The sequence below is a fragment of the Flavobacterium sp. B167r genome (assembly GCF_056824315.1).
Map to the genome: position 1 here is coordinate 5185001 of NZ_CP124859.1, position 115343 is coordinate 5300343.

Sequence of the window (115343 nt, forward strand, 5' to 3'; positions counted from 1 at the left end):
TTTCATCGCCTCTGAGAGCCTAGGCATTCCCCATGCGCCCTTATTTTGCTTATTGCACCAGTCTTGTAAATTAAAACAAGACCGTTTTTTTTTGTTTTTTGCAATAAATTGCAAAAAACGCTTTCTACTTTCTTATTATTTTCTTATCCCAATATGTCAATGAACTTTATTTCGCTTTAGGCTTTAAGCAATACGCTTTAAGCTTTCTCAGCTTACGGCATACAGCTTACAGCTTATAGCCCTTGGTGGAGAATAACGGAGTCGAACCGTTGACCTCCTGCGTGCAAGGCAGGCGCTCTAGCCAGCTGAGCTAATCCCCCATTTTAATTAAAAATTAAAAATCGTGAATTAAAAATTATGAACTTTTGATCCTTTAATCTTTCAACTTCTAAAATTTCCTTCTTTTTCAAGTATTACAGTCTTTCTTATGCTTTAAGATTTTTAAATCTTTCAATTTTCAAATCTTTTAATCTTAAAAAAGTAGTCCCGGGCAGACTCGAACTGCCGACCCCTACATTATCAGTGTAGTACTCTAACCAGCTGAGCTACGAGACTCTGTTTTTCTTAATTTTTCATTTTTTTTAAATTAACAGCAAGAGCAATACAATTTTAAAGATCCAAAAACCCTATCGGGCATCTTATTTCCCAAGCGTGCTTGCGCTAACACTCGGGCTCTAGAAAGGAGGTGTTCCAGCCGCACCTTCCGGTACGGCTACCTTGTTACGACTTAGCCCTAGTTACCAGTTTTACCCTAGGCAGCTCCTTGCGGTCACCGACTTCAGGCACCCCCAGCTTCCATGGCTTGACGGGCGGTGTGTACAAGGCCCGGGAACGTATTCACCGGATCATGGCTGATATCCGATTACTAGCGATTCCAGCTTCACGGAGTCGAGTTGCAGACTCCGATCCGAACTGTGACCGGCTTTGTAGATTCGCTCCTGGTCGCCCAGTGGCTGCTCTCTGTACCGGCCATTGTAGCACGTGTGTAGCCCAAGGCGTAAGGGCCGTGATGATTTGACGTCATCCCCACCTTCCTCACAGTTTGCACTGGCAGTCTTGTTAGAGTTCCCGACTTGACTCGCTGGCAACTAACAACAGGGGTTGCGCTCGTTATAGGACTTAACCTGACACCTCACGGCACGAGCTGACGACAACCATGCAGCACCTTGTAAATTGTCTTGCGAAAGGTCTGTTTCCAAACCGGTCAATCTACATTTAAGCCTTGGTAAGGTTCCTCGCGTATCATCGAATTAAACCACATGCTCCACCGCTTGTGCGGGCCCCCGTCAATTCCTTTGAGTTTCATTCTTGCGAACGTACTCCCCAGGTGGGATACTTATCACTTTCGCTTAGCCACTGAACTTGCGCCCAACAGCTAGTATCCATCGTTTACGGCGTGGACTACCAGGGTATCTAATCCTGTTCGCTACCCACGCTTTCGTCCATCAGCGTCAATCAATTGGTAGTAACCTGCCTTCGCAATTGGTATTCCATGTAATCTCTAAGCATTTCACCGCTACACTACATATTCTAGTTACTTCCCAATAATTCAAGTCCTGCAGTATCAATGGCCGTTCCACCGTTGAGCGATGGGCTTTCACCACTGACTTACAAGACCGCCTACGGACCCTTTAAACCCAATGATTCCGGATAACGCTTGGATCCTCCGTATTACCGCGGCTGCTGGCACGGAGTTAGCCGATCCTTATTCTCACAGTACCGTCAAGCTTGCTCACGAGCAAGTGTTTCTTCCTGTGCAAAAGCAGTTTACAATCCATAGGACCGTCATCCTGCACGCGGCATGGCTGGTTCAGGCTTGCGCCCATTGACCAATATTCCTCACTGCTGCCTCCCGTAGGAGTCTGGTCCGTGTCTCAGTACCAGTGTGGGGGATCTCCCTCTCAGGACCCCTACCCATCGTAGCCTTGGTAAGCCGTTACCTTACCAACTAGCTAATGGGACGCATGCTCATCTTTCACCGTTGTGACTTTAATTATAAAATGATGCCATCCTATAATGCTATGAGGTATTAATCCAAATTTCTCTGGGCTATCCCTCTGTGAAAGGCAGATTGCATACGCGTTACGCACCCGTGCGCCGGTCTCTACATCCGAAGACATATACCCCTCGACTTGCATGTGTTAAGCCTGCCGCTAGCGTTCATCCTGAGCCAGGATCAAACTCTTCATCGTATATTTTAATATTATATCTCGATGCCTTATTCAGGTTCTTTTAAAATCTTCCGATTCTACTGCTCTTATTTCTTTTGTTCCGATTTTCATCGGAACGGCTGTCAATTCAATATGTCTACGAACGTGTATTTCTGTCTTTTCGCCTGTATCTCAAAGCGGGTGCAAAACTAAAAATTCTTTTTGTTTCTCGCAAGAAAAATTTGAAAAAATTTTGAAGCTTTTTTTTCGCCTCCTTCTTCCATTTTCTATGCCAGTATCTCAATGAGCTTTACGCGTTTTGCGGGGTGCAAATGTAAAAAGCTTTTTCTTTTCCCGCAAGCTTTTCCGAATCTTTTTTCTGAAAATTTATTTCCTTTACGATTCTTCTTTCCTGCCTGAATTTCTAAGAGCGTTTTCGCTGTTGCGGGTGCAAAAGTAGAACCTTTTTCCGCTTTTCCAAGCTTTTCCGCCCCGTTTTTTTTCATGTTTTTCCGATCTTTTTCCTAACTGTCTGGCAGCGGCGTTTTTACATTTTTGCTTTTTTCAGCTCTGCGTAGGGTTTTTCTGGATTTGGGTGCGGTTTTGGCATTTTCCGGCCAGTTTCGATCTTGGTTTTTGCCGGATTTTCAGGTTTTACGCGCCTTTTTAGCCATTTCTATGCTTTCGGAATCTTCTTTCCTCCGAAAATCCTCTTCCGAAGGCAGCTCCCCCTAGCCCCGATAGGAGCGGAAATCCTTTTTATGGCGGGGTTCGCCATGAAAAGATTGAAGCGCATAGCGGGTATAAGCTCCTGATTCCAATTCTTCTAATTCCAAAACTCGAAAGGCTTCGGCTCCCATCAGACAAACAATCTATACTTATATAATATGTATGTGAAAAATAACCCGACAGCTTTAGGAAAACTGTCGGGTTTGTATACTATAATATATATGTAGAATTTATATTAAAATAAAAAACTCACAATTCACTTTATTCTTTACTATAATATCTGTATCATTAAAAATCCAATTTCTATCTTTTGCCTGAATTCATCAAATCTTAACAATACATTGTTTTTAATAGTTCATAAGTGGTACTTGAAATCTGGAGAAATACATTTAAATCCTAGGCATACAAATCTATTAACGAAATCTAAACTTGTAATTTTGTTTTAAAATCCCAACATGAATCTTTCCTTTATTATTAATATGAGCAGTAACCATAATATATTTTTCTTCGGGATACTTAACGTCGAAATTAAAGGTAGTGTCTTTAGCTTTAATCTGAAGTAAATGTTTTCCTTCTCCAGATGTGGGCAGCCCAACGGTTTCATAAGTTGGCAATGCTTCCGTTGCTTTCAAATTAATATCTTGAACTTTCTCTTTATCCAAAAAGACTTCTAGTTTTAAGTTGTCCAATTTCATATCTGTTGGCTGTTCAAATGAAGCGACATATTTTTTACAGCTTACAGTGCATAAAACAATTAATAGTAATAGTAGCTTTTTCATAAAGGTGCTTTTTTTTATAACTGATTTTAATAGATCCAAATCTATTATATTTTATAAATATAGATAATTTTATTGCAATTCAGTTTTTAAAAAAGCTAGTTTTTTATCTTGAGAATTGGTGTTATTTAGTTGCCAAATTGTTTCAAAAAAATGTACTTTTTTTTACAAAAAAAAACATCATTTCATTGATTTTTAATAGGTTTAACGAGATTTTTTTCTTATCTTTATAGTGTAAATAACAGTAAATATATGCCAAAAAACAAACTATTTAGTTACCGAAATTACACTTCAAAAAACCATTCTTTTTACCGCTTCACGCATTTTATTATTCAAAATGCTTTTAGGTTTCATTTTGAAACGATGTTTTCTAATCTTTTTTCTGAACTAAATATAGACAGGCAGAAGAAACTAGAGCAACTGCTCCAACTGCAATCGTAATTATTTTACGAGGATGTATTTTCTGAGCCATTTTTTTAGAAAATAGATTCTTAAAATTCAACAAGAGATTTCCTTTTTTAGGAACTTCTTTCGACTCTTCATCTTCATTTTTCACCAAAACCTTTTTTTCTATGCCTTTATTTTCTATTTCAACAATTAGATTCTCAACGACATTTTTAATTTGTTTGGCTTCTTCAATTCTACATTTTTCATTGAATTTTTTAAAAGGGCGTGGCTGAAAGTCAACAATTACCGCAGCAAGATTTATGGCATCAATATTTGACGGGTCTGTTTCGCCTTTGAAAAAAGTTTCAATGGGCCTGAACTTGTCTTTTTGATCTTTGAATTTATGCTTTTGAGTATGGTCAAAATTTAAGCACAATAAATTTCGAAAAACATTTAAATCGTCTTGTGTCGGATTATCTTCAAAAATAAGCCAGCACAAATCACGGAGTTTACCGCGCGAAGGGTGGTATAAAAAATCAAAGTATTCTCCCTCTTTTTCGATCTCGTATTTAATTCTAATCGCTTTTTTATACTCTTCTAATGTATTGTTCATCTTGCCTTTTTTAGGAACTTTTTTTGACTCTCTAATTTTCATTTTTAACCAAAACTTTTTTCTATGCCTTTACTTTCTACTTCTACAATTAAATCCTTACCAGTAATTTCAATTTCCGTTCCAATTCTATTTAATTTTTATATTTTTTTTTATTGTTCGCAACCAACTTTTGACCAACTTTTTGCATCTATAATAATAGAGATTTGGTTAGAAATTAAATAACATTTTAGCAAAAAACAGCCTTTGCATATTTGCTTTATTGGGAATTCTCGGGAATCTCAGGAATACGCAGGAATTCCGGGAATCCCTTATCGATAGTGGCCTAGAAGCGTCATTACTTTGCATCAGAAATTAGTTCAAGTTTTGTCTGCAGACTAAAACAAAAATATAAAACTAGTTCTAATTAACATTGTGAAAAACCGTAAGACCGAGTTTATTCGGGAAGTATAAATTACGTCTTACAGTCTACACGATTTTACTTCCCCAAAAACAATTTTTGGTATCGCAATTCCAAGATTCGGACAAGTCCGAACAGCCATACCTATGTCTAATTTCTAAATTAAATTAAAATGAAAAAACTATTACTTTTTATAGCTTTCACGCTATTGTTCACGATATTTTCTTGTACTCCTGATGAGTACGAGACTCAACCTAAAAAGAAAATTGAGAATGGGGCTAAGCCATCAGCTAGCGATCCAGGTCCTGGTGATGACAAACCTGGCGCAGGAAAACCATAAGACTATTAAATATATATTTTTAGTATCTATTTAATTACTATTTTCGGGGAAAGTAAATTCATATGTTACGGTCCCCGTTTTTTTATTTTATCATGCTTATTTCTCTTTTTTCATGTAAAGAAAAAAAGATCGATAATACTAATACAGATTCTATAAAAAAAGAAGCTATTTCTTTAAGAGACAAAGCAGATATAAATTTTGACCAACAGAATCTTAACACCGCTTTTTATCAGTTTAACAAATCCAAAGAACTTTTTGAAACTGTAAAAGATAGTCCGAATATTTCCTATGTACTTATTCGAATGTCAGATATACAGCAAATTAATGGAGACTATTATGGCAGTAAAGAAACTGTAACCGAAGCACTACCTTATGCCAAAACATTCGAAGGCCATTTAATCTCTATAAATAACAACTTAGGTATTGCCGATAAAGAACTTTCTCTTTACGATGATGCAATCTTTTACTATAAAGAATCAATTAAGGACTCTAAAAATCTGGAAGACAGACAAGCTCCTTTAAGCAATATTGCAGTTGTATACATCCAGCAAAGAAAATATAATGATGCAATTATTCTTTTAGAATTTCTTTTAAGCCAGAAGTTTATAGATAGGAAATCCAAAGCAAGTTCAAAAGCCAGAATGCAAGACAATCTAGGCTATGCTTATTTTAAGAATGGAATGCATGAAAAAGGATTACAATTAATGAATCAGGGTTTACAGCTAAAAAATGAAATAAACAACAATTACAGCAGTATTGAGAGCTATCTTCATCTTGCCGATTATTATGCTAAAAAAGATATTCAAAAATCGGATGAAAATGCTCTTGTGGCATATAATATAGCTACAAAACTAAATAGCATTGATGAAAGATTAGAAGCACTTCAAATTTTAATTTCTAATAATAACGATCCCAATACTCATAGGTACACACAACATTACTTCACACTAAACGACAGCATTATTAAAGTCAGAAATAATTTCAAAAATAAATCTGCAAAAATTAAATACGATGCGAAAAAGGAAAAAGATGAAAATGCAAAACTACGTTTAGAAAAAGCCGAAAATCAATTATTCCTTCAAAGGGCCAAATATCTCCGAATTCTATTTGTAATTGTTTTTATTTTCTTGGTGATTTTAATTGCAATTTTAATTCGCTATTATAAAAATAAAAACAAGGCTATCGAATTTAAAAGTTCATACGATACGGAAACGAGAATTTCTAAAAAGATTCATGATGAATTGGCAAATGATGTATTCCAAGTAATTGCTTTTGCTGAATCTCAGCCATTGGCTACAGAAAATACAAAAGAAAATCTTCTTCAGAAATTGGATGATATTTACGGGCGTGTAAGAGGGATTTCGAAAGAAAACAATAAAATCGAAACTGGAAAAGATTTCACCAAAAGTATTAAAGAAATGCTTTCTGCTTATAATACTGTTGAAAGAAATATTATCGCCACCAATTTAGAAAGTGTAAACTGGGAAGATGTTGATGATATAAAGAAAATCACTATTGGACGTGTTTTGCAAGAATTAATGGTAAATATGAAAAAGCATAGTAAAGCAAATCTAGTGGTTATAAAATTTGAAAGCGATCAGAAATCAATTTTAATAAACTACACAGATAATGGTGTAGGCTGTGAGAAAGAGAAGATTTCTAAAAATGGCCTTCAGAATATGGAGCATCGAATTCAGACGGTTAAAGGAACTATCGGATTTGAAACGGAACCCGAAAATGGATTTAAAGCTAGAATAGCAATTCCTATATAAAACAAAAGCCTTTCGGGAATAATCCTGAAAGGCTTTTTCTTCAAAAAACAAGTAATTTTTAAAAATTACCTTGTGTTAAACTGCCTCTTTCAAAACAGCAACAGCTTCTTTCCAATTATTTACTCTTAAATAATTTTCTTTTTTTGCATTATGAAATGCTGTAAACATAATGGGTTTACCCATGCAAAAATCTAGATTCTTTGGATGATCGTCGATTAGATAATCGGTATTGATAATGCTTTTGCTTCCGCATAAAACAATGTTCTGCCAATTGATAAAAGGAAAATATTCAGCAAGCCATTCTATTTTTTCATTCAGCGAAAGCGGAAATTCCGTAGCTGCAGAAACAATATAAATCTCAAAATTCTCCTGTAACAGTTTTAAACTTTCTACAGCATCGTCAATTACGGGTAATGTTCTAAAAAAGTCTTTAGAATTTAAAACACTCATTACTTTCTCCCGACTGTGAAATGCCTCTTCCTCAGTTAAACCTTGAATATCTTCTTTTAAAATTGTTATTCCGAAATCTCTTTCGAAGTAAGTAATTAGGTGTGCCTCTACGTCAGCAAGCACTCCATCCATGTCGATTGCAATTGATTTCTTTTTCATCGTAATTTTATTTGCTGCTAAATTATGCAAAAATTGCAATAAACAGCAAAATATTGCAATTTTTTATTTATTTTTGCAGTATTAAACCGCAAAAAAGAAATGAGAAAGGAAGAACGACAACAGACGATTTTAGAATATTTATCTAAAGAACATCGTGTAACTTCTGTAGAGTTAAGCGAATATTTGAGCGTTTCTGAAGATACGATCAGACGTGATTTGAAAGAGCTTTCAGATCAAGGACTTTTAAAAGCTGTTCGCGGCGGTGCGGTTGCTCCTTCTCCAATGCCTTTGCATTACAGAAAGAGAGAAAAACACGATCTTGAAAACAAAAAGATTATTGCAGAAAAAGCAATTTCTTATCTGAAAGATGGACAAGTTGTTTTTATTGATGGAGGAACAACTTCTTTGGCTTTGGTGGCAAGTTTTCCGCATGATTTGAGATTGACTGTAATTACAAATAGTTTTCCAGTTGCAGTTTTAATTGAAGATTTACCCAATATCGATTTAATTTTTGCTGGAGGAAAAATGTGCAAAACCTCTTTTACTACTGCTAGTATGGAATCTTTGGACTTTTTCAGAAATTTCAAAGCCGATATCTGTATTTTGGGAACTTGCGGCATTCATCATGAACGTGGTCTTACTGGGATTTTATATGATGATGCGCAGATCAAAAGAAATATGATTCAGAATTCGAATTTCATAATTGCTTTGGGTTCAAGTGAAAAAATTGATAAAGGAGAGACTTATTTTGTTTCGCATTTAAAAGATATTGATGTTTTGGTTACTAATATTTCGCCAGACGAGGAAATATTAAAACCGTACAAAAAACAAGTTACAGTTCTTTAATCACAATAAAAAAAAAAGCCTTTCAGGATTTTACTCCCGAAAGGCTTTTAACTACAAATTAAGTGGCAATTTTATTTCCATCCGCCGCCCAAGTCTCTGTAAACATGAACTGCAGCATTTAATTGTTCTTTTTTGGTATCGATTAATTCTAATTTAGCTTCTAATGCATCTCTTTGAGTCATTAAAACCTCAAAATAATCAACTCTAGCCGATTTAAACAAATCATTTGAAACATCAATAGAAGTATTTAATGCATCAACTTGTTTTGATTTAAGATCATAGCCTTTTTGGAGATTCTCAATCTTAGACATTTGATTTGAAACTTCCAAATAAGCATTTAAAACTGTACGATCGTAATTGTATAATGCTTGAATTTGTCTTGCATTAGCACTTGCAAACTCTGCTTTAATCGCATTTCTATTAATCAAAGGCGCAACAAGTTCTCCTGCTAAAGAATATATTAACGATTCTGGCATTGTAAACAAATAAGAAGGTTTAAAAGCATTTACTCCTATCGCAGCAGTAATGTCCAAAGAAGGATAGAACTCAGCACGAGCTACTTTTACATCTAATTTTGAAGCCACCAATTCCAATTCTGCTTGTTTAACATCTGGACGATTCTCTAACAATTGAGACGGAATTCCAGAACTTACAGCTGCTGGCAAAAGACTTAAGAAATTAGTATTACTTGTTCTTTTGATTTCCTGCGGATATCTTCCTAGCAAAAAGTTGATTTTATTTTCTGTTTCTTTTATCTGCTGTAGGATATCAAACTCCATACTTTGTGAAGTTAAAACCTCAGCTTCAAATTTCTTAACTCCAAGCTCAGTTGCTCTTGCTGCCTGTTTTTGAACTTTTACAATTTCTAAAGCGTTAGTTTGCAATTTGATGGTTTGCTTTACAATATCCAATTGATTGTCTAAAGCCATTAATTCATAATAAGAATCGGCAACTTCAGCGATAAGATTTGTAATAACAAAGTTTTTACCTTCAACCGTAGCTAAATATCTATTTAAAGCTGCTTTTTTAGAATTACGAAGTTTTTTCCAGATATCTACTTCCCAATTCGCGTAAGCAGAAATTGTAAAATCCCCCAACGGATCTGGAGTTTCAACTCCTGGTTTAATTTCCGTAGTAGCATCTCCAGCTCCCTGACTTGTATATCTACCTACTTTTTCTACTCCCGCACCCGCACGTAAGCCCGCAGTTGGCAGTAAAAGTCCTTTTTTTACACGAATATCATTCTTTGCGATTTCTATTTCCTGTAAAGTAATATTTAGTTCTTGATTATTTTTAAGAGCAATATCAATTAAATCAATAAGATTTTGATCTTTAAAATAATCTTTCCAAGCTAGAGCAGCCGTATTATTGTTCGCTTCCTGTGTTTGAGCCGTTTGTCCAAACGAATCAGGAACAGGCGTACTTGTAGTTACTGCTGCCTCAGGTGCAGGGGTTTTACACCCTGCAACTGCTAGACATGCAGCTAATACAATACTATATTGATATGTTTTAACTTTATACATGATTGTTATCAATTTCTTCTGTTAATGGGTTTTCTTCTTCATGTTTTACTAATTTGTGTTTTTCAGCAATTTTAGCAAATATGAAATACAAGCCCGGAATTACAAATACACCGCAAATGGTTCCGATAAGCATACCTCCTGCTGCTGCAGTACCAATTGTTCTGTTACCAATTTTACCCGGACCTGTTGCAAAAGCAAGTGGTAATAAACCAGCGATAAAAGCAAACGAAGTCATCAAGATAGGACGGAACCTAGCTTTTGCTCCTTCCATTGCAGCTTCTAGAACCGATTTTCCTGCAGCGTGTCTTTGTATTGCAAACTCTACAATCAATACGGCATTCTTACCCAATAATCCGATAAGCATTACCATAGCAACTTGAGCATAGATATTGTTTTCTAATCCAGTTAATTTTAATAAAAGGAAAGCTCCGAAAATACCCGCTGGTAAAGAAAGAATTACTGACAGTGGCAGAATAAAACTTTCGTATTGAGCTGCCAATACCAAGTAAACGAAACCTAAACAGATTAAGAATACCCAAATAGCTTGATTACCTTGTGCTACCTCATCGGCAGAAATACCTGCCCAATCAATGTCATATCCTCTTGGCAATTTTTCAGCAGCAACCCTTTGAATCACTTTAATTGCTGTACCAGAACTAAATCCTGCTGCTGGCGAACCACTGATCTGCGTTGAAGTATACATATTATGACGTGTAATTTCTGAAAGTCCGTATACTTTTTCTAATTTCATAAAAGCAGAAAAAGGTACCATTTCATCACGATCATTTTTAACGTATAATTTTAAGATATCATCAGGCTGTGCACGATATTCTGGAGAAGCCTGAACAATTACTTTATAGTTGATACCGAATTTAATAAAACTGATTTCGTAGTTACTTCCCACAAGAGTTGACAAAGTATTCATGGCATTTTCGATAGAAACACCTTTTTGCTGTGCCAAATCATTATCGACTTTCATCATATACTGAGGAAAACTTGAGCTATAGAAACTAAATACGTTTGATAATTCTGGCTGCTTATTCAATTCGGCCACAAAGTCATTGTTTACTTGTTCCATTTTTTTGTAATCAACAGAACCAGTTTTATCTAACAAACGAAGCTCAAATCCTCCGGCAGCACCATATCCTGGAACAGCAGGCGGTTGGAAAAATTCAATATTTGCCCCCGCAATATCTTTACATTTTTCCTCCATTTCATGCATAATCTCCAAAACAGATTCTTTTCTGTCGCTCCAATCTTTAAGGTTAACCAAACACGTTCCAGAGTTTGCTCCTGTACCTTCAGAAAGAATTTCGTAACCTGCTAATGAAGAAACCGATTTTACTCCATCAATATCTTCTGCAATTTTTTGAACTCTCTCGGCAATATTATTTGTTCTTTCCAATGAAGAACCTGGAGGAGTCTGAATTACAGCATAAAACATTCCCTGATCCTCATTCGGGATAAATCCTGATGGAACAGTACTGCTTATTAACCATGTTCCAGCACAGAAACCAAGAAGAGCTACAATTGTAACCACTCTTCTGTTCACAATTTTAGCTAATAGATTTTGGTATTTTCCTTGTGCTAAATTGAATTTTTCGTTGAAAGCATCAATAAATCTATTTGCTGGTGTTTTCTTTTTAGGCACTCCGTGATTATTTTTCAACATCATCGCACAAAGCGCCGGTGTTAAAGTCAAAGCCACAATACCAGAAAGAATAATAGCAGTTGCCATAGTTACAGAGAACTGTCTGTAGAAAACTCCAACAGGACCTGACATAAATGCAACTGGAATAAATACCGCCGCCATTAAGAATGTAATTGCAATAATTGCCCCCGCGATTTCATGCATTGCTTTCTTAGTTGCTTTAAATGGCGAAAGATGTTCTTCTTCCATCTTGGCATGGACGGCCTCAATAACCACAATCGCGTCATCGACGACGACTCCAATTGCAAGTACTAAAGCAAATAATGTAATTAAGTTCAACGAAATATCGAAGAATGTCATGAACACAAAAGTTCCTACTAACGATACTGGTACCGCAATTGCTGGAATAACAGTTGAACGCCAATCTCCTAAGAAAAGGAATACGACTAAACCTACCAGAATAAATGCTTCAACCAAAGTATGGATTACTTTTTCGATAGAAGCGTCAAGGAATTTAGAAACGTCATATGAAATTTCATAATCCATTCCTTTTGGAAATCTTTGTTTGATTTTTTCCAGTTTCGCTTTTACTTCTTCAATAACCTGATTCGCGTTACTTCCAAAAGATTGTTTTAAGACGATCGCCGCAGATGGTCTTCCATTCAAATTAGAATAGATATCATACATCGAGCTTCCAAATTCAACTTTTGCAACATCTTTCAATCTCAAAAGCTCTCCATTCGGATTTGCTTTTACTACAATGTTCTCGTATTGTTCTTTCGTTGTAAAACGACCAGAATATTTCAATACATACTCAAATGCTTGAGAGCGTTTACCAGAACTTTCCCCTGTTTTACCTGGTGAAGCTTCCAAACTCTGACTTGACAATGCTTCCATTATCTCATCAGCAGAAATTTTATAAGCCAACATACGATCTGGTTTCAACCAAATACGCATTGCATATTCACGTGTTCCTAAGATATCTCCAGAACCAATACCGTTTACCCTTTTTAATTCAGAAAGTACGTTGATATCGGCATAGTTGTATAAGAACTTCATGTCGGTATTTTTGTCGGTACTGTAAAGATTCACGTACATCAACATACTTGGTACTTCACGGGTAATTTTGATACCTTCTCTAATTACTAAAGGAGGAAGTTTATTGGTAACAGAAGCCACACGGTTCTGAACGTTAATTGCAGCTTGATTAGGATCTGTACCTAAGTTAAAAACTACTTTGATTGTAGCTTCACCGTCATTTCCTGCATCAGAAGCCATATATTTCATTCCCGGAACTCCGTTTAAGGCTCTTTCCAAAGGAATAACAACCGCCTTAACCATCAATTCACCGTTAGATCCGGGATAATCTGCCGTAACGTTTACCATTGGCGGCGAGATTGTAGGGAATTGGGTAATCGGTAAACTTAAAACCGATAATACCCCTAAAAAGACAATAATCAACGATATTACTATCGACAGAACAGGTCTTTGTATAAATTTATTAAACATTTGTATATTTTTTTAAATGATTAAACTTATTGAAGTTTAAAATTGTTTCAGGTTTCAAGTTTCACGTTCAATAGATAACCTGAAACTTGAAACAATAAAAACAAAAAACTATTCTGCTTTTAAACGTAAATGATTGATAACCTCTTTTGGAGATTCGTAATCAAATTTGATTTTGTCGTTTTCTTTTACTTTCTGAACACCTTCAAGTAAGATTTTATCATTTTCTGTAAGACCAGTTTTAATTACATATAAATCTGGAATTTCACCTGTAATTGTAATTTCTCTAGAACTTACTTTATTGTCTTTAGTAATTACGAAAACATATTTTTTATCTTGAATTTCGTAAGTCGCTTTTTGCGGAATCACAATAGCATTTTTAAGCGGAACGTTCATTTGAACTTGTCCCGTCTCTCCGTTTCTAAGTAATTTTCCAGAATTTGGGAATCTTGCTCTGAAAGCAATGTTTCCTGTTTCGTTGTTGAATTCACTTTCGATAACTTCAACATTTCCTTTTTCTTTAAAAATATCTCCGTTAGCTAAAACCAACGCCACTTTGTTATCTGCACGATCTTTAATATTTGTTTCGTACTGAAGATATTCTGGCTCTGAAACATTGAAATAAGCAAACATCTGACTGTTGTCTGAAAGGCTAGTTAACAACTCACCTTCGTCAATTAAACTTCCTAATTTTAAAGGAATACGGTCAATAGTTCCGTCAAACGGAGCTCTAATTTCTGTAAATGATAAATGAAGTCTTGCTAAAGACACTTCAGCTTTTGCAGATTGCAGTTTAGCCTGGGCAACACTCAATTCGTTTCTAGAAACAATATTTTTGTCTGCCAATAATTTAGAATTTTGCAATTCGATTTCTGCCGATTTTTGTTCAGACTGCGCTTTAAGTAACTCAGCCTCATACATGTTTGGCATAATTTTAAACAACAGTTGTCCTTTTTTTACAAACTGTCCTTCGTCAACATATATATTTTGTAAAAACCCTTTTTCTTGGGCGCGAAGCTCGATATTTCGAACCGATTTTATTTGCGAAACGTATTCTTTTGTGAATGAAGTGTCGATTCTAACAGGGTTTGTAACCGTGAATTTTTCAGCTTCTTCTTTTTCTTCTTTTTTAGATGTACAGCTCGTTAAGCACACCAAGGCCATTAAGCCTGTGAACACAATGATTTTTTTCATGATTTAGTTTGGAAATTAAGCGATTGAATGCTTTTTGGAATGAAAATTCCTTTTGGATGTTAAAATGCATCAGTCAGCCTTGGTCCAGACCTTAACTTTCATATAAGCAGAAGTAGAAAATATACAACAGCAAGATACGCAGAGATCATAACTCAGGTAACCGATGTATACTGTAAAATCAAATTCTTAATACTCGTTGAGTAATGTAGATAGGATTTGAATGCCCGAAAACAGGCGTAGAAATTTTTAAACGATTAGAATCATTCGAAGCAGACTGATCTGAAAGTGCCAGATATAAAGCGTCTACCAAACTAAACGAAGCAGCAAAATATTTGCTCGTTAGTAAATCAAAATCTTCACCACCTATTAGATCTTCTTCTAGATCAATATCTGTAGCTTCTTCAATTGTTGAAGATCCACGATCTTGATTAGTGAATTTAACTCTATGTTTTTGCAGATGATGGTGAGAATGAGGACCAAAAGTATTTGCATTCAAATATTGGCCTCCTCCTAACAGAAGCATATTCATGAATACTAAAAATACTATTAACTTTCTCATTTCGGTGCGAAAGTAATAAAAGAATCAAAACAAAAAAAGAATTTTTAACAAGGTTTAACAGTTATATAAAACGAAAACGATTTCATTCTATAAATATTTAGGAATAGTTTTACTTCAAAATAAAACATTTGTTTTAAAAAACTAAAAATCAATATTTTAAGTTTTACAACTAAGAAAACCAAATTTCCATAATCGTAAATTCTTGTCCTGCTTTTACAAAAGTTTTAAAAGTATCCTTCATTTCAAACTTCTCATAAAATGATTTTTTATTGCTTCTGGCGTTACACCAAACCTTTTCCAAATCTTTTTCTTTGGCGAATTCTAGAATATATTTTAAAAGATATGAAGCAATTCCTTTTCCCTGATATTCTTCTAAAGTGGCTAATTTTCTAAACTGCATTTCTTTTCCTTCAATAAAACAAGAAACTATAGAAACTAATTTATCATCTTCTAAAACTCCAAAATGAAATCCTAAATTATCTTCTTCAAGCTTTACAAATTCAAAAGGCTGGTCTGGCCACATCACTTCATGCCTTATCTGCCAAGTATCTGATGCGTTTATTATTTTAATTTCCATAATGATTCATTAATCCCTCAAAAATAATTCATTTTAATTTGATTGTAAAAAGCAAATTTAGAAATACAGAAAGAACTAGTTTTCAAAACTTTAAGCAAAAATAAATCAGACAAATCATTCAATTTCAATCTATTATGATTATTTTTATAGTGCCAAAATCAAATAAATCGTATTATGAGAAAATTTCTTTTAGCAGCATTTTTATGTATTTGTGCCGATGGATTCGCACAATTAATACAAATCGGACCACAGTTTTCCACTAATATTACTTCTGTCAATGCCAAAAATTTCAGCTCCGACCATACGAATACAGGAGTTGGATTTGCCGCTTTTGGCCGAGTAAATCTTGCGCTTTTTTATGCTCAAGGCGAATTTGGGTATGGACAAACTAATTTTAGCGTATACCAAAATGGTATTGGAGAAACTGAATTTAAACTAGCAGGAACAGATGCGTCATTAATTGCGGGACTTAAAATTATTCCGCTTGGAAAATTGGGGAATGTGAGACTTTTTGTGGGGTACAACTGGAAAAATTATTCCGACATAAGCACCAGCAATAATCTAAATTCTATCGCAATAGAAAGAAATAATCATAGTGTTCTTGGAGGTGTCGGAGTTGATGTTTGGAGGCTGACTTTTGATGTCAGATATCTTGCAGGACTAAGCGATATTGATGCTTCTAATAGTGAAATTAAAACTGGAATAACAAATCTCTCGCTTGGATTTAAATTTCTATAAAACATAAAAAAGGGAATCAACGATTCCCTTTTTTATGACTCTTATTTACATTTTAACGTAATAACTTTCTTCATTATTACTGTTTATCTTTTGTATTCCTTCTTCTGTTTTAACGGCTACATTAATAACATGCAGTACATTTAATTTGTCATTAAGACTGCAATTCCAAATTGATCCATCTGAAAGTATAATTTCTGAGAATACAGACACACAACTTTTGGCATCGTTATAAACCAATTTTTCTGTTTTTAGAAGTTTCTTTACTTTCGTTTTTTTGTCAACTTCGTAAAATAATAGCTCGTTTTCTTTAACTTCTACTACTTCATCAAAACTTGATTGATTAGTACTTGTGGTAGCAGTAGACCAAACCGGTTGGTTTCCTGTTTTTTTCCAAGTTCCAATTACATGGCTTAAAATGTCTTTTCTTAAAATTTCTTTTAAAGTATCAACTTTTTTAACAGCCTCTTGACCGATTTCATTTTCAGGTTTAATCTTCGCTGCCAAAGAAAATAAATCAATAGCTTTTACAAAATCAGCTTTTTTGTAGTACGAAACAGCCAAATCATATTTGTTTTTTTGAAATGCTGCCTTTTGATCATTTTGTCCAAAAAATTGAAGGGTATTTAGCAAAACAATCAGAACAAATGTATTTTTCATTTTATAAACTGTAGGTTTTTTATTAGTCGGCAAACATAATCTATTTCCTGTAAATATCTTTACGGTTTCCCGCAATTTTGAATATTTTTTATTATTTTAAACAAAAAACGCCACTTCATTAAAACAAAGTGGCGTTATTAAAGTATTTCTTACAGTTAATTCAATTATTTAACATGTAAAATATTATCTTCTGGCGTTGCATCCATAAAAATTCCGCCGTCAAGTTCAATATTTTCTATTTTTTTTGCGCTTTTCAGAATTATTTTAGCTATTTTATGATTTTTCTCCCAAATTGCAGGTGTTTGATGCAGAGTAACTTTTGATTTATCTGCGTAAGTAATTATGACATCAAATGGAATGGCAAAACCGCCAATATTTTCTACTGTTATAGTTTTCTTATCAGAAGAAAGACCCTTTACAGCAATATCCAAATAATTGTTAGTAAAGAACCAATTATTAAAGAACCAATTTAAATTCTTGCCTGTTGCCGTATTAAATGAATTAAAATAATCCCACGGAATTGGATGTTTTCCATTCCAAGTATCCATATACGCATGCAACGCTTTTTTAAATAAATCATCTCCCAACATATCTTTCAAAGCTAAATAAGAAAGAGAAGCTTTTCCATAAGAATTATTTCCGTAACCTGCTCCCGAAACCTGCGTTGACATTGTTATAATAGGCTGATCTTCTTCTGTAGAGCGATCATTAATATAATTTTTCACTCTAAATTCCTTATAAAATTTATCTGCTGCTTCTTTACCGTGTTCTGCAATTCCGATTAAATATTCAAAAGTCGTTGCCCAGCCTTCATCCATAAAAGCATAACGCGTTTCATTAATTCCCATATAGAAAGGAAAATAAGTATGCGCCACTTCATGATCTTGAACCAATTGTGCAAAAACAGGATCATCCATTTGTGAATCGTTGCACATCATTGGATATTCCATATCTGCAAAACCTTGAAAAGCCGTCATTTTTGAAAACGGATAAGGAACTCCTGGCCAATTGTTAGAAAACCAATCTAAAGCATATTGGTTGTTTTTTACTGAATTTACAAAATCCGTTCCTTTCACATTATAGGCCGCTTGAACACTTGCGCGACGATTTGTTTTCTTGTCAACCACAACACTGCTGGCATCCCACAAATAATGATCACTTAAACCAAAACAAACATCTGAAATATTTTTAGCTTCAAATTTCCAAACATTCCAATCGTATTGTTTCGTTACTACTCCGCTTTTCATTTCTTGTTCGTTCGCGATATGCAGAATTTCATCTGTTGTGTATGATTTTTTTAAGCGTGAAGCAAATTCAGGCTGTAAAACCTCATCTGGATTTAATAAATCTCCTGTTGCATAGACCACGTAATTTTTTGGTGCTTTTACAGAAAAAACATAATCATTGAAATCATTATAAAATTCCTGACGGTCTGTATGCGCCAATCTGTCCCAACCATTGTAATCATCAAAAACTGAAACGCGTGGATAACTATATGCTACAAAAAATGTCGTTTCGTCAATCTGTCCTTCTCTACCGCTTTCTATAGACAATGGATAATTCCACTGAATATTGATGATTGTTTTAGAACGCGGCAAAATTGGTTTTTGCAATTTTACATTTCCAACAGTTCCCCATTTTTTTGCGTCTTCCTTGTATACTTCATTTTCTATCTTTAATGAAGTAATTGTTAATCCATCGCTCAAAAAATCATTGCTTACTTCGCTTCCACGAGGAGAAGAAGGTTTGTGAAGGTTATTTACAAAACGAATAACCAAGTTTCTTAACGTATCCTTGCTATTGTTTTCGTAAATGATGGTTTCAGTTCCGCTGACCAATCTCGTTTTCGGATCAACTGAAATTTCCATATTATATTTTCCTCGGTTCTGCCAATAATTTGCTCCTGGTTTTCCATCTTTAGAACGTGTTCCGTTTTCATAAGCTTCTTTTATATTTCTGGGCATATAAAGCTCTTGGGCAAAGTTATTTTGGGCAAAAAGAACAAATGCTATTAATGCAAATTGCAAAAATTTCTTTTTCATAAGTAGTTCTTAGGTATTTTTAAATTAATTTTTGATATCGTATTAGTGGATTTTTTTCTACGAATGTTACAAATTTAGTTATTAATTGCAAATTGTTAATGGTGAATTGTGAAATGTGGGATGTGAAAATGTGATTTGTGAAATGTAAAATGTGAAATGTGAAAACTTCATCTTACTTCTAACATCTAACATTTCACAAAAAAGAAAAACTTAGAATCTCAGAACCTTAGAATCTTAGCATCTAAAAAAATAAAAACCGTCTATCACTAAAAGCGACAGACGGCATCTACAATTAATATATAACCTTGAGGACTACAAAATATAATCTGTATTAATAAAATTTGATTCTTTGCTGTTAAGCAATTCCTGCAGAATCTCATTATTATAATCGATATCTTTTGAAGCTACAAACGTACGGATTGAGAAAGAACGCAAAGCATCTGGAATACTCAAAGTTCCTACAGCAGAATCTTTTCTTCCTGTGAAAGGGAAAGCATCTGGCCCTCTTTGGCAAGAACTGTTGAGGTTTACTCTGCAAACTAAATTTACTAAAGCATCAATTAGCGGCGCTAAAGTTTTGATGTCTTTACCAAAAAGACTCACTTGTTGTCCGTAATTTGATTCTGCCATATCTTTTAAAGGCTCTCTAATATCTTTGAAAGAAAGTACAGGAACTACTGGTCCAAACTGCTCTTCGTGGTAAACGCGCATTTCTTTATTTACTGGATATAAAACAGCAGGAAAAATATAATTATCAGTATGTTTTCCTCCTTTTGAATTAATGATATGTGCACCTTTTGAAGTTGCATCATCAATTAAACCTTGAATATATTTTGGCTTATCTGTTTCAGGAAGCGGTGTTAAGGAAACTCCTTTTTCCCACGGATTTCCAAAAAGCAAACTATCTACTTTTTCAGAAAAACGTTTATTAAATTCTTCTGCAATCGATTCGTGAACATAAAGCACTTTTAAAGCTGTACAACGCTGACCATTAAAAGACAAACTACCTGTAATACATTCTTGAATAGCCAAATCTAAATCGGCATCTGGAAGAATAATCGCTGGGTTTTTAGCTTCTAAACCTAAAATCAAACGCAATCTGTTTTTGTTAGGATGCTGGTCTTGTAAAGCAATCGCCGATTTACTATTTCCAATTAATGCCAAAACATCAATTTTTCCGGATTTCATAATCGGAGAAGCCACTTCGCGTCCTCGACCGTAAACAATGTTGATTACACCTTTTGGAAAACTGCTTCTGAAAGCTTCTAACAATGGCGAAATACATAACACACCGTGTTTAGCAGGTTTGAAAATTACAGTATTTCCCATAATTAAAGCAGGAATCAACAATGAAAAAGTTTCATTCAGAGGATAATTGTAAGGTCCAAGACACAAAACAACTCCAAGAGGCCCGCGGCGAATCATAGCATTTACACCTTGTACTTTTTCAAAGTGCGAACTGCGTCCGTTTAGTTCTTTGTAACTGTCAATAGTATCCTGAATATATTCAACAGTTCTATCAAACTCTTTTTGCGAATCTCCGAGGTTTTTTCCAATTTCCCACATCAAAAGCTTAACTACTTCTTCACGGGTTTCTTTCATTTGCTTGACAAAATTTTCCATGCTTTTAATACGATCGGCAACTTTCATGGTTGGCCATAAACCTTGTCCCATATCGTAAGCATTGGTAGCAGCTTCAACAACTTCTGCTGCTTCTTTTTCTCCCATAAAAGGAATAGATCCTAATAATGTCGGCGTGTATTTTTCTGTTGAAGAAATAGTAGAAAACACAGGTGTGGTTTGCCCTGTCCATTGTTTCAATTCTCCATTTACAAGATAAGTATCTTGATTTATCAAACTCGTAATCTGATATTCTTCTGGTATAAAACTCATAATTTGGTTGTTTAATGGTCTGGTAATTCTATTTTCAAAAGAAAAAAGAGGCTTTATTATGCCTCTTTTTTACTTATGGTTGTACTGTTTCGCCTTCCCAATCTAGGATTCCTCCAAGCAGATTGTAAGCGTTTTCGATACCCAATTCGTTCATGATTTGGCATGCTTTTGCACTTCTAGCACCAGAACGACAGTATACGTAATAGTTTTTATTTTTGTCTAATTCTTCGATTTCATAGATAAATGCCTGCCCTTTATTGATATCAATATTTAGAGCGCTCTCAATATATCCGTCATTAAATTCGTCTTCAGTTCTTACGTCAAGTATAACTGCATTTTCGTCAGCCTCTAATCTAGCAACCCAATCTTCTTGTGATAAATTCATAATAAAATGTGTTTTTGTAAAATTACGACGTTTCTATATAAAAAAAACGTACCAAATGCGATTTCGATTATTATTCTCAGAAAACGTTTTAGAGAAAGTATTATAATCAGTGAATTACAAATTTAGTTACTATTTTTAAAAATTCAGCCTACAAAATCGATAGAAAATAGGATTTTTTCATTTGCATAAAATTACTCTTAAATCTAGTTTTATGATAATGATTCCCAACTCAAACCATTATCTTTGCAAACAATTACATTTTTTAATTCGATTTTCATAAAAATATCCGTCGCGAATTAGACTAAATTTCATGCAATAGTTAGTCCGATTTCATCTAATTCGCAGCAAAAAAAACACAAAATGCAACATTCATTAAAAACAATTTTCCCTAATTTCTCCAGCGAACTTATCGAAACAATTGAAGAAAACGGAAGCCTTCAGAATTTTGAAACCGGAACAATTTTAATGCGTACCGGACAGTATATTAAAAATACTGTTTTGATTATTAAAGGTAAAATCAAAATCTATCGAGAAGGCGAAGATGGCGGAGAGTTTTTAATGTACTATTTGCAACCTGGCCAAGCCTGCGCCATCTCAATGATTTGCACTGCTAAAAGCGAAAAAAGTCAGATTATGGCAAAAGTTGTCGAAGATGTTACCGTCATGATGATTCCGTTGCAATTGATGGACAAATGGATGATGGAACACCGATCTTGGTACGAATTTGTAATTGAAACGTACCGAAGCCGTTTTGAAGAAGTCCTCGAAGTGGTTGATAATATTGCTTTCCGTTCTATGGATGAAAGATTGGAATTTTACCTAAAAAGACATTCTGATGCCTGCGGCTGTTCTGAAGTTAAGTTGTCGCATCAGGAAATTGCAACCGAACTCAATACTTCTAGAGAAGTTGTTTCGAGATTATTAAAAAAAATGGAACAAAGAGGTTTGGTTAAGCTCAACCGAAACCAAATTGAATTATTAAAATAAAGTTTTTGCCACGAATTTCGCGAATTACACTAATTCTCTTTATGTGAAAATAATTTGTGGAAATTTGTGTAATTCGTGGCGAAAAAAACTCTTCTGTGATAAATGTTACTGTAGGTTTCTAATTTCCGAAGCAACTTTGCATCAAAATAAATGCAATGGAATATTTAGGATTTTTTGCCTCAATCGTAATCGGAATTTCGCTTGGCTTAATTGGCGGAGGAGGTTCTATTCTCACTATTCCAATTTTGGTTTATTTATTTAAAGTAAATCCCGATCAGGCAACTTCTTATTCTCTATTTATTGTCGGATTAACTGCTTTATTTGGAAGTTTCAGTCATTATAAAATGGGAAATTTGAAACTGAAATCGGCTCTATATTTTGCTGTTCCTTCCGTTGTTTCGATTTTAATAATTCGTGAAGTTATATTTCCTCAAATTGCGGCGACTTTATTTTCTGTTGCCTCTTATACGGTTTCAAAAGATTTTCTAATTATGATCATCTTTTCTGTTTTGATGATTACAGCGGCAATTTCGATGATTAAAAAAAATCAAACTGAAAAAAAACCAACAGAAACTAATTATTCTCAACTTAGTTTAATTGGCTTTTTAGTCGGAATTGTAACTGGATTTCTTGGCGCTGGCGGCGGATTTTTAATTATTCCTGCGTTGCTTTTTTTCGCTAATCTGCCAATGAAACAAGCCGTTGGAACTTCATTATTAATCATCACTATTAATTCATCTATAGGTTTTGCAGGCGATTTGTACATCGGAACACCAATAAATTATACTTTCCTGTTAAGTGTTTCTGCAATGGCCTTAATCGGAATGTTGATTGGAAGCCAGCTTTCTAAAAAAATTGACGGCACAAAATTAAAACCACTTTTTGGCTGGTTTGTTCTCGTCATGGGATTTTATATTATCACAAAAGAAGTTTTATTTTAAAATATCACTTCAAAGAATTTAATTTTAGTTTCACTTGTAGAGTAATCTTTGTCAAAGCTTTTACACTTTGACAAAGATGAAACTAAAACTTCTAAATTTCCCCAAATTTATCTTTATACCGTTCTAGTTCTATTTCAGTTCTATTCAGCAGTTTTTCTAACAATTGAATTTTATCTTCATAAAGTTCCTTTAAAACCGAAGTGTTATCAGCGTTAATCAAAATACTTCCGTTATTATTCCCTGTGATTTTATTGAAACTACTGAAGTATTTATCGTAATCAAAGCTAATTATATCTTCTACGCTGACATCCAAAATTTTTCCTATTTCAACTAGTTTTTCGTAACTTAAAGAAGTTTTTCCTTTTTCAATTTTACTGTAACCAGCTTGAGTCACGCCTAATCTTTCTGCCATGTATTCTTGAGTATAATTTTTTAACTCTCTTATATTTTTGATTTTGTTTTTAATTGTTGTGGCCATATTGTTTCTGATTTTTAGTCATGTATAGTCAAAACAGCCAACCGTTATAATTTAACGGCACGACTATACTATTATTTATTGTTGGAAAATATAAAGCTACTTCATAATTAAGTACTTATGTCGTAGAATTACGTTAATTTTTTCTTTGCGTAATGATAAAATAACCGTACATCAAAGCTGCCATTATGAAAATACAATCATAACAGGAAATGTCTAATAGGGGCATCTTTGATTTTTTTACGCAGTTCTTTTTACACTTCTTTCAAACTGAAGATCTAAATAACAATCGATCTGTTTGCCGATCAATACGCGATCTTTTGAGGCAATTTTAGTTCTTATCTCGTTCTTGTAAACATCTTTCACAAAAACAAAATAAACAAACTCGGGCTTGTTCCCGAATCGAGTAGTGACAATAAACGTATAACACAAAATCGCAGGGATAATGTAATACAAATCCATTAAATCGGAAAATAGCATACAATAATACGCTGCGGCGGTTACGGCTATAAAAGCAGCGTTTTCAAGAAAATATTTTTTCTTTTTTTTAAGCAATTTCAGTTCTTTAATTTCATCAAACTGATACTGCCAATTCTTAGATTTGTAATGAAATCTAACTTTGTCGGAAAAAATTGTTAATGGCATAATAATTTAGTAGGTAAAAATAGATTTAAGCTTCTAGTGAAAAATCAATTTCTAAAAATCATTGGGGGAAAAGATTCTTAGATACGCAATATTAAGCATTAACAGTTTTTTTTTCTTACAATCGGCATTATAGAATATAACTATCGGTTGTAATTAAATCTTTCGTAAAAGTTATCCTATATATTATCGATAAAAAATATTAGCAAATAAAAAGAATGATTTGGGCGTTGCCTACGGCCGGGCTATCCGCTAAATTCCCAATTAACAAAAACTACGGCTAAAAAGCCTTGTTTTTCTAAATCGGGAGATACCGCTCCTATCCCTAACGCAGACTCAGGTAAGCAGAAGTTTTCGTTATTACAAATTCATTAGGTAAAAATTAATAGTGAGATTGCAAAGAATAATTTTTTCAATTGCCTCCAGCTTTAGCTGGAGGTAAAAAAAAATACATGCAAAAAAAGGCTTTAGCCAGAATCGAAAAGTTTGGCTAAAGCCTAATTCATATCCAAACAAAAAAACCTCCAGTTAAAACTGGAGATCCTTTATATAAATTTGTGCAATTTGTGGCTATCAAAAAATCAATGTTCTCCATACCCAATATCATCCATTTTCCCACTGAAAACGCGATATTGAATAATAAAATAAACAATCACCAGAAACAAAGCCACAAAAAACCAGCTCAGACCAGCATTCAATCCGTATTCATGAGCCACAGTATTATAAATCGTTAAAGACGGATTTACTTTATTCGTTGAAGGCAAAACATTTGGGAAAATTGAAACTGCTGTAGAAGCAAATCCTCCCAATAAAAATAAGGTTGAAAAAACAAATCCGTGACCGTCTTTTTTGAAGGAACGAACTTTGAATAATCCTGCAATTCCAACAAAAGTCATTAAAGGAAAAAACCAAAGAATCGGATTTTCAATGAAATTATGAAATGGTTTTGGCTCGATAAAATGCCAAATTCCCAAAGAAATAAAAACCAAAATCAGCAAAACAAAATTCAGTTTGAAAATTACATTTTTCAATTTCGGATTTAGCGCCGAATTTGTTTTATAAATAATCCAGTTCGCACCATGAATTGTCAAAGCGACAACACTTACAATTCCGAGGAAAAGTGTAAACCAGTCGATAATTCCCAACTCATTCGCCTGCGGACTAAAAGTTGGATTCCACAAAGGCAAAAAGAAATAATGCGCTTCTTGCGTAGAAACTCCGTTTTGAACCATTCCGAGATTTACACCACGAACAATATTTCCTAAAGCAATTCCAAAAAACAAAGCCAAGAGCAAACTTGCAATTCCGAAAGCTTTATCCCAAACGGCTTCCCACATGTGATTATGAATCTGCCCACGCATTTCGAGTCCAATTGCTCGAAAAATCAAAAGCCATAAAATCATAATCAATGGCAGATAAAATCCGCTGAAAGACGAAGCGTATAAAGTCGGAAAAGCAAAAAACAAAACTCCTCCTGCTGCAATTAGCCAAACTTCATTGGCATCCCAAAACGGACCAATTGAATTGGTGATTGCTTTTTTATCTTTTTCTGTATCGGCAAAAAATAAATGAATAATTCCTGCACCAAAATCATAGCCATCTAAAACCAGATAAACAGCCAGAATTCCCATTAAAACTATATACCAAAAAAATTCCATACTTATATTTTTTCTGTTGAAAGTTCCACATGATGAGGTCCTTTATTGATAATTTTTCCAATCAAAAGCAAAAATAACATTCCAAGTAAAAGGTATAAACCTATAAAACCAAGCAATGTAAATAACGTATTTCCTGAAGAAACGGTTGGCGAAGCACCAGCAGCTGTTCGCATTAAATTGTAAACCAACCACGGCTGTCTTCCTAACTCGGCGGTGTACCAACCTGTTGTGTTGGCGATATACGGAAACGGCATCATGAACATTAAAGACCATAAAAGCCATTTGGTTTCAAACAATTTTCCTCTGATTAATTGAAAAAGAGAAAGCACCATTAATCCAATAAAAACAGTTCCTAATCCGACCATAATATGATACGCATAATACAATCCAGAAATATTAGTCGGATGCAAATCTTCTTCAAACTGATCTAAACCTTTAATTTCCTGATCCCAATTTCCATAAGTCAGGAAACTTAAAATATTAGGAACGGCGATTTTATTATCCAGTTTTTTGTCTTTTACATCGGGCTGACCAATTAAAACAATTTCAGAACCTTTTTTCTCGGTATGAAAAATTCCTTCCATCGCAGCAAAAGTTACAGGTTGATATTTCACAACATTTTTAGCCAATAAATCTCCCGTAGGAACAGCAACAATAACACTTGAAATCAATCCGAAGATTACTCCCGTTTTCAAGAACAATTTCCCGAAAGAAACATTCTTTTTACTTAAAATATAAAAAGCTCCAATTCCGGCAACAACAAAAGAACTAGTTACCATAGAAGCGGCTTGATTGTGCAAATAAGACGGCCAAAGCCACGGATTCAAGAATAAAGCTTGAAAATTATTCAGAACAAATTTTCCGTTTTCCAAGATTTCATAACCAACAGGATTTTGCATCCAAGAATGTGTGGCGATGATTAAAAATCCGCTGGCCCAAGAACCAATCATAATTAATAATCCAGTTACAAAATGCCATTTATGTCCGAGAAGTTTTTCTCCAAACAAAAATATTCCCAAGAATGAAGATTCAAGAAAGAAGGAAAACATTCCTTCCATGGCAAGGGTTTGACCGATAATTCCTCCTGTTAATTCGGAGAATTTTGCCCAATTGGTTCCAAACTGAAACTCCATCGGAATTCCGGTTACAACGCCCATTGCAAAATTGAGGGCGAAGATTTTCATCCAGAAATGGGTGGCGTGATTGTATTGTTCGTCTTTAGTTTTTAAATATTTCCACTTGAAGTAAACAATGATGAGCGAAAGACCCATTGTAAGTTGTGGAAAAAGATAATGAAAAGTAATCGTGAAGGCAAATTGCATTCGATCATAAAAGAGCATTTCTTCCATAATGGTAATTTGTTTATGAAGTTCCACAAATTTAACCATTAGAACCCGAATTGCCTCTTAAAACATAAGTTTCTTTTTAAAATTTTAAACCATATAAGTTATATAAGTTCTTTCTTCCTGCAAGGCTTCCAAAACCTTGTAGGTCTGTTTTAAAATTTAATACCTACAAGGTTTTGGAAACCTTGCAGGAGCAAATCTGGTGAGATTTTGAATGACAACAAATTATATTTACTTTTATAACTTATATGGTTTAAAACTACTTCTCCAAAATCCCTTTTTCTACACTTTCGTTAATCAAACCTTCAGCGTAATTCCAAATCGATTTTGAGCCTTCTTTTATGACGCTTTTCTTTTCGTAAACTTTATCATATTTCACTCCAAATTCTTTCCAAGTTCCACCGTTGTTAGAAGTGTTTTGCAATAATGGCTCAAGTCTGTCCATTGATTTTGCAAATTTGGCTTCGTTGGTTTCTCCAGATTCAAATTCTTCCCAAATTGAAATGAATTCTTCCGCTTGATTTTTAGGCAATAAACCAAAGATTCTATTGGCAGCTAAACGTTCTTCATCTGTATTTGAATGATTTTTTACAGTATCATAAATAAAGACATCTCCTGCATCAATTTCTACGATATCGTGTATTAAAACCATTTTTACAACTTTCAAAACATCAATCGGCTCATTGGAATGTTCAGCCAAAACAATTGCCATTAAAGCCAAATGCCAACTGTGTTCTGCGTCGTTTTCGCAGCGGTCACTGTTGAATAATTTTGTTTTTCGCTGAATGTATTTTACTTTATCAATTTCTTTTATAAAAGCAATTTGATCCAATAATAGTTGTGTGTTCATGATAGTCCTTTTTGGAAAAATGTAAAATTACAAAGTTTTTTTTCCACCATATAAGTGATATAAGTAATTATAAGTTGGAATTTGTATCTCGTTTAAAATTACAAGGAAATATAAGGTAGACCTGGAACTAAAATGATCTTATATTACTTATATGGTAAAATCAACAAACGTTTTTCGAAAAAACCGAATTTCTGTAACATTAGTCACCTAATTTTTTAAAAAACTAAGTTACCTTTGTATCCCATCATTTTACAATACCTATCATGAAAATAGAACAAATCTACACCGGATGCCTTGCGCAAGGTGCATATTATATCACTTCAAATGGCGAAGCGGCCATTATCGATCCGCTTAGAGAAATTCAGCCTTATCTGGATCGTTTAGAACGTGATGGAGTTAAGCTGAAATATATTTTTGAAACGCATTTCCACGCTGATTTCGTTTCTGGACACGTTGATTTAAGCAAAGAAACTGGAGCGCCAATTGTTTACGGACCAAATGCCACTTGTGAATTTGATTGCATTTCTGCGAAAGACCAACAAGAATTCAAAATCGGAAAAGTAACGATTAAAGTTTTGCACACTCCAGGACATACAATGGAAAGTTCCACTTTTTTATTGATTGACGAAAACGGAAAAGATCATGCAATTTTCTCTGGAGACACTTTATTCATTGGCGATGTTGGACGTCCTGATTTAGCTCAAAAAGCAGCTGGAATGACTCAAGATCAATTGGCTGGAATTTTATTTCATTCATTAAGAGATAAAATTATGACTTTGGCTGATGATGTAATTGTTTATCCTGCGCACGGTGCGGGAAGCGCTTGCGGAAAAAACATGAGCAAAGAAACCGTTTCAACAATCGGAAATCAAAAAGCTACGAACTATGCTTTGCGTGCAAATATGACCGAAGAAGAATTCATCAAAGAAGTAACTGACGGATTATTACCTCCTCCAGCCTATTTCAGCATGAACGTTGCCATGAACAAACAAGGTTACGAAAGCTTTGAAACTGTTTTACACAACGGAATGAAAGCTATAAACGTAAAAGAATTTGAAGTCGTGACAGAAGAAACTGGCGCTTTAATTTTGGATACGAGAAGCGCTGCCGATTTCAGCAAAGGATTTATTCCACAATCTATCAATATCGGAATCAATGGAGATTTTGCTCCTTGGGTTGGAACTTTAATTGCCGATGTAAAACAGCCAATTATTCTGGTTACTGCAGCTGGTATGGAAGAAGAAACTGTTACGCGTTTAAGCCGTGTTGGTTTTGATACTATCATCGGACATTTAGAAGGCGGTTTTGAAGCTTGGCAAAATGCAGGTTTTGAAATTGACACCGTAAACCGAATTACAGCAGAACAATTTGCAAATAAATTTAAATTTGGTGAAGATAAAGTTGTAGATATTCGCAAAGAAACAGAATACGCAGCAGAACATATTGATGACGCTTACAGCAAACCTTTGGCTTATATAAATGATTGGGTGAAAGATATTAACCCAAACGAACATTTCTTTTTGCATTGCGCTGGAGGTTACAGAAGTATGATTGCTGCTTCTATCCTTCAAGCAAGAGGTTTCAGAAATTTTTCTGAAGTGGAAGGCGGTTTTGGAGCGATTTCAAAAACCAATATTCCAAAATCAGATTTTGTTTGTCAAAGTAAAGTATTAAAATAATTTAAAGATGCTAAGCTACTAAGATTCTAAGGTTCTAAGATTTTGACCTTAGCAACTTAGAATCTTAGCCACTTAGAACCTTAAAAAATTATGCTAGAAATCATTAAAGAACCATGGCCTTGGTACATTGCAGGTCCGTTAATTGGATTAACTGTTCCAATTTTATTAATTATCGGAAATAAATCATTTGGGATTAGTTCTTCTCTTCGTCATATTTGTGCGGCTTGTATTCCTGCGAATATTTCATTTTTTAAATACGATTGGAAAAAAGAAAGCTGGAATTTATTCTTTGTTTTTGGAATATTTTTAGGCGGTTTTATCGCTGCTTCTTTCTTATCAAATCCGAATCCGGTGGAAATTGCTCCTGAATTATCAGAGAAATTAGCGACTTATGGAATAACAGATCATAGTGGTTTAGTTCCGACTCAATTATTTTCTTGGGAAAGTTTATTAACGCTTCGCGGATTTATTATGATTGTTGTGGGCGGATTTTTAGTTGGTTTCGGAACTCGTTACACTGGCGGTTGCACAAGCGGACACGCGATTATGGGATTATCAAATTTACAATGGCCTTCATTGGTTGCTACAATCTGTTTTATGATTGGCGGTTTTATAATGGCACTTTTGATTTTACCTTATATTCTTTCACTTTAAAATTTCGAAAATGAGTTTAGAAAATAAAAATATCGACGGCGAAGGAATCAACGCAAGCGTAAAAAAAGAAAATGCATTTGCAAATCTTAAATATTTAGTTGTTGGAATCTTCTTCGGAATTGTATTCGTAAAAGCAGAAATCATCAGCTGGTTCCGTATTCAAGAAATGTTCAATCTTGAATCGTTTCACATGTATGGCGTAATTGGATGCGCTGTTGTTACTGGATTAATATCAGTTCAATTGATTAAAAAATTCAACATCAAAACTCTTGATGGCGAAAAAATCGAAATTCAGCCAAAGACTTTCAACAAAGGACAAATCTACGGCGGATTGTTATTCGGTTTTGGGTGGGCGATAACTGGTGCTTGTCCTGGTCCTCTTTTCGCTCAAATTGGTACGGGAGCAACTGTAATTGTTATTACTTTAGTAAGTGCAATTGCCGGAACTTGGTTTTATGGCTTGATAAAAGATAAATTGCCGCATTAAAATAATTTGTTTCAAGTTTTATTTGTTTCAAGTTTCAAGTTTGAAAACACGATAGTAAACCCGACATGTTTTAAAAACCTGTCGGGTTTGTTTTTTTTAAGTTACGAACTGAAACTTGAAACCTGAAACTTGAAACAAAAAACAACCTGATTTTTTTCTTCATCAATTATTAATTTCATTTCGTTAAGTTTGCTTCAAACAACATTTTCCCAAAAACAAACATAAAAGCCAAAACATGAATCGTTCCGAACAATTATTCAAACTACAAAATACCGAAAAATGGGATGTGATAATTATTGGCGGCGGAGCAAGCGGTCTCGGAACAGCTGTTGATGCTGCAAGCCGAGGTTATAAAACAATCTTATTTGAGGCTGTCGATTTTGCAAAAGGAACTTCAAGCAGAAGCACAAAATTGGTTCACGGCGGAGTACGTTATTTAGAACAAGGAAATGTGCATTTAGTTAGAGAAGCTTTAAAAGAAAGAGGATTATTAGCTCAAAATGCAAATCATTTAGTCAAAAATCAATCTTTTATTATTCCAAACTACAATTGGTTTAGCAGTTTTATTTACACTATCGGATTAAAGATTTACGATCTATTATCGGGTTGTCTGAGCTTAGGAAGTTCTAAATATCTTTCGAAAAAGAAAACGGTTGAATTGCTTCCAAACGTAGAAGAAAACGGTTTGGTAAACGGCGTTATTTATCACGACGGACAATTTGATGATTCACGCTTGGCAATAAATCTTGCCCAAACCGCTGTAGAAAATGGAGCTTGTCTTTTGAATTATATAAAAGTGGTCAATTTATTAAAAGACGACAAAAAACAAATTATTGGTGTTGAAGTTCAGGATCAAGAAAGCGGAATTAAATATGATGTTAAAGGTTCTGCTGTAATTAATGCGACAGGAGTTTTCACAAATGCGATCATGAAATTGAATGATAACGTTTATAAAAAATACATTGTTCCGAGTCAGGGAATTCATTTGGTGTTTGATAAATCTTTTCTTCCTGGTGAAAATGCTTTGATGATTCCTAAAACAAAAGACGGAAGAGTTTTATTTGCCGTTCCGTGGCATAATCATATTGTAGTAGGAACGACTGATACTTTAATTAAAAAACAAAGCTTAGAACCCATTGCATTAGAAAGCGAAATTCAATTTGTTTTGGAAACTGCACAGCGTTTTTTAGGAAAAAAACCAACAAGAGCCGATGTACTTTCTGTTTTTGCAGGATTGCGTCCGTTGGCAGCGCCGAAAGAAGAAGGTAAAAGCACTAAAGAAGTTTCAAGAAGTCATAAAATTATAGTTTCAGAAACTGGTCTAATTACTATTACTGGCGGAAAATGGACAACGTACCGAAAAATTGCTGAAGACATTATAGACAAAGCAATCAAAACTGGAAAATTACCTAATAAAGCATGCACTACAGAGCATCTTTCCATTCATGGAAACCAACCAACGAATGCTGCAAACAGAGAAAATCACCTTTATATATATGGTTCTGATATTTCGAAAATAATTGAACTGCAAGAAAACGAACCCGAATTAAAAGAAAAACTGCATCCAAATCACGAATTTACGATGGCAGAAGTCGTTTGGGCTATCCGTTATGAAATGGCAAGAACAGTTGATGATGTTTTGGCAAGACGAGTTCGCTTATTATTCTTAGATGCGAGAGCTGCCATTGAAGTTTCTGAGAAAATTTCTAGAGTAATTGCTAAAGAATTAGGACACGATGAAGCTTGGATAAACACCGAAATTGCAGATTTCAGGCAAATAGCAAACGGTTTTCTTCTATCAGAATTTCAATAAATTATAAATTCAGCTGATTTTGAGGAACTTTCGGTTTAAAATCATCTTACAAAAAGTCATTCGGCAAATAATCCAAATCAAAATTACTTCTTGATTTTAAAAAATTATTAATTCACAACATATCAACACTTTATATTAAAAAATTACTTTAATTTTAGGATCTAAAAACTAATTTTTTAGTTCTTTCAAAAATGCATTTATTCGCATTAACAAAAAATTAACACTACATTTGTATATACAACTATTAAAAGTTCTACATTTGTATATACAAATTATACACTTACGACTATGACAATTGAAGAGGTTATTAAGAGTACGGTTAAGATGGATAATGCGAAAAAAGTTATTCTGAATATCATGTACACGCAAAATGTGATTCAGGATCATTTCAACGAGTTGATCAAACCGTATGATTTATCTGGAGAACAGTATAATGTGTTACGTATATTAAGAGGACAAAAAGGAAAACCTGCTAATATGTGCGTGATACAAGAGCGAATGCTTGCAAAAACAAGCAACACAACACGTTTGGTGGACAAATTATTATTAAAGGATTTTGTGACAAGAAACGTCTGCCCCGATAATCGAAGAAAAATTGAAGTTTCGATTACAGAAAAAGGATTAGATGTTCTGAAAGAATTAGATCCGAAAGTAGATGAGCATGAGCAAACATTTGCGAATAATTTAAAACCAGAAGAATTAGTTTTCTTAAACCAATTATTAGAAAAATATAGAACCAACAAATAAAATAATAAAAACTATGAGCAATTTCTTAGAAAATCAAAATTGGAGATACGCAACTAAACAATACGATGCTTCAAAAAAGATATCAGATGCTGATTTAAATACATTAAAAGAAGCGGTTAGATTAAGTGCTTCTTCATACGGATTACAACCTTATAAAGTTGTTATTGTTGAAAATCCAGAATTAAGAGAACAATTAAAAGGAGCAGCTTGGGGGCAAACTCAAATTACAGATGCTTCTCACCTATTCATTTTTGCAAATGATTTAAGTCTTGACGGAGGTTCTGTTGACAAATACATTAACAACATTAGCGAAGTAAGAGGTGTTCCTACTGAAGCTTTAGGAGGATTTAGCGACATGATGAAAGGTGTTGTTTCAAATTTATCTGAAGATGCAAAACACATCTGGACTGCAAAACAAACTTATTTAGCTTTAGGAAATTTATTAAATGCAGCTGCTGAATTAAAAATTGATGCTACTCCAATGGAAGGTTTCAACGCAGCTTCTTTCAACGAAATTTTAGGTTTTGACAAATTAGGTTTAAATGCTTCTGTAATTGCAACTGTAGGTTACAGACATGATGACGACAAATCTCAACACCAGAAAAAAGTTAGAAAATCACACGAAGAATTATTTATCACTCTATAATTATTTATTAATCAAATTCAAATTTTAATTTTAAAACACATGAAAAATTTAAAAACTATTGCAATAGCATTATTCGTAGCTGCAGCTGGAATTTCAGTAAACGCTCAAACTAAAAAAATCGACGTAAAAGCATCTACTATTAAATGGGTAGGTAAAAAAGTAACTGGAGAGCACTCTGGAACTGTAAACTTCAAAGAAGGTGCTGTAGTTTTCAAAGGAAAAAAATTAACTGGAGGAAGCTTTACAGTTGATATGACTTCATTAACTTCTACAGATTTAACTGGAGAATACCAAGGAAAATTAAACGGTCACTTAAAAGCTGACGATTTCTTCGGAACTGACAAATTCCCAACTGCAAAATTAGTTTTCAAAACTATCGGTGCAAAATCTGCTGACGTTTACACTGTAACTGCAGACTTAACTATCAAAGGAATTACTAAACCAGTAACTTTTGATATTACTGTAGCTGGAAACACTGCTACAACTGCTTTCAAAGTTGACAGAACTAAATACGATATTAAATACGGTTCAGGTAGCTTCTTCGACGGTTTAGGAGATAAAACTATCAACGACGAATTTGAATTAGCTGTAGCTTTAAAATTCTAATATTTTAAGCTTAATAATTCAAAAATATTATAACCCCAGCAGTTCATACTGTTGGGGTTTATTTTTTCCTATCCTTTTCATATCCTTAACGTTCTTAATAGTAAAATAACACTTTCGTAATAAGTATCAGAGCTTTGATTAACATACGGCTTCTAATTTTGGGACAATTAAAAAATCACAAACTAGAAATTAAAATTATAGTTATGAAAACAAAATTACGTGTTGCATGTATAATCTTCGTTACCAGCTTTTTCGCACAAGCTCAACAACAACCAAAAGGAATCATTGGCACTTCAAACTGGATGAACAACTGGACGAGCTTTAAACCTGCAGGCAATGACTATGGAGAAGCAACCAATATAATTGCCGGAACAATCGATAAAGATACGCGATTAACAAAACGTAATGTTTATCATTTAGTTGGTGTTGTGTATGTTACAAATAATGCAACGCTAACGATCGAGCCTGGAACAGTTATTCGAGGCGATGATAAAACTTGTGGAACTCTTGTTATTACTAATGGTTCAAAAATTGTTGCAGAAGGGTTAGAAACCGATCCAATTATTTTTACATCGGAAAATGAAATAAACAACAGAAAACCAGGCGACTGGGGTGGAATTATTATTTTAGGAAAAGCTCCAATAAACTCTCTAGGAGGCATTCACACTTTACCTTTCGATTTAGATGCAAACTTAAATCATTACGGAGGTCAAGATCCAGAAGATAATTCAGGCGTTTTAAAATATGTAAGAATCGAATATGCTGGAAGAAAATTAAGTGCTTCTAAAGAACTAAATGGTCTTTCTCTTGCCGGTGTTGGAAGAAAAACGGTTGTTAGCCATGTTCAAATTAGTTTTTCAAATGATGATTCTTTCGAATGCTACGGCGGAGATCTGAATTTAAGTAATTTAATTTCATTCAGAACTACAGATGATGATTTTGATTTTACACAAGGTGCTCAAATTAATATTAGCAATAGTATCGCAATTCGTCATCCATTTTCTTCAGATATTTCAGGATCAAGATGTTTTGAGGTTGATTCTTACGAGAAAGTTTCTAATACAGACATGACTAAAAAAATGACCAAAATAAATGCAAACAACATTACTTTGGTTAATCTAGAGGAAAACAATCAAGGTTTGGTTAGAGAATCTGCTTACATCAAAGAAAACACCTTTTTCAACTTAACAAATAGTGTAGTTTCTGGATTTGCTCCATTTGTTTTATTGGAAGGAAGTATCGGAAATGGTGATGCCAATTTATCAAAAATCACTTTAAAAAATGTTGTGGCGAACAATTGTACAGGTACAATCGAAAGCGAATCTGCAAGTAATAATCCTGGTATAAAAAACTATTATGGCAACCCAGGTTACGGAATAGAATACACTAAAATGAAACTTGTCGAATTATTTGCATTACCAAATATCAAAGGAAATCCAGATTTCAGATTAAATGTAAATAACTCGGTAGCAAGTGGAAATTAAGGAATTATAAAGGGACGGAGAATTAAAATTTAACAAATTTCAAGATTTAGAAAAGTTTTTTTTGAAAATTTATGTATTCTAATTCAAATTACATTTATATATTTGTCACAACAAAATAAGTTATGAAAACAACAATGAACAATATTTGGTGGTGGAACAATTTACGTCAGACGTCGTGAACGAAGCTTCCTATGGTATTGTAAAAACTATATAAATTTAAAGGGCTTGTCATCACGACAAGCCCTTTTTTTTTGATCCAATTGAAAACAAATTAACGAACAACATAAAACTATATATTTTGAAACCTTTTATTCTTAATACACATTACAAACAAATTCTGGCAGATACCGTAACGCCAGTAAGCATTTATTTCAAAATCAGAGATAAATTCCCAAATAGTTTATTGCTAGAAAGTAGTGATTATCACGGAAATGACAATAGTTTCTCTTACATCTGCTGCAATCCGATTGCTACAATCAAAATTGAAAACGAAGTTATTTCTAAAACTTTTCCTGACGGAACTTCAGAGAAAATCGCAATTGATGCATCGACAAATATTCCGCAGGTAATTCAGGAATTTTCAGGTCAATTTAAATCAGAAAAAAATGATTTTAAATTCATTAACAACGGTTTATTCGGATACATTTCTTACGATGCTGTTCGTTATTTTGAAAAAGTTTCGATTGCTAAAAAAGACAATGCGACTTCTATTCCAGATGTTTTATATGCAGTTTATCAAAACATTATTGCCATCAATCACTTCAAAAACGAAGCCTATATTTTCTGCCATAGCGTTGACAATAAAAACAATATTTCGGAAATCGAGCAATTACTGCAATCTAGAAATATTGCTTCATACAAATTTTCTAAAGAAGGCGAAGGTTTCTCAAACTTAACAGATGAAGAATTTAAAGCAAATGTGGCTTTGGCCAAAAAACACTGCTACCGCGGAGACGTTTTCCAATTGGTTCTTTCTCGCCGATTTACTCAAGGTTTCAAAGGAGACGAATTCAATGTTTACAGAGCTTTAAGAAGCATCAATCCTTCTCCATATTTATTCTTTTTTGATTACGGGGATTTCAAAATATTCGGTTCTTCGCCAGAAGCGCAAATTATCGTAAAAGATAGAAAAGCCGAAATTCACCCAATTGCGGGAACTTTCAAAAGAACTGGAAATGATGAACGCGATGCGCTTTTAGCAAAAGAACTTTCGGAAGACAAAAAAGAAAATAGCGAACATGTAATGTTAGTTGACTTGGCAAGAAATGATTTAAGTAGAAACGGACACGACGTAAATGTTGAAAAATACAGAGAAGTTCAGTTTTTCTCTCACGTAATTCACTTGGTATCAAAAGTTACGGGACATTTACACGAAAAAGCAACTACAATGCAAGTTGTTGCAGATACTTTCCCAGCAGGAACTTTGAGCGGTGCGCCAAAACACAGAGCGATGCAATTAATTGAAGACTGCGAAAAAACAAATCGTAATTTTTATGGAGGCGCAATCGGAGTTATGGATTTTGACGGAAACTTTAATCACGCGATTATGATTCGAACTTTCCTTTCTAAAAATCACCAATTGCATTGTCAAGCAGGAGCCGGAATTGTAGCAAGTTCTGACGAAGAAAGCGAAATGCAGGAAGTTTACAATAAGTTAAGAGCACTAAACACAGCGTTAGAAATGGCAGAGAAAATTTAGTAGGCAGTCGCAGTTTTCAGTCGCAGAACTTGAAACTTGAAACCTTAAACAATTAACCACAAACTAAATAAAAACCATAAACTATGAAAAAAGCATTATCCTTTTTAGTTTTAATCATTGCGATGACATCTTGTAATTCAGAGAAAAATCAGAATTCGATTGAAGGAACCTGGCGTCTTATATCAGCTGAAACTACCGAGAAAGATTCGACTTTTTCGACTTTCAATTCAAAAACAAAAATGATTAAAATTATAAACGATACACACTTTGCTTTTTTTAATCATGATTTAAAAAATGGCAAAGATTCAACATCAGCATTGTTCTTTGGCGGAGGCGGAAAATATACTTTGAAAGACAGTATTTACACAGAAAATTTAGAGTTCTTCAATAACCGCGATTGGGAAAACAACAAATTTGAATTTGTAGTGAAAGTTCAAAACGACACTTTAATTCAAAAGGGAGTAGAAAAAATAGAAAAATTAGGAATAGATCGAATTATTATAGAAAAATACGTTCGAGAAAAATAAATAAAAATTAGGTGTCAAGTCACAGTCGCAGTTTTCAGTCACAGTATGAAAACTTAGAATCTTAGAAACTTAGCATCTTAGAAACTTAAAAAAATGAAAAAGATTTTAGTTATAGACAATTACGATAGTTTCACTTACAATTTAGTGCACTATTTAGAAGATTTAAACTGCGAAGTTACCGTTTATAGAAATGACGAATTTGATATAGATGAAATTGCATCATTCGAGAAAATATTACTTTCTCCAGGACCTGGAATTCCAGACGAAGCAGGTTTATTAAAAGCAGTAATCGAAAAATACAGTCCAACGAAAAGTATTCTTGGAGTTTGTTTAGGACAGCAAGCAATCGGAGAAGTTTTTGGAGGAACGCTTTCAAACCTTGACAAAGTATATCACGGAGTCGCAACAAACGTAAAAACAGTAGTTTCAGACGAAATTTTGTTTGAAGGTTTAGGAAACGAATTTGAAGTAGGAAGATACCATTCTTGGGTTGTTGACGCAAATTTACCAGACGTTTTAGAAGCAACTTCAGTAGATGAAAATGGTCAGATTATGTCTTTAAGACATAAAAACTATGACGTAAGAGGTGTTCAATTTCATCCAGAGAGCGTTTTAACACCGAATGGGAAAAGGATTTTAGAGAATTGGATAAAAAGCTAGTATTCAGTCTCTGTTTACAGTCACAGTAAAAAAAACTTAGAATCTTAGTATCTCAGAACCTTAGCAACTTAAAAAAAATGAAAACTATATTAAACAAATTAATCAACCACGAAGTGCTTACGAAAGAAGAGGCAAAAAACGTCTTGATTAATATTTCAAGCGGTCAATATAATCCAAGTCAGATTTCAGCATTTTTGACTGTTTTTATGATGCGAAGCATTACAATTGATGAGCTTTCTGGCTTTCGCGAAGCATTATTAGATCTTTGCATTCGCGTTGATTTGTCAGCTTACAATACAATCGATTTGTGCGGAACGGGCGGTGACGGAAAAGACACTTTCAATATTTCGACTTTGGCTTCTTTTGTCTCGGCTGGAGCTGGAATAAAAGTTGCAAAACATGGAAATTACGGCGTTTCTTCTATTTCTGGATCAAGCAACGTAATGGAAAAAATGGGAATTAAATTCAGCAACGATGCTTCATTTTTAGAAAAATGTATTGATCAAGCTGGAATCTGTGTGCTGCACGCTCCCCTATTTCACCCAGCAATGAAAAATGTTGGACCAATTAGAAAAGAATTGGCGGTAAAAACCTTCTTTAATATGTTGGGACCAATGGTAAATCCGGCATTTCCACAAAATCAGTTGGTTGGAGTTTTCAACTTAGAATTGGCGAGAATGTATGCGTATTTATACCAAAATACAGATACCAATTTCACAATCCTACATTCGCTTGACGGATATGATGAAATTTCGTTGACTGGCCCAACCAAAACAATTTCCAATCATATGGAAGGAATGCTAAATCCAGAAGATTTTGGCGTTCGTCTTTTATCTCAAACAGAAATCGAAGGTGGAAAAACTATTGAAGAATCTGCTGAAATTTTCACTAATATCATTTCTGGAAAAGGAAATGATGCACAAAATAATGTCGTTTGTGCCAATGCCGCAATGGCAATTTCAACCGTTACAAAATGTTCTCCAAAAGAAGGTTTTGAACTCGCAAAAGAAAGTTTATTATCTGGAAAAGGATTGAAAGCATTACAGAAATTACAAGAATTAAGTAAATAATTTTTTAGTTTCAAGTTTCAAGTTTCAAGTTATTGGAACATGAAACCTGAAACTTGAAACAAATAAAGACAATGAACATTTTAGATAAAATAATAATAGACAAAAAAAGAGAAGTGATTCTGAAGAAATCGATTATTCCAGTTTCTCAGTTGGAAGCTTCTGTCTTTTTTGGAAAACAGACGATTTCTCTTAGTCAGAAATTAAGAGAAAGTAATTCTGGGATTATTGCAGAACACAAACGCCGTTCTCCCTCAAAATCAATCATCAACAATAATTTTACGGTTGAAGAAGTGGTAAAGGGTTACGAAAATGCTGGTGCATGCGGAATTTCAGTTTTAACAGACGGAAAATATTTCGGCGGATCTTTAGACGATTTGCTTTTAGCAAGAGCTTCAGTAAATATTCCGCTTTTGCGAAAAGAATTTATTGTAGACGAATATCAAATATTAGAAGCAAAAGCCCACGGAGCCGATTTGATTCTATTAATCGCTGCAGTTTTAACACGCGAAGAAATTAAATCTTTATCTGAATTTGCTAAAAGTTTAAATTTAGAAGTTCTTTTGGAAGTTCATAATCAGGAAGAACTGGAAAAATCAATTATGCCAACTTTGGATATGATTGGCGTAAACAACAGAAATTTAAAAACATTCGAAGTAAGTTTGGATTTCAGTAAAGAATTGGCATCTCAAATTCCGAATGATTTTGTAAAAGTTTCAGAAAGCGGAATTTCATCAATTGAAGCCATTCAAGAACTAAAACCTTACGGTTACAAAGGTTTCTTAATTGGAGAAAACTTCATGAAAACCGACAACGCAGGTCAAGCAGCTATTGACTTTATAAGTCAGCTATAAGCAATAAGCTTTAGGCTGTAAGCTTTAAAAAAAAACAGCAAAATACACACAGTAAAAAAAGCTTAAAGCTTATTGCTTAAAGCATAAAGCATCAAAAAAATGAAACTCAAAATATGCGGCATGAAATATCCAGAAAATATCCTCGAAGTAGGCGCGCTCCTACCCGATTATATGGGATTTATTTTCTGGGAAAAGTCCGCTAGATATTGCAACGGGAATGTTCCCGAATTGATAAAAACCATTAAAAAAGTAGGCGTTTTTGTCAATCAAAGTCAAGAAGAAATTCTAGAAAAAGTCGAAAAATACAATTTACAAGCCGTTCAATTGCACGGAGAAGAATCGGTTGAATTTTGTTCGGATTTAAAAGGAAAACTTCCAAAGAAAATCGAAATTATCAAAGTCTTTTCGGCTGATGAAAATTTTGATTTTGAAGTCATAAAACCTTTCGAAAATGTCTGCGATTATTTTCTGTTTGACACAAAAGGAAAACTTCCAGGTGGAAACGGAACCACTTTCGACTGGACTATATTAAAAAAATACAATTCGAAAAAACCTTTCTTTTTAAGCGGTGGCATCGGAATGAACGAATTAAAAGCCATTGAAGAAATTTCAAAAACCAAATTACCTATTTATGCTATCGATGTAAATAGTAAATTTGAAATCGAACCAGGGCTGAAAAATAAAAATCTATTAAGCAATTTCAAACGAAAATTTGATGTTGCCAACTTTTAAAATTTAAATAAAATGAGTTTTAACGTTAACGAAAAAGGATATTACGGAGAATTTGGAGGAGCTTTTATTCCAGAAATGTTATATCCAAATGTAGAAGAATTACGTCAGAAATATTTAAGCATAATGGATGAACCTGATTTTAAAGCAGAGTTCAACCAATTGCTGAAAGATTATGTCGGCCGCCCTAGCCCATTGTATTTTGCAAAACGTTTATCTGAAAAATACAATACCAAAGTTTATCTGAAAAGAGAAGACCTAAACCATACCGGAGCACACAAAGTAAACAATACTATCGGGCAAATCTTGCTTGCAAAACGTTTAGGCAAAAAAAGAATTATTGCCGAAACTGGAGCGGGACAACATGGTGTAGCAACGGCGACAGTTTGTGCTTTAATGGGAATTGAGTGCATTGTTTACATGGGCGAAATCGACATTGCACGTCAGGCGCCAAACGTAGCTCGTATGAAAATGTTAGGAGCAGAAGTTCGTCCAGCGCTTTCGGGTTCGAGAACTTTAAAAGATGCTACAAACGAAGCAATTCGCGATTGGATCAATAATCCGGTTGATACACATTACATTATTGGTTCTGCAATTGGACCGCATCCTTATCCAGATATGGTAACTCGTTTTCAAAGTATTATTTCTGAGGAAATCAAATGGCAATTAAAAGAAAAAGAAGGCCGTGAAAATCCCGATTATGTTGTAGCTTGCATTGGTGGAGGAAGTAATGCTGCTGGAACTTATTATCACTTTTTACATGAACCAGAAGTTGGCATTATTGCAGTTGAAGCAGCTGGAAAAGGTGTTGATAGCGGACACAGTGCCGCAACTAGTAAATTAGGAAAAGTTGGTGTTATCCATGGATGTAAAACGCTTTTAATGCAAACTCCAGACGGACAAATTACAGAACCTTATTCTATTTCTGCCGGTTTAGATTACCCAGGAGTTGGACCTTTACACGCACATTTAGCACAAACAGGAAGAGGAGAATTTTTCTCGGTTACTGATGATGACGCCATGAATGCCGGCCTTCAATTGACAAAATTGGAAGGAATTATTCCTGCAATAGAAAGTGCACACGCTTTTGCGGTTTTAGATCAAAAGAAATTTAAACCAACAGATATTGTTGTAATTAGTCTTTCTGGGCGTGGCGATAAAGATTTAGATAATTATATTGAATACTTTAAATTGTAATAAAAATCGTAATTTTGTCAGTAAAATCTCGATAGCAGTCGGGAGTCTTTACGCTAACAAATAAAGAGAAATCATAATTATGGAACTATTATTCTCATACGGAACATTAAGATCGAAACAAGTTCAAATGCAGATTTTTAATAAAGTTTTAAGCGGTAGTCCAGATCAAATACTGGGATTCAAGCTTAAAAGTTTACAAATTGAAGAAGAATTTGGAATGGCAGACTATGTTGTGGCTGTGCCAAGTGAAAGTTTGGAAGACATTATACACGGTGTCGTTTTTGAAGTTTCTAATCCAGAATTGTTAAAAGTAGATCAATTCGAATCTAATTCGTACAAAAGAGTTCAAGTCAAACTTCAATCAGGAAGAGTGGCTTGGGTTTATACAGAAAATAAATAATCAAAAATGATTTTAGCGGCAGCGCAAACAAAACCCAAACGCGGAGATATATCTTCTAATTTATTAATTCATTATCAGCTTATTGAATTGGCTGCTCAAAACGGAGCTAATTTAATTGCGTTTCCCGAATTATCGATTACTGGATATGAAAGAGAAAATGCTGAATCTTTAGCTTTTACTGAAGATGATTATAGAATTGATTATTTTAAAGAATTGTCAGTTAGAAATAATATCGTAATTATTGCTGGGGCGCCTATAAAAATAGATTCGAAATTGTTGATTGGTGAATTTATTATAACTCCAGACAATTCAGTTTCTATTTATACGAAACAATTTTTGCATGAAGGTGAAGATGATTTTTTTCAACCTTCGTTTGATTATAATCCGCTGATTACGATTGAAAATCAAAATATTTCATTTGCAATTTGTGCTGATATTGACAATCCGCTGCATCCCGAAAACGCAAAGAAAAAATATACTGATATTTATATAGCAAGTATTTTCTTTTCGCCAAACGGAATTCCGAATGCATACAGCCATTTGCAAAACTATGCTCAAAAACACGAAATGAATGTTTTAATGTCCAATTTCAGCGGAGAATCTTGGGGTTCGCCTTCTGCAGGACAAAGTGCATTCTGGAACAATAAAGGAGAATTAATTGCTCAAATGAATGATTCAGATTCGGGATTATTGCTTGTTGAAAAACAAGGAGATGATTGGAGCAGTAAAATCATTACAACTTAGATTCCTGCAAGGTTTTCAAAATCTTGTAAGTATGAATACAAATTACGTAAAATAAAAACACCTACAAGGTTTTGAAAACCTTGCAGGAATAAAAAATATTAAAATGAACAGAATAACTCAGAAATTACAAGAAGATAAAAAGATACTTTCTATTTATTTTTCTGCTGGATATCCGAACTTAAACGATACGGTGCAGATCATTCAGGATTTAGAAAAAAACGGAGTAGATTTAATCGAAATCGGACTTCCTTTCAGTGATCCTTTAGCCGATGGACCAACAATTCAGGCGAGTTCGACGCAGGCGCTTCATAACGGAATGACCACTCAAATTCTATTCGATCAGCTGAAGAACATCCGCGAAAGCGTAAAAATTCCGTTGATTATTATGGGATATTTTAATCCGATGTTGCAATACGGAGTTGAAGCTTTTTGCCAAAAATGTGCTGAAATCGGAATTGACGGTTTGATTATTCCAGATCTTCCTGTTGATGTTTATGCTGATGAATACAAAACGATTTTCGAAAAATATGGTTTAATTAATGTGTTTTTGATTACGCCCCAAACTTCAGACGAAAGAATTCGTTTTATTGACAGCGTTTCAAACGGATTTATTTATATGGTAAGTTCTGCAAGTGTTACGGGATCTCAATCTGGTTTTGGAAATGTTCAAGAAGAATATTTTGAAAGAATATCAAATCTGAACTTGAAAAATCCTCAAATTGTTGGTTTCGGAATTTCGAATAAAGAAACTTTCAGTCAAGCAACTAAATATGCAAAAGGAGCAATTATCGGAAGTGCTTTTATTAAACATTTAAGCGAAAGCGGAAGCGGGAAAATTGCTGAGTTTGTTGGAGAAATTCGATAGATAAATTCAGAATGAAATATTTTAAGAGTATCATCTTTTTAGCAACTGTATTTTTAAATATGAGTTGTGATCGTAGCTGGAAGATTTCAGAATTATTTATTCAAAAAATTGAAAATTCCTCGAAAGTTATTTATAAATACGATGCTTGGGGAGGGCGTGATTCACATATTTTTGGTTATATTATTTTAGATTCAACACAAGTATTTGACATCGATCAAGTAAAACCATTACCATTTCAATATTTTGAAACCATTCCCACAAAACGAAATATTTCTGGTGTTGTCTGTGAAGAGCTTGATGATCAAATAGCTCCAAACAAAATCTTCATACCTTTAAAAATTAGGGATAGTGAGGAAAAAGGAATTAAAGTTAAAACTAAGATTTTTCAAAATGAAGGTTTTGTACTTAGAAATCAAGGTTATAAAAGATATCAATTTGAAACATTTAAAGAATCTCGCGATAGTATTTTCTTTTATAATTTAAATGACGTTGAGAGTTTAGAACCTGAACATTTAGATACTTTAAATTTCAAAAAAACAAATATTTTCATCAGAACAAAAAGCTCAAATATTGTTTCAAAAATATCAATTGAAGATTTAAAATTATCGCAAAAAAATGAAATTATTTCTAATATCCGATATGATCTGACACCAGAAAACAAAACTGATCTTCAATCATTTTCTAATATTGGCATTTTTAAGGAAGTTAAATTACCAAAGAATTAAATAGAAAACAATTAGCCTGAAAGACTAGATTTTTCAGGCTTTTTTTATGCTTTAGAGGCAAATTCAGAACCTAAAATATCGAAACCGTTTTATGTTAATATTGTGTTAAAATAAAATTAAACAAGTGTTTAAATTAAACAAGTGTTTAATTTTGCATCCGATTAGAAACACTATCATGTCAAACATCGAATTAAACGATAAAAAAATTCAGATTCTTAACGTAGCTGAGATGCTATTTTCTGAGAAAGGATTTGAGGGCACATCGATACGAGATATCTCCAAAGAGGCAAAAATTAATATTGCCATGGTCTCGTATTATTTTGGTTCGAAAGAGAAGCTATTAGAGGCTTTGATTTTTCATAAAACCGTTGATTTAAAATTACAACTCGAAAATTTATTGAAGGAAAATCTTGAACCCCTTGAAAAAGTCAATAAATTAATCGAAATTTACATTAACAGAATTTGCCTTAACAAAGGGATTTACAGGGTTTTACATTTTGAACTAAACAATAAGAAAAGAGAAAAAAGCCTTCAAGCTTTTACAGATCTTAAAAAAGGAAATTTAAAATCTGTAGAAAGCATTATCAAGCAAGGTCAAACTCAGGGAGTTTTCAGAAAAGACATTAATATCCAACTGATTACGCCTACAATTATTGGAACCTTCTTTCACTTTCACATGAATCGCTCTTTCTTCGAAGAATTATTAGATTTAAAAACAGAAGAAATGTTTAACAATTACATTAAAAACGATCTTACAAAGCACATTCAACAAACTATAAAAGCGCTACTTGTTTATGAAAATTAGTCAATTAATGCTCTTTGGAGTTTTCTTTATAGGAATATCTTCAATGGAAGCACAAGAAAAAACAAGTTTAACCTTGGGCGAGGCCGTACAAATGGCTTGGGAAAAGAGTAACGAAGTTACGCTTGCCAATACCAAGGTAAACACAAAAATGTACGAATTAAAAACCGTAAAGAATAATCAGTACCCAGATCTTAAAATTTCAGGTCAATATCAGCGTCTTACAAAAGCATCTATTGATATGCCAAATCAAGGCGAAAGTGCTTCATTAGCATCTCCAGACAGAGCAATGATTGGAATGGCTAATTTAAGTCTTCCTATTTTTGCTGGATTTAAAATTCAAAGTAGCATAGATGCATCTGAAGGAATGTACGAAGCAGAAACTGCTAATGCTGCAAAAACTAAAGAAGATGTTGCTTTGAAAGCAATCACCTATTACACAGCACTATACAAAGCTCAAAAAACATTAGATGTTTTAAATGAAAATCAAAAAAGTGCTAAACAACGTGTTACTGATTTCACAGAATTGGAGAAAAACGGAATTATTCCGAGAAATGATTTATTGAAAGCGCAATTATTGGTTTCTAAAACGCAATTATCTATTGATGAAGCTAATAATAATATCAATAACATCAATTACTACCTAACAACATTGCTTAAATTAGATCCTTCTGTAAAAATTGAGGTAAACGAGCAAGATTTCTTTAATTTAAAAACAAGTAACTCTATAACATCTGATGCTGTTGCACTTGAAAGCAGAAAAGATTTAGAAGCAATAAGATTGCAAAGCAAAGCTTCTGAAGCTAATGTAAAAATAGCAAAAGCAGGATATTATCCAGCAATCTCATTACTTGGTGGTTATACAGCGTTGGATCTTAAAGATATCATAACTGTAAAATACGCTATGAATTTTGGAATCGGGTTGTCTTATGATTTATCAGGAATTCTAAAAAACAATGTGCATGTTAAAGAGGCAGAAAGCAGAGCTTTGGAAGTAAAAAACACTGAAGCTGTTATGACTGACCGAATCAAAGTTGAAGTTCAAAAATCTATTGAAGATTACGACTTAGCCATCAACCAAAGTGTTGTTTATGACGAAGCGCTTCAGCAGGCTGCAGAAAATTACAGATTAGTAAAAGATAAATTTGACAATGGTTTATCTGACACTAATGATTTGGTAGAGGCCGATGTAGAACAATTAAATGCCAAAATTCAAACAGCTTTATCTAAAGCAACAATCATTCAAAAATATTACGAATTACTTTCAGTATCAGGACAATTATCACAATCATTCAATCTTTCTAAAATATAATCGATAGCTCTCATGGAAAAGAAAAAGACAAATAAAAAATTCATCATCATATTAACCGTTTTGGTTTTATTGGGAGGAACTTACGGAATATCAAAATATTTACACGGCCAAGCTCACGAAGAAACAGATGATGCTCAGATCGAGAAAAAAATGAATCCGATTATTCCAAGAGTTTCTGGATATATCAGTAAAGTTTATGTGAAAGATAATGATTATGTAAAAAAAGGAGATACTTTATTTACTATCGACAAGAGAGATTATCAATTAAAGATTGATGAAGCTAACGCTGCTTTATTAGGAGCTGAAGGTCAATACGAAGCTGCAAAAGCGGATATTGGAAGTGCTTACGCAAGTATTTCTGTTTCAGATGCTCAAATGAGATCTGCAGGAGGTTCTATCGAAAGTGCTAAAATTAGATTGAGACAGCTTACAAACGATTATAACCGTTACAATAACTTGTATAAAACTCATACAATTACTAAACAGCAATATGAGCAAGCTTTGACAGCAAAAGAAGAAGCTGAAAACCAAGTACGTGTTTTAGAACAACAACAAAGAGCTAGTTCTTACCAAAAATCTGTTATTCAATCAAAATCTAAAGTTTCTGACAAACAAACAGAAGTTGCTGCAGCTAATATCAAAAAAGCGAAAACTATGCTTGATGTTGCGCATTTAAATCTTTCTTATACAGTAGTTACTGCTGCAATTGACGGTCAGGTTTCTAAAGTCGATATTCAGCCAGGACAATTGGTTCAGCCAGGGCAATCTTTATTCTATATCATTAATAACAATGAAGCTTGGGTTGTAGCTAACTTTAAAGAAACACAATTGAACAAAATGGTTGTGGGACAAAAAGTAAGCTTAAAAGTTGATGCTTATCCAAACTACGAATTCAAAGGAACTTTAACATCATTTTCACCTGCAACAGGATCTCGTTTTTCATTATTACCTCCTGACAATGCAACAGGAAACTTCGTAAAAACAATTCAGAGATTACCAGTAAAAATTAGTTTAGATCAATCAAACGATCCTGAGAAAGTAAAATTATTACGCCCAGGAATGAACGTTGATGTAGATGTACATGTAAAATAAATAAATGGCAACAGCAGTACAAGATGACGATTTAGTAGAATACGGTTTCAGACGTGTTGTCATTACGATTACGGCAGTACTTTGTGCATTGCTGGAAATTGTTGACACGACGATTGTAAACGTTGCACTAACAGACATGCGAGGAAGTCTTGGCGCAACCTTGACCGACGTTGCATGGGTAATTACAGCATACGCAATTGCGAATGTTATTGTAATTCCGATGACGAGCTGGCTATCGCAGCAATTTGGAAGACGAAATTATTTTGTGGCTTCAATCATAATATTTACAGTCTGCTCCTTTTTGTGTGGTAATGCCTCAAATATATGGGAGCTAGTAGCTTTCCGATTCGTACAGGGTATGGGTGGTGGAGCACTTCTAGTAACAGCCCAAACGATCATTACAGAAAGTTACCCTGTAGCAAAACGTGGAATGGCACAAGCGATTTACGGAATGGGTGTAATTGTTGGACCAACTCTTGGACCACCTTTAGGAGGTTATTTGGTTGATAATTATTCTTGGCCTTATATTTTCTACATCAATATTCCGTTAGGAATTATTGCTACAATTTTGGCTTTAACTTTCGTTAGAAGTCCGAAATATGGAGAAAAATTAAAAGCAAATCAGGTTGACTGGTGGGGAATTATTTTGTTGAGTGCCTTTATTGGTTCTTTACAATTCGTACTAGAACACGGACAGCAAGACGACTGGTTTAACGATTCTTTAATCGTAACCCTAAGTGTTGTTACAGTTCTTGGATTGGTTTTATTTATCTGGAGAGAGCTTACTTATAAATATCCAATCGTGAACTTAAGTGTTTTGAAAGACGGAAACTTAAGAATTGGAACCGTGATGTGTTTTATTCTTGGTTTTGGTCTATACGGTTCAACATTGATTATCCCGATTTATACGCAGTCTATTTTAGGATGGACAGCAACTGATGCCGGTTTATTATTAATTCCGGGATCTATCACAACGGCAATCATGATGCCATTTGTTGGAAATATGATTCAGAAAGGTGTGCCTCAAGGTTATATGGTTGGAGTTGGATTTTTAGTTTTCTTCTTCTTTACCTTTATGATGTACAGCAGGATGACACCAGACACCGGAGTTGAACATATGTACTGGCCTTTAATTTTAAGAGGAATTGGTCTAGGATTACTTTTCGTGCCTATTACAACACTTTCTCTTTCTACTTTGAAAGGAAAACACATTGGTGAAGGAGCAGCATTTACAGGAATGATGCGTCAGTTAGGCGGATCTTTTGGTATTGCGATCATTACAACTTTCATCACTCGTTTCAGCCAGTCGCATAGAGTAGATTTAATTAACAATCTAGATCCTGCCAAATTTGATGTGCAGCAGCGAATTGCAGGAATGCAGCAAGCCTTCATGGCAAAAGGATATAGCGCAGATGTTGCTTTGAAAAAAGCCTATCAAGCCATAGAATATTCAGTAATGAAGCAAAGTACGGTAATGGCTTACATGGATATATTCATGTATCTAGGAATAATGTTTTTATGTTGCATACCGATTATTCTCTTTATTAAAAAAGGGAAGAACAAAATTAGTGCAGCCGACGCAATGCATTAATGATAATAATAATTTTATAATACGCATAAACGCCGAATTCTTAATTGAATTCGGCGTTGTTTTTTTTAGTTTTCAGTCTCAGTCTCGGTCCCATTAAAACCTTAGTACCTCAGCACCTTTGAACCTTTGTACCTTAAAAAAACTATCTTGTAAAAACCAAATGATTTCCTTTAGAAAGATTAGCGTCAAACTGGTATCCTTCGTAATTGAAACCTTTTAAATCATCAATAGTTTCAGCATTCGTATCGATAATATAACGAACCATCATTCCTCTCGCCTTTTTCGCAAAGAAACTGATCATTTTTAGTTTTCCATCTTTGTAATCTTTAAAATCTGGAGTGATTACAGGCACTTTCAAAGCTTTTACATCAACAGCAGAAAAATATTCGTTACTTGCTAAATTCACAAACAACTCATCTTTTTTCAATTCTTTGTTTAAAGCTTTTGTAACCGTTGGTTTCCAGAATTCATGAAGATTTTTAGATTCTGCAACTGGCATTTTAGTTCCCATTTCCAAACGGTATGCTTGCATTAAATCAAGAGGTTTTAAAAGTCCATAAAGACCTGATAATATTCGAAGTTTATCTTGTAAAACATCTAATTTTTCTAACGGAATTGTATACGCATCCAATCCTGTGTAAACATCGCCATCAAAAGTATAAACTGCTGGGCGCGCATTTTCTGGTGTGAAAGGCGTTTTCCAATCCTGATTTCTTTTCCAGTTTAAATCGGCTAGTTTTTCTGAAATCGACATTAATTCAGACAATTCTGCTGGCTTTTTTTCCTTAACTACTTTGTGAACCACTCTTGCCTCTTTTAAAAAAGACGGTTCTGTATATTGAGATGTTGGTAATTCTTTTTCGAAATTCAATGATTTCGCTGGAGATATAACAATTTTCATTTGTACATTTTTCTATGATTCAAAAATACAAATTGCTTTTCTAAAAATTATCGTTTGCAATTGATTTGTTCTATGAGCGTATATTTTTTTTTCTGCCACGAATTTCACGAATTACACTAATTTTTAGCCACAGATTAAAAGGATTAAAAATGATTTTTTTTATGTTTAAAAAACAATTCGTGTTGATTCGAGAAATTCGTGGCAAACCTTTTTCAGTGCAATTCGTATCTTTATCACGCATTTAAAATCCTTTTCAATCCTTTAAATCTGTGGCACAAAAAATAAATTCGTGTTCATTCGTGTAATTCGCGGCAGCCCTTTTCCAATTTTCACAAAAATCAACATCGAAAACTATTAAATTCTTCAAAAAAGTGATCGATAGATTATAATAGGCATTTTCTATGTTGTAAATTTGCGTGCATTTTATTTCGTCTGAAATTCAAATTGCATTTTACTCAAAAACTAGTGAATTCGTGGCTATACAAACAAACTATAAAACTGCTTTACAAAACAAAATATTCGATATCATTTCGAAAGCTTCCCAAGAATTAAATGTTGACTCTTATGTGATCGGCGGATTTGTTCGTGATTTGCTTTTAAACAGAGGTTCTAAAAAAGACATCGACGTTGTAGCAGTTGGAAGCGGAATTGAATTAGCGCTTAAAGTTTCTGATTTACTTCCGAACAAGCCAAAAGTTCAAGTTTTCAAAAGTTATGGAACAGCAATGCTTCGTTTTGAAGATACCGATATTGAATTTGTTGGCGCACGAAAAGAATCTTATAGCCGTGACAGCCGAAATCCGATTGTAGAAAACGGAACTTTACAAGATGATCAAAATCGTCGTGATTTTACGATCAATGCTTTTGCTTTGTCTTTAAATCAAAATAATTTCGGAGATCTTTTGGACCCTTTTGATGGTTTAACCGATTTAGAAAACAAAACAATCAAAACGCCTTTGGATCCAGATATTACGTATTCTGACGATCCTTTGCGTATGCTTCGCGCGATACGTTTTGCGACTCAATTGAATTTCGAAATTGAAGAAAATTCATTGAATGCCATCACAAAAAATGCCGAAAGAATCAAAATTATTTCTGGCGAAAGAATCGTTGACGAATTAAACAAAATCCTTATGACGGATAAACCTTCAACTGGATTTTTACTTTTATACAAAACAGGACTTTTAGATATTATTTTACCTGAATTAACAGCATTGAATCAGGTAGAAGAAATTGAAGGCCATACACATAAAAACAATTTTTACCACACGTTAGAAGTTGTTGATAACATTTGTCCAAATACTGATGATGTTTGGCTTCGTTGGTCGGCTTTGTTACATGATATTGGAAAAGCGCCAACAAAGCGTTTCGCTAAAAAACAAGGATGGACTTTTCACGGACATGAATTTCTTGGCGGAAAAATGGCTAAGAAAATCTTCGAACGTTTGCATATGCCTTTAAACCATAAAATGAAATTCGTTCAGAAAATGGTTATCATGAGTTCGCGTCCAATTGTTTTGGCTGATGACATTGTAACTGACAGCGCTGTTCGTCGTTTGGTTTTTGATGCTGGCGAAGATGTTGAGAATTTAATGACTTTATGTGAAGCAGATATCACAACCAAAAATCCTGCGAAATTTAAAAAGTATCACAAAAACTTCGAGCTTGTCCGCAAGAAAATCGTTGAAGTTGAAGAGCGCGATCATGTCCGTAATTTCCAACCGCCAATTACTGGAGAAGAAATTATGGAAATATTTGATTTAAAGCCTTCTCGTGAAATAGGCGTTTTAAAAGAAGCTGTAAAAGAAGCTATTTTAGAAGGAGATATTCCAAACGAATATCAAGCAGCTTACGATTTTGTGATAAAAAGAGCTGAGAAATTAGGCTTAAAAAAAGTTGAGAAATAAGTAGTATTTAATAAAATGAAAAAAGAAAATAAATCAGTAATCATTTGGTTGCTATCGGGTTGTGTTTTATTATTTTTAATGGTTGTCGTAGGCGGCATCACACGTTTAACCAATTCAGGTTTATCTATGACCGACTGGCATTTGGTAACCGATACCTTCCCTCCTTTAACTGAAGTAAAATGGCAAGCTGCTTTTGACGAATACAAGAAGTTTCCAGAGTACCAAAAAATCAATATTCACAACGATTTTCAATTAGCCGATTATAAGTTTATTTACTTCTGGGAATGGTTTCACCGTTTTATCGGTCGTATTATTGGTTTGGTTTTCTTTGTTCCGTTTGTTTACTTTTTAGCTAAAAAGAAATTAGATACAGACACAATCAAAAAATGCATTGTTCTTTTGGCAATGGGAGGTTTTCAAGGATTTTTAGGATGGTTCATGGTAAGAAGCGGATTAATTGACAATCCAGATGTGAGCCATTTCAGACTTTCATTACATTTAACTTTTGCGTTCATCACTTTCGCTTACACACTTTGGGTTGCATTAGATTTAATTTATCCAGAAAGAAATATCAACAAGATTTTACCGCTTCGCACAATTGCAAGATATGCTTTAGCAGCTTTATTAATCCAGATTATTTACGGTGGATTTGTTGCAGGATTGAATGCGGGATTAATTCACAATCACTGGCCTTTAATGAGCGATGGAGAATTTATTCACGAATCTGTTTTTATTGAGCAATCTTCTTTAGTGAAAAATTTAATTGAAGGAAAAAGCGGTGTTCAATTTGTACACAGAACTTTTGCTTATGTGGTCGTGGCAATTATTCTTTTCCTTTTCTTCAAAAGCAAAAAATATACGCTTACCCACACGCAAGCAAACGGAATCAAAACTTTAGTTGTTTTTGTTTTCATTCAGTTTTTACTTGGCGTTTTCACTTTATTATACAGTGTGCCATTGGCTTTAGGTTTAATTCACCAGATTATGGCATTTTTCCTTTTGAGCGCTATGACATATACTTTGCATAGATTAAGCAAATAATCAAAAGATTTTAGATACAAAAAAGGGGCGAAAAATTTTCGTCCCTTTTTTATTTATATGTCGTACATGAAGCTCTTTGTTCTCAAATCTTTCTTCTAACAAAAAAACTATCCCAGCCAACTTTTAAAATCCTGAACTTTTTCTCGACTCACAATTACCTCATCTTCTTTGTAAGTTGGTAAAATCACTTTTAAACGAGAATTAGTATAAACCTGAATTTCTTTAATTGCTTTTAATGGCACAATAAATTTTCTGCTTACGCGAAAGAAATCCTTCTTATCGAGTTCTTGTTCTAAAATCTCTAAAGTCGAATCAATCAAATAATCGCGATTGTCGTACGTATGAATGTAAGTTCCTTTGTTTTCACTAAAAAAACATTCAATTTCTTCTGTTGTAATTACTTTTAAATGCTGACCAATTTTAACGGTAAATCTTTTTTTATAAGTTTTCTCAAAAGGATTTGAAAGCATCTGGCGAATCTGTTCAAAATCCAATTGCAGGTTTGAAGTTTCGGTTGCAGCTTTTGGAAGACGAGATCTGTATTTTGAAACTGCTGTTTCCAAATCATCTTCGTCAATTGGCTTTAAAAGATAATCGATGCTGTTCAATTTGAACGCTTTTAACGCGTATTCATCATAAGCTGTTGTAAAAATGATGGCACTTTTTATGTCTATTTTTTCAAAAATTTCAAAAGATAAACCATCTGATAATTGAATATCCAGGAAAATCAAATCGGGATGCGGATTGTTTTCAAACCATTCAACCGATTCTTCAACAGAGTGAAGCATTGTTTCTACGGTTACAGCTAACTTTTCAAGCTTTCTTTGCAACAATCTTGCCGCTGGTTTTTCGTCTTCTATAATTAATGTGATCATTTACTATATTGTAAAAAATTGAAAAATATGAATTCAAATTTACTCCCATTTATTTTTATTTGCAGCGTCTCTCTCCATATATTTCTGAATTTTCTTCTTTTCCCAATCTTGGCTAAAAAAAAGACCCGATCCAAAAACAGATAATCCGTGAGCCAGTAAACCGATTCCCCAGAAAAATGCAGTCGAATACGTATGCCATTCTGTTAAACCGCTAAAATCTAGTCCTCCTTTAAAACTATCTCGAGTTATACTAGACACAATAATGATGATATTTATGATAATATAAACTTTGAGATGCGAATAAAACCCTTTCAGTTTCTTTACTTTTCTATAAGCTGCGTTATAATTTTCATCATTAGTATATTCTGCAAAATGCTGACTTGTATAACCCTCATGTATATTTCTTCTAAAACGTCCCATAATTCTATTTTAAATTATTCCCACTTGTTTTTATTCTGTTTTTCCTTTTCCATAAATTCTTGGATTTTCCTTTCTTCCCATTCTTTTCCCATTCCTGGAAAAACTTCAAAGACTTTTAATCCGTGAAAAATAAGACCAACTCCCCACCACAACAATGGCCAGAAAAACCATAAATAACTTGGCGATGTATATAAATTGATAAAAATTAAAATTGCATTTACTAATACGAAAGCCAGAAGATTTCCGTAAAATCCTTTAATTTTTTCTACCTTTTTTTTGGCTTGGATATATTTTTCTTCTTCGCTTAAATTCCTTTCCATGATTATTCCCATTTTTGTTTTTTATATTTTTTTTCTAAAATGCTTCTCAGTTTTCGCTCTTCCCATTGCTGGCCAAAAATTTTATACGAAGCAAATAAATCTATTGCAGAGCCTATTATTACCGCTGTCCAAATAATTACAACTACCCAATTGATATATTTTATTGGAAAAAATTGCAATGGCAGATTGGTATATTCCTTTAAAAGAAAAACAATTAATGCAATAGTGTAAACGAACAAATGTTTGTAAAAAGACTTCAGCTGAATTACTTTTTTACTTGCCAATTCATGCAGTATTTCTTGTTCTTGATCGTTATTCAAATTTGTTTCCATGATTATTTTCTAATCGCTGTTTATTTTCTTTTTCTAGAATTTCTCTAATTTTTTTCTCTTCCCATTTCTTATTAAAAAAAGGCGGAAAACTAAAAACTTTCAATCCGTGTAAAGTAATTGCTATACCCCAGCCCACAACACACCATATAAACCACAAATATTCTGGCGAAGTCATTAAATTGACTATAATTACAATCGGAGTACAAATAACATATACAGACAAATGCTCATAAAATTCTCTCAATTCTTTGACTTTTTTCTGAGCATCATAATAACGATTTGCTGTTGCGAAATCTTTTTCCATTATTTCCACGTTTTTTGGTTGTTATCTTTCTCTAAAATTTCTCGAATTTTTCTTTCTTCCCAATCTGAGCTATAGCCAAAAACTTTAAAAGCATGCATGGCAACTCCAAATCCCCAGCCTAAAGCTGAAAACCAAAACCATTGAAATCCTGGTGAAAATTTTAAGTTTATAAAAACCAGAAACGGAATCACGCAGCAATATGAAATTATATTTCCATAAAATGCTTTCAGTTCTTCTACTCTTTTTTTTGCTTTATAGTAAGCTTTTGCTTCGTCGGTATATTCTGCATTCATGTCCATAACCGTAATTTGTTTGGTTAAAATTGGAATTCTAACAGTGAAATTCTTTTCATCTTGTTCAATCTTCACTTTTCGATCTGTTATAATTCCGTATCTGTTTACAATATTCTGCAGTCCGACACCTTGTCTGTCCTGCAAAACTTCTTTTTTCTGAAGATCATTCTGAATTGCCAGATAATCTCCATCAATAAAAATTCTAATATGAAGCGGTTTTTGCTCACTTACTACATTGTGCTTTACTGTATTCTCAAGCAACAGCTGTAAAGAAAGGGGCACTACTTTGGCCTCTGGATTGATGTTCTCTTTTGGCAATTCGTAAAACAAACTATTTTCGAAACGCATTTTCAGCAGATTCATATAGGTTTTTGCAAATGACAATTCGTCTTCAACCGAAACCAATTCTTTATCTTTTTGTTCTAAAACATAGCGGTAAATTTTAGACAACGAAGTCGTAAAACGCTGTGCATTATCTGGATTTTCTTCAATTAAAGAACTCAAAACATTTAAACTGTTAAAAAGAAAATGTGGATCGATCTGATTTTTTAAACTCTCGAATTTGGCATTTGCATTTCCTGCAATGATTTTTTGCTGTACTACTTTATTTTCCTGATAAAGCTTGTAAAAATTTAGTCCATGGAAAAACAGCAACACAATAAAAGTCATTACCGAAGATTCTATATAATTTTCTGCTTTTTCGTTGGCTAGAAAACCTATAATCGTTTTGTTCTCGATTATTATGCTTGTAAACAAACGCAATACTCCAATTACGATCATCGACAGAAAAAATGAACTTATAAAACCAATTAAGATTCTCCTTAAGGAATACGGATTTGATCTAAAAACTCTATCTAAAAAATCGAAAAGAACGACATTTACGATATATAAAACCACACTGTAAAGCATGCAGTACAAGAAATAAATAGAAAGATTCTTAGTGAAAACTGCTGTTCCTATAGAAGCAAATCGAATTAGAAAAGAAAATAAAAATACGACTCCTCCAACAAGACACGCTTTTAACAAATTGGGTTTTAATATCATAATGTATTTTAAACTAAAAAATTATTTACAAGTTTTTTGAATTTCTAACGCTCTGTCTAATCCCCATTTTGGAGCATAAGGCGTTGCTGGTTTAAAAGTATTAAAAAGTTCAATAGATTTATCAACTTGCGCACATAAAGGTTTTGTGTCTACACCTGTCCATTTTGCACCTCCCAATTGGTAATCTGCTTCACCAAAAACCGCTCTTGGATTGGTCGGATCTAATGCTTTAGCTTTCGCGTAAGCCTCCATTACTTTACCAGAATATTTCATTCCGTTTGTCATTGGATCAGCTACCACATATCCTGTATAAATTAAAGCCTGCATTACATACAATTCTGAATTGGCTTGGTCTTTTATCATTTCTATATCTAAAGCATCTTGCGCTTTTGTCAATAACAAATCGATTTTTGTTTTGTCTTTTTCCGTAAATACTGCAGTAGCGTTGATTAAAGCTACATAATAATTTGGCAGATAACTGTTTTTTTCGGCCGCAGCAATTCTTTCAAACAAAGCTGAAGCTTCAGTATTTTTTCCTTCTTTCCAAAGTCCGAACGCTTTGTTCATTCCTTGTTCAAATTGTGTTTGCGCTGAACTTATTACGACTACAAATAATGCGATTAAAGTGATGATTTTTTTCATTTTATAAGTTATTTAATGGTTTGTTTATTGGATGAGTTATTTATTAAAATGTAATTTGAATTTTTGAATCTTTACTGACATTAAATTTAGCGTCGGCATAGGAAGGAGGCCCCATAAATCCTTTTGCATTGTTTGAAGCTGCATATTCTTCTGACGGAATTCCCATTGCGTTTCGATCTAATTTTCCGTTGCTATTTTCGTCATGATAGGTTGAAATTGCATATTCACCCGCAGGAAGATTATCGAAAGTTACAACCGCTTGATTGTTTTTAATTTCGGAAGCAAGGCTTTTGTAAGTTGTTTTTAAGAAATGTTCCATCTGAATTATATAATCCTATTTTAACAATTCCTGTATCGTTTTTCAATCCTGAAACAGCAACAGTTAATTTTGCGTTTTGAGCAGACATTAAGCCGCAAATAAATAAAATCGTTATGGTAATAATTTTGGTCATGATTTTGTTTTTTAAGTTACTAAGATTCTAAGTTTTTTATTTGATGTGATTGAAACTCTGGTTATTAATTTATACTTCAAAAGTATATTGGTTTTAAGTCTTTTAAAATTAAATGATACTGAGTTGTTGATTTTGGTTACTGAATTGTTTGTTTTAAAGATTCTAAGTTGCTAAGATTCTAAGTTTTCACTTAGTAGATAAAATCTTAGCAACTCAGAAACTTAGAATCTTAGAACCTCAGAACCTTAAAGGTTCTTCAACTGATTCTCATTTTTATTCTGGCTGATTGTCCAGAAGAAACCAACGAAGAAGAATCTGTCTGCTGTTGGAACTACGGCCTGTCTTTGATAAACTCCGCTTGAATCTGGATTTCTTGCGTAATCGTATCCGAAAACATTTTGTGTTCCTAAAACATTCGAAACAGAGAAATAAAGGATTTTTTGAGTTGTTAATAAATACGCCCAATTGAAACTCAAACTATTGTACGATTTAGTTTTCCCGTTCATAAACTGTGTTTGGTTCGGATCGTTGTATGGACGTCCGGTGCTGAAACTGTTTGTAAATCCAATTTGGGATTTCCAGTCTGTAATGAAATATTTCGTTACAACAGATAAATTATGATTCGCAATAAAACTTGGAGTTGCCATGTTTGGAAAGTTTTTATACTGTCTTTCTGAATCGATATAAGAATATGAAATCCAATATTCTAAGTTTTTGTACAAATTGCTGTCTCTCCAGAAAATATCTAATCCTTTTGCATAACCCGATCCGTTGTTATTGAAAACCGAATTGTATTGAATATCTCTTGTATCGTACTGCACTAAATTGCTGTAATCTTTGTAATAAGCCTCAGCTCTTAGTGTTTGTCCAGGTCTTGTAAACGTGTAATTTAAAATATAATGACTTGCTTTCTCGCTTTCAAACTGATGGTATTTAGAAAACTTAATATAATCTACAACTGGAGTTTGCGTAAAATCTCCATAAGCAAAAGAGAACTGACTGGTTTTTGAAGCTTTAAATCCTAAAGAAGCTCTCGGCGCAATATTATTTTCATTTAATAAACTATTATTAGAATATCTCAAACCAACTTTCAAAGCTAATTTTTTAGAAAACATAATATCACCTTCCATATATGCTGCAAAAATGTTCGAATCGTAACCATTTGTTACATCAAGTGCGATATTATCTGCTACATTTTCATTGTATTTTGTAATGAAATAATCGGTTCCGAAAGACAATTTAAAATAGTTTGAGAATTTCTTGCTTAACTTCAATTTCAACTGAGCCGCATTTTCCTGACTATCAACTCCTGTAATATCGTATTTCAGTTTGTTTTTGCTGTAACCGTAACTAACTCCAGAAGTAATCTGCCATCCTGTTCCGAAACTCCCTTTGTATGATGAATTCAAATAGAAGTTATTATTGTTCATATCTGTTCGAATTGGATTTTCAAAATTGACATTTTTCTGATTCAAATCGAATTTTTCAGAATCGAAAGAAGCATATAATTTGAAAATTCCGTTTGTGAAATTGTATCTGTAAACCGTTTCACCTCCAAGCGATTGATATGGATTGTTCCAATCTACATTTTGCGGAACAACAGCTTGATAAGGAGCCAAATTGATATAAGCCATATTTACACTCAAAGAACTCTTTTTGAATTTCTGCGTATTTCCTAAACTCAAACCAACCGTCATTAATCCAATATCTGTTTTTTCGTGATCTTCTTCATCTTGCGTATTTAAAAGTAAAACACTTGATAAAGCTTCACCATATTCTGCAGAATATCCACCAGTAGAAAATGCGATTCCGCTAAATAAGAAAGGAGAAAATCTACTTCTTGTTGGCAAATTATTAGTTGTTGCACCGTAAGGTTGTGCAACGCGAATTCCGTCAACAAAAGTCTGCGTTTCGCTAGCCTCACCTCCACGTACAAACAAACGTCCGTCCTCGCCTACTGACTGCGTTCCTGGCAAAGTCTGCAAAGCTGCTACGATATTTCCTGCTGAACCAGCTGTTGTAACAATATCTAAAGGTTTTAAAACAGAAACTCTTGCTTTGTCTCCAGATTCTAAAGTTCCAGCTGTAATGACAACCGCATCTAGAGCATTTACATTTTCTCTTAATTTTACAGTTTGTCCTTTATAATTTGCAACATCTATTTCTTGTTTGAAAGTTTCGAAAAGCAAAAAACTAACTATTAAAAATTTGTTTCCTGTTTCTGTAGTTTCAAAAGAGAAATCTCCTGTTTCAGAACTTGTAGCTCCGTCATAAGTTCCGTCAATATATATGTTTGCACCTGCAACCGGTTTTCCTTTTTGATCTACAACTTTACCTGAAATCGTATTTTGAGCAAAAATTAATGCAGTAAAAAATAAAAAACTAAGGGTAAAAAATAATTTGGTTTTCATGTCATCTTTGGTTTTGATGAGGCAAATGTATTTTAACATTAAACGTTAAAAAATATATAATAACCCAATTGTAGAATTTCGAGGATGAGTTGTAAATGACTAATTTGTATCTTAGCTAGAAATTCCAAAAAATTACCATTTATGTCAGAAAGTAAACGAATTTCAAATTTATATCAGTCCATTTATAATGGAAATCCATGGCTAGAAGTCAATCTAGACAATACTTTAAAGAATGTAACCGCAGAACAAGCATACCGAAAAATAAATCCAAATTTGAATACGATTTGGGAAATTGTGAATCATTTGATTCAATGGAGAAGAAATATTTTAGAACGTATGCAGGGAGAAGTGATTAAAACTCCAGATCATAATTATTTTGTTCCTGTTTTAGATCCTTCTGAGGCAGCTTGGGAGCAATCGCTTCAAACATTGGCAAAATCACAAGATTCTTGGAATGCTTTTTTTGAAGATTTTGATGATGCTGATTTAGCAAAAATCTACGTTAATAATGGCCATACCTACTACGAACATCTTCACGGAATTATTCAGCATGATGTTTATCATTTAGGGCAGATTGTTATTTTGAAGAAATTGCTTTAGTTAATTAAAACACATCGAAACATAAATTCCACACAGAATTCTATGTGAATTTATGTAAATGAAATGCCTTTATTACGCTTCGAAAACTATGTTTCTATGTGTTTAAAATAAAAAACATCTGTATGAAAACCTCAATTTTTATTCTGGCAATACTTTTTAGCACAATCGGTTTTTCACAAGAAACTGAAGCGAAATACGATGAAGCTTTAGCAAAATCACTTCACGCTGACGAATACGGAATGAAGAAATATGTTTTTTGTCTTTTAAAATCTGGAAGCAATACAACAGCTTCCAAAGAAGAAAACAAAAAACTTTTTGAAGGTCATATGGAAAACATTGGGAAATTAGCCAAAGAAGGAAAACTCGTTGTGGCTGGTCCTTTCATGAAAAATGATAGAAATTATCGAGGCATTTATATTTTTAATGTCGAAACTATTGAAGAAGCGAAAGCTCTTGTGGCGACTGACCCTGCAATAAAAGCCAATTTACTCGAAGCCGAATTAACGCCTTGGTATTGTACTGCAGCTTTACAGGAAACTGTAAAAATACACGATAAAATCGCCAAGACGAAAATGTAAATATGAAAACAGAAAAAGAAAAAATGATCTCTAGCGAATATTACAACGCTTTTGATCCTGAATTACTTAAAGGCCGTCGCGCCGCAAAAAATCTTTTGCACAGCTTGAACGTAAAAGAATACAGAGTTACCAAAAAAGCAAAAGAGATTTTAAAAGAACTTATCCCAAATGCGGGAGTTGGTTTATATATCGAACCTCCTTTTCATTGCGATTATGGTTATAATATTTTCTGTGGAGAAAATGTTTATTTCAACGTGAATTGCGTTGTTTTGGACTGCGCGCCAGTAAATATCGGATCGAATGTTTTTATTGCGCCAAATGTTCAAATTTATACCGCTTCTCATCCGCTTGACGCTGAATTAAGAAAAACGCTTGAAAATGCTTATCCTGTTACCATTGGCGACGATTGTTGGATTGGCGGAAATTCTGTTATTTGTCCCGGCGTAACCATCGGAAAAGGTTGTGTTATTGGAGCCGGATCTGTTGTTACTAAAGACATTCCGGACAATTCATTAGCGGTTGGAAATCCGGCAAAAGTTATTCGAAAATTAAATCAAGAACCTGAATCAGAAAAATAATGCTTACCCTTAATAAAGTTCATCATATTGCCATTTTATGTTCCGATTACGAAAAGTCGAAATATTTCTATACTCAGATTTTAGGTTTAACTATAATTAGAGAAATCTATCGTGAAGAACGCCAGTCTTATAAATTAGATTTGGCTTTAAATGGCACTTATGTCGTTGAATTATTTTCTTTTCCGAATCCTCCGCAAAGGCCTTCTCGACCTGAAGCTGTTGGTTTACGACATTTGGCTTTTGAAGTGATTAATCTAGAAGAAACAATAGCTTTTTTAACTTCAAAAAATATAGAATCAGAACCAATTAGAATTGACGAAACGACTGAAAAACGTTTTACATTTATTGCTGATCCTGATTTGTTGCCGATTGAGTTTTACGAAAGGTAAACTTATTTTGCCACGAAGGTACTAAGACACAAAGTTTTTTGTTTTTTGTCATTTCGACGTAAGGAGAAATCACACGCGGGACTCGATACAGATAGGGAATTCACTTTGCGGAATTCCTAGTGTGATTTCTCCTTATGTCGAAATGACAAACTATTACGGCTAGCTTTAAAAAAAAACTTTGTCGCTTTGTAACTTTGTAACTTGGCTTCTTTAAAAGAAAGAATTTTCCTGTTTATATCGGTTTTAACACACTAAAATGAATATTTCCTAGAAAAAACCGAATTTCATGCTTAAATTTGTAACCCGCAGAAAAAAAATGCGGATCTTCAAATATATAGTGATGAACAAAACGGCGCAAATCAAAAAAAATCATCAATTAATTAAATTCCGAAAATTAGTAATTGTTTCTATTTTAATTGGCTTTCTTTCAGCCTTCCTCGGAATTTCACTAAAAAAAATAACTGAATATTACGAAGAAATTTTCTTCCACGAAGTATCAGTTCACCCGATATTTTACCTCATATTTCCAGTTTTCGGATTATCGGTAATTTATTTCTTAAGACAATATCTTTTCAAGAAAAAAGAAAATAAAGGAATCAAAGAAGTTTTTGAAAGTACAGCATCAAAATCTAAAAATCTTCCTTCTTATAAAATTCCATCTCACTTCATCAACGGATTATTAACGGTGATTTTCGGAGGTTCTACAGGAATCGAAGTTTCTACTGTTGTAGCTACAGCAACTATTGGTTCTGTTGCTCACGAAAAAGAAAATGTTTTCCGTCAATACAAAACAGAGTTGATATGTGCGGGTGTTGCTGCGGGTGTCACAGCACTTTTCAGCAGTCCGATTGCGGGAGTTTTATTTGCTTTCGAAGTTATTTCAAGAAAAGTAACTCGTGCATTTATCATTTCAAATTTAATTGCAGTTTCTGTCGCATTTGGTTTATTAACGATTTTAAAAGAAGAGCCATTGTTTGCTGTTTCAATTTCAACTTGGAACTTAAAAGCAATTCCGTACTTCATTCTTTTAGGAATTTTAGCTGGAATGAATTCTGTTTATCTTACTCGTTGCGTTTTATTCTTCAAATCGCAATTTGGTAGAATCGATACACATTATTACAAAATCATTCTAGGGTCTATCGTTTTAAGTGCTTCATTATTCATGTTTCCTCAATTATACGGAGAAGGTTATCACGCGATAAAAGGAATATTTGGAGGAGCTGCACAAATGCAATTGACTATAACTTTAGCGTTGACCTTCATCGGAATTTTAATTCTAAAACCAATTGTAACTTCAATAACACTAGCATCTGGAGGTGACGGAGGTGTTTTTGCACCAAGTTTATTCATCGGAGCGTTTTTAGGATTATTATTGGCTTCAATTTTAAATAGCTTTTTTCATGTAAATGTAATTCCGGTTAACTTTATGATTATCGGAATGGCAGCGGTTTTGAGTGCAAGTATTCATGCTCCTTTTACAGCAATTTTCTTAGTTTGTGGATTAACAAACGATTATACTTTGTTTTTTCCAATTTTGGTAGTTTGTTTAATTTCAAAATACACTGCAAAAACAATTTATCCGTATACCGTTTATAGTTATTCTCCAAGTTTAGTTAAATAATTTCAGACAGTATAATCTGAAAATTAAAAAACATACATCAAAGTATATTTAAAAGCATAACGAGTAAAACATAATTACCATAATAATGCCAACTGAAAAAATAAAAAGAAGCTATCGCAAAACACGTTACATCCTTTACAAAGAAACTTTAATTGATTATAAAGAGCACTTTTGGTCATTTCTAGGTTCTTTCGTCGGAATCGGAATTTTGGCTTATGTACAATCAATACATTTTTCCGGTCCTGATGCCGTTTATTTAATTGGTTCTTTTGGAGCATCGAGTGTTTTGGTTTACGGAATTATTCAGAGTCCATTTTCTCAACCTCGAAATTTAATTGGCGGTCACGTAATTTCAGCTCTTGTTGGAGTTACGGTCAACAAACTGGTTCCAGACGTTATGTATATTGCTGCTCCATTAGCAGTTTCTTTAGCGATTATTTTAATGCAAATCACTAAAACACTTCACCCGCCTGGAGGAGCAACGGCTTTGATTGCTGTTATCGGAACAGAAAAAGTAAAAGCTTTAGGTTATATGTATGTGCTTTCTCCAGTTTTTACAGGCGTTCTGATTCTGTTTTTAACGGCTTTGATTTTTAATAATATGACTTCAAGCAGAAGTTATCCAAGTCACAGCACTTATCACAAACATTATCATAAGATCCGAAAAAGATTGGCGAGAAAATAATATGCTTTTATCTTCCTGCAAGGTTTTAAAAACCTTGTAGGTATTAACTTCCGTAATAATTTAGACCTACGAGGTTTTAAAAACCTCGCAGGATCACGAAACAAGTAAAACACAGAAAAACAAGAGATTAAAATCTTTTCAACAAATCACGATTCGTAATTCGTATTTCATTTTTTATATTTTACCTTTGACCTCTCAATAAAAACAAAGATTATGGTTTATAAATTTAGAGTTATTCTAGACGCCGAAGAAGATATTTTTAGAGACATTGCTATTCTTGAGGAAGATACACTTGAGGATTTACACAATGCAATCTTCAACGCTTTTGGTTTTGACGGATCAGAAGTTGCTTCTTTCTACACTTGTGATGAAACTTGGAATCAAGAAGACGAAATTCCTCTTTTTGATACAGGAGATGTTCCTGGCGAAATCAGAACCATGAACGATTATCCGTTATCAAGTATTTTAGACAAAGAAAATACAAAGATTATCTATGTTTATGATTTCATCAGTATGTGGACTTTCTTAGTTGAATTGGCTGCTATCGAAGATGAACAAGTTGGAGTTACTTACCCAGAAACTTTGTTTGCTCACGGTGAAATGCCTGACGAAGCACTTGAAAAAAACTTCGAAGCAGATGATATGCACAATGACATTTACGGAGAATTTGAAGATGACCTAGACGAAGACGACCTTGACATGTTCGAAGGCGATGACAGCTTCGAAGATTATGGGTTTGAGGAAAATTGGAACTAAAGTTAAGTTGCTAAGTACAGAGATTCTAAGATTCTAAGTTTTTCTTTAGACTTGAAGGATTTTTCTTGCTTTTAAAGTTAATTTTAAAAATAAGAAATGAGTCATTTTAGAAAAATCTTGGTTTGGCAAAAATCAATTTCCTTAGTTACCAAAATTTATAAAACAACAAGAACTTTTCCAAAAGAAGAAACCTTTGGATTAACTTCACAAATACGTCGAAGTTCAGTATCAATTTCAAGCAATATCGCAGAAGGATCTGGGAGAGAAAGTACTAAAGATTTTTTACGATTTTTATATATTTCTCTTGGCTCTTTATTTGAAATGCAGACTCAACTTGAAATTGCAAAAAATATAATTTACATAAACGAAGAAGAATTTAACAACTTATACGAGGACAGTCGAGAGATTGAAAGAATGTTAGCTTCATTAATCAAAAAATTAAAAGAAGCTATATAAAAACTTAGAATCTTAGAAACTTAGAATCTCAGCAACTCAAAATATGATAAACCTATTCAACACCCACATCGACACGCTGGCGATACACCGCGTAGGAAACAAAAGCCGTAATGAGGCTATTTTTTTATCAGAGCAGCCATTTAACTTAAATGATGAGATTGTTCCTCTGATAAAAGAATTCTTTTTTAAGCCTTTTAGAGAAAAAGAAGAAAACTATTATCAGTTTGCACACGAAGTGGACTTGGATTACAACGACATGTTTAAATATGCAACTGAGATTTTTACAAATCCGGCAAGTATACATGAGGTTTCTAAAAACATCACAAAACATTTGTATGAGCAGTCAAATCATCCGCATATTAAAAATGGAGAGGTTTATGTGACGTATTTAACCGGTTTGAGTATCGATAACAATGTTGTTGATGCAATCGGAATTTTTAAAAGCGAATTACAAGCTGACTTTTTACAATTTGAAGAAAACGGAAGCAATCTTGAAATGATTTTACAACAAGGAATTAACTTGAGTAAATTAGATAAAGGATGTTTGATTTTCAACTACAAAAAAGAAGAAGGATATAAAATCTTAACTGTAGACAGCAACCGTTATGATGCGCGCTATTGGTTAGAGCACTTTTTATCTGTTGATGCTTTTGAAGATGAAAACTTCATCACAAAAAAATATTTAAAATTCTGTCAAAACTTCGCAAAAGACGTTGTTTTGCCAGCAGAAGACAAGAAAGAGGAAGTAATGTTTATGAACCGATCTGTGAATTATTTCGCTAAAAATGATCAGTTTGAAGAGCAAAATTTCTTGAATGAAGTATTAGACAATCCTGATTTGATTCCTGAATTTAAAAACTATAAAGTTGATAAAGGAGAAAAATACAGCATCGAAGATGTAACCTCATTCCCAATTGCAAACGCAGCAGTTTCTGACGCTAGAAAATCGATTAAAAACGTAATTAATTTGGATACTCACATTCAGATTAAAATGGATTTCATCAATCCTGAAAGTGCAGAAAAATTTGTTGAAAAAGGCTGGGATGAAGAAAAACAAATGTATTACTACTTAGTTTACTTCAACAAAGAAGAAAAAAGCTAAGAAGTTTTCATTTTCTATTACTTACTTAAAACAAAAAAAGGCAGTTACATTTTGTAATTGCCTTTTTTACATCTTCACTTCGCGTTAAAATAAAGAGAAAATAGCTTTCAGAATATCATCGTAAACTTGTTTGTCTCGCTCGCCAGATCTTGCCAAAACCCGAATTCCCGAATAATTGTTAAAGATAAAACGTGCAAGAGATCTCGCTTCTTGTTTATCTGAAATCTGACCAGACTCCTGCCCTTTTTTTACTGCATGATAAAAAACATCTTCAACCGATTTTTGGTTTTCATGAACAATCTTACCAATTTCAGGATCGTGCATTGCCAGTTCTACAGCAGAATTTACCATAAAACAACCTTTTGTGATTTTATCCTGAAGACTTTCTATAACTGCTTGTTTGAAAATTTCAGTTAAAGTAGTTTTGATATTTTCAGCGTTTTCGAAAAGCTGTTTCAAACTTTCTTCATTTTGTTGTTGATACCTTTTTAATGAATTTACAAAAAGCTTTTGCTTATCGCCAAAAGTATCATACAAACTCGAACGGCTTAATCCTAAATGATTTACCAAATCCTGAGCAGAAGTTCCATTGTAACCTTTATGCCAGAAAATTTCAATTGCTTTATCTAAAGCCTGATCTTCATTAAATTCTTTCGTTCTTGCCATTGCTTCAAAATTAAATTCATGCGCAAATATACCAAAAATACGGAACAATCGTTCCTGAATTCGTCAAAAAAATTATAATACTGTATTTACAGTAAGCCCTCCATCAACAACAATTTCTGTTCCTGTAATAAATGAAGAGTCATCAGAAGCAAGGAAACTAATTGTTTTGGCAACTTCAGCAGCTTGTCCAAAACGTTTTAATAAAATCTTTTGTCCTAAAGCAGCTCCCAAACCTTCTACTTCTTCTTTTTCTAGACCAACTTTACCATATAAAGGTGTTTCGATTGGACCTGGAGAAACAGCATTTACTCTGATTTTTCTTGATGCCAATTCTGCTGCGAAGATTCTATTTAATGATAAAACTGCGGCTTTACTTGCTCCATAAACACTTGAACCTGGCATTCCTAATTGTGCATTTACCGAAGTATTGAAGATAATAGAACCTCCATCATTTAAAATTGGCAATACTTTTTGAACTGTAAAATATACTCCTTTTACGTTCACATTCATAATACTGTCATAATGCTCTTCTGAAGCTAAATCAACTGGAGCAAAAGCTGCAATTCCGGCATTCAAAAATAAAATATCCACTTTTCCGAATTTTGCTTTTACTTGTTCAACCAAATTATCAATTGATTTTAAATCGGATTGATCGGCAATAATTCCGGTAACATTTAATTCTGTTTCTGCTTTCAATAAAGCTTCTTTATCTCTTCCGGTTACGATTACTTTTGCACCTTTTGATACTAAATCAGCTGCCGCTGCGTATCCGATTCCACTGTTTCCACCTGTCACGATTGCTACTTTGTTTTCTAAATTTTTCATTTTATTTGTTTATTAAGTTATTGATTATTCAATTATTATGGTACAAATACATAATAACGGAACGATCGTTCCGTTATTTATGATGTTAATTTTTAGTTAAAATAAAATTCAATTGCTTCCAAACCTCTAATTATAAGGAAAACAACTATTTAACTATAGAGGAAAGAAATCAAAAAATGTCGTACATTCTTAATTTATGCTTAATTTTGCATTAAAAAATACTACAGATGGATATTCAATTTTTCAAAGAAAGTCCTTTTAACACAATAATTTCATTTCACAAGCTAATCGAATCTTTTGAAGAAATTGCTTTGTCTGATGTTGATTACAGATCAAACTATGCCAAAGCGATTTTAGAACAGATTGATTTAATTCCAGAGCTTAGAACTGGAATTCAAGATTATTCTGTGATCAAAGAAAATGAAGCTTTAATCAAAAATATTTTAGCCGATTTATTTCCGACTGCATTGACGCACAACGAAATAAAAGCCGTTACAATTCCATTCCAAAATATCTCCTTCAATTATACTGAACGTTTCAAAAAAATATTGAAAAATGCAGGAGACGAATTTTACATGGAAATACGTGATTTTAGTGATCATCAATTTTATATTAATAACTGCTGCTTGATTTTAAGTTATTATTATAAACAACGTATTGATTTTAATCAGCCTTTTTTCTATGATATTCCAGATGAAAATGTTGTAGAAAAGCATTATAGAATTTTATACAATGCTGATTTCATGGAAATTATTCCAACCGAAAACTCTGTTGCATTAACTCAAGAAGATATCGATCAATTGATAGATAATTACAATGATATCAATTTATGGAAATCCAAATTTCCTCCAGGAAGCTGGATTTTAAGAGGTTTCGGAATTGTTTCCTTGTTTGATGCAACAACTGAAAGTGCTATTTCAATCTTGAAAAGCAATCTCCTTAAGCCAGGACCTAAAACTGTTAACACAGATCAGGAAATATCTAATATTTTCCAATCTATCTTTAATCTTCCAAATTTAAAAGTTGGATTTATTATTTATAATCCTGAAGAAGAGAAGTTTATAAGGCCAGCCACCTATGAAACCCAGATGAAAAGCTTTTTACTTTCGGCTGATCAAGAAGTAGACTGCAAAAATGCTTTTTTTGGATGTTCTTTTGAAAATCTTTTAGATAATAAGGAACCTTTTGTGATCTCTAACGTTAGCAAATTTACCGAACAATCGACAAACAAAAGACTTGGAGAACATTTACAATCGCAAGGCATTCAGAGTTGTATATTTGCACCAGTTATAAAAAATGATCATTTATTGGGTGTTGTGGAATTGGTTTCCGAGAATCCGCGTGATTTAAACAGCGTGAATGCTACAAAACTAGATTTGGTACTGCCCTATTTGACTGATACAATTGATCGTTACAATACCGACATGCAGCATCAGATTGAAGCGATTATTCAACGAGAATATACTACGATTCACCCAAGCGTTTATTGGAAATTCAAGAGAGAATCGCAGAATTACTTTCAGAATATGAATCATACTAAAGATTATATTTTTAAGGAAATTGTTTTTAAAAATGTATATCCGCTGTATGGCCAGATTGACATTAAAGGTTCGTCTGAACACCGAAATGAAACTGTAAAAATCGATTTAAAAAATCAGCTTACGGCTCTTTTAGAGATTTTCGATAACCAAGAATCAAATTCGAATCTTGTTCTTTTGGAACAGAGAAAATTTGAATTGGAATCGCTTAGAAGCGAATTGGATTTTCCTTTAAAAGCAGATACCGAGCAGCACGTTCAGCGTTATATCGAAGAAGAAATTCATCCGATTCTAAAAAATACAAAAAGCAGTGCGAAAAGTGAAAAACTGGAAAAATTGTACTTTGAAAATCTGGATGAAAAAACAGGAATGTTTTATCAAGAAAGAAAAAAATTCGATAATGCAATGTCGATTATCAATAAAAGATTGGCAACTGTTTTAGACAGAAAACAAGTTGAGGCACAGCAGATTTATCCGCATTATTACGAGCGTTTTAAAACGGATGGTGTTGAACACAATTTATATATTGGAGCTTCAATTGCGCCGACAAAACCATTCGATATTATGTTTCTGCATAATCTTCGTTTGTGGCAATTGCAGACCTTGTGCGAAATGGAATTGGAGCATCACGACCTTAAGACTTCGTTACCATACGAATTGGATGTGACTTCATTGATTTTAGTTTTCAGTTCTGCACTTTCAATCCGTTTTAGAATGGATGAAAAACGTTTTGATGTTGACGGAACTTATAACGCGAGATACGAAGTCGTTAAAAAACGAATTGATAAATCGCATATTAAAGGAACAACTGAAAGAATTACTGAGAAAGAAAAAATCACAATTGTATATTCTCAAAACAGCGAAGAAGCAGAATATTTAAAATACATTAAATACCTGCAGCATAAAAAGATTCTTGAGCCTTCAATTGAACAATTTGAAGTTGAAGACCTTCAGGGAGTTTCTGGTCTGAGAGCGATTCGTGTTAAAGTAATCAACAATAATACAAGCTCAGAAGTTAAAAAAATAACCTATCAGGATTTACTAGACGAGATCAACTAATTAGTGACTTTATTGTACACAAATGAAACGGATTCGCTATCGCAAAAACGCTGATTAAAAATTGATTTCTGATTTTAATACACAAAAAAAGCTTTGTCAAAGTTTTAAACTATGACAAAGCTTTTTATATTTTGAACTACATTTAGAAGCTTGAATTAAATCGATTTAAAAGCAATCACAAAAGCAATTACAGTTATAATAATTCCGAACATGAAGAAGTTATATGCAATTCTGAGCAGATTATATTTTCGTTGTAAAACCAATCCTAAATAGTACAAATCTTTGATCATGGTTGAATAAAGATAATCACGGTCTTTCATCATTTCATTCATTGCCCAATCGTAATCTTCTAGAGGCATTTTATAAAAATTCCCAAAAAACATTAAATTGACTTTTTTATCCTCGACATCATTTCGCGTAAAAAATCCTGAAGTCACTTTTGGACGTGTAGAAAGAATGGCAAAAATAATCGTAATCACGCTCGACATCAGCATTATAAAAGTCGGAACAACTAAATGAGCATTCTTCGGACTATCTAATTTTGGAATAATAGATGATAATGCAATAGAAATTATAATTGCATTTACGGATAATAAAATATTGGCTTTACTATCTGCAATTCCGCTTAAGCGCGTATGATTTCCAAGTGTAACACGAAATAAAGTATCAACTCCACGATCTGGTTTTTCGGCTTTTTCAGCTTTTTCTCTTTTTTTATTCTCTTCTTCGATTGCCGCCGCCGCTTTCAACTCCTGCTTATTGATTTTTTTCTGAATCAATAATAGGTTTTTCTCTTTCAAAGGCTGCCATTTTCTTAAAGCGTAATCGGTATAAAATCTATGTTTATTCAACAAAAAATTTAAATTTTCTCTTGTCCATTCTGCATTAGAAAAACTAACAATTCCGGCATTTTTTAATTCCAAACGAAGCAATTCGCAAGTTGTAGCATATTCTGCCCCCATTAAATGAGCATAATCTGCATCACGAATAATTTTTTCTAAATGCGTTTTAGGTTCATATTCTTTAACGGTAGCCAAAATCAAACTAGAAACTAAAGCAATAAATTCTTCCGATTTCCCTTTTTTACGCAAAAATTCTGCTGCAATTTCGGTACTTTTCTTTTCATGATTTTCATACCCTTCAATATACCCCGTATCGTGAAACCACGCAGCCACTAAAAGTGCCTCTTTGTCTTCACCTTCTACATCTTCTTTTTTGCAAAGTTCTTTTACAGCCGTAACCACCGTAAAAGTATGATTAAAATTATGGTAAGAATATAAATTAGAAAGTTTATCTTTGAGTAAATTACCGACAAAATCCTCGGATTGTTCTATTAGATTCATAAAGAATATTTTTATACCACTAAATTATGAAATTGTTTTTGGATAATCATTTTATTGCTAAGATTAAAAATTTTTCTTTGGCAATTATGGCCCTATTCATCGTTTACTCCTGTTCAACGCGAAAAGCGCAGTACGGAAAAAATGTTAGTGCCAACGAAACAGAAAACGCAACAGATACCATAAAAATTGCACACACCTTTTTTCTTGTTGGCGATGCTGGAAATGCTGATGAAGAACAGGCGCAACAAACGCTCGAACTTTTACATCAAAAGCTTAAAAAAGCAAACAAAAAATCGACGCTTCTTTTCTTGGGCGATAATATTTACCCCAAAGGGTTTCCAGGCGACAAACACGCTGAAGACAAGGCTTTAGCCGAAACAAAACTGACGAATCAATTAAAACTAACTAAAGGTTTTAAAGGAAGAACGATTGTAATTCCTGGAAATCATGATTGGTACAGCGGCATTAAAGGCTTAGAACGTCAGGCCGATTTCGTAACGAAATATTTAAACGACAAAAAGAGTTTTCTGCCAAGAAAAACCTGCCCGATTGAAGACGTAAAAATTGATAGCGTCACCACCTTGATAGCTATTGACAGTGAATGGTTTCTAGAAGATTGGAATGATCATCCGACTATAAATGACAATTGTGAAATTAAAACCAGAGAAGCTTTTTTCGAAGAATTAGAAAGTCTTTTAAACAAAAACCAGGAGAAGACAGTTGTTTTGGCAATTCATCATCCGTTATTGAGCAACGGAACACATGGCGGACAATTTTCGTTAGAGAAACAATTATTTCCTTTAGAGCAAAAAATTCCGCTTCCAGTAATTGGTTCTTTCATCAATTTACTTCGAAAAACATCTGGAGTTAGTCCGCAGGATATTCAAAATAAGCAATACACTATTTATACAAAAAGAATAAAAACGCTTTTGCAAAAGCAGAAAAATGTAATTGTCGTTTCTGGACACGATCATAACTTGCAATTTATCAGCAAAGAAAACATTCAGCAAATCATTAGTGGAGCAGGATCAAAATCGGAAGCAGCAAGAGCTATTAATCCTTACGATTTTTCATATGGAGGAAATGGTTATGCTGTCTTAACAATGTTTAAAAGCGGCGATGCTAAAGTTTCTTATTATGGAAATGAAAACAACAAAGAGAAACTGCTTTTTGAACGCGAAATTATAAAAGCCAAAGAAATCAACTGGGCTTCAGATATTCCGAATAAGTTTCCTGCAAAAGTAACGACTTCGATTTATTCTCCAAAAATGACTCAAAAAAGTGCTTTCCATAAATTTTTATTCGGACAGCATTACAGAAAATATTACAGTCTTCCTATTGAAGCTACAACTGCAACTGTAGACACTCTAAAAGGCGGTTTGAAACCTATTCGCGAAGGCGGTGGGCATCAATCAGTTTCTTTAAGAATGTCTGATCCTCAAGGCCGTGAGTTTATCATGCGCGCCATGAAAAAAAGTGCGACAGTATTTTTACAATCCGTTGCTTTTAAAGATCAATATGTGGTAAATGAGTTTGAGAAAACCTATGCCGAAGATTTCTTATTTGATTTTTATACGACTTCTCACCCTTATGGTTCTTTTGCAATTGGCGGAATGTCTGATAAAATTGGATTGCGACATACCAATCCGATTTTATATTATGTTCCAAAACAAAATGGTTTGGGCGAATTCAATGCGAGTTTTGGCGATCAATTATATATGGTTGAAGAAAGGCCTGCAGACAATCATTTGGACGGAAAAAATTTCGGAAAACCAAGCAACATCATCGGAACTGATGACTTGATGCTAAATCTTCATAAAGATGAAAAATATGTGGTTGATGAAAAAGAATATATAAAAGCCCGTTTGTTTGACATTCTTATAGGAGATTGGGACAGACACGGCGATCAATGGCGCTGGGCTGAATATAAGGAAGATGGAAAAGTAGTTTACAGACCAATTCCGAGAGATCGTGATCAGGCTTTTGTAAAATACGATGGTGCTTTGCTTTCTCTTATCATGAATATGCCTCCGCTTCGTCATATGCGCTCTTTTAAAGGAGACAGAATAAATGTAAAATGGCTTGGAAGAGAACCTTACCCTATGGATTTGGCATTTTTAAAAACTGCTGAAGAAAAAGAATGGGTTGAGCAAGCCAAATACATTCAAGAAAGTTTGACTGATGCTGATATTGATGAAGCTTTTAAAAACATGCCAAAAGAAGTTCAGGACGGAACGGTCGATGAAATCAAATCAAAATTAAAACAAAGAAAAAAAGATCTTCAAAAATATGCTCGTAAATATTCTGATGTTTTAAGCAGAACAGTTATGATTGCCGGAACGGATAAAAAAGACAAATTTGTTCTAAATCATAATGTAAAAAAAGGAATTGAAATTCAGGTTTTCAGAGTTAAAAAAGAAGGCGATGAACTGGTGTACACTAAGACCGTAACCGATGATAAAACCAAAAACCTTTGGATTTACGGTTTAGATGATAATGATATTTTTGAAGTAAAAGGAGATCAGAAATCGAGCATAAAAATTCGTTTGATTGGTGGTCAGAACAATGACACTTACAATATTGAAAACGGAAGAAAAGTTATTGTTTACGATTTCAAATCAAAAGAAAACACTTATAATCTAGATTCTAAAACGCAAACGCAGTTAACTGACGATTATGATGTGAATGCTTATAACTATGAAAAACCTAAATACAATGTAATTGCGGGACTTCCAAACATTGGATTTAATCCTGATGATGGCGTAAAAATGGGAGTTAACTTAAATTATACCGTTAATAATTTCAAACAGAATCCGTACACGCAAAGACATATTTTTAATGCATTTTACTATTTTGCCACTGGCGGTTTAGAATTTAATTATGCAGCACATTTCCCAGGTTTATTAGGAAAATGGGTTATTGATGTGGAATCTTTATATACGACTCCAAACTTTGCTATGAACTATTTTGGCTATGGAAATGAGTCACAGTATGACGATGATGTTGATATGGATTACAATCGTGTTCGTATCAGAAAATTTAATGCTTCTGGAGCTATTCGTCACGTTGGAAGATATGGAAGCGAGTTTAGCATTCAGCCAATTTTCCAAAGAATGACCGTTGAAGAAACTGAAAATCGATATATTAATATTCCTGGAATTGTAAACCCTGATGTATTTAATAGCCAGAATTTCGGAAGTTTGAAGGTTAAATATTTATTCAAAAATTCAGATTTTGCTGCAAAACCTACATTAGGAATGTATTTTATGATTGCTGGAACATGGACAGCTAATCTGGATGAAACCAAAAAGAATTTCCCAACGCTTGAAAGCGTTTTAGGATTTACACATAAAATTGATCATAACGGAAAACTTATTCTGGCAACTTATTTAAAAGGAAAAGCTATTTTGAACAATAACTACGAATTTTATCAAGGTTCTTCATTAGGTGGCGATACCGATTTACGTGGTTTTAGAAATGAGCGTTTCTTAGGAAATTCTTATTTCTCTCAAAGCTCAGATTTACGATTAAGCATCGGAAAAATACGTAAAACGATTGTTCCTTTTACTTACGGAATTTTGGGAGGTTTCGACTACGGAAGAGTTTGGCTTGACGGCGAAGATTCTAAAAAATGGCACCACGATTATGGTGGCGGACTTTGGCTAAATGCCATAAATGTTATTACAGCAAGAATTTCTTATTTTAAATCTCCCGACGAAATTGGAAGGGTGATTTTTGGAGCAGCATATAGTTTTTAAAAGATGCTAAGATTCTGAGATGCTAAGGTTCTAAGTTTTTTCTCTCTGGGCTTAAAAAATAATAGCCACGAATTCACGAAAGATTTTAATTGAAATTCGTGAATTCGTGGCTAACTTTTTTCTTAGCGTCTTAGAAACTTAGTGACTTAGAATCTTAAACTCATAAACCTTTCCTCCTATTTTATTTGTTTTTTCGTCGGCGATTAATAAAGTATTGTTGTCTTTAAAAACGATGGCCTCTTTTTGTGAAAAGTGATTTAGATTTAATTCTGTTTGGGTTCCTTTGTGAAATAAATCTCCTTTAAAATCTTTAAATAAAAGCACTTTATCGTGACTTAATAAAGCTACTTTTTTTCCGTCTGGACTTATTGTTGCGCTTGTCAGCACGCAATGATTGTAATTGTTGCACGTTTTAAATTCGCCAATTTTTACTGCTTTTTGAGTCCCTGCAGCATTTTTAATTTTGTAGATAAAAACTGTTCCGTCAAAACCTTTGCTTCTGTTTTTAGTAAAAAGATAGAAATAACCATTTTGCTCAAAAAATCCTTCTACATCATAAAACATTTCTTTTTTCTTTGGAGGAAATTCTTTTTGTTCCGGATATGAAAATGAGACTTTATATTCGGCTTTAGCCAAATCATTATTCAGCTGATTTTTTGCCACTTTATAAATACATAAATCTCTTCGTTCGTTATCATTATTTCCAAAATCTCCAATGTAGATATTTCCAGATTTGTCTTTTGTAATATCTTCCCAATCGACATTTGTAGCGTTAGAAATTGTAATTGTTTTGGCTAATTTTCCTTTAGAATCAATTGCATAAATAGCATTTTTATTTCCGCTATCTTCTAGAGTGTAAAGAATATTGGATTCAGGAAAATAAGCAATTCCAGAAACTTCCTTTAATTTTTTCGGAAGCGAATAAAGTTCTTTTAAATCAGAACCAGATTGTTTCTGGCAAGCTAATAAAACAATCGAACAAATAACTAAAAAAGACTTTTTCATACATTATTTTTTTTAAAACCATATAAGTCATATAAGTTCAATAAAGCAGAGGGCTTTAAATTACTTACATGACTTATATGGTGAAATATTTAAACTAAGTTAGTGTTTTTAAAATTACGCGTAATAAACTCGAATGCAGCGTGCATCACGTGTCCCATCGATTTCGCGTTTTTGAATTTCATATCGTTCGTATAACGGTACAATTCCATTTTTAATTGCATCAAATGTTCGTGTGTCGAAATTGTATCGTGACACATTATATTCAGTAACTTATGAATTCTATTTTCAGCTGAATGAATACGTTTTGCCAAAATTGCCCTTTCTTCATCTTTATATTGAATAATCGAACGCTCTTCCAATTTCTCTTTGATTAATTGAATCATCGGAAAATTCTCCTTGAAAAACTGCGGTCGATAGACTTTAAAATTCCCTTCGTAACATTGCTGGTCAAAATCGATTGGGCGGATTTTATAAACTACTTGATCAAAATCGTGAATCGGGACAATTACATAATTATAGGCGCGCATATCTCCCAAAAGGCGAATCATACAGCGTTCGTTAAATTTCACAAACTCTTTTGCAATCTGAGCTTTTTCCATTTCGCTGCATTTATCCAGAAGCGTATCCATAAAAACATCACCTGGAATTCCGATAATATGCTCTTCGATCAAAGTGTCTTTATAAACCAAAAAATTGATTTTATCTGGCGAAAGAATATCTTCCAATTCTAATCCGTAAATACGCGAAGCATCTGCTTTTTTGATGTAAAAATGGACGTAGTTATCATTCAAAATATTTCGAACTTTAATTCTAAAAGGCTTCGAATTTCCGAAAGTACAATAATCAATTGCATCAACATTTAGGAATTGGATGATTTCATTATTTCCATCAGAATGCAAAAGCGAGTAAATTTTCTTTAGATTTAAATCAATTTCGCTACGTTCAAATTCGCCATAATATACTCGAATCCAAAGCGTATCGTTATCATATTTATCGTAAACATTTATAGAACCCGAAAAACGGAGCAAGTCATCATAAAATACAGAAACTTTAGAAATACGTTCGTATCGCTCTAAATAACTTAAAAGTGGCTGCGTTAAAGGGAAAGACGGTTTTTTTAAAACCATTAAAGGCTCGCTCATTTTGAATATCTTTATTACAAATTTACGTCAATACGATTTAAAGTTAGAATTTAAAGTAACAAAAATCAACTTGGCTCGTCATACTAAAAACTAAAACCAGAAAAATTTGGAAACCATATTAACCATTGAGAATTTAAGTAAAAGATACGGCCGAATCCAGGCTTTGAAAAATGTATCTTTTCAAATACAAAAAGGTCGTGTTTATGGCATTTTAGGGCCAAACGGCAGTGGAAAATCGACTACGTTAGGAATTGTTTTGAGTGTTGTCAACAAATCGTCTGGCAATTATCGCTGGTTTGATGGCAATGTGGAAACACATGAAGCTCTTAAAAAAGTTGGCGCCATTATAGAAAGACCTAATTTTTATCCTTACATGACCGCTGAGCAAAATCTGAAACTGGTTTGCAAAATCAAAAATATCAATTATTCTAAAGTTAACGAAAAACTGGAATTGGTTGGTTTAATCGAAAGAAAAGACAGCAAATTCAGTACTTTTTCTCTAGGGATGAAACAGCGCCTGGCAATTGCATCGGCACTTTTGAATGATCCTGAGATTTTAATTTTAGATGAACCAACTAATGGGTTAGATCCGCAGGGAATTCATCAAATTCGAGATATTATTAAAAAAATTGCTTCGCAGGGAACTACTATTTTACTGGCTTCTCATTTATTGGATGAAGTAGAAAAAGTTTGTTCGCAAGTAATTGTTTTAAGAAAAGGCGAAGTTTTATATTCTGGCCCTGTTGACGGAATGTCTTCTAATGAAGGTTTCTTTGAATTACAAGCTGATGATAATTTAGTTTTAAAAACTGTATTAGGAGAACATCCTGCAGTTGACAGAATTTCTGAAGAAGACGGAAAAATTTTAGTTTACCTAAATTCTAACTTATCAGCTTCAGAATTAAATCAGTTTTTATTTTCTAAAAATATTGTTTTAAGCCATTTAGTAAAACGCAAAAACAGTTTAGAAGCTCAATTTTTAGAATTAACCAAAAATGCTATCGCCCAAAAAAACTAAACCATGAAAAGACTTCTCTCTATAGAATTGCAAAAAATCTGGATGAATAAAGCCAGTCGTATATTAACCTTAACTTATTTCATATTACTTTCTTTTATAGCGCTTATAGCTATTATAAAATTTGATATTGGTCCTTTTAAATTCCATTTGGCAGAAATGGGAATCTTTAATTTTCCGTTTATTTGGCATTTTAATACTTATGTTGCCGCTTGGCTAAAATTCTTTTTAGCCATTGTGATTGTTTCCATGATGGCAAATGAATATAGCTACGGAACTTTAAAACAAAACTTGATTGATGGTCTTAGCAAAAAAGAATTTATTTTATCTAAATTCTTAACTGTTGTTCTATTTGCTTTTGGATCTACTGTTTTCATTTTTATCCTGAGTTTAATTCTAGGATTGTGCTTTTCTTCTTATACTGAATTTGGAATCATTTTTTCGGACTTAGATTATCTTTTAGCCTTTTTTGTAAAACTGACAGGATTCTTTTCTTTCTGTTTATTTTTAGGAATTTTAGTAAAACGTTCTGCTTTTGCTCTTGGTTTTCTTTTAGTTTGGAACATAATCGAAGCAATTATAAGAGGAACTTTAGCTTTTAAAGTTTTTCCTAACAGTGATACTGGTGAAAAAATTGTTCAGTTTTTACCTTTAGAATCAATGTCAAATTTGATTGCAAATCCAGGTCCAAGACTATCGGTAATTAAAAACATAGGATCCCAAATGGGAATTGAAACAGGAGGCGATTATAGCGTAGATTGCACTGCTGTTATAATTGTTTTAGTATGGACGTTTTTGTTTGTTTATTTTTCTTACAAATTATTAAAAAATAGAGATTTGTAGTATATTTGCTACTATGGGTCAACTAAGAACTTTTGTAATTCTAATTTTGTGCTGTTTTTATCAGGCAATCAGCGCACAGAATATTTCTGTTGATGACACAGCAACACCTGCAGATTTAATTCAGAATGTTTTAATAAATAGTTCTTGCGTTGATGTTGAAAGTGTAAGTGCATCAGGAAACCCAACTCCAAATGAGCAGAGTTATGGTTCTTTTACCGCTGGTGCAAACTTTCCTTTTTCAGGCGGAATAGTTTTAAGCACTTCCCCGAGTAAAAAAGCAGAAGGCCCATATAATCAGCAAGGTTCTAAGGGTACACAAGTAAGGAGTTGGAATGGTGATGCAGATCTTAACACGGCCTTAGGAATTACCAATAGTACTCAAGCAACGGTTTTAGAATTTGATTTTATAGCTTTGACCAATTCGATTAGCTTTAATTATATTTTTGCTTCGAATGAATACCAAAATAATTTTCCCTGCATTTATTCGGATGGTTTTGCTTTCTTAATTAAAGAAGCTGGAAGCGCTGATAATTACAAAAATCTTGCGGTTTTACCTAATACCAATACGGCAGTTTCGGCAACAACAGTTCATCCAAAAATTGAAACAATAAATGGCAGTGGCGGAGAACCAATAGTTGGCTGTGAGGCAATAAACGAAAACTATTTTAAGGGTTACAATACAGCTTCGAGCCCTATAAACTATGCAGGGCAAACCGTAGTAATGAATGCATCTACAGATGTAATTCCAAACAAAACATATCATTTAAAACTGGTCGTTGCCGACGACGTTACTAGACAATATAACTCAGCAGTGTTTATTGAAGCGGGAAGTTTTGTAACTAAAATAAATTTTGGAGAAGATAGAACTGCCGCTAATGGCAATCCTGTTTGTTATGGCGAAAATTTTGCTTTAAATACCAATTTAAACCCTGCAAATTATACTTTTAAATGGTTTAAAAAAGACGCTTCTAATACTTATGTTCAAATTGCAGGAGAAATATCTCCATCTTACACGATACCATCAGCAGGAATATATAAAGTTGAAGCCACGATGAACGGCACCACATGCGTTTCTATTGGAGAAATCACAGTTGAATTTTCTGCTGAAATTCCATCGACAAACACTGCTTTACTTCAATGTGACGATAACAATGACGGTATTACAATTTTTGATTTGACAAAAGCTGCCAATATTGTAAAAAATAATAATCCTCAAATCATCAATCAGGGATATTATGAAACTTTAGCAGATGCGCAAGCTAAAACAAGTCCCATTTCAAATCCGCAACGATATACTAATAGTACTATAAATCAAATTGTTTTTGCCCGCATTGAAAACACTTTTGGATGTAGTGCAACCGCAGAAATCGCACTAAATGTTTCTAATTCTGTTATTCCAGACCAATCTCCGATAGAAACTTGCGACGGAGATGATGTGCAGGATGGTTTATATCAATTTAATTTACTCGAAGAAGTAACGCCACAAATCAAGACTGGTTTGCCTCCAGAATTGGTTGTTAATTATTTTTTAACGGCTACCGATGCAATTACAGAAACAAACCAACTGCCTAATATTTTCAAAAATACAACTCCAAACAGCCAGACCATTTATGCACGTGCTGCAAACGGCTCTAATTGTTATGATATAACTCCTGTTGAATTAATCGTCCATACATTTGATCCGCCTAATTTTGAGGATGAAACTCATTATCTATGTAAAGGAGACGAAATGACATTAACTGTCGCTACTGGATTTAGCAGTTATAACTGGTCTAACGGAAGTACTGCAAATTCTACAGTAATTAATAGCGCTGGAGATTATTCTGTTTTAGTAACTAATTCAAACGATTGCCCAAAAACTAAAAATTTCAAAATAATTTTATCTGAACCAGCCACAATTACTGATGCATATGTAAAGGATTTTTCTGGAAATGATAATACAGTACAAATTCAATATACAGGTGCTGGGAATTATGAATTTTCTCTTGATGGAACTATTTTTCAAGATAGTCCTACTTTCACTCAAGTAACTCCAGGAATCTATAATGTACTTGCCCGAGATAAAAATGGTTGTGGTTTGTCTAATTCATTTTTAGTATATGTTTTAGATTACCCACGTTTCTTTACTCCAAACGGAGACGGATTTAACGATTTATGGGTCATTAAAAACATTGATCAAATGCCAGATTATACAATCTCAATTTTTGATCGTTATGGAAAATTACTTAAACAAATGAACCAAAATGGCGCAGGCTGGAATGGAATTTTCAACGGCCAGAATATGCCATCAGAGGATTACTGGTTTACTCTTTTGTTTGTTAATGGGAAAAACGTAAAAGGACATTTTAGTTTAAAAAGATAACTTTCAAAAATCTAAATTATAAAATTCTAAATTTCAATCTTTAATAAGTTCATTATAAAAAAATCCCAAACTCCTTAATTGGAATTTGGGATTTTTATATTGAAATTTAAAATATAATTAGATTTTAAATCTTTTTCTATCAGTTTCAGTCAAATAGATTTTTCTCAAACGAATAGATTTTGGAGTAACCTCTACATATTCATCTTTTTGAATGTACTCTAAAGCTTCCTCTAATGAGAAAATGATTGGAGGGATAATTCTAGCTTTTTCATCATTTCCAGAAGAACGAACGTTAGATTGTTTTTTCTCTTTCGTTACGTTTACACACATATCATCTCCACGAGAGTTTTCTCCAATTACCTGACCTTCGTAGATCTCAGCATTTGGCTCAACGAAAAACTTACCACGATCTTGTAATTTATCGATAGAGTAAGGAATAGCTTTTCCTTTTTCCATAGAAATTAATGAACCTTTATTACGTCCAGCAATTTCTCCTTTGTAAGGCTCATATCCAATGAAACGGTGTGCCATAATAGCCTCACCAGCCGTAGCTGTAAGCAATTGATTACGTAATCCAATAATTCCACGAGATGGAATATTAAATTTCACAATCATACGCTCCCCTTTAGTTTCCATACTCAACATCTCACCTTTACGCATTGTAACGAACTCAACTGCTCTACCTGAAAGATTTTCTGGTAAGTCGATCGTTAATTCTTCAATTGGCTCACATTTTTTACCATCAATTTCTTTGATGATAACTTGTGGCTGACCAATCTGAAGCTCGTAACCTTCTCTTCTCATTGTTTCAATAAGAACAGATAAGTGAAGTACACCACGACCAAAAACCATGAATTTATCAGCAGAATCAGTTTCACCTAACTTCATTGCTAAGTTTTTCTCTAATTCTTTTGTTAAACGCTCTCTAATATGACGAGAAGTTACAAATTTACCTTCTTTACCAAAGAAAGGTGAGTCATTAATTGTAAACAACATACTCATTGTAGGCTCATCGATAGCGATAGACGCTAATCCTTCAGGATTTTCGTGGTCAGAGATAGTATCTCCAATTTCGAAACCTTCAACACCTACAACAGCACAAATATCTCCAGCAATTACTTCAGTAACTTTTTTACGTCCAAGACCTTCAAAAGTATGTAATTCTTTAATTCTTGATTTTGTTACAGTTCCGTCTCTTTTTACTAAAGATATTGGCATACCTTCTTTCAAAACACCTCTTTCTAAACGACCAATAGCAATACGACCTGTAAATGCAGAGAAATCTAAAGAAGTAATCAACATTTGTGGATTTCCTTCAGAAACTTTAGGAGCTGGTACATTTTCAACAACCATATCCAATAATGCTTCCACATTATCAGTTACGTTTTCCCAATGATCAGACATCCAGTTGTTTTTAGCAGAACCATAAACTGTTGGAAAATCCAACTGCCATTCTTCAGCACCTAATTCAAACATTAAGTCAAAAACTTTTTCGTGAACTTCTTCTGGAGTACAGTTTTCTTTATCTACTTTATTGATAACTACGCAAGGCTTCAATCCTAAATCGATCGCTTTTTGCAAAACGAAACGAGTTTGTGGCATTGGACCTTCAAAAGCATCAACTAGCAAACATACACCATCGGCCATGTTCAATACACGTTCTACTTCTCCTCCAAAATCGGCGTGGCCAGGAGTATCGATAATATTGATTTTTGTTCCTTTATATTGAACAGAAACGTTTTTAGAAGTAATTGTAATACCTCTCTCACGCTCTAAATCGTTATTATCTAGGATTAAATCACCTGTGTTTTCGTTTTCACGAAATAATTGACAGTGATACATAATTTTATCAACCAAAGTTGTTTTCCCGTGATCGACGTGGGCAATAATTGCAATGTTTCTAATAGATTCCATCTGTGATTTTTAATGGGCGCAAAGGTACACTTTATTTTCTAAAAAAAAACGTTTCTGTCATAGTTTGCGTATATACAATCAATTAGTTAATGTAAAACATCAAAATATCGGCTTCAAAATGACATTAACATACGTTTAGTTATAGTTAAATTAACTATATTTGAGGTGATGAAAAGTAAAACCCTCCAAATTACTCTTATTTATACCATCATCTCGATAATTATGGCGGTTATATGTCATAAATTACTTATAAGCTACTTTTCTTCCCCAGAATATTTATATTTTACCTTAGTAAAAGACATTATATTCATTCTAATTACAGCATTGGTTTTCAGTCTTATACTTTCAAAAAACGAAAAAAGAAACATCACAATCTTTGAAAAGTTAAACAAAACCAATGAAGAAATAAAAGAATCTAACGAAAAATATGACATTGTAGCAAAAGCGACTAGTGATACCATCTGGGATTGGAAAATTCAAGAAGATAGTATTAATTGGAACAAAGGAATTGAAAGTGTTTTTGGTTACGACCCAAAAGAAGTAGGCAAAACTTCTAAATGGTGGTTTGATAAAATTCACCCCGAAGACAGCATAAGAATGTCAATAAAATTATACTCTTTTATTGAACAAAAAACAGAAAAATGGCAAGATCAATACCGTTTTAGATGCGCTGATGGATCTTACAAATATGTTTTAGACAGAGGTTTTTTATTAAAGGATGAAAATGGAAGAGCCATCAGAATGATTGGTGCAATTCAGGATATTACAAAACAAAAAGAAGAAGAGCAGCGATTAAAGCTTTTAGAAACCGTAATCACACAATCTAAAGATTCTATTTTAATTACCGAAGCAAATTCATCAGAGAGAAAAATACCTAAAATAGTATATGTAAACCCTGCTTTTTCACAAATGTCAGGTTATCAATCAAATGAAATTATCGGGAAATCTCCAAACATCTTCAAAGGCCCAAAATCAGATTCTGATGAATTGCAAAAACTTCTTAGAGCCATAAAAAATGAGGAAGAGTGTTTAATTGAAACCATTACCTACACCAAAAGCAAAGAAGAATATTGGGTGCGTTTTTCTATGATTCCTATTTTTAATAACGAAGGAGTCATTTCGCATTGGATTTCGATACAAAGAGATATTACAGACGAGAAAAAACTAGAAACAGAAAAAGAACATCTTATTCGAGAATTAACACAAAACAACAAAGACTTAAAACAATTCTCATACATCACATCACATAACCTTAGAGCACCGCTTTCTAACTTAATCGGACTTTTAAATTTAATAGAAGATATACCGATAGAAAACGAAGAGCTTCAAGAAATACTAGCCGGATTTACAAAATCAACTCATTTGTTAAATGAAACTATAAATGATTTAGTAAAAGTTATCATTATCAAAGACAACCCTTCCATGCAGAAAGAAGAAGTATCTTTGGAAGAAGTTTTTGAAAATGTATTTAGCCAGCTTTCATTTCAAATTGAATTACACAAACCTATAATTAAGCTAAAATTTGACAAAGTCCCCGAACTTATTACAAACAAAGCTTATATTGAAAGCATTCTATTAAATCTGCTTACTAACTCCATGAAATACAAATCGGAAAACAGAAAACTAAAAATTTCGATAATAGCAGAACAAATAGAACAAAGAACAATCTTAACCTTTAAAGACAATGGAATCGGAATTGATTTAGAAAGGAATCGAGACAAAATATTCGGGCTTTATCAAAGATTTCATAATTATCCAGACAGTAAAGGATTAGGATTATACCTTGTAAAATCACAAGTAGAAACAATGGGAGGAACAATCTCTATAGACAGCGAAGTTAATAAAGGAACAACATTTACAATAACATTTAAAAATTAATCATTATGCTTGAGCAGATTTTATGCATCGATGATGACCCTATAACATTGATGCTATGCAAGAAAGTAATTTCAAAATCTTCATTTTCACATGAAGTTATTACAGCTCAAAACGGCGAAGAAGCTCTTCATCATTTCAATCTTTTAAAATACACCAACGACAAAGCTAAAAAAAGACCTGAATTAATTTTTTTAGATCTGAATATGCCAATTATGGGAGGATGGGAATTTCTAGATCATTTCACTTCTCCTGATTACAAAGAGTTTAACACCGTTGCTGTTATCGTACTATCTTCAACCATTGACCCTGAAGATCTTGCCAAAGCAAAAAAATATCCTATTATAATAGATTTTCTTTCTAAACCTATTACACTACCAATGCTGGAATACCTTAAAAAGAAAATAGATCTTTAATCAAAATTTAAAATATTAAAAAAATCCAAATTCCAACTTTAAACAAGTATTGGAATTTGGATTTTTTTTGATCAAAATTTGAGCTTTAAAATATTGTTTATTTTCTAATAGACATAAACAAAAAAAAGTCCCCTAAAAGAGGACTTTTTATATCTAACAAATTGTATTAATTACAATTTTGCAACATGCTTAGTTAATTTAGACTTCAAGTTAGAAGCTTTATTATCATGGATGATATTCTTTTTAGCTAATTTATCAATCATAGAGATTACAGTTGATAATTTTGTAGTAGCATCAGATTTATCAGTAGCTAATCTTAATGCTTTGATAGCATTACGAGTAGTTTTATGTTGGTATCTGTTAAGAACTCTTCTTTTTTCGTTGCTTCTGATTCTTTTTAAAGCTGACTTATGATTTGCCATTTCTTTTAATTTTAGATGTAATAATTATTATATATACTAGTTAAAAAAGAAAAACCTCCCACAATTGCAAAAAAACAATCACTTTGGTTTTAACTAATAAAATAAAAATCGAGACACCAATTTTTATTTTACAAAACTTATTTACAACTAATTTTAGTAGTCCGTAAGGGAATCGAACCCCTGTTACCAGGACGAAAGCCTGGAGTCCTAACCCCTAGACGAACGGACCGTTCTGTTCTAAGTTTTTTTTCAATTTTAGAAATTGAAATTTGTAGCCCGTAGCGGAATCGAACCGCTCTTACATGGATGAAAACCATGCGTCCTAACCGATAGACGAACGGGCCATTTTTAACATCAAGTTAAAGAACTTTTAATTAGCATAAGAAAATTTGTAGCCCGTAGCGGAATCGAACCGCTCTTACATGGATGAAAACCATGCGTCCTAACCGATAGACGAACGGGCCTGCTTCTCTAATGCGGATGCAAAGATACATCTCTTTTTAAGATATACAATACCTGATGCAAAAAAAATTAAAAAAATTAATATGCCTTAGCAAAAAGCACTCTTTTAGAAGAAGGATTCCCAGTAAACACGCAAGTTCCCACCTCTTCAACCGCATCCAAAGGAATGCATCTAATTGTTGCTTTTGTCAAATCTTTTATCTTTTCTTCAGTTTCAGCTGTACCATCCCAGTGAGCAGATACAAACCCTCCTTTTCCATCTAATATCTCTTTAAATTCCTCAAAACTATTTACTTCCGTAATATGAGTATTACGATAATCTAATGCTTTGTTAAATAAATCGGCTTGAATTTGCTCTAAAAGATCATTTACATAAGTAACGATTCCTTCGGCAGAAACCACCTCTTTTGTCAATGTATCACGTCTTGCAACTTCAAAAGTTCCATTTTCTAAATCCTTTGGTCCAACAGCAATTCTAACCGGCACACCTTTCAATTCCCATTCAGCGAATTTAAATCCTGGCTTTTGAGTTGTTCTGTCATCGTACTTAACCGAAATCTTAAGCTTTTTAAGCTTAGCCGTTAAATCATTGACCGCTGCCGTAATTTCTGCTAATTGCTCATCTGTTTTATAAATCGGAACAACAACAACTTGAATAGGCGCTAAATTTGGAGGCAACACCAATCCCTGATCATCAGAATGCGTCATAACCAAAGCTCCCATTAAACGAGTTGAAACTCCCCATGAAGTTCCCCAAACGTGCTCTTGCTTCCCTTCCGCATTTGCAAACTTAACATCAAAAGCTTTTGCGAAGTTTTGCCCTAAGAAGTGAGAAGTTCCAGCTTGCAACGCTTTTCCATCTTGCATCAAAGCTTCGATACAATATGTTTCATCTGCACCAGCAAAACGTTCTGTTTCTGTTTTTATACCTTTAACTACAGGAATTGCCATGAAGTTCTCAGCAAAATCAGCATAAACATTCATCATTTTTTCCGATTCTTCAACGGCTTCAGCTTTTGTTGCATGCGCCGTATGACCTTCCTGCCATAAAAACTCTGCAGTTCTTAAAAACAAACGCGTACGCATTTCCCATCGAACCACATTTGCCCATTGATTAATAAGCAAAGGCAAATCTCTATAAGACTGCACCCATCCTTTATATGTAGACCAAATAATCGCTTCACTTGTAGGTCGAACGATAAGTTCTTCTTCCAATTTAGCATTAGGATCAACCATAAGCTTTCCTGGTTTATCAGGATCATTTTTCAATCTATAATGTGTTACGATCGCACACTCTTTCGCAAATCCTTCAGCATTCTTTTCCTCCGCTTCAAACATACTTTTTGGCACAAACAAAGGAAAGTACGCATTTTGATGTCCAGTTTCTTTGAACATACGATCTAACTCTGCTTGCATTTTTTCCCAAATAGCATATCCGTATGGCTTTATTACCATACATCCTCTAACCCCTGAATTTTCAGCCAGATCTGCTTTTACAACCAGTTCGTTATACCATTTCGAATAATCTTCTGATCTTGTAGTAAGGTTCTTACTCATATTATATATTTTGGCACAAATTTTGTTTTATACAATTTTAACTAAATAGTTTGACAAAACTAACTAATTTTGTAATGTGCAACAATAAAAAACACCACAGATATGAAAACTTACCTTTCACTCCGCCGAAACTCTAATCATTTTTACTTAATTGGATTATTGAGTTTATTGCTAGCATCATGTGGTTCTTACCAAAATTCATCTTATTATGATAACGATGGAGTATATGGTGGTACATCTGTTAAGTATGTACAAACTGGAACAAACAACCAATACAAAGAATATTTCAAATCACTACAAGATGATGATCAGCCAACAGAAATATTTACTGATGTTGATAATTACACCAATTACTCAGACAGTACTCAAACTGTTTCAGCAGGTTATCCAGCATGGGGAAGCAGCAACTCAGAAGTTTCTGTAAACGTTTACTCTACACCAACATGGTCATTCGGATTCGGATGGGGATATCCTTATTATGGATATGGATACGGCTACGGATGGGGGTACCCTTATTACGGATGGGGCTACCCAGGTTATGGATGGGGTTACCCAGGGTGGGGCTATCCTGGCTACGGATATCCTTATTATGGAAACAACTACTCTTACAACTACGGAAGAAGAGGTTCTGCAGGTTATTACGGAGATAGAAACTATGCTTACAACAGAAATTATAGCACTAATAGAGGGTACACAACCAATAGAGGAGCATATACAACTAATAGAAACTATACTACCAACAGAGGAAACTACACAACTAACAGAAGTTACAATACAAATAGATCGAACAGCTATACTGACTTCAGAAGAACTAGTACGAGTGGCAGAACAACAAGTCCAACATTTACAAATAGAAGATCGTATTCAAACGGTTCTGACAGCAACAGTAATAGTAATTACAACAGCACTAGAAGATCTTATAATAGCGGAAATGGCAATACCACAACAAATAGAAGCTACACCCCTAGCAACAACAGCGGTTCGTCAAGAAGTTATACTCCAAGCAGCCCTAGCCGTTCAATGAACAGCAGCGGTGGCGGAGGAAGCTCTAGATCATACGGTGGCGGTAGTGGCGGCGGTGGCGGAATGAGATCTGGCGGCGGTGGCGGAGGAAGAAGATAATTTTTCCTCAGCAGTCTTAAATTCAAACTAAAACTTATCAAAATGAAAAAAATACTTTTCCTATTTATAACAGGACTAACTGTCAGCGCGTCATATTCACAAGAAGTCTCAGATGGTCTGCGTTATGCACAAGACAATCTTACCGGAACTGCACGCTTTAGAGCAATGAGCGGTGCTTTTGGAGCTGTTGGAGGAGACATATCTGCCTTAAGCGTTAACCCAGCTGGATCTGCAATTTTCAACAGCAATCAAATTGGAATATCATTTAGCAATCAGAATATAAAAAACAATTCTAATTACTTCGGAACTAACACTTCAGACAAAGAAAACTCTTTTATCTTAAACCAAGCGGGTGGTGTTTTTGTATTTAAAGACAACAACCCAAACAATGGATGGAATAAAATTGCAATTGGCGCAACTTACGAAAACACAAATAATTTCAATAATGAAGTTTTCTCAGCGGGAACCAATCCTACCAATTCAGTTGGCAGCTATTTCATGGATTACGCAAATGGAATTCCTCTAAAAATTATAGATGGCTTGGACTATCGCGATTTAAATTACACAGAACAGCAAGCCTATATGGGATACTGGGGACATGTTATTGACCCTGCAGCTATTGATCCAGAAAACACTGAATATCTAACGAATATTCCTGCTGGAGGAAATTATTACCAAGAAAATGAAGTTTATACTAGAGGCTATAATAGTAAGCTAGGTTTTAATATTGCAACTTCATACAAAGACAGACTTTATATAGGAGCTAATTTAAATGTTCATATAACTGATTACAGAAGATCTACAAGTTTCTATGAAGACAATAGCAACCCATTACAGCCATACGAAACAATATCTAATTTACGTTTCAACAACGAATTATATACTTACGGAAATGGATTCTCATTCCAACTTGGAGCAATAGGAAAAGTAACTGAAAATTTCAGACTTGGTTTAGCCTATGAATCTAATACTTGGTATGAGCTATACGACGAAACTTCTCAAAGCATTTACACCACTAGACAAGCAGAAGGCGGATCAGCTTTGAATGCTAATGTAAATCCTAATGTTGTTAATGTATACGAATCTTATACTTTACAAACTCCAGACAAATGGACCTTTAGTGCTGCATATATATTTGGAAAATCTGGTTTATTAAGTATTGACTATGCTATAAAAAACTACGGAAATACTAAATTCAAACCTACAGACGACCCAGGTTTTAGAGGAATTAATAACGATATTAGCAATACTCTTACTAGTACTGGCAAACTTAGAATTGGTGCTGAATACAAAATCAAACAATTAAGTTTGAGAGGCGGATATCGCTATGAAGGAAGCCCTTATAAAAACGGAATCACAGTTGGAGATTTAAATAGCTATTCTGCTGGTTTAGGATATAATTTTGGAACTACTAAACTAGATCTAGCATATTCATACTTAGAAAGAGAATCAAATCAAGGTTTTTTCTCAAGAGGATTAACAGATTCTGCTAAAGTTACTTCAAAACTGAACAATGTCACTATGACCTTATTATTTGAATTGTAATTAAAAATCAAAATAGATGATTGAAAATTTCCGTCAGTTTTTACTTGACGGATTTTTTTTACCTTTTAAGTATCACTTTACTTTAAATTCTACTTAAGAATACGGTAGCTTCATAAAAAACAGCTAAAACAAAGAGCAAACTAGTGATGTTTGAATAAAAAAAGTGTAATTTTGCACTCCAATTTATAAAAGTATGAGAACCAAGTCTTTAAAAAAGAACAAAATTAACGTAATCACTCTTGGGTGTTCAAAAAATGTTTATGACAGCGAAGTCCTTATGGGACAGTTGCGTGCAAATGGAAAAGAAGTTGAACACGAAGCTCCTGCAGAAAAAGAAGGAAACATTATTGTAATTAATACTTGCGGATTTATTGATAATGCAAAAGCAGAATCAGTAAACATGATTTTGGAATACGCAGACAAAAAAGACAGAGGACTTGTAGATAAGGTTTTTGTAACAGGATGTCTATCTGAGCGTTACAGACCAGATTTAGAAAAAGAAATTCCTAACGTTGATCAATATTTTGGAACAACAGAGTTACCTCAATTATTAAAAGCTCTTGGAGCTGATTATAAACATGAATTACTTGGAGAACGTTTAACTACAACTCCGAAAAATTATGCTTATTTAAAAATTGCTGAAGGATGCGACAGACCTTGCAGTTTTTGCGCAATTCCATTAATGAGAGGTTCTCACGTTTCTCAGCCAATTGAAAAATTAGTTAAAGAAGCTCAAGGCCTTGCTAAAAATGGTGTAAAAGAATTGATCTTAATTGCTCAAGATTTAACTTATTACGGACTTGATCTTTATAAAAAAAGAAATTTAGCAGAATTATTAGAGGCTTTAGCTGCTGTTGAAGGAATCGAATGGATTCGTTTACACTATGCTTACCCTACTGGTTTTCCGATGGATGTTTTAGAGTTAATGAAACGTGAGCCAAAAATCTGCAATTACATTGATATTCCATTACAGCATATTTCAGATTCTATTCTAAAATCAATGCGTCGTGGTACAACTCAGGCTAAAACAACTCAATTATTAAAAGATTTCCGCGCTGCAGTTCCAGGAATGGCAATTAGAACTACTTTAATTGTTGGCTACCCAGGCGAAACTCAAGAAGATTTTGAAATTCTAAAAGATTTTGTTCAAGAAATGAAATTTGACAGAATGGGATGCTTTGCTTATTCTCATGAAGAAAATACTCATGCTTATTTGTTAGAAGATGATGTTCCAGATGATGTAAAACAAGCTAGAGCAAATGAAATAATGGAATTACAATCTCAAATTTCTTGGGATTTGAATCAAGAAAAAGTTGGCAAAATCTTCAAATGCATCATTGACAGAAAAGAAGGCGCTCATTTTGTAGGCCGTACAGAGTTTGATAGTCCTGATGTTGACAACGAAGTTCTAATTGACGCTTCTAAGCATTATGTTAAAACTGGTGAATTTGTTAATATCAAGATAATTGAAGCAACAGAATTTGATTTATACGGAGAACCTGCTTAAATTTACACTGAACTATTGCAAACATTAGACAAAAAAACTTTTATGAAACCTACTCTGAGCCTAATTCTTTTCGTTTTTACTTTATTTTGCTTCAACACTGTTTCTGCTCAATATGGAGGCGGATACAATAATGGCTACGGTGGCTATGGCAATGGTTATGGTGGAGGCTACGGAAGAGGTGGCGGAATGGGTATGGACAGAAGCATGATGGGCGGGCAACAACAAGGTACACAAAGCAAACCTAAAGAAACTCCTCCTGAAGAAATTGCCGGAATTATCATTGAACAAATGAAACCACAGGTGAATTTGGATGAACTTCAAGCAATTGCTATTTCAAATGTTTTAGCTGAAAGTATCAGAGAACAAGGTATTTTGTTAAAAAATGAAAGCAGTAGTCAAGATCAAAAAATTGAGCAGATTAAAGCTTTAAAAGAGAGTACTGATAAAAAAATCAGCGCTTTTTTAAATCCTGATCAAATTGAAAAGTATAAAACTTTCATGGATACTTTTAAAGACATGAAAAAATCTAAATCGAAAAAGAAAAAAGATAAAGATTCTAAAGACTCCAAAGAAGTAAAAGACGCCCCAGATACGAAAATTTCAGAATAATCGTTATTAACTTATAAAACAACGAATTATGACAAAAAAACTTTTTTGTTATCTGATTTTAGCAATTATCATCAGTGCTTGTTCTACAAATCCATACAAGAATACTGAGAAAGCTTATGATCAGCAGCTGAAAACTTTAGAGAACCAGATTACAAGTAAAGAAGCCAAACCAATTCCGCCAGTTTCACCATTGGCAATTGACACTTCTTATGCACAGCAACTGGGAATCATAAAGGACACTTTATCTAAAACAGGTTCTACTTATTTGGTAAACGGAATAAATACCGAATGGATTGGTACAGTAAATTTTAATTTAAGAAAACCAAGTTTCGTTATTATTCATCATACTGCTCAGGATTCTCTACAGCAGACGATTAATACTTTTACAAAAACCAAAACTCAAGTAAGCGCTCATTACATCATTTCTGAAAACGGAAAAGTGGTGCAAATGCTTAATGATTATCTTAGAGCATGGCATGCAGGAAATTCTACTTGGGGAAAAACAACAGATTTAAACTCTTGTTCTATTGGTATTGAGTTAGACAATAACGGTTTTAAACCTTTTACTGAAGCACAAATTAGCAGTTTGGTCGCTTTGTTGACTAAATTAAAAAAGGATTACAATATTCCGACGCAAAACTTTTTAGGTCATGCCGATATTGCGCCAGGAAGAAAACAAGACCCAAGCGCATTGTTTCCGTGGAAAACTTTAGCAGAAAAAGGGTTCGGAATCTGGCCAGATGAAGTTTTAGAGCCAGCGCCATTTGATTTTAAAATTGAACCAGCACTTAGAATAATAGGTTATAACACCAAAAATTTAAGTGCCGCAATTCAAGCTTTTAAATTGCATTACATTCAAACTGATGCAACTTCAGTTTTAGACAGAAAAACAATCGATGCGATTTATTCGATATACAAAAAACAGGTTCAATAAACCTCATCATTTAAATAAAAAAGCGTTTCTATAATTTAGGAACGCTTTTTTGCTTATCAAAGATTTCTTCTTGTTTTTGAACTACAAATCAAACGTTCCTACGAAACGTTTAACCATGCCTCAATCAATTCAATTCTACCAAGCAAACATTCCTACGGAATGAATCATCTTATATTCCAAATATCAAAATCCAAAATTTAAACTTCAAACATAAAACTTCAAACATAAAACTTCAAGCTTCAAACTTCAAGCTTCAAACTTCAAGCTTCAAACTTCAAACTTGAAACTTCAAACTTGAAACTTCAAACAACAAATAAAAAAGCTGCCAAAACATTAATATGTTTCGACAGCTCCAAAAAAAAAAAAAAATATCAATCTTTATCTCTAGAAAGAGTATGTTGTTGCAATTAATCCGTAGAAGCTTCCTCCTGTTGGCAATGCATCTTTGTCTAAAAATATATCCTCAGAAGCTGCATCGTATCTTAACTCAGGAATTATAGTAAGTTTCCCAACTTTGTAGTTTAAAGAAACTGTGTTAGCAAATACACTTGATCCTGATAAAGTTCCTAAACTTGGAGCGGCATCTTTAGCATCAAAATATTCCACTCTGTAAGCCAAAAGCAAGGCTGGACTGAAAGAATAATTAGCATATCCTACCACAGAAAACCAATCTCCATCTAAATTACTATCAAAATCATTTGTCGTTTTAGCGTAAGTTGCATTTAATCCAAGTGAAAAACTATCACTAATTGTTTTAGATGCAGTTAAATCAAACTGCGTCTTATTTTCATCTGAAACTGGAATTATACTCCCTGGTATTGGATTAGAGCTTCCCGTTGTAAAATTCAAATAAGCACTTCCTGTATCACCAATATATCCTAATTGCCCTATGAATGTTTTTTGATAAGAACCCGCATCCATAGCAGATTTAAAATCTGTCGGGTTGGTTAATCCTAACATCGCAGTAAATTTACCAGAAGTATATTGCGCTTTAACCCCAGTATTGAAAAATGGCCCATAAGAAAACGCATAAGACATACTGTAGTTTTTGTTATCTACCGCATCTAGCACCTCATACCCTATATGAGTTCCAAAACTACCTGCTACTACTTTAAATTCATCAGTCAAATTGTATGTAAAATATAATTGTTTAAGTAAAAATTTTGCACTTGCATCTTTATCTGGCGTTTCATTATATGAAAATTCTGCTGCTCTTTTTCCGAAACCTAAGTCTACGAAAACAGACGCTTTTCCAAAAGTATGACTTGCTTCAATCGATGCCATTCCTAATTCGAATGAATTTTGCGAGTTGGTGAAGCTCGTCAATCCATTCATTTGTTTTGAAAAATCATATTTATAGTACGCATCTGCAGAACCTCCCCATGTGGTTGCTGGAGCAGATGTTTCCTCTTCTTGGGCAAAGGCGAAAGAACTTGTCAACATCGCGGCTAAAATGTGAAATGCTTTTTTCATGTTTTAATTTGGTTTTTAGTTATTAATTGATTCTGGTTAGTTAATCTTTTATATATCTATTTAATAGTATAAGTCACTTCTAAAACCTTTCATGCGCCCTTCAAATCATCATCATTTTCATTAGCGAATTTATTAACTTTTGTATGAGTAGAATAATTCAAACCTGCTTTTTTGCCGTTTTGAGCGAAGAATTACGGATTACAAAAATTAAAGTTCCAATAATCATTATTCCATATTAATCAATAATTGTTTTTGAAAATTCAACAACAGTTTTTAGCATTTTAAACCTTAAAAAATTAGGGTTAAAGTAAAAAGTACTACAAAAATAATCGTCAAAACGTCTTAAAAAAACAAATATACAAAGAACACCCCTTAAAAAATAGGGGTATCATTTAAAAATAAATTTAAAAACAAAAAATAGCACAGTATAAAAACAGAAAGCCAAACAAAACAATCGTAAGAATAAATTCTTACAAAAAAAATCATGCAAATAAGTTTATATACCCAAATCAAATTGCTCTTTTTAAACTCAAAAAGATAAAAAAAGCCCGTTCATTTAATTTGAACGGGCTTTGCAAAAATGATCTGACGAACCTATTTATTCTTTATTATACATTCTCAAATATTCGCGAACTTTAATTCCAGATTCTTTTAAATCCTCATCTTTCCATTTTCCTTCCGATTTAGCAGATTTTTTTAGAATAGAACAAGTTTCGTCTTTATCTGAAACCGACCAAGTAATCCAGCTTAATTTTCGAGCTTCCATCCAATCTACATATTCCTGCCAAGCTTTATAATTTAACGGCCCATCGCCAGAAGCTTCCATTCCGGCAGATTCTGAAATGAAGACAGGCAAACCACTTTTAATAGCGCTATCGGTTCTATCTCTTAATTCTTTACCATGCGTTGCCGCATAAAAGTGCATCGTATACATTATATTAGTATAACCTCTTATCGGATCTTCGGCAGGAAGATCAATATCTTGATCCCAATGCGGACAGCCAACTAAAATTATATTGTTAGGATCATTGTCTCTAATAACTTTAATAATTTCTTCTGCATAGTTTTTTACTTCTCCCCAAGTTTCATAATCCGGTTCGTTGAAGACTTCATATATTATATTGGGATATTTGGCATACTTTTTAGATATCTCTGCAAAAAATTCTTTTGCTTCGTTAAGATTTACATTATGGCTGTGCCAATCTATAATTACATATATATCAGACTTTATTGCGCCATTTACAACAGCTTCTATTTTCTCTTTCGAGAATTGCGGATCCTTTATATAGGAGTAATCACCAAGTTCGATTCCCATTGCGGCGCGAACCACATTGCAATTAAAATCCTTTTTTAACCAACTTACCGCTTTTTCATTATAGAATCTCGGCCACATGCTATGCCAGCCAAAACTTAAACCGCGAAGCACAATTGGATTATTGTCTTTGTCTACAAGCTGAGTCCCCAGAACACTCAACTGTCCGTGTTTTTTCACAAATTGTGCTTTTGAAACGTTTACAAGAAACAAAAGAAAAAAAGCAGCGTACCAAACCTTTGATTTCATATTATATAGATTTAAGGAATTAATTTTAAGGTAATAACATCATGCGAAGCTATTTCGGCTGTAAAAGCTTTTTTCGTATTTCCGACTTCTTTATTTTTCCAAAGATCTTTCAATTTGAAGGTTGTTTTATTAAAATCGGTTTCATATCCAAAATCAGCATCTTTGAGATTGTTTTTCTTCCAATCGAAATTGATCTTTTTTGAAGTTTCCGTTCTGTTTATAAAGCTTACTGCCCAAGCTCCATCAGAAAGCGGTTTTACCCACACTTCTACTCCGTCTAAGATAACGTATTTAAATCCCTGAATTCCAAGTTTATCCTGATTTACGGCCAACAATTCTTTATTGGTTAAAATTGCTAAAGTTTCTTTAGACATTTTTCGATAATCGTTTCCTGTAAATAAAGGCGAAGAAAGCATGCACCACATTGCAAAATGCGTTTTATCTTCCGTACCGTTCATTTCGTTTCCAACTTCCATCATATCAAAATCATTCCAATGATCTGGACCTGAATATTTACGAATATCTTTTCGCATATCGGCAATTTTCATGAATCCCCAAGACGACCAATTTTCTGGATGTTTAAATTCACAATCAAAACAAGGATAAATATCTCCTGAGATTCTCCAAAGATTTCCAACAGATTTTCCCCATTCCCAAGGCTGATTATCTCCCCATTCGCAAAGGCTGAAAACAATAGGTCTTCCTGCTGTTTTTAATGCATTACTCATGGTTGTATACGCTTCTTTTGCAGTAATTCCTTCTGTATTACACCAATCGTACTTTAAAAAATCGATTCCGAGTTTAGCATAAAATCTCGCATCTTGATATTCGTAACCTCTTGTTCCTGGATAACCTGCACAGGTTTTTGTTCCAGCGCAATTATAAAGCCCAAATTTCAAACCTTTACTGTGGACATAATCGATAAGCGCTTTCATTCCGTTTGGAAATTTTTCTGGATCGGGCACTAGATCACCGTTTGCATCACGCTCATGTGTCATCCAACCATCATCTAAAACAATATAATTGTAACCAGCCGCTGCCAAACCCGAAGAAACCATAATATCCGCCGTTTCTTTTACTAATTTTTCGTCAATATTGGTTGCAAAAGTATTCCATGAATTCCAGCCCATTGGAGGCGTCATTGCGAGTCCTTCAAATTTTCCGGCTTGCTGTTTATGAGTATTTCCTTGGCTGAAAGCAAAACTCGAAATACTTAAAGCAAGCATCAATGCGATTTTTTTCATTTTCTAGATCTTAATTCATTATAAAAAGATGTTCCCTAATTTTTCAACTAGGGAACATCACAAACTAACTCAAAACCGATTCTTATTTTAATACAAATCCTAAATTATCAAACAATACAGTATTACCCCCATCACTATTTGATTCTTGGAATGTAATCATTGAAAGAGTTGAAGGATTACCTAATTTATCTAACGGAATTTCTATGTAAACCCAAGCAGTTGTAACTGGAATAACATAGTTTGGACCGCCATTTAAATTAAAGTTAACCTGACCATTTTTAGCTCCTTTTACCGCGATTCTAAATGCTTTATAAGGAGTCATATCAACATTGAAGCCCCAATTTCCACCATCCCAAGCTGCGAATTCCCATTGCCATGATTTTTCGCCTTGATACGAATCGCCATCAAAATCAAAGTTAACTCCTTTACCGGCCCAAGGTCCTCCCCACTGCATTCCGTAAAGTTTATCATCATACAATGCTGTTCCAATAGCTTCTTTTGAAACTGCTGTTCCAGAAATATTAGAAACTGTCAAATATCTATGATTCGCATTAGCTGGAATTTTCACTACTACTTCTTCTAAAGTTGATGAAACAACCTCAACAGGAACCGCAGGTTCTGTAGAAGTTTGAGCCAACGTAACAATTGGATCTAAGAAGTACTTACCTTTTATAGTTACCTCATCTCCTTCTTCACAGTTTATAGAATTGAATCCGCTGAATGTTGGTACTGGTGGCGCAACCACTAAATCATATTCTGCTGTTCCTCTGCTTGTAACTACTCTTAATTTATTAGCAGCATTTGCAAAAGGCGTATTTTCGTCAACAAGAATAATAATGTCTGTATCGGTTACAAAAGTTGACCTAAAATAAGTATCATAATCATTGAAATAAACTTTTGTTGCTGTTAGAAATCCTTTTCCGTGAATTACATAATAGTTTTTTGGATCTACTAATTTTGTTGGTTCTAATGGTTTAAGACTGCCATCTGCATTATAACCAGAAGGCATAACCGATTCTATGACAGGCGCTCCTGTGTATACATCAGCGCTATCATCGTTTGAGCAGGAAGTAAAAAGCAATAATGATAGCATTAATACCAAACATGCTGCTAATGAAACAATTTTTAAATTTTTCATATTTTAATATTTTTAAAATTATTTAAAAGTATATGGTACTACTTCCGTTAATTTTGGATTTTTAGTTAAGTCATCAGCAGGATAAGGAAGCAAAAGATTCGTTGCCGAAATTGTAATATGTTTTTCAACTTCTCTGTTCCCTCTGTTTTGTGCTTCTAGAATTGCTTTAGCTCTTTCGAAAGGCAAACGTCCTAGATCAAAATAGTAATCTCCTTCGCAAGCTAATTCTGCACGTCTTTCTTTAAAAATATCATCAAATGTAATTACAGATTTTGCTGACAGACCTGCTCTTTTTCGAACTGCATTGTATGATTTAAGTGCATTTGCATCTGTAGTACTTCCTGATTGTGCGCCAAGAATTGCTTCTGCATGAATTAACAATAATTCAGCATAACGCATCATATAGCTATTCATACTGCTTTCTCCATTATTTACAGGATTAAAAGCTCCAGTAATTGGAAGATTTTCTTTTCCGATAACATATTTCTTAAGTCCTGCGCCAGATTTTTGTGCTTCATATTGCAACTCAAAAGTATAGCCTAATATTTTTGGAGCACCGATCTCTAATGTTTTTGCATAAGTCAAATTAGGATAAAAATCTCCCGGAAGCATGAAAGTCTCAATTCTTCTTCTATCTCCGTTTTCAAAACCATTTTTTATTAAATCTTGAGATGGGGCAATCTGACCAGAATATGTAGTTTCTACTAATCTATTTTCAGGAGCAAATAATGTATTGGTAAAGTTTCCGTCAAAATAACCTCCAGTTCCTGTCCATTGCCAAGCAAAAATAGATTCTTCATTATTGTTATTTTTTTGCAAAAACAAATCAGCAAAAGATTTACTTGGAAGTTCTTCTCCTCCTAATAATTTAAACTCTCCGCTATTAATAACTTCTTGCGCCATTTGTCTAGCCAAGTCATATTTCTTTTGATATAAATAAACTTTTGCAAGAAGCGCTTTTGCAGAACCAGCAGAAACGTGAGCATTTGCAGCATAATTTGAACCTCTGTTTTTGGTTCTCAAATTAGCGATTGCAAATTTCAAATCATTTTCTATGAATGTATAAACATCCTCAACTGGATTACTTGGAATAACATAGTTTTTCGAATAGTCCGCATTGTTCTCAATAATAGGCACATTTCCCCATAATCTTACTAGAAAGAAATAAGAGAAAGCTCTAATAAAATGGCATTCGCCTAACGTATTATTTAAGGCTTCTTTGCTAACATTTGGTCCAACACTTTGAGGTAAATTGCTTAGGTAAGCATTAGAATTTGCGATTGCACCAAAACAAGATCTCCAAGAATCTGATATATATCTCGATGTATTAGTGAAGCTTAAATCAGTAAAATCACCAAAATCATTATAAATATCAGCGTACATGTTTCCAGAAATCACATCAGTAATTCCGTAAAAACCTTCTTTATTCATATTAAACCAAACTAAACCATAAAGTCCGTTTGTTGCATTATCCAATTTTTCATCAGAATCATAGTAATTACCCATCGTTGGATTTCCTTCAGCAGGCACTTCTATAAAATCTTGTGAGCAAGAAGAAAACAACATCAACAATGCCATAAATCCAACACCGCCTTTTTTATATATATTTTTCATACTTCTTTTTATTAAAATTCAACATTCAAACCAAAGGTAATTTGTCTAGGCACCGGATAGCGCCCGTTGTCAATTCCTGTCATTAATGCATCCTGATTATAAGATCCCACCTCTGGATCATATCCTGTATACTTAGTAAAAGTGTACAAGTTTTGTGCAGAAGCGTATATTCTTAGTCTAGTCAATTTGATTTTCGAAATCACATCTGATGGCAATGAATATCCTAATGTCACATTCTGAATTCTCAAATACGATCCGTTTTCTATCATACGAGTTGAAACCGCATTATTTATGTGATCATAACTAGAAGGAGTCGGCAAAGAGGCATCTAAATTAGTTGCAGAATAAAAGTCAGCAGCTTCAGTTAAATAGTTAGTACCTAAACCACTGTTCATAATTCCAGATGCACGAGTTAAATTCATTAATTTATTTCCTGCTGTTCCCTGAAGAAAAATAGACAAATCAACATTTTTATATTTGAAGTTGTTTGTAAAACCATAAGTAAATTTTGGATTCGGATTTCCGATTGCTGTTAAATCGCTTTGGTCGATTTTACCATCATTATTCAAATCTTTATAAATAACATCACCTTTTACAAAATTTGGCAATAATGAGTTCGTTCCGTTTTTCAAAGGCACTTTTGTCCCAGCCTGATTTGTGTAACCATATGTTAGTAAATCCTCATCTGTTCTATAGATTCCAACAGCTTCATAGCCTAAGAAAGAACCAATTGGAAGACCTTCTTGCGTTCTTGTAACGCTTACTGTATTATAAGCCAGTGTCCCTGTTGTTTTTACAATATTCAAACCTGCCATATCTGTTACTTTATTAACATATTGGGTAAAGTTTAAACTAGAATCCCATGAAAAGTCTTTTGTAAATTTATTGTGGTAACCAAGCGTAACCTCAACCCCTTTATTTTCCATACTTCCTAAGTTAAAATATGGAGGATTTACACCGCCTTCATAATCACCACCACCAGAAAGATAGTTTGGAAGAGGCACTTGATAAAGGAAATTTTTAGAAACCTTTTTATACAAATCTACCGAAGCAGAAAATTTAGAATCAAACATTGTAAAATCTAAACCTAAGTTAGTCTGATCTTGTGTTTCCCATTTCAAATCTTTATTTGGAGTATTTGAAGGAAGATAAGAAGTTCCCATTGAACTAATTACAACGTGCAAGTTAGAATCGTATAAGTTGTTAGGAATTTGGTTATTTCCTGTTTGTCCCCATCCAAATCTAAATTTAATGTTGTCAACATATTTCTTTGTGCTTTCCATAAAAGACTCATTAGAAAGCTTCCATGAAGCACCAACAGAACTAAAAACGCCCCACTTGTTCCCTACGAAAAACTTAGAAGATCCATCGGCTCTAACCGCTGCAGAAACTCCATAACGATCAGCATAATCATAAACTACCCTTCCTAAATAAGAAGCTAAAGTCTGAGAACCAGAATATGTACTTTTAAGCTCCGCTTTTGTCAAATCTCCACCTGCTAGAGTTTTGTTATTATTGTCTTTATAACCATTCCCTACCATAGAATATCCTTCCCAGTGTGATCTGTTTGACTCTTGAACGGCTAAAATTGTGAAGTTATGCTTATCAATTGTATTTCTGTAAGTAAGCATGTTTTTTAAGTTCCAAGAATTTCCTGAAGACGGATTGTAATACAAGTTTGCATAATCTTTTACCGCATTTCCTAAAGAAAACATAGGATCAAAACGCTGTCCTAAATTATCGTATAGGTATCCTCCAGCTTCAAAACGATATTCTAATCCTTTAACTATATCTACTTGAGTATAGAAATTTCCAGAATAGTTCTTTCTTACCAAAGTATTAGAACCTAATAATGATGTCGCTACAGGATTTACAAAAGAAACTCCAGAAGTTGGTCCGGCAAAAGCACCCGACAATTCTCTAACTGCAACGTCTGGCGTAGCTAATAAAGAAGTTGCTACGACGCCATTAAACTGTCCGTTTAACGTCAATTTTTCATCTGTAATAGCACCACTTACATTGACACCAACTTTAATAAAGCTATTTACTTTAGCATCAACATTTGTTCTAATGTTATATCTTTTAAAACCAGATTCTATAACAATTCCTTCCTGATTCAAAACTCCTCCAGAAATATAATAAGTAACACCTTCTTTACCTCCAGAAAAAGATAGCTGATTTGAGCTCATCATACCCGTTTCGTAAATAGCATCTTGCCAGTCTGTTCCTTCTCCTAAAAGTTCTGGATGAGCAAATTCAGGTCGTTTTGAAGATGGGTCATAAACATTTGACAAAGCATTTTGATGTGTCGCATATTGCTGCAAATTCATTGAATGCAGTTTTTTAGGAAGATTGCTTATCGAATAAGAATTCTCGAAAGTCAATTTACCCGTACCTTTTTTACCAGATTTTGTTGTTACAATGATAACCCCGTTTGCACCTCTTGATCCATAAATTGCAGTTGCCGAAGCATCTTTCAAAATATCGATCGACTCAATATCATTAGGATTAATAAGCGCCAATGGACTCATCGTGATATTTCCGGCATTAGAAAAGTTAGACTCTCCCGATGCATTTCTTCCAGAAGTAGAAGAATTCCTTGCATCTCCAGAAATAGGCACACCATCAATTACATACAAAGGTTCGTTTGTACCCGTTAAAGACGAAACCCCTCTAATTTTTACCGAAACATTACTTCCTGGTTCTCCAGAGTTACTGCTTACGACTACCCCCGCCGCTTTTCCCTGCATCATTTGGTCAAAAGAAGCTACTTTAAGATTCTCAATATCTTTCGATCCAATACTCGAAATCGCACTATTGATATCTTTACGTTTTTGCGTACCATAACCAATTACGACAACATCTTTCAAGTCTTCTGCGTTAGATTTTAAGACAACATCAATTTTCGTCTTACTATTTACAACAATTTTCTGCGTTGTAAAACCGATAAAAGAGAATAATAGAGTTGAATTTGCCGGAACATCAATAGAATATTTACCATCGAAATCCGTAGAAACAGTTGCTTTTGAACCAGAAACCGAAACATTGGCACCTGGAATAGACAGTCCTTTTTCGTCTGAAACTGTCCCCGAAACTTTTACCTGAGCTGTAATAAAATTACTGGCCAGTAACAAAAATAATATCAAAGGAACGGCTGTGTGGTCAGCCTTCCAATGAATGAAGCTAGTCATTAGTTTTTTCATAATAAGTGTTGGTTAGTTAAATTTGTTTATTGTACAATTCAAAAGTAAATCCCTGGTAATTTTTACTTTCAAATTATTTAACAAATCTATAACAGAGAGGATTATCAAATCGATAATATTATATCATTTATTGATAATATTTTTACTAGAAGCAAATAAAAAAAACAAATATGAAAATTAAACCATGCAAATTTTGAATTATTCGCAATCACAATCCTCCAAAGAACACAAACGATGAATAAAAACCAATGAAACCTTAAAAATCAAACGTTTTCGTTAAAAATAATATTTATCAGTGACAAAAAAGTATCACTATAAAATACGCTTCAAGCCTGAGAATTCTTCACGATACTGACTTGGCGTACAATTTTTTGTTGATTTAAAACTACGATTGAAGTTGGCTATATTATTAAAACCAGATTTGAAAGCAACTTCAGAAACACTCATGTCTTTTTCTACCAGCCAACGTGCCGCATAACCAATACGAATATCATTTATATAATTGACAAAAGTTTTCCCGGTTCTCTTTTTTATAAATCGATTAAACGAAATAATCGACATACTTGCCACATTTGCCGCATCTTCTAAAGTAATTTTATCTGCAAAATGCTTTTGCACATATTCGTAAACCAATTTCATTTTATCATAATCATCAAAAGTATCATAGTCTACGGTATAAGTAGAAAGCAAACGTTGATTTCTAGAACTAGCAAGATCATATAATAAAGACGTGATTTCTAGAAAATAATCCATACCATCCAACTTAGAAAGCCTCACAAGTCTTGGCATCAATTCTTCTGCAGTTTTTTTCGAAAAAAGAATTCCGTGAATCGATCGATTAAACATATCTCGAATCGGATTCATAATACGTCTTGACAACAAAGATTCATGAAACAAATCGTTATGAAACTGAATCGTTATTTCATGTATTTTTTTACTTGTGCATTTATTTAGCTCCCAACCGTGATATAAATTTGGACCAATCAAAACCAATTCAACATTATCGATTTCTTCAATATTATCCCCGACAACCCTTTTAACTCCTTTTCCATTTTGAATAAAATTAATCTCAAATTCCGGATGATAATGAACCGGAAAATCAAAACTGTCTTTTACTCGATCGAAAACCAAAAAGCTGTCACTCGCGGCAAGCGGAGCTATTTCTCTATAAAAATTTTTCGTATTACCCATCTTAATCTATTTCAGAAAAAACAATCATTCTATTTTTGATGCAATAATATGATATATAATTGATAAAATAATATTAATTACACTATAATCATCCGTTTATCTTTGAAAAACTAATTTATCATTTCTTTAAAAAGAACATTAATAATAAACATTAATCATTTTTTATTAAATAACTTTTTATAGTTTTAATAATTTTAACCACAATAGCATAAATAATTTTCGGAAGAAAAAATGCTATTATTTAAAAACTGTAAACCCTTGTTTAGTTAGCTTTTAGCTAAACATCAACTTATATTTTTCGATGAAAAAACATTTTTTAAAGCTTTTAACTATAACTGTAATAAGCAGTTCGTGTTTATCTCAAAAAAACACAAGTAATACTAATTTGTCACTTTCAGATAAAAAAGCAACAGCAGAAACTAAATCTTTATATAAAGAACTTAATTCTTTAACTCAAAAAGGTTTCTTATTCGGACATCAGGACGATTTGGCTTATGGCGTAAAATGGAAATATGAAGATGGAAGAAGCGATATAAAAGATGTAGTCGGAGATTATCCTGCAGTTTATGGCTGGGATATTGCTGGTTTAGAAAACGATAAACCAAATAATATTGATGGCGTTCCTTTTGCTAAAATGAAACAATATATTATAGAAGCAGATGCAAGAGGTGGAATTTCGACAATCAGCTGGCATTTTGACAATCCTGCCACAGGAAAAAGTGCTTGGGATAATGTTCCAAATTCTTTAAAAACAATTTTACCTGGAGCAGAAAATCATAAAAAATTTACTTCTTGGTTAGATAAAGCGGCAGTTTTCTTTTTGTCTTTAAAAGATAAAAATGGCAAAAACATTCCGATTCTTTTTAGACCTTTCCACGAACTGACTGGCGGATGGTTTTGGTGGGGAAAAGGAAATTGTACTCCAGAAGAATTCAAAACTGCTTGGAAATTCACTTTTGACTATCTTCAGAAAAAAGGAGTTCACAACTTAATTTATGTTTACAACACAGGAAGTTTTGGAAATGAAAATGATTTCTTGACCAATTATCCTGGTGACAATTACGCTGACATGTTGAGTTTTGACACGTATCAAAACAATAATGATCCAAATGGAGAAAAATTCATCTCTGAAGTTCAGAATCAATTTAAAATATTAAATGAAATCAGCCTAAAAAAGCACAAATTAATGGCTTTGGCAGAAGCGGGTTATGAAGCAGTTCCAGATCCAAAATGGTGGACAGGAACTTTATTAAAAGCGATTGGCGACTATAAAATTTCTTATGTCTTGCTTTGGAGAAATCATGGATGGCAGGAAAAAGAGCAAAAAATGCATTACTACGCACCATTTTCAGGTCAAGTAAGCGAAAAAGATTTTGTCGATTTTTACAATCTCAATCAAACTATTTTTGAGAAAGACATTCAGAAAAAATTAAAATAATTGCCCCAAAATAAATTACAATCTTTAAAAGAAATCTAATGCACGACAAAATTAGTTTAAAAGAAAAAATTGGTTACGGACTTGGAGATGCTGCATCCTCAATGTTTTGGAAAATTTTCAGCATGTATCTGCTATTTTTCTACACCGATGTTTTCGGATTGGCGCCTGCCGTAGTAGGAACTATGTTTTTAATTACTAGAATCTGGGATTCTTGCTTTGACCCAATTGTTGGAATTTTAGCCGATAGAACCAAAAGCAAATGGGGAAAATTTAGACCATATTTACTTTGGGTAGCGATACCTTTTGCCGTGATTGGAGTGCTAACTTTCTACACTCCAGATTTTGACGAAAAAGGAAAAATCATTTACGCTTACGTGACCTACTCGTTAATGATGATGATTTATTCTTTAATCAACGTTCCTTACGCTTCACTTTTGGGAGTTATGTCTTCTGATCGAAAAGAAAGAAATACACTTTCTTCTTACCGAATGGTTTTCGCTTTTGGAGGAAGTCTTCTTGCGCTTTGGCTAATCGAACCTTTAGTAAATTATTTCGGAGGAAATTTAAATTCAAAATCGGGTTGGTTGGCAACAATCGCTGTTTTCGGATTAATTACAACCATCTTTTTCTGGGCTTGTTTTTTATTCACTAAAGAAAGAATCAAACCAATTGAAAACGAACAAAACAATTTAAAAGAAGATTTAAAAGATTTATGGAAAAATAAACCGTGGTGGATTTTGCTTGGTGCAGGAATTGGAGCTTTGGTATTTAATTCTATTCGCGACGGCGCTGCAGTTTACTATTTTAAATATTATGTAAGTGGCAATATAAACTTCGATTTTTCACTTTTCGGAACCGATTTTCACATGACACCAACGTCGATCTATTTGGTTTTAGGACAAGCAGCAAACATCATCGGAGTAATCGCTGCAACACCAATCGCGAATAAAATTGGTAAAAAGAAAACCTTTTTCGGAGCAATGGCTTTGGCAGCAATTTTAAGCCTTGTTTTCTATTTATTCGGAAAAGAAGATGTTTTCCTAATCATGAGTTTCCAAGTTCTAATCAGTATTTGCGCGGGATGCATTTTCCCATTAATCTGGTCAATGTATGCCGACAGCGCCGATTATTCGGAATGGAAACAAGGGCGTAGAGCAACAGGATTGGTTTTCTCTGCTTCGTCAATGTCACAAAAATTCGGATGGACCATCGGAGGCGCTGGAGCAGGATGGCTTTTAGGTTATTACGGTTTTCAGGCCAATGTTGAACAAACAGCCACAGCTCAAAACGGAATTCAATTAATGCTGAGTATTTTACCCGCAATTGCTGCTGCAATATCAGTAGCCTTCATAGCATTTTATCCTTTATCTGAAGAAAAATTACAGATAATCGAACAGGATTTAAACGAAAAGAGAAATCATTAGAAACAAAGACAAAGAAATCTATTTATATGACAACAATAACATCTCCAGCTCCTTTTCTAGAAAGAAAATCGGCGTTAGAAAAACAACATAAAACACTGCTTGAACAAAAAAACGAACCTCAGGAAACTGTTGGAAACGGTATTTACCAGCGTTATAAAAATCCGGTTGTTACCGCAGCACATATTCCGTTAAACTGGCGTTTTGATTTCAACCAAGACTCAAATCCATTTTTACAAGAAAGAATTGGTATAAATGCGGCTTTCAACGCTGGAGCAATGAAGTGGAATGGAAAATATTTATTGGCTGTTCGTGTAGAAGGAATTGACAGAAAATCATTTTTTGCTATCGCGGAAAGTCCAAACGGAATTGATAATTTCAAGTTTTGGGATAAACCTTGCGTGATTCCACAAACTGAAGAACCAGATACAAACGTCTACGACATGCGTTTAATCAACCACGAAGACGGATTTGTATATGGAATTTTCTGTACAGAAAGAAAAGATCCAAAAGCGCCAAAAGGTGACACAAGTTCGGCTGTAGCCAATGCAGGAATCGTTCGCTCAAAAGATTTGGTAAACTGGGAAAGACTTCCAGATTTGATTTCGAATACAGGACAACAGCGAAATGTAGTTTTACATCCAGAATTTGTTAACGGAAAATACGCTTTATACACACGCCCACAAGACGGTTTTATCGATGTTGGTGCTGGCGGCGGAATCGGTTTAGGATATGTTGATAATATGGCAAATCCTGTGGTTAAAGACGAGAAAATCATTTTTGGAAAACAATATCATACAATTTACGAATTGAAAAACGGTTTGGGTCCTGCTCCAATTAAAACTTCAAAAGGCTGGTTACATTTAGCGCACGGAGTTCGAAATACGGCTGCAGGATTGCGTTATACTTTATATATGTTCATGACCGATTTGAATGATATTTCTAAAGTAACTCACGTTCCCGCAGGACATTTTATGGGACCTGAAGGAATTGAAAGAGTTGGAGACGTTTCGAATGTTTTGTTTTCTAACGGATGGATCGAAGACGAAGACGGAACGGTTTACGTTTATTACGCTTCTTCAGACACTAGAATGCATGTGGCGGTTTCTTCTGTAGACAAATTGGTTGATTATGTAATCAATACTCCTGCAGATACTTTTATCTCAGCAGGTTCAGTGCAAACCATCATCAATCAAATCGAAAAAAATAACGCAATTTAAAATATCGTGTCATTACAAAGAAAGCTTTTAAAATCGGAACTAACCGCAGAACTTGATTCCATTCTAAAATATTGGTCGAAGCGTACTATTGACGACCAAAATGGAGGTTTTGTTGGTCAAATCGATTTTAACGATCATCGGATTGCGAATGCAGAAAAAGGTTCGGTTTTAAATGCCCGAATTCTTTGGACATTCTCTGCCAGTTATCAAACCACGAAAAACGAAAACCACAAAAAACTGGCGGAAAGAGCATTCGAATTTCTCGCAGCTTATTTTTATGACACACAGTTTGGAGGTCTTTTTTGGAGTATAAATGAGGATACAACTCCAAAAGACACCAAAAACCAGATTTATGCATTAGCTTTTGCGATTTATGGATTATCTGAATATTATGTGATTTCGAAAGAAGAAAGAGCTTTAGAGATTGCTAAAAATTTATATTCGAAAATTCAAGAACATAGTTACGATCCTATAAACAAAGGCTATTTTGAAGCTTTTACCAGAGATTGGCAACCTATTGAAGATTTGCGTTTAAGCGCGAAAGATGCCAACGAAAAGAAAACTATGAATACGCATCTTCATATTATTGAAGGTTATGTGAATTTATATAAAGTCTGGAAAGACGAACAATTGCTAAAAGACATTGTTGAATTATTAGAAACAATCGAAAAATATTTCATCAATACCAAAACGGGGCATTTGCATTTGTTTTTTGACGAAAATTGGAAAGAAAAACCAGATGTTATTTCGTACGGACATGATATTGAAGCAGCGTGGCTTTTACAGCAATGTGCCGAAATTTCAGGAAACGAAAGATTAATTGCCAATTTTAAAAAATACGCTATCCAAATTGCCGAAGCCACAAAAGAAGGTCTCGATTCTGATGGCGGATTATGGTATGAATATGATCCTGAAAAGAAAGAATTAATTCTAGAAAAACATTGGTGGCCGCAGGCAGAAGCTTTAATTGGTTTCTATAATGCCTATCAATTGACAGGAAAAGAAGAATATTTAGACATTGTTTACAAAATTTGGAAATTCACAAAAAAACACATGATCGACCACAAAAACGGAGAATGGTTTTGGGGCGTTTATGACGATTATTACACAATGAAAAAAGATAAAGCTGGTTTTTGGAAATGTCCATATCATAACGGCCGCGCTTGTCTGGAACTTATTAATCGAATTAAAGACTAAAGGTTTTAGGTTAAAAATTAAAACTTCTTAAATAACGTAAAACCCTAGCCCTGATAGAAGTGGAAATCCTTTTGTGGCGGGGTTCGCCACAAAAGATTGTAACGGATAGCAGGATTAGCTCCTTAAAATACAAATTATGAAAAACAGATTTTTTAAAACCCTTTCATTAGCTATGATTTTTACTGTAATCGCTTGTCAAGCGCAGGAAAAAATCACCGTAAAAGAAAACCAATTTTATAAAGGAGATCAACCTTATGCTTATATAGGAACCAATTATTGGTACGGAAGTATGTTGGCTTCAAAAAAAATAGGCGACCGAAAAAGGCTTTTGCGCGAATTGGATTTAATGAAAAAAAACGGAATCGATAATTTGCGTGTTTTGGTTGGTGCTGATGGTGGAAAATATGATTTTACAGTTCGCCCAGCCTTGCAATACGAGCAAGGAAAATATGATGAAGATCTTTTGGACGGTTTAGATTTTTTAATTTCTGAAATGCAAAAACGTAAAATGTATGCCGTTTTGTATTTGACAAATAACTGGGAATGGTCGGGCGGAATGTCGCAATATTTAGAATGGAATGGCAAAGGTCCGGTTCCGGTTCCTGCGATTCCACCAAACACTTGGCCTCAATTTATGTCGTATACAGAGCAATTTCATAGTTGCGAACCTTGCATGGAAGCGCTCAACAATCATGTGAAGTTTATTATCGGAAGAACAAACGCTTATTCTAAAAAGAAATACAACGAAGATAACACGATTATGGCGTGGCAAGTTGGTAACGAACCACGACTTTTTACTAAAGAAAACGAAGCGAAATTCACCAAATGGCTCAATAATATTGTCGATTTAATTGACAGTTTAGACAAAAATCATTTGGTTTCTACAGGTTCTGAAGGAAAAAACAGCTCGAATGACAGCATGGAAATCTTCGAAAGAACACATCAAAATCCGAATATCGATTATTTGACGATGCACATTTGGCCAAAAAATTGGAATTGGTTTAAAGCTGATAATGCCGAAGCTACAATGCCTGCAACAATTGAAAACGCTGGAAAATATATTGACGATCACATCAAAGTTGCTAATAATTTAAAAAGACCGATTATAATTGAAGAATTCGGACTTCCGAGAGAAAATGAGAATTTAAATGCGGGCGCACCTTCTGTTTATCGTGATCAATTTTACAGTTATATTTTTGGAAGAGTTGCTGAAAGTCATAAAAATGGAGGGCCGTTACAAGCAGCAAATTTCTGGGGTTATGGCGGCGAAGGAAAAGCAATTCATACTGATGGAAAATGGAATCCTGGCGAACCTTTAACGACAGATCCGCCGCAAGAGCCACAAGGTTTAAACTCCGTTTTTAACGGGGACAAATCGACTTTAGAAATTGTAAAAAAATACAATTTAGAATTGAAGAAAAAATAAAATAATTTTCACCATATAAGTGATATAAGTTCATTTAATAAGTTTGGCTTTAAGTCCAAGCTAAATTGAACTTATATCACTTATATGGTTTAAAAAAAATAGCATGAAAAACACATTTATTCTTTTTTGTTTCTTATTCCTAAATTTTTCTTTTTCACAGAAGAAACACGATTTTACGGTAACTTCTCCTAACGGAAAAATTGACGTTAGGATTTCTGTGAATGATAAAATCTCTTGGTCGATTTCACATGAAAAAGATTTGATTTTGACTCACTCGGAAATGTCTTTGACTTTAGATGAAAATCAAACTTTAGGAAAAAATCCAGTTGTTATTAATTCGAAAAAAGAAAGTGTAAATAAATCTTTTGAAACTCCTCTTTACAAAAAGAAATCAGTTCAAAATCATTACAATCAACTGAATTTAAACTTTAAAAATGATTTCGGTATTGAATATCGTGTTTTTGATGATGGCGCCGCGTATCGATTTATTACCAAAAAGAAAAAAGACATTACGGTTAAATCTGAAGAAGTAGTTTTAAATTTTGATCAAGATTACAGGACTTTAATGCCTTATGTTAGAGATTTAAGAAATCCAAAAGATCCTTATATTTCTTCTTTTGAAGCGCATTATGAAAACAAAAAAATAAGTGAATTTTCTAAAGATACTTTGGCATTTCTTCCATTTTTAATTGATTATAAAAACCACAAAAAAGCAGTTTTTCTAGAAGCCAATTTGGAAGATTATCCGGGATTATTTGTTACAAACAACAAAAACAAATCAGGTTTTGAATCTCGTTTTTCTAAATATCCATTAAAAGAAACTAACGGTGGATTTAACAATATTAACCGATTAATTACAGAAAGAGCCGATTATTTAGTAAAAACAAAAGGAACAAGGACTTTTCCGTGGAGAGCAATTGTAATTTCTGAAAATGATGCCGCTTTAGCGAATAATGATATGGTTCAGA

102 protein-coding genes, 5 tRNA genes and 2 rRNA genes (2 of these 109 running past the window's edge) are annotated in these 115343 nt (G+C 33.6%); 58 read left to right on the forward strand and 51 right to left on the reverse strand.

Features of this window, described 5'->3' with window-relative positions; genetic code table 11:
* The 7 genes from QLQ96_RS22550 to QLQ96_RS22580 all read right to left on the reverse strand — a co-directional run.
* Positions 1-56: ribosomal RNA gene (locus QLQ96_RS22550) — 23S ribosomal RNA — on the reverse strand (it extends 2827 nt beyond the left edge of the window).
* Between the two features lie 187 nt (positions 57-243).
* Positions 244-320: transfer RNA gene (locus QLQ96_RS22555), tRNA-Ala, on the reverse strand.
* 161 nt (positions 321-481) lie between these two features.
* Positions 482-555: transfer RNA gene (locus QLQ96_RS22560), tRNA-Ile, on the reverse strand.
* A gap of 123 nt (positions 556-678) precedes the next feature.
* Positions 679-2192 (reverse strand): 16S ribosomal RNA (locus QLQ96_RS22565).
* The 16S and 23S rRNA genes sit together here with 2 tRNA genes alongside, the layout of an rRNA operon.
* A gap of 245 nt (positions 2193-2437) precedes the next feature.
* Positions 2438-2656 (reverse strand): hypothetical protein, encoded by a 219-nt coding sequence (locus QLQ96_RS22570; RefSeq protein ID WP_482493363.1) that lies wholly within the window; start codon positions 2654-2656, stop codon positions 2438-2440.
* Positions 2657-3292: 636 nt separating this feature from the next.
* Positions 3293-3658, reverse strand: coding sequence for a hypothetical protein (locus QLQ96_RS22575; protein WP_482493364.1), 366 nt, complete (start codon positions 3656-3658; stop codon positions 3293-3295).
* A gap of 367 nt (positions 3659-4025) precedes the next feature.
* The gene (locus QLQ96_RS22580) at positions 4026-4655 is read right to left on the reverse strand and encodes a hypothetical protein (protein ID WP_482493365.1); all 630 of its coding nucleotides are present in this window, start codon (positions 4653-4655) and stop codon (positions 4026-4028) included.
* Between the two features lie 569 nt (positions 4656-5224).
* Between QLQ96_RS22580 and QLQ96_RS22585 the strand changes: the two genes are divergently transcribed.
* Both QLQ96_RS22585 and QLQ96_RS22590 read left to right on the forward strand, forming a co-directional pair.
* Positions 5225-5392 (forward strand): hypothetical protein, encoded by a 168-nt coding sequence (locus QLQ96_RS22585; protein ID WP_482493366.1) that lies wholly within the window; start codon positions 5225-5227, stop codon positions 5390-5392.
* A gap of 62 nt (positions 5393-5454) precedes the next feature.
* Complete coding sequence (locus QLQ96_RS22590; protein WP_482493367.1) at positions 5455-7164, forward strand: tetratricopeptide repeat-containing sensor histidine kinase; 1710 nt, start codon at positions 5455-5457, stop codon at positions 7162-7164.
* Between the two features lie 75 nt (positions 7165-7239).
* On the opposite strand, the gene QLQ96_RS22595 is transcribed toward QLQ96_RS22590, so the two are convergent.
* The gene (locus QLQ96_RS22595) at positions 7240-7773 is read right to left on the reverse strand and encodes a 5' nucleotidase, NT5C type (RefSeq protein ID WP_482493368.1); all 534 of its coding nucleotides are present in this window, start codon (positions 7771-7773) and stop codon (positions 7240-7242) included.
* Between the two features lie 99 nt (positions 7774-7872).
* Here QLQ96_RS22595 and QLQ96_RS22600 point away from each other — a divergent pair, with 99 nt between their 5' ends.
* On the forward strand, positions 7873-8619 hold the full coding sequence (locus tag QLQ96_RS22600; protein ID WP_482493369.1) for a DeoR/GlpR family DNA-binding transcription regulator: 747 nt from the start codon (positions 7873-7875) through the stop codon (positions 8617-8619).
* Positions 8620-8690: 71 nt separating this feature from the next.
* Here QLQ96_RS22600 and QLQ96_RS22605 read toward each other — a convergent pair whose 3' ends face one another.
* The 5 genes from QLQ96_RS22605 to QLQ96_RS22625 form a co-directional block, all read right to left on the reverse strand.
* On the reverse strand, positions 8691-10142 hold the full coding sequence (locus tag QLQ96_RS22605) for a TolC family protein (protein ID WP_482493370.1): 1452 nt from the start codon (positions 10140-10142) through the stop codon (positions 8691-8693).
* Positions 10135-13302 (reverse strand): efflux RND transporter permease subunit, encoded by a 3168-nt coding sequence (locus QLQ96_RS22610; RefSeq protein WP_482493371.1) that lies wholly within the window; start codon positions 13300-13302, stop codon positions 10135-10137. The genes QLQ96_RS22605 and QLQ96_RS22610 overlap by 8 nt, the downstream gene beginning before the upstream one ends.
* A 108-nt stretch (positions 13303-13410) precedes the next feature.
* On the reverse strand, positions 13411-14493 hold the full coding sequence (locus QLQ96_RS22615; protein ID WP_482493372.1) for an efflux RND transporter periplasmic adaptor subunit: 1083 nt from the start codon (positions 14491-14493) through the stop codon (positions 13411-13413).
* A 178-nt stretch (positions 14494-14671) separates the two neighbouring features.
* Positions 14672-15052, reverse strand: a complete 381-nt coding sequence (locus QLQ96_RS22620) for a hypothetical protein (protein WP_482493373.1) — start codon at positions 15050-15052, stop codon at positions 14672-14674.
* Between the two features lie 169 nt (positions 15053-15221).
* Positions 15222-15629: a GNAT family N-acetyltransferase gene (locus QLQ96_RS22625; protein ID WP_482493374.1), complete on the reverse strand. Its 408-nt coding sequence runs from the start codon at positions 15627-15629 to the stop codon at positions 15222-15224.
* Between the two features lie 174 nt (positions 15630-15803).
* Here QLQ96_RS22625 and QLQ96_RS22630 point away from each other — a divergent pair, with 174 nt between their 5' ends.
* Positions 15804-16367 carry an outer membrane beta-barrel protein gene (locus QLQ96_RS22630; protein WP_482493375.1) on the forward strand — a complete coding sequence of 188 codons (564 nt, stop codon included), beginning with the start codon at positions 15804-15806 and terminating at the stop codon, positions 16365-16367.
* Between the two features lie 45 nt (positions 16368-16412).
* Here the strand turns inward: QLQ96_RS22630 and QLQ96_RS22635 are convergent, their stop codons facing one another.
* The 4 genes from QLQ96_RS22635 to QLQ96_RS22650 form a co-directional block, all read right to left on the reverse strand.
* Positions 16413-17024, reverse strand: coding sequence for a hypothetical protein (locus QLQ96_RS22635; protein WP_482493376.1), 612 nt, complete (start codon positions 17022-17024; stop codon positions 16413-16415).
* Positions 17025-17188: 164 nt separating this feature from the next.
* Entirely contained in the window at positions 17189-19066 is a 1878-nt protein-coding gene (locus QLQ96_RS22640) for a M1 family metallopeptidase (RefSeq protein ID WP_482493377.1), read from the reverse strand.
* A 312-nt stretch (positions 19067-19378) separates the two neighbouring features.
* Entirely contained in the window at positions 19379-20959 is a 1581-nt protein-coding gene (locus QLQ96_RS22645; protein ID WP_482493378.1) for an NADP-dependent glyceraldehyde-3-phosphate dehydrogenase, read from the reverse strand.
* A gap of 73 nt (positions 20960-21032) precedes the next feature.
* On the reverse strand, positions 21033-21344 hold the full coding sequence (locus tag QLQ96_RS22650; RefSeq protein WP_482493379.1) for a rhodanese-like domain-containing protein: 312 nt from the start codon (positions 21342-21344) through the stop codon (positions 21033-21035).
* 360 nt (positions 21345-21704) lie between these two features.
* Here QLQ96_RS22650 and QLQ96_RS22655 point away from each other — a divergent pair, with 360 nt between their 5' ends.
* A complete protein-coding gene (locus QLQ96_RS22655; RefSeq protein ID WP_482493380.1) occupies positions 21705-22331 on the forward strand; it encodes a Crp/Fnr family transcriptional regulator in 627 nt (208 codons plus the stop codon).
* 155 nt (positions 22332-22486) lie between these two features.
* Positions 22487-23272, forward strand: coding sequence for a sulfite exporter TauE/SafE family protein (locus QLQ96_RS22660; protein WP_482493381.1), 786 nt, complete (start codon positions 22487-22489; stop codon positions 23270-23272).
* Between the two features lie 91 nt (positions 23273-23363).
* Here the strand turns inward: QLQ96_RS22660 and QLQ96_RS22665 are convergent, their stop codons facing one another.
* The 5 genes from QLQ96_RS22665 to QLQ96_RS22685 form a co-directional block, all read right to left on the reverse strand.
* Entirely contained in the window at positions 23364-23750 is a 387-nt protein-coding gene (locus QLQ96_RS22665; RefSeq protein WP_482493382.1) for a helix-turn-helix transcriptional regulator, read from the reverse strand.
* Between the two features lie 237 nt (positions 23751-23987).
* Positions 23988-24392 (reverse strand): hypothetical protein, encoded by a 405-nt coding sequence (locus QLQ96_RS22670; protein ID WP_482493383.1) that lies wholly within the window; start codon positions 24390-24392, stop codon positions 23988-23990.
* A gap of 578 nt (positions 24393-24970) precedes the next feature.
* A complete protein-coding gene (cydB, locus tag QLQ96_RS22675) occupies positions 24971-26047 on the reverse strand; it encodes a cytochrome d ubiquinol oxidase subunit II (protein WP_482493384.1) in 1077 nt (358 codons plus the stop codon).
* Between the two features lie 2 nt (positions 26048-26049).
* Positions 26050-27396 carry a cytochrome ubiquinol oxidase subunit I gene (locus QLQ96_RS22680; RefSeq protein WP_482496999.1) on the reverse strand — a complete coding sequence of 449 codons (1347 nt, stop codon included), beginning with the start codon at positions 27394-27396 and terminating at the stop codon, positions 26050-26052.
* 256 nt (positions 27397-27652) lie between these two features.
* Positions 27653-28243, reverse strand: a complete 591-nt coding sequence (locus tag QLQ96_RS22685) for an HD domain-containing protein (RefSeq protein WP_482493385.1) — start codon at positions 28241-28243, stop codon at positions 27653-27655.
* A gap of 263 nt (positions 28244-28506) precedes the next feature.
* Between QLQ96_RS22685 and QLQ96_RS22690 the strand changes: the two genes are divergently transcribed.
* From QLQ96_RS22690 to QLQ96_RS22800, 23 genes are all read left to right on the forward strand, one after another.
* Positions 28507-29922, forward strand: a complete 1416-nt coding sequence (locus QLQ96_RS22690) for an MBL fold metallo-hydrolase (RefSeq protein ID WP_482493386.1) — start codon at positions 28507-28509, stop codon at positions 29920-29922.
* Positions 29923-30012: 90 nt separating this feature from the next.
* A complete protein-coding gene (locus QLQ96_RS22695; protein ID WP_482493387.1) occupies positions 30013-30576 on the forward strand; it encodes a YeeE/YedE family protein in 564 nt (187 codons plus the stop codon).
* Positions 30577-30586: 10 nt separating this feature from the next.
* Positions 30587-31063, forward strand: coding sequence for a DUF6691 family protein (locus QLQ96_RS22700; RefSeq protein WP_482493388.1), 477 nt, complete (start codon positions 30587-30589; stop codon positions 31061-31063).
* 235 nt (positions 31064-31298) lie between these two features.
* Positions 31299-32876 (forward strand): glycerol-3-phosphate dehydrogenase/oxidase, encoded by a 1578-nt coding sequence (locus tag QLQ96_RS22705; protein ID WP_482493389.1) that lies wholly within the window; start codon positions 31299-31301, stop codon positions 32874-32876.
* 288 nt (positions 32877-33164) lie between these two features.
* Entirely contained in the window at positions 33165-33623 is a 459-nt protein-coding gene (locus QLQ96_RS22710; RefSeq protein ID WP_111288898.1) for a MarR family winged helix-turn-helix transcriptional regulator, read from the forward strand.
* Between the two features lie 13 nt (positions 33624-33636).
* Entirely contained in the window at positions 33637-34269 is a 633-nt protein-coding gene (locus tag QLQ96_RS22715; protein ID WP_482493390.1) for an NAD(P)H-dependent oxidoreductase, read from the forward strand.
* 39 nt (positions 34270-34308) lie between these two features.
* Positions 34309-34875 (forward strand): YceI family protein, encoded by a 567-nt coding sequence (locus QLQ96_RS22720; protein WP_482493391.1) that lies wholly within the window; start codon positions 34309-34311, stop codon positions 34873-34875.
* A 203-nt stretch (positions 34876-35078) separates the two neighbouring features.
* Entirely contained in the window at positions 35079-36359 is a 1281-nt protein-coding gene (locus QLQ96_RS22725; RefSeq protein WP_482493392.1) for a hypothetical protein, read from the forward strand.
* Positions 36360-36657: 298 nt separating this feature from the next.
* Positions 36658-38058, forward strand: a complete 1401-nt coding sequence (locus QLQ96_RS22730) for an anthranilate synthase component I family protein (RefSeq protein WP_482493393.1) — start codon at positions 36658-36660, stop codon at positions 38056-38058.
* A gap of 83 nt (positions 38059-38141) precedes the next feature.
* Positions 38142-38585: a hypothetical protein gene (locus QLQ96_RS22735; protein ID WP_482493394.1), complete on the forward strand. Its 444-nt coding sequence runs from the start codon at positions 38142-38144 to the stop codon at positions 38583-38585.
* Between the two features lie 93 nt (positions 38586-38678).
* Positions 38679-39245, forward strand: coding sequence for an anthranilate synthase component II (locus QLQ96_RS22740; protein WP_482493395.1), 567 nt, complete (start codon positions 38679-38681; stop codon positions 39243-39245).
* A gap of 77 nt (positions 39246-39322) precedes the next feature.
* Positions 39323-40315 carry an anthranilate phosphoribosyltransferase gene (gene trpD / locus QLQ96_RS22745; protein ID WP_482493396.1) on the forward strand — a complete coding sequence of 331 codons (993 nt, stop codon included), beginning with the start codon at positions 39323-39325 and terminating at the stop codon, positions 40313-40315.
* A gap of 71 nt (positions 40316-40386) precedes the next feature.
* On the forward strand, positions 40387-41166 hold the full coding sequence (gene trpC, locus QLQ96_RS22750; RefSeq protein ID WP_482493397.1) for an indole-3-glycerol phosphate synthase TrpC: 780 nt from the start codon (positions 40387-40389) through the stop codon (positions 41164-41166).
* A 99-nt stretch (positions 41167-41265) separates the two neighbouring features.
* On the forward strand, positions 41266-41898 hold the full coding sequence (locus QLQ96_RS22755; protein WP_482493398.1) for a phosphoribosylanthranilate isomerase: 633 nt from the start codon (positions 41266-41268) through the stop codon (positions 41896-41898).
* 12 nt (positions 41899-41910) lie between these two features.
* Positions 41911-43092: a tryptophan synthase subunit beta gene (gene trpB / locus QLQ96_RS22760; protein ID WP_482493399.1), complete on the forward strand. Its 1182-nt coding sequence runs from the start codon at positions 41911-41913 to the stop codon at positions 43090-43092.
* 79 nt (positions 43093-43171) lie between these two features.
* Positions 43172-43492 (forward strand): gamma-glutamylcyclotransferase family protein, encoded by a 321-nt coding sequence (locus QLQ96_RS22765; protein WP_482493400.1) that lies wholly within the window; start codon positions 43172-43174, stop codon positions 43490-43492.
* Positions 43493-43498: 6 nt separating this feature from the next.
* The gene (locus QLQ96_RS22770; protein WP_482493401.1) at positions 43499-44236 is read left to right on the forward strand and encodes a carbon-nitrogen hydrolase family protein; all 738 of its coding nucleotides are present in this window, start codon (positions 43499-43501) and stop codon (positions 44234-44236) included.
* A 103-nt stretch (positions 44237-44339) separates the two neighbouring features.
* Positions 44340-45101 (forward strand): tryptophan synthase subunit alpha, encoded by a 762-nt coding sequence (trpA, locus tag QLQ96_RS22775; protein WP_482493402.1) that lies wholly within the window; start codon positions 44340-44342, stop codon positions 45099-45101.
* Between the two features lie 11 nt (positions 45102-45112).
* Positions 45113-45826, forward strand: a complete 714-nt coding sequence (locus tag QLQ96_RS22780; protein WP_482493403.1) for a hypothetical protein — start codon at positions 45113-45115, stop codon at positions 45824-45826.
* Between the two features lie 175 nt (positions 45827-46001).
* Positions 46002-46631 (forward strand): TetR/AcrR family transcriptional regulator, encoded by a 630-nt coding sequence (locus tag QLQ96_RS22785; protein ID WP_482493404.1) that lies wholly within the window; start codon positions 46002-46004, stop codon positions 46629-46631.
* Positions 46621-47940, forward strand: a complete 1320-nt coding sequence (locus QLQ96_RS22790; RefSeq protein WP_482493405.1) for a TolC family protein — start codon at positions 46621-46623, stop codon at positions 47938-47940. Before QLQ96_RS22785 ends, QLQ96_RS22790 begins: the two co-directional genes overlap by 11 nt.
* Before the next feature lie 12 nt (positions 47941-47952).
* Positions 47953-49032: an HlyD family secretion protein gene (locus QLQ96_RS22795; RefSeq protein ID WP_482493406.1), complete on the forward strand. Its 1080-nt coding sequence runs from the start codon at positions 47953-47955 to the stop codon at positions 49030-49032.
* Positions 49033-49036: 4 nt separating this feature from the next.
* On the forward strand, positions 49037-50623 hold the full coding sequence (locus QLQ96_RS22800; protein ID WP_482493407.1) for an MDR family MFS transporter: 1587 nt from the start codon (positions 49037-49039) through the stop codon (positions 50621-50623).
* A gap of 142 nt (positions 50624-50765) precedes the next feature.
* On the opposite strand, the gene yaaA is transcribed toward QLQ96_RS22800, so the two are convergent.
* Positions 50766-51524, reverse strand: coding sequence for a peroxide stress protein YaaA (yaaA, locus tag QLQ96_RS22805; RefSeq protein WP_482493408.1), 759 nt, complete (start codon positions 51522-51524; stop codon positions 50766-50768).
* 473 nt (positions 51525-51997) lie between these two features.
* Between yaaA and QLQ96_RS22810 the strand changes: the two genes are divergently transcribed.
* Both QLQ96_RS22810 and QLQ96_RS22815 read left to right on the forward strand, forming a co-directional pair.
* Complete coding sequence (locus QLQ96_RS22810; RefSeq protein WP_482493409.1) at positions 51998-53431, forward strand: CCA tRNA nucleotidyltransferase; 1434 nt, start codon at positions 51998-52000, stop codon at positions 53429-53431.
* A gap of 15 nt (positions 53432-53446) precedes the next feature.
* Complete coding sequence (locus QLQ96_RS22815) at positions 53447-54472, forward strand: COX15/CtaA family protein (RefSeq protein WP_482493410.1); 1026 nt, start codon at positions 53447-53449, stop codon at positions 54470-54472.
* 107 nt (positions 54473-54579) lie between these two features.
* Here the strand turns inward: QLQ96_RS22815 and QLQ96_RS22820 are convergent, their stop codons facing one another.
* From QLQ96_RS22820 to QLQ96_RS22865, 10 genes are all read right to left on the reverse strand, one after another.
* Positions 54580-55347: a LytR/AlgR family response regulator transcription factor gene (locus tag QLQ96_RS22820; protein ID WP_482493411.1), complete on the reverse strand. Its 768-nt coding sequence runs from the start codon at positions 55345-55347 to the stop codon at positions 54580-54582.
* A 39-nt stretch (positions 55348-55386) separates the two neighbouring features.
* Entirely contained in the window at positions 55387-55767 is a 381-nt protein-coding gene (locus tag QLQ96_RS22825) for a 2TM domain-containing protein (protein ID WP_482493412.1), read from the reverse strand.
* Between the two features lie 14 nt (positions 55768-55781).
* Positions 55782-56087 carry a 2TM domain-containing protein gene (locus QLQ96_RS22830; RefSeq protein WP_379696838.1) on the reverse strand — a complete coding sequence of 102 codons (306 nt, stop codon included), beginning with the start codon at positions 56085-56087 and terminating at the stop codon, positions 55782-55784.
* Positions 56088-56089: 2 nt separating this feature from the next.
* Complete coding sequence (locus QLQ96_RS22835; protein ID WP_482493413.1) at positions 56090-56419, reverse strand: 2TM domain-containing protein; 330 nt, start codon at positions 56417-56419, stop codon at positions 56090-56092.
* Positions 56400-56723 (reverse strand): 2TM domain-containing protein, encoded by a 324-nt coding sequence (locus tag QLQ96_RS22840; RefSeq protein WP_482493414.1) that lies wholly within the window; start codon positions 56721-56723, stop codon positions 56400-56402. The genes QLQ96_RS22835 and QLQ96_RS22840 overlap by 20 nt, the downstream gene beginning before the upstream one ends.
* Positions 56723-58060 (reverse strand): histidine kinase, encoded by a 1338-nt coding sequence (locus QLQ96_RS22845; RefSeq protein ID WP_482493415.1) that lies wholly within the window; start codon positions 58058-58060, stop codon positions 56723-56725. The genes QLQ96_RS22840 and QLQ96_RS22845 overlap by 1 nt, the downstream gene beginning before the upstream one ends.
* A 21-nt stretch (positions 58061-58081) precedes the next feature.
* Positions 58082-58702: a hypothetical protein gene (locus QLQ96_RS22850; RefSeq protein WP_482493416.1), complete on the reverse strand. Its 621-nt coding sequence runs from the start codon at positions 58700-58702 to the stop codon at positions 58082-58084.
* A gap of 43 nt (positions 58703-58745) precedes the next feature.
* Positions 58746-59021 (reverse strand): DUF2141 domain-containing protein, encoded by a 276-nt coding sequence (locus QLQ96_RS22855; protein ID WP_482493417.1) that lies wholly within the window; start codon positions 59019-59021, stop codon positions 58746-58748.
* Complete coding sequence (locus tag QLQ96_RS22860) at positions 58972-59154, reverse strand: hypothetical protein (RefSeq protein WP_482493418.1); 183 nt, start codon at positions 59152-59154, stop codon at positions 58972-58974. Before QLQ96_RS22860 ends, QLQ96_RS22855 begins: the two co-directional genes overlap by 50 nt.
* Before the next feature lie 245 nt (positions 59155-59399).
* Positions 59400-61565, reverse strand: a complete 2166-nt coding sequence (locus QLQ96_RS22865) for a TonB-dependent receptor (protein ID WP_482493419.1) — start codon at positions 61563-61565, stop codon at positions 59400-59402.
* Positions 61566-61706: 141 nt separating this feature from the next.
* On the opposite strand from QLQ96_RS22865, the gene QLQ96_RS22870 reads away from it, so the two are divergent.
* The 9 genes from QLQ96_RS22870 to QLQ96_RS22910 all read left to right on the forward strand — a co-directional run bounded on the left by QLQ96_RS22870 (position 61707) and on the right by QLQ96_RS22910 (position 68330).
* Complete coding sequence (locus QLQ96_RS22870) at positions 61707-62165, forward strand: DinB family protein (protein WP_482493420.1); 459 nt, start codon at positions 61707-61709, stop codon at positions 62163-62165.
* 122 nt (positions 62166-62287) lie between these two features.
* Positions 62288-62743 carry a YciI family protein gene (locus tag QLQ96_RS22875; RefSeq protein WP_482493421.1) on the forward strand — a complete coding sequence of 152 codons (456 nt, stop codon included), beginning with the start codon at positions 62288-62290 and terminating at the stop codon, positions 62741-62743.
* A 2-nt stretch (positions 62744-62745) separates the two neighbouring features.
* Positions 62746-63321, forward strand: a complete 576-nt coding sequence (locus QLQ96_RS22880) for a sugar O-acetyltransferase (protein ID WP_482493422.1) — start codon at positions 62746-62748, stop codon at positions 63319-63321.
* Positions 63321-63710 (forward strand): SMU1112c/YaeR family gloxylase I-like metalloprotein, encoded by a 390-nt coding sequence (gene gloA2 / locus QLQ96_RS22885; protein ID WP_008468209.1) that lies wholly within the window; start codon positions 63321-63323, stop codon positions 63708-63710. The genes QLQ96_RS22880 and gloA2 overlap by 1 nt, the downstream gene beginning before the upstream one ends.
* Positions 63711-64050: 340 nt before the next feature.
* Positions 64051-65331, forward strand: a complete 1281-nt coding sequence (locus tag QLQ96_RS22890) for a chloride channel protein (RefSeq protein WP_482493423.1) — start codon at positions 64051-64053, stop codon at positions 65329-65331.
* An 85-nt stretch (positions 65332-65416) separates the two neighbouring features.
* Positions 65417-66016 carry an HPP family protein gene (locus tag QLQ96_RS22895; RefSeq protein ID WP_482493424.1) on the forward strand — a complete coding sequence of 200 codons (600 nt, stop codon included), beginning with the start codon at positions 65417-65419 and terminating at the stop codon, positions 66014-66016.
* 213 nt (positions 66017-66229) lie between these two features.
* Positions 66230-66772, forward strand: a complete 543-nt coding sequence (locus QLQ96_RS22900; protein WP_482493425.1) for an IS1096 element passenger TnpR family protein — start codon at positions 66230-66232, stop codon at positions 66770-66772.
* A 96-nt stretch (positions 66773-66868) separates the two neighbouring features.
* Positions 66869-67228, forward strand: a complete 360-nt coding sequence (locus QLQ96_RS22905) for a four helix bundle protein (RefSeq protein WP_482493426.1) — start codon at positions 66869-66871, stop codon at positions 67226-67228.
* Positions 67229-67271: 43 nt separating this feature from the next.
* Positions 67272-68330 carry a nucleoid-associated protein gene (locus QLQ96_RS22910; protein WP_482493427.1) on the forward strand — a complete coding sequence of 353 codons (1059 nt, stop codon included), beginning with the start codon at positions 67272-67274 and terminating at the stop codon, positions 68328-68330.
* Positions 68331-68414: 84 nt separating this feature from the next.
* On the opposite strand, the gene QLQ96_RS22915 is transcribed toward QLQ96_RS22910, so the two are convergent.
* Together QLQ96_RS22915 and QLQ96_RS22920 are read right to left on the reverse strand one after the other, a co-directional pair.
* A complete protein-coding gene (locus QLQ96_RS22915) occupies positions 68415-68996 on the reverse strand; it encodes a TetR/AcrR family transcriptional regulator (RefSeq protein ID WP_482493428.1) in 582 nt (193 codons plus the stop codon).
* A 72-nt stretch (positions 68997-69068) separates the two neighbouring features.
* Complete coding sequence (locus QLQ96_RS22920; protein WP_482493429.1) at positions 69069-69821, reverse strand: SDR family oxidoreductase; 753 nt, start codon at positions 69819-69821, stop codon at positions 69069-69071.
* Between the two features lie 227 nt (positions 69822-70048).
* Here QLQ96_RS22920 and QLQ96_RS22925 point away from each other — a divergent pair, with 227 nt between their 5' ends.
* Complete coding sequence (locus QLQ96_RS22925) at positions 70049-72418, forward strand: GAF domain-containing protein (RefSeq protein ID WP_482493430.1); 2370 nt, start codon at positions 70049-70051, stop codon at positions 72416-72418.
* 155 nt (positions 72419-72573) lie between these two features.
* On the opposite strand, the gene QLQ96_RS22930 is transcribed toward QLQ96_RS22925, so the two are convergent.
* Positions 72574-73761, reverse strand: coding sequence for a Pycsar system effector family protein (locus tag QLQ96_RS22930; protein WP_482493431.1), 1188 nt, complete (start codon positions 73759-73761; stop codon positions 72574-72576).
* Between the two features lie 26 nt (positions 73762-73787).
* On the opposite strand from QLQ96_RS22930, the gene QLQ96_RS22935 reads away from it, so the two are divergent.
* Positions 73788-77519: a metallophosphoesterase gene (locus QLQ96_RS22935; protein WP_482493432.1), complete on the forward strand. Its 3732-nt coding sequence runs from the start codon at positions 73788-73790 to the stop codon at positions 77517-77519.
* Between the two features lie 138 nt (positions 77520-77657).
* On the opposite strand, the gene QLQ96_RS22940 is transcribed toward QLQ96_RS22935, so the two are convergent.
* Positions 77658-78524 carry a hypothetical protein gene (locus tag QLQ96_RS22940; protein WP_482493433.1) on the reverse strand — a complete coding sequence of 289 codons (867 nt, stop codon included), beginning with the start codon at positions 78522-78524 and terminating at the stop codon, positions 77658-77660.
* A gap of 89 nt (positions 78525-78613) precedes the next feature.
* Positions 78614-79666: a hypothetical protein gene (locus QLQ96_RS22945; protein ID WP_482493434.1), complete on the reverse strand. Its 1053-nt coding sequence runs from the start codon at positions 79664-79666 to the stop codon at positions 78614-78616.
* 106 nt (positions 79667-79772) lie between these two features.
* Between QLQ96_RS22945 and QLQ96_RS22950 the strand changes: the two genes are divergently transcribed.
* The 3 genes from QLQ96_RS22950 to QLQ96_RS22960 are packed head-to-tail and all read left to right on the forward strand — an operon-like array spanning position 79773 to position 83886.
* Positions 79773-80684 (forward strand): ABC transporter ATP-binding protein, encoded by a 912-nt coding sequence (locus QLQ96_RS22950; RefSeq protein WP_482493435.1) that lies wholly within the window; start codon positions 79773-79775, stop codon positions 80682-80684.
* Between the two features lie 3 nt (positions 80685-80687).
* Positions 80688-81524 (forward strand): ABC transporter permease, encoded by an 837-nt coding sequence (locus QLQ96_RS22955; RefSeq protein WP_482493436.1) that lies wholly within the window; start codon positions 80688-80690, stop codon positions 81522-81524.
* Positions 81525-81537: 13 nt separating this feature from the next.
* Positions 81538-83886 (forward strand): T9SS type B sorting domain-containing protein, encoded by a 2349-nt coding sequence (locus QLQ96_RS22960; RefSeq protein WP_482493438.1) that lies wholly within the window; start codon positions 81538-81540, stop codon positions 83884-83886.
* A 117-nt stretch (positions 83887-84003) separates the two neighbouring features.
* Here QLQ96_RS22960 and typA read toward each other — a convergent pair whose 3' ends face one another.
* On the reverse strand, positions 84004-85800 hold the full coding sequence (gene typA, locus QLQ96_RS22965; RefSeq protein ID WP_482493440.1) for a translational GTPase TypA: 1797 nt from the start codon (positions 85798-85800) through the stop codon (positions 84004-84006).
* 168 nt (positions 85801-85968) lie between these two features.
* Between typA and QLQ96_RS22970 the strand changes: the two genes are divergently transcribed.
* Together QLQ96_RS22970 and QLQ96_RS22975 are read left to right on the forward strand one after the other, a co-directional pair.
* On the forward strand, positions 85969-87678 hold the full coding sequence (locus QLQ96_RS22970) for a PAS domain-containing sensor histidine kinase (RefSeq protein ID WP_482493441.1): 1710 nt from the start codon (positions 85969-85971) through the stop codon (positions 87676-87678).
* 5 nt (positions 87679-87683) lie between these two features.
* Positions 87684-88091, forward strand: a complete 408-nt coding sequence (locus QLQ96_RS22975; protein WP_482493442.1) for a response regulator — start codon at positions 87684-87686, stop codon at positions 88089-88091.
* Between the two features lie 170 nt (positions 88092-88261).
* On the opposite strand, the gene rpsT is transcribed toward QLQ96_RS22975, so the two are convergent.
* From rpsT to proS, 5 genes are all read right to left on the reverse strand, one after another.
* Positions 88262-88513, reverse strand: a complete 252-nt coding sequence (gene rpsT, locus QLQ96_RS22980) for a 30S ribosomal protein S20 (protein ID WP_482493443.1) — start codon at positions 88511-88513, stop codon at positions 88262-88264.
* Between the two features lie 157 nt (positions 88514-88670).
* Positions 88671-88742, reverse strand: a tRNA-Glu gene (locus QLQ96_RS22985).
* Positions 88743-88785: 43 nt separating this feature from the next.
* Positions 88786-88857 (reverse strand) — tRNA-Glu (locus QLQ96_RS22990).
* A 48-nt stretch (positions 88858-88905) separates the two neighbouring features.
* A tRNA-Glu gene (locus tag QLQ96_RS22995) sits at positions 88906-88977 on the reverse strand.
* Positions 88978-89053: 76 nt separating this feature from the next.
* On the reverse strand, positions 89054-90532 hold the full coding sequence (gene proS, locus QLQ96_RS23000) for a proline--tRNA ligase (protein ID WP_482493444.1): 1479 nt from the start codon (positions 90530-90532) through the stop codon (positions 89054-89056).
* Positions 90533-90634: 102 nt separating this feature from the next.
* Here proS and QLQ96_RS23005 point away from each other — a divergent pair, with 102 nt between their 5' ends.
* The 5 genes from QLQ96_RS23005 to QLQ96_RS23025 all read left to right on the forward strand — a co-directional run bounded on the left by QLQ96_RS23005 (position 90635) and on the right by QLQ96_RS23025 (position 96249).
* Positions 90635-91654: a hypothetical protein gene (locus QLQ96_RS23005; RefSeq protein ID WP_482493446.1), complete on the forward strand. Its 1020-nt coding sequence runs from the start codon at positions 90635-90637 to the stop codon at positions 91652-91654.
* A 42-nt stretch (positions 91655-91696) separates the two neighbouring features.
* Positions 91697-93199 carry an OmpP1/FadL family transporter gene (locus QLQ96_RS23010; RefSeq protein ID WP_482493447.1) on the forward strand — a complete coding sequence of 501 codons (1503 nt, stop codon included), beginning with the start codon at positions 91697-91699 and terminating at the stop codon, positions 93197-93199.
* 193 nt (positions 93200-93392) lie between these two features.
* Positions 93393-94706, forward strand: a complete 1314-nt coding sequence (gene rimO, locus QLQ96_RS23015; RefSeq protein ID WP_482493448.1) for a 30S ribosomal protein S12 methylthiotransferase RimO — start codon at positions 93393-93395, stop codon at positions 94704-94706.
* A gap of 42 nt (positions 94707-94748) precedes the next feature.
* Positions 94749-95315, forward strand: a complete 567-nt coding sequence (locus QLQ96_RS23020) for a hypothetical protein (protein WP_482493449.1) — start codon at positions 94749-94751, stop codon at positions 95313-95315.
* A gap of 28 nt (positions 95316-95343) precedes the next feature.
* On the forward strand, positions 95344-96249 hold the full coding sequence (locus tag QLQ96_RS23025) for an N-acetylmuramoyl-L-alanine amidase (RefSeq protein WP_482493450.1): 906 nt from the start codon (positions 95344-95346) through the stop codon (positions 96247-96249).
* A 384-nt stretch (positions 96250-96633) separates the two neighbouring features.
* Here QLQ96_RS23025 and QLQ96_RS23030 read toward each other — a convergent pair whose 3' ends face one another.
* The 7 genes from QLQ96_RS23030 to QLQ96_RS23060 form a co-directional block, all read right to left on the reverse strand.
* Entirely contained in the window at positions 96634-97722 is a 1089-nt protein-coding gene (locus QLQ96_RS23030) for an outer membrane beta-barrel protein (RefSeq protein WP_482493451.1), read from the reverse strand.
* Positions 97723-98320: 598 nt separating this feature from the next.
* Positions 98321-99283: a glycoside hydrolase family 5 protein gene (locus QLQ96_RS23035; protein ID WP_482493453.1), complete on the reverse strand. Its 963-nt coding sequence runs from the start codon at positions 99281-99283 to the stop codon at positions 98321-98323.
* Between the two features lie 11 nt (positions 99284-99294).
* The gene (locus QLQ96_RS23040; RefSeq protein WP_482493455.1) at positions 99295-100527 is read right to left on the reverse strand and encodes a glycoside hydrolase family 27 protein; all 1233 of its coding nucleotides are present in this window, start codon (positions 100525-100527) and stop codon (positions 99295-99297) included.
* An 82-nt stretch (positions 100528-100609) separates the two neighbouring features.
* A complete protein-coding gene (locus QLQ96_RS23045; RefSeq protein WP_482493457.1) occupies positions 100610-101665 on the reverse strand; it encodes an IPT/TIG domain-containing protein in 1056 nt (351 codons plus the stop codon).
* A gap of 18 nt (positions 101666-101683) precedes the next feature.
* Entirely contained in the window at positions 101684-103279 is a 1596-nt protein-coding gene (locus QLQ96_RS23050; RefSeq protein ID WP_482493459.1) for a RagB/SusD family nutrient uptake outer membrane protein, read from the reverse strand.
* Between the two features lie 11 nt (positions 103280-103290).
* Positions 103291-106482 (reverse strand): SusC/RagA family TonB-linked outer membrane protein, encoded by a 3192-nt coding sequence (locus tag QLQ96_RS23055; RefSeq protein ID WP_482493461.1) that lies wholly within the window; start codon positions 106480-106482, stop codon positions 103291-103293.
* Between the two features lie 312 nt (positions 106483-106794).
* Positions 106795-107673 carry an AraC family transcriptional regulator gene (locus tag QLQ96_RS23060; protein WP_482493462.1) on the reverse strand — a complete coding sequence of 293 codons (879 nt, stop codon included), beginning with the start codon at positions 107671-107673 and terminating at the stop codon, positions 106795-106797.
* A gap of 301 nt (positions 107674-107974) precedes the next feature.
* On the opposite strand from QLQ96_RS23060, the gene QLQ96_RS23065 reads away from it, so the two are divergent.
* From QLQ96_RS23065 to QLQ96_RS23090, 6 genes are all read left to right on the forward strand, one after another.
* The gene (locus tag QLQ96_RS23065) at positions 107975-109111 is read left to right on the forward strand and encodes a glycoside hydrolase family 26 protein (RefSeq protein ID WP_482493463.1); all 1137 of its coding nucleotides are present in this window, start codon (positions 107975-107977) and stop codon (positions 109109-109111) included.
* 38 nt (positions 109112-109149) lie between these two features.
* Positions 109150-110535, forward strand: coding sequence for an MFS transporter (locus QLQ96_RS23070; RefSeq protein WP_482493464.1), 1386 nt, complete (start codon positions 109150-109152; stop codon positions 110533-110535).
* Positions 110536-110561: 26 nt separating this feature from the next.
* Positions 110562-111752 carry a glycoside hydrolase family 130 protein gene (locus tag QLQ96_RS23075; protein WP_482493466.1) on the forward strand — a complete coding sequence of 397 codons (1191 nt, stop codon included), beginning with the start codon at positions 110562-110564 and terminating at the stop codon, positions 111750-111752.
* Positions 111753-111758: 6 nt separating this feature from the next.
* Positions 111759-112949, forward strand: a complete 1191-nt coding sequence (locus QLQ96_RS23080) for an AGE family epimerase/isomerase (protein WP_482493468.1) — start codon at positions 111759-111761, stop codon at positions 112947-112949.
* A gap of 136 nt (positions 112950-113085) precedes the next feature.
* Positions 113086-114375 carry a glycoside hydrolase 5 family protein gene (locus QLQ96_RS23085; protein ID WP_482493470.1) on the forward strand — a complete coding sequence of 430 codons (1290 nt, stop codon included), beginning with the start codon at positions 113086-113088 and terminating at the stop codon, positions 114373-114375.
* A gap of 103 nt (positions 114376-114478) precedes the next feature.
* A protein-coding gene (locus QLQ96_RS23090) for a glycoside hydrolase family 97 protein (RefSeq protein WP_482493472.1) crosses the window boundary here: on the forward strand, positions 114479-115343 show its start. The gene runs 1115 nt beyond the window's last position; the window shows 865 of its 1980 coding nt (coding positions 1-865); the start codon lies at positions 114479-114481; its stop codon lies beyond the right edge, outside the window.

What these genes read in the sequence shown, in the direction of transcription:
- QLQ96_RS22725 (WP_482493392.1), top strand. Translation starts at nt 35,079, where the DNA reads ATGAAAACAAAATTACGTGTTGCATGTATAATCTTCGTTACCAGCTTT.
- QLQ96_RS22865 (WP_482493419.1), bottom strand. Translation starts at nt 61,565, where the DNA reads ATGAAAACCAAATTATTTTTTACCCTTAGTTTTTTATTTTTTACTGCA.
- QLQ96_RS22680 (WP_482496999.1), bottom strand. Translation starts at nt 27,396, where the DNA reads ATGGAAGAAATGCTCTTTTATGATCGAATGCAATTTGCCTTCACGATT.
- typA (WP_482493440.1), bottom strand. Translation starts at nt 85,800, where the DNA reads ATGGAATCTATTAGAAACATTGCAATTATTGCCCACGTCGATCACGGG.
- QLQ96_RS22970 (WP_482493441.1), top strand. Translation starts at nt 85,969, where the DNA reads ATGAAAAGTAAAACCCTCCAAATTACTCTTATTTATACCATCATCTCG.
- QLQ96_RS22815 (WP_482493410.1), top strand. Translation starts at nt 53,447, where the DNA reads ATGAAAAAAGAAAATAAATCAGTAATCATTTGGTTGCTATCGGGTTGT.
- QLQ96_RS22570 (WP_482493363.1), bottom strand. Translation starts at nt 2,656, where the DNA reads ATGAAAAAAAACGGGGCGGAAAAGCTTGGAAAAGCGGAAAAAGGTTCT.
- QLQ96_RS22615 (WP_482493372.1), bottom strand. Translation starts at nt 14,493, where the DNA reads ATGAAAAAAATCATTGTGTTCACAGGCTTAATGGCCTTGGTGTGCTTA.
- QLQ96_RS23010 (WP_482493447.1), top strand. Translation starts at nt 91,697, where the DNA reads ATGAAAAAAATACTTTTCCTATTTATAACAGGACTAACTGTCAGCGCG.
- QLQ96_RS22905 (WP_482493426.1), top strand. Translation starts at nt 66,869, where the DNA reads ATGAGTCATTTTAGAAAAATCTTGGTTTGGCAAAAATCAATTTCCTTA.
- QLQ96_RS22830 (WP_379696838.1), bottom strand. Translation starts at nt 56,087, where the DNA reads ATGGAAAGGAATTTAAGCGAAGAAGAAAAATATATCCAAGCCAAAAAA.
- QLQ96_RS22920 (WP_482493429.1), bottom strand. Translation starts at nt 69,821, where the DNA reads ATGAAAAATTTAGAAAACAAAGTAGCAATCGTGACAGGTGGAAACAGT.
- QLQ96_RS22640 (WP_482493377.1), bottom strand. Translation starts at nt 19,066, where the DNA reads ATGAAAAAGAAATTTTTGCAATTTGCATTAATAGCATTTGTTCTTTTT.
- QLQ96_RS23060 (WP_482493462.1), bottom strand. Translation starts at nt 107,673, where the DNA reads ATGGGTAATACGAAAAATTTTTATAGAGAAATAGCTCCGCTTGCCGCG.
- QLQ96_RS22575 (WP_482493364.1), bottom strand. Translation starts at nt 3,658, where the DNA reads ATGAAAAAGCTACTATTACTATTAATTGTTTTATGCACTGTAAGCTGT.
- QLQ96_RS22635 (WP_482493376.1), bottom strand. Translation starts at nt 17,024, where the DNA reads ATGAAAAATACATTTGTTCTGATTGTTTTGCTAAATACCCTTCAATTT.
- QLQ96_RS22975 (WP_482493442.1), top strand. Translation starts at nt 87,684, where the DNA reads ATGCTTGAGCAGATTTTATGCATCGATGATGACCCTATAACATTGATG.
- QLQ96_RS22665 (WP_482493382.1), bottom strand. Translation starts at nt 23,750, where the DNA reads ATGGCCACAACAATTAAAAACAAAATCAAAAATATAAGAGAGTTAAAA.
- QLQ96_RS22720 (WP_482493391.1), top strand. Translation starts at nt 34,309, where the DNA reads ATGAAAAATTTAAAAACTATTGCAATAGCATTATTCGTAGCTGCAGCT.
- QLQ96_RS22940 (WP_482493433.1), bottom strand. Translation starts at nt 78,524, where the DNA reads ATGAAAAAGTCTTTTTTAGTTATTTGTTCGATTGTTTTATTAGCTTGC.
- QLQ96_RS22700 (WP_482493388.1), top strand. Translation starts at nt 30,587, where the DNA reads ATGAGTTTAGAAAATAAAAATATCGACGGCGAAGGAATCAACGCAAGC.
- QLQ96_RS22875 (WP_482493421.1), top strand. Translation starts at nt 62,288, where the DNA reads ATGAAAACCTCAATTTTTATTCTGGCAATACTTTTTAGCACAATCGGT.
- QLQ96_RS22825 (WP_482493412.1), bottom strand. Translation starts at nt 55,767, where the DNA reads ATGGGACGTTTTAGAAGAAATATACATGAGGGTTATACAAGTCAGCAT.
- QLQ96_RS22820 (WP_482493411.1), bottom strand. Translation starts at nt 55,347, where the DNA reads ATGATCACATTAATTATAGAAGACGAAAAACCAGCGGCAAGATTGTTG.
- QLQ96_RS22650 (WP_482493379.1), bottom strand. Translation starts at nt 21,344, where the DNA reads ATGAATTTATCACAAGAAGATTGGGTTGCTAGATTAGAGGCTGACGAA.
- QLQ96_RS22625 (WP_482493374.1), bottom strand. Translation starts at nt 15,629, where the DNA reads ATGGAAATTAAAATAATAAACGCATCAGATACTTGGCAGATAAGGCAT.
- QLQ96_RS22840 (WP_482493414.1), bottom strand. Translation starts at nt 56,723, where the DNA reads ATGGAAAAAGATTTCGCAACAGCAAATCGTTATTATGATGCTCAGAAA.
- QLQ96_RS23035 (WP_482493453.1), bottom strand. Translation starts at nt 99,283, where the DNA reads ATGAAATCAAAGGTTTGGTACGCTGCTTTTTTTCTTTTGTTTCTTGTA.
- QLQ96_RS22710 (WP_111288898.1), top strand. Translation starts at nt 33,165, where the DNA reads ATGACAATTGAAGAGGTTATTAAGAGTACGGTTAAGATGGATAATGCG.
- QLQ96_RS22670 (WP_482493383.1), bottom strand. Translation starts at nt 24,392, where the DNA reads ATGCCATTAACAATTTTTTCCGACAAAGTTAGATTTCATTACAAATCT.
- QLQ96_RS22590 (WP_482493367.1), top strand. Translation starts at nt 5,455, where the DNA reads ATGTTACGGTCCCCGTTTTTTTATTTTATCATGCTTATTTCTCTTTTT.
- QLQ96_RS22910 (WP_482493427.1), top strand. Translation starts at nt 67,272, where the DNA reads ATGATAAACCTATTCAACACCCACATCGACACGCTGGCGATACACCGC.
- QLQ96_RS22930 (WP_482493431.1), bottom strand. Translation starts at nt 73,761, where the DNA reads ATGAATCTAATAGAACAATCCGAGGATTTTGTCGGTAATTTACTCAAA.
- QLQ96_RS22795 (WP_482493406.1), top strand. Translation starts at nt 47,953, where the DNA reads ATGGAAAAGAAAAAGACAAATAAAAAATTCATCATCATATTAACCGTT.
- QLQ96_RS22580 (WP_482493365.1), bottom strand. Translation starts at nt 4,655, where the DNA reads ATGAACAATACATTAGAAGAGTATAAAAAAGCGATTAGAATTAAATAC.
- QLQ96_RS23040 (WP_482493455.1), bottom strand. Translation starts at nt 100,527, where the DNA reads ATGAAAAAAATCGCATTGATGCTTGCTTTAAGTATTTCGAGTTTTGCT.
- QLQ96_RS22855 (WP_482493417.1), bottom strand. Translation starts at nt 59,021, where the DNA reads ATGGAACATTTCTTAAAAACAACTTACAAAAGCCTTGCTTCCGAAATT.
- QLQ96_RS22935 (WP_482493432.1), top strand. Translation starts at nt 73,788, where the DNA reads ATGAAATTGTTTTTGGATAATCATTTTATTGCTAAGATTAAAAATTTT.
- trpC (WP_482493397.1), top strand. Translation starts at nt 40,387, where the DNA reads ATGAACATTTTAGATAAAATAATAATAGACAAAAAAAGAGAAGTGATT.
- QLQ96_RS23005 (WP_482493446.1), top strand. Translation starts at nt 90,635, where the DNA reads ATGAAAACTTACCTTTCACTCCGCCGAAACTCTAATCATTTTTACTTA.
- QLQ96_RS22850 (WP_482493416.1), bottom strand. Translation starts at nt 58,702, where the DNA reads ATGAAAAAAATCATCACTTTAATCGCATTATTTGTAGTCGTAATAAGT.
- QLQ96_RS22715 (WP_482493390.1), top strand. Translation starts at nt 33,637, where the DNA reads ATGAGCAATTTCTTAGAAAATCAAAATTGGAGATACGCAACTAAACAA.
- rpsT (WP_482493443.1), bottom strand. Translation starts at nt 88,513, where the DNA reads ATGGCAAATCATAAGTCAGCTTTAAAAAGAATCAGAAGCAACGAAAAA.
- QLQ96_RS23055 (WP_482493461.1), bottom strand. Translation starts at nt 106,482, where the DNA reads ATGAAAAAACTAATGACTAGCTTCATTCATTGGAAGGCTGACCACACA.
- QLQ96_RS22895 (WP_482493424.1), top strand. Translation starts at nt 65,417, where the DNA reads ATGCCAACTGAAAAAATAAAAAGAAGCTATCGCAAAACACGTTACATC.
- QLQ96_RS22620 (WP_482493373.1), bottom strand. Translation starts at nt 15,052, where the DNA reads ATGAGAAAGTTAATAGTATTTTTAGTATTCATGAATATGCTTCTGTTA.
- QLQ96_RS22630 (WP_482493375.1), top strand. Translation starts at nt 15,804, where the DNA reads ATGAGAAAATTTCTTTTAGCAGCATTTTTATGTATTTGTGCCGATGGA.
- QLQ96_RS22765 (WP_482493400.1), top strand. Translation starts at nt 43,172, where the DNA reads ATGGAACTATTATTCTCATACGGAACATTAAGATCGAAACAAGTTCAA.
- QLQ96_RS22890 (WP_482493423.1), top strand. Translation starts at nt 64,051, where the DNA reads ATGAACAAAACGGCGCAAATCAAAAAAAATCATCAATTAATTAAATTC.
- QLQ96_RS22900 (WP_482493425.1), top strand. Translation starts at nt 66,230, where the DNA reads ATGGTTTATAAATTTAGAGTTATTCTAGACGCCGAAGAAGATATTTTT.
- QLQ96_RS22690 (WP_482493386.1), top strand. Translation starts at nt 28,507, where the DNA reads ATGAAAATAGAACAAATCTACACCGGATGCCTTGCGCAAGGTGCATAT.
- QLQ96_RS23065 (WP_482493463.1), top strand. Translation starts at nt 107,975, where the DNA reads ATGAAAAAACATTTTTTAAAGCTTTTAACTATAACTGTAATAAGCAGT.
- QLQ96_RS22880 (WP_482493422.1), top strand. Translation starts at nt 62,746, where the DNA reads ATGAAAACAGAAAAAGAAAAAATGATCTCTAGCGAATATTACAACGCT.
- proS (WP_482493444.1), bottom strand. Translation starts at nt 90,532, where the DNA reads ATGAGTAAGAACCTTACTACAAGATCAGAAGATTATTCGAAATGGTAT.
- QLQ96_RS22945 (WP_482493434.1), bottom strand. Translation starts at nt 79,666, where the DNA reads ATGAGCGAGCCTTTAATGGTTTTAAAAAAACCGTCTTTCCCTTTAACG.
- cydB (WP_482493384.1), bottom strand. Translation starts at nt 26,047, where the DNA reads ATGGAATTTTTTTGGTATATAGTTTTAATGGGAATTCTGGCTGTTTAT.
- trpB (WP_482493399.1), top strand. Translation starts at nt 41,911, where the DNA reads ATGAGTTTTAACGTTAACGAAAAAGGATATTACGGAGAATTTGGAGGA.
- QLQ96_RS22860 (WP_482493418.1), bottom strand. Translation starts at nt 59,154, where the DNA reads ATGACCAAAATTATTACCATAACGATTTTATTTATTTGCGGCTTAATG.
- QLQ96_RS22610 (WP_482493371.1), bottom strand. Translation starts at nt 13,302, where the DNA reads ATGTTTAATAAATTTATACAAAGACCTGTTCTGTCGATAGTAATATCG.
- QLQ96_RS22740 (WP_482493395.1), top strand. Translation starts at nt 38,679, where the DNA reads ATGAAAAAGATTTTAGTTATAGACAATTACGATAGTTTCACTTACAAT.
- QLQ96_RS22645 (WP_482493378.1), bottom strand. Translation starts at nt 20,959, where the DNA reads ATGAGTTTTATACCAGAAGAATATCAGATTACGAGTTTGATAAATCAA.
- QLQ96_RS22780 (WP_482493403.1), top strand. Translation starts at nt 45,113, where the DNA reads ATGAAATATTTTAAGAGTATCATCTTTTTAGCAACTGTATTTTTAAAT.
- QLQ96_RS22925 (WP_482493430.1), top strand. Translation starts at nt 70,049, where the DNA reads ATGGATATTCAATTTTTCAAAGAAAGTCCTTTTAACACAATAATTTCA.
- QLQ96_RS22660 (WP_482493381.1), top strand. Translation starts at nt 22,487, where the DNA reads ATGGAATATTTAGGATTTTTTGCCTCAATCGTAATCGGAATTTCGCTT.
- yaaA (WP_482493408.1), bottom strand. Translation starts at nt 51,524, where the DNA reads ATGAAAATTGTTATATCTCCAGCGAAATCATTGAATTTCGAAAAAGAA.
- QLQ96_RS22755 (WP_482493398.1), top strand. Translation starts at nt 41,266, where the DNA reads ATGAAACTCAAAATATGCGGCATGAAATATCCAGAAAATATCCTCGAA.
- QLQ96_RS22770 (WP_482493401.1), top strand. Translation starts at nt 43,499, where the DNA reads ATGATTTTAGCGGCAGCGCAAACAAAACCCAAACGCGGAGATATATCT.
- QLQ96_RS22845 (WP_482493415.1), bottom strand. Translation starts at nt 58,060, where the DNA reads ATGATATTAAAACCCAATTTGTTAAAAGCGTGTCTTGTTGGAGGAGTC.
- QLQ96_RS23020 (WP_482493449.1), top strand. Translation starts at nt 94,749, where the DNA reads ATGAAACCTACTCTGAGCCTAATTCTTTTCGTTTTTACTTTATTTTGC.
- QLQ96_RS22685 (WP_482493385.1), bottom strand. Translation starts at nt 28,243, where the DNA reads ATGAACACACAACTATTATTGGATCAAATTGCTTTTATAAAAGAAATT.
- QLQ96_RS22695 (WP_482493387.1), top strand. Translation starts at nt 30,013, where the DNA reads ATGCTAGAAATCATTAAAGAACCATGGCCTTGGTACATTGCAGGTCCG.
- QLQ96_RS22955 (WP_482493436.1), top strand. Translation starts at nt 80,688, where the DNA reads ATGAAAAGACTTCTCTCTATAGAATTGCAAAAAATCTGGATGAATAAA.
- QLQ96_RS22915 (WP_482493428.1), bottom strand. Translation starts at nt 68,996, where the DNA reads ATGGCAAGAACGAAAGAATTTAATGAAGATCAGGCTTTAGATAAAGCA.
- gloA2 (WP_008468209.1), top strand. Translation starts at nt 63,321, where the DNA reads ATGCTTACCCTTAATAAAGTTCATCATATTGCCATTTTATGTTCCGAT.
- QLQ96_RS22655 (WP_482493380.1), top strand. Translation starts at nt 21,705, where the DNA reads ATGCAACATTCATTAAAAACAATTTTCCCTAATTTCTCCAGCGAACTT.
- QLQ96_RS22870 (WP_482493420.1), top strand. Translation starts at nt 61,707, where the DNA reads ATGTCAGAAAGTAAACGAATTTCAAATTTATATCAGTCCATTTATAAT.
- QLQ96_RS23075 (WP_482493466.1), top strand. Translation starts at nt 110,562, where the DNA reads ATGACAACAATAACATCTCCAGCTCCTTTTCTAGAAAGAAAATCGGCG.
- QLQ96_RS22790 (WP_482493405.1), top strand. Translation starts at nt 46,621, where the DNA reads ATGAAAATTAGTCAATTAATGCTCTTTGGAGTTTTCTTTATAGGAATA.
- QLQ96_RS23050 (WP_482493459.1), bottom strand. Translation starts at nt 103,279, where the DNA reads ATGAAAAATATATATAAAAAAGGCGGTGTTGGATTTATGGCATTGTTG.
- trpD (WP_482493396.1), top strand. Translation starts at nt 39,323, where the DNA reads ATGAAAACTATATTAAACAAATTAATCAACCACGAAGTGCTTACGAAA.
- QLQ96_RS22605 (WP_482493370.1), bottom strand. Translation starts at nt 10,142, where the DNA reads ATGTATAAAGTTAAAACATATCAATATAGTATTGTATTAGCTGCATGT.
- QLQ96_RS22800 (WP_482493407.1), top strand. Translation starts at nt 49,037, where the DNA reads ATGGCAACAGCAGTACAAGATGACGATTTAGTAGAATACGGTTTCAGA.
- QLQ96_RS23070 (WP_482493464.1), top strand. Translation starts at nt 109,150, where the DNA reads ATGCACGACAAAATTAGTTTAAAAGAAAAAATTGGTTACGGACTTGGA.
- QLQ96_RS23045 (WP_482493457.1), bottom strand. Translation starts at nt 101,665, where the DNA reads ATGAAAAATTTAAAAATTGTTTCATTAGCAGCATGTTTGGTATTAATG.
- QLQ96_RS22785 (WP_482493404.1), top strand. Translation starts at nt 46,002, where the DNA reads ATGTCAAACATCGAATTAAACGATAAAAAAATTCAGATTCTTAACGTA.
- QLQ96_RS22595 (WP_482493368.1), bottom strand. Translation starts at nt 7,773, where the DNA reads ATGAAAAAGAAATCAATTGCAATCGACATGGATGGAGTGCTTGCTGAC.
- rimO (WP_482493448.1), top strand. Translation starts at nt 93,393, where the DNA reads ATGAGAACCAAGTCTTTAAAAAAGAACAAAATTAACGTAATCACTCTT.
- QLQ96_RS22835 (WP_482493413.1), bottom strand. Translation starts at nt 56,419, where the DNA reads ATGGAAACAAATTTGAATAACGATCAAGAACAAGAAATACTGCATGAA.
- QLQ96_RS22585 (WP_482493366.1), top strand. Translation starts at nt 5,225, where the DNA reads ATGAAAAAACTATTACTTTTTATAGCTTTCACGCTATTGTTCACGATA.
- QLQ96_RS22735 (WP_482493394.1), top strand. Translation starts at nt 38,142, where the DNA reads ATGAAAAAAGCATTATCCTTTTTAGTTTTAATCATTGCGATGACATCT.
- QLQ96_RS22960 (WP_482493438.1), top strand. Translation starts at nt 81,538, where the DNA reads ATGGGTCAACTAAGAACTTTTGTAATTCTAATTTTGTGCTGTTTTTAT.
- QLQ96_RS23030 (WP_482493451.1), bottom strand. Translation starts at nt 97,722, where the DNA reads ATGAAAAAAGCATTTCACATTTTAGCCGCGATGTTGACAAGTTCTTTC.
- QLQ96_RS23085 (WP_482493470.1), top strand. Translation starts at nt 113,086, where the DNA reads ATGAAAAACAGATTTTTTAAAACCCTTTCATTAGCTATGATTTTTACT.
- QLQ96_RS23025 (WP_482493450.1), top strand. Translation starts at nt 95,344, where the DNA reads ATGACAAAAAAACTTTTTTGTTATCTGATTTTAGCAATTATCATCAGT.
- trpA (WP_482493402.1), top strand. Translation starts at nt 44,340, where the DNA reads ATGAACAGAATAACTCAGAAATTACAAGAAGATAAAAAGATACTTTCT.
- QLQ96_RS22705 (WP_482493389.1), top strand. Translation starts at nt 31,299, where the DNA reads ATGAATCGTTCCGAACAATTATTCAAACTACAAAATACCGAAAAATGG.
- QLQ96_RS22600 (WP_482493369.1), top strand. Translation starts at nt 7,873, where the DNA reads ATGAGAAAGGAAGAACGACAACAGACGATTTTAGAATATTTATCTAAA.